129 protein-coding genes, 1 other RNA gene and 1 pseudogene (1 of these 131 running past the window's edge) are annotated in these 115343 nt (G+C 38.0%); 105 read left to right on the top strand and 26 right to left on the bottom strand.

All coding sequences use genetic code 11. The annotated features are described in order from the left end of the window. Entirely contained in the window at nucleotides 1-204 is a 204-nt protein-coding gene (gene yppF / locus FIU87_RS11585; RefSeq protein ID WP_152446523.1) for a YppF family protein, read from the bottom strand. 306 nt (nucleotides 205-510) lie between these two features. On the opposite strand from yppF, the gene FIU87_RS11580 reads away from it, so the two are divergent. Further along, on the top strand, nucleotides 511-1089 hold the full coding sequence (locus tag FIU87_RS11580) for a YppG family protein (RefSeq protein WP_253905400.1): 579 nt from the start codon (nucleotides 511-513) through the stop codon (nucleotides 1087-1089). Between the two features lie 73 nt (nucleotides 1090-1162). Here the strand turns inward: FIU87_RS11580 and FIU87_RS11575 are convergent, their stop codons facing one another. Together FIU87_RS11575 and FIU87_RS11570 are read right to left on the bottom strand one after the other, a co-directional pair. Further along, nucleotides 1163-1348, bottom strand: coding sequence for a hypothetical protein (locus tag FIU87_RS11575; protein WP_152444744.1), 186 nt, complete (start codon nucleotides 1346-1348; stop codon nucleotides 1163-1165). 387 nt (nucleotides 1349-1735) lie between these two features. Continuing rightward, nucleotides 1736-2203 carry an Hsp20/alpha crystallin family protein gene (locus tag FIU87_RS11570; protein WP_172971040.1) on the bottom strand — a complete coding sequence of 156 codons (468 nt, stop codon included), beginning with the start codon at nucleotides 2201-2203 and terminating at the stop codon, nucleotides 1736-1738. Between the two features lie 261 nt (nucleotides 2204-2464). On the opposite strand from FIU87_RS11570, the gene FIU87_RS11565 reads away from it, so the two are divergent. The 12 genes from FIU87_RS11565 (at nucleotide 2465) to FIU87_RS11510 (ending at nucleotide 14650) form a co-directional block, all read left to right on the top strand. Continuing rightward, nucleotides 2465-2677 (top strand): cold-shock protein, encoded by a 213-nt coding sequence (locus FIU87_RS11565; RefSeq protein WP_152444742.1) that lies wholly within the window; start codon nucleotides 2465-2467, stop codon nucleotides 2675-2677. A gap of 550 nt (nucleotides 2678-3227) precedes the next feature. After that, nucleotides 3228-5513: a DEAD/DEAH box helicase gene (locus FIU87_RS11560; protein WP_152444741.1), complete on the top strand. Its 2286-nt coding sequence runs from the start codon at nucleotides 3228-3230 to the stop codon at nucleotides 5511-5513. Further along, a complete protein-coding gene (locus FIU87_RS11555) occupies nucleotides 5510-6742 on the top strand; it encodes a ribonuclease H-like domain-containing protein (protein WP_152444740.1) in 1233 nt (410 codons plus the stop codon). Before FIU87_RS11560 ends, FIU87_RS11555 begins: the two co-directional genes overlap by 4 nt. A gap of 333 nt (nucleotides 6743-7075) precedes the next feature. Further along, on the top strand, nucleotides 7076-7483 hold the full coding sequence (locus tag FIU87_RS11550; RefSeq protein WP_152444739.1) for a spore coat protein: 408 nt from the start codon (nucleotides 7076-7078) through the stop codon (nucleotides 7481-7483). A 112-nt stretch (nucleotides 7484-7595) separates the two neighbouring features. Further along, nucleotides 7596-8162 (top strand): SLOG family protein, encoded by a 567-nt coding sequence (locus tag FIU87_RS11545; protein WP_152444738.1) that lies wholly within the window; start codon nucleotides 7596-7598, stop codon nucleotides 8160-8162. A gap of 92 nt (nucleotides 8163-8254) precedes the next feature. Next, a complete protein-coding gene (gene gpsB, locus FIU87_RS11540) occupies nucleotides 8255-8560 on the top strand; it encodes a cell division regulator GpsB (protein WP_152444737.1) in 306 nt (101 codons plus the stop codon). Nucleotides 8561-8631: 71 nt separating this feature from the next. Further along, nucleotides 8632-9024: RNase P RNA component class B (gene rnpB, locus FIU87_RS11535), an RNA gene on the top strand. Nucleotides 9025-9322: 298 nt separating this feature from the next. After that, entirely contained in the window at nucleotides 9323-10465 is a 1143-nt protein-coding gene (locus FIU87_RS11530) for a THUMP domain-containing class I SAM-dependent RNA methyltransferase (protein ID WP_152444736.1), read from the top strand. 41 nt (nucleotides 10466-10506) lie between these two features. Then, entirely contained in the window at nucleotides 10507-10719 is a 213-nt protein-coding gene (locus FIU87_RS11525) for a hypothetical protein (protein ID WP_253905585.1), read from the top strand. A gap of 75 nt (nucleotides 10720-10794) precedes the next feature. Continuing rightward, nucleotides 10795-10989 carry a hypothetical protein gene (locus FIU87_RS11520; RefSeq protein WP_152444734.1) on the top strand — a complete coding sequence of 65 codons (195 nt, stop codon included), beginning with the start codon at nucleotides 10795-10797 and terminating at the stop codon, nucleotides 10987-10989. A 122-nt stretch (nucleotides 10990-11111) separates the two neighbouring features. Continuing rightward, entirely contained in the window at nucleotides 11112-13031 is a 1920-nt protein-coding gene (locus FIU87_RS11515; protein ID WP_152444733.1) for an ATP-dependent DNA helicase, read from the top strand. A gap of 98 nt (nucleotides 13032-13129) precedes the next feature. Further along, nucleotides 13130-14650, top strand: coding sequence for a carboxypeptidase M32 (locus FIU87_RS11510; RefSeq protein ID WP_152444732.1), 1521 nt, complete (start codon nucleotides 13130-13132; stop codon nucleotides 14648-14650). Nucleotides 14651-14823: 173 nt separating this feature from the next. Here FIU87_RS11510 and FIU87_RS11505 read toward each other — a convergent pair whose 3' ends face one another. The 4 genes and pseudogenes from FIU87_RS11505 to FIU87_RS11490 form a co-directional block, all read right to left on the bottom strand. Beyond that, complete coding sequence (locus tag FIU87_RS11505) at nucleotides 14824-15096, bottom strand: hypothetical protein (protein ID WP_216647460.1); 273 nt, start codon at nucleotides 15094-15096, stop codon at nucleotides 14824-14826. Nucleotides 15097-15225: 129 nt separating this feature from the next. Further along, a pseudogene (locus tag FIU87_RS21670) lies at nucleotides 15226-17172 on the bottom strand (insertion element protein). After that, nucleotides 17165-17416: a hypothetical protein gene (locus FIU87_RS11495; RefSeq protein WP_152446521.1), complete on the bottom strand. Its 252-nt coding sequence runs from the start codon at nucleotides 17414-17416 to the stop codon at nucleotides 17165-17167. The pseudogene FIU87_RS21670 and the gene FIU87_RS11495 overlap by 8 nt, the downstream one beginning before the upstream one ends. A gap of 277 nt (nucleotides 17417-17693) precedes the next feature. Next, the gene (locus FIU87_RS11490) at nucleotides 17694-18152 is read right to left on the bottom strand and encodes a chemotaxis protein CheX (RefSeq protein WP_152444731.1); all 459 of its coding nucleotides are present in this window, start codon (nucleotides 18150-18152) and stop codon (nucleotides 17694-17696) included. Nucleotides 18153-18318: 166 nt separating this feature from the next. Here FIU87_RS11490 and FIU87_RS11485 point away from each other — a divergent pair, with 166 nt between their 5' ends. The 10 genes from FIU87_RS11485 to FIU87_RS11445 all read left to right on the top strand — a co-directional run bounded on the left by FIU87_RS11485 (nucleotide 18319) and on the right by FIU87_RS11445 (nucleotide 28069). Further along, on the top strand, nucleotides 18319-18849 hold the full coding sequence (locus tag FIU87_RS11485; RefSeq protein WP_152444730.1) for a GNAT family N-acetyltransferase: 531 nt from the start codon (nucleotides 18319-18321) through the stop codon (nucleotides 18847-18849). A 72-nt stretch (nucleotides 18850-18921) separates the two neighbouring features. After that, on the top strand, nucleotides 18922-20001 hold the full coding sequence (locus FIU87_RS11480) for a type III polyketide synthase (protein ID WP_152444729.1): 1080 nt from the start codon (nucleotides 18922-18924) through the stop codon (nucleotides 19999-20001). Nucleotides 20002-20007: 6 nt separating this feature from the next. After that, nucleotides 20008-20577, top strand: coding sequence for an isoprenylcysteine carboxyl methyltransferase family protein (locus FIU87_RS11475; RefSeq protein WP_152444728.1), 570 nt, complete (start codon nucleotides 20008-20010; stop codon nucleotides 20575-20577). A gap of 325 nt (nucleotides 20578-20902) precedes the next feature. Further along, nucleotides 20903-24574, top strand: a complete 3672-nt coding sequence (locus FIU87_RS11470; protein WP_172971039.1) for a dynamin family protein — start codon at nucleotides 20903-20905, stop codon at nucleotides 24572-24574. 12 nt (nucleotides 24575-24586) lie between these two features. Beyond that, nucleotides 24587-25336: a DNA polymerase beta superfamily protein gene (locus FIU87_RS11465; protein WP_152444726.1), complete on the top strand. Its 750-nt coding sequence runs from the start codon at nucleotides 24587-24589 to the stop codon at nucleotides 25334-25336. A gap of 23 nt (nucleotides 25337-25359) precedes the next feature. Next, entirely contained in the window at nucleotides 25360-25617 is a 258-nt protein-coding gene (locus FIU87_RS11460; RefSeq protein ID WP_152444725.1) for a YpbS family protein, read from the top strand. 196 nt (nucleotides 25618-25813) lie between these two features. After that, nucleotides 25814-25948 carry a hypothetical protein gene (locus tag FIU87_RS21550; RefSeq protein ID WP_301538622.1) on the top strand — a complete coding sequence of 45 codons (135 nt, stop codon included), beginning with the start codon at nucleotides 25814-25816 and terminating at the stop codon, nucleotides 25946-25948. Nucleotides 25949-26053: 105 nt separating this feature from the next. Next, on the top strand, nucleotides 26054-26923 hold the full coding sequence (locus FIU87_RS11455) for a 5'-3' exonuclease (RefSeq protein WP_152444724.1): 870 nt from the start codon (nucleotides 26054-26056) through the stop codon (nucleotides 26921-26923). A 321-nt stretch (nucleotides 26924-27244) separates the two neighbouring features. Continuing rightward, entirely contained in the window at nucleotides 27245-27733 is a 489-nt protein-coding gene (locus FIU87_RS11450; protein WP_152444723.1) for a divergent PAP2 family protein, read from the top strand. A gap of 63 nt (nucleotides 27734-27796) precedes the next feature. Beyond that, a complete protein-coding gene (locus tag FIU87_RS11445; protein WP_152444722.1) occupies nucleotides 27797-28069 on the top strand; it encodes a DUF6123 family protein in 273 nt (90 codons plus the stop codon). A gap of 176 nt (nucleotides 28070-28245) precedes the next feature. Here the strand turns inward: FIU87_RS11445 and FIU87_RS11440 are convergent, their stop codons facing one another. After that, nucleotides 28246-28638, bottom strand: a complete 393-nt coding sequence (locus tag FIU87_RS11440) for a reverse transcriptase-like protein (protein WP_152444721.1) — start codon at nucleotides 28636-28638, stop codon at nucleotides 28246-28248. Nucleotides 28639-28753: 115 nt separating this feature from the next. Here FIU87_RS11440 and FIU87_RS11435 point away from each other — a divergent pair, with 115 nt between their 5' ends. After that, on the top strand, nucleotides 28754-29407 hold the full coding sequence (locus tag FIU87_RS11435; protein WP_152444720.1) for a reverse transcriptase-like protein: 654 nt from the start codon (nucleotides 28754-28756) through the stop codon (nucleotides 29405-29407). 18 nt (nucleotides 29408-29425) lie between these two features. Further along, complete coding sequence (locus FIU87_RS11430; RefSeq protein ID WP_152444719.1) at nucleotides 29426-29614, top strand: zinc-finger domain-containing protein; 189 nt, start codon at nucleotides 29426-29428, stop codon at nucleotides 29612-29614. Nucleotides 29615-29649: 35 nt separating this feature from the next. On the opposite strand, the gene FIU87_RS11425 is transcribed toward FIU87_RS11430, so the two are convergent. Together FIU87_RS11425 and cspD are read right to left on the bottom strand one after the other, a co-directional pair. After that, on the bottom strand, nucleotides 29650-29925 hold the full coding sequence (locus FIU87_RS11425) for a DUF2564 family protein (protein ID WP_152444718.1): 276 nt from the start codon (nucleotides 29923-29925) through the stop codon (nucleotides 29650-29652). Nucleotides 29926-30053: 128 nt separating this feature from the next. Next, on the bottom strand, nucleotides 30054-30254 hold the full coding sequence (gene cspD / locus FIU87_RS11420; RefSeq protein ID WP_152444717.1) for a cold-shock protein CspD: 201 nt from the start codon (nucleotides 30252-30254) through the stop codon (nucleotides 30054-30056). 199 nt (nucleotides 30255-30453) lie between these two features. On the opposite strand from cspD, the gene FIU87_RS11415 reads away from it, so the two are divergent. The 4 genes from FIU87_RS11415 (at nucleotide 30454) to fetB (ending at nucleotide 34524) form a co-directional block, all read left to right on the top strand. After that, nucleotides 30454-30696, top strand: coding sequence for a hypothetical protein (locus FIU87_RS11415; RefSeq protein ID WP_152444716.1), 243 nt, complete (start codon nucleotides 30454-30456; stop codon nucleotides 30694-30696). A 105-nt stretch (nucleotides 30697-30801) separates the two neighbouring features. Continuing rightward, complete coding sequence (locus tag FIU87_RS11410) at nucleotides 30802-32976, top strand: DNA topoisomerase III (protein ID WP_152444715.1); 2175 nt, start codon at nucleotides 30802-30804, stop codon at nucleotides 32974-32976. Between the two features lie 73 nt (nucleotides 32977-33049). Beyond that, complete coding sequence (locus FIU87_RS11405; protein WP_152444714.1) at nucleotides 33050-33775, top strand: ABC transporter ATP-binding protein; 726 nt, start codon at nucleotides 33050-33052, stop codon at nucleotides 33773-33775. After that, nucleotides 33772-34524 (top strand): ABC transporter permease, encoded by a 753-nt coding sequence (gene fetB, locus FIU87_RS11400; protein ID WP_152444713.1) that lies wholly within the window; start codon nucleotides 33772-33774, stop codon nucleotides 34522-34524. The genes FIU87_RS11405 and fetB overlap by 4 nt, the downstream gene beginning before the upstream one ends. 42 nt (nucleotides 34525-34566) lie before the next feature. Here fetB and FIU87_RS21050 read toward each other — a convergent pair whose 3' ends face one another. Together FIU87_RS21050 and FIU87_RS11395 are read right to left on the bottom strand one after the other, a co-directional pair. After that, on the bottom strand, nucleotides 34567-34710 hold the full coding sequence (locus tag FIU87_RS21050) for a hypothetical protein (protein WP_172971038.1): 144 nt from the start codon (nucleotides 34708-34710) through the stop codon (nucleotides 34567-34569). Between the two features lie 17 nt (nucleotides 34711-34727). After that, nucleotides 34728-34952, bottom strand: a complete 225-nt coding sequence (locus tag FIU87_RS11395) for a DUF3892 domain-containing protein (RefSeq protein ID WP_152444712.1) — start codon at nucleotides 34950-34952, stop codon at nucleotides 34728-34730. A gap of 76 nt (nucleotides 34953-35028) precedes the next feature. On the opposite strand from FIU87_RS11395, the gene FIU87_RS11390 reads away from it, so the two are divergent. After that, nucleotides 35029-35712, top strand: coding sequence for a class I SAM-dependent methyltransferase (locus FIU87_RS11390; RefSeq protein WP_152444711.1), 684 nt, complete (start codon nucleotides 35029-35031; stop codon nucleotides 35710-35712). Between the two features lie 24 nt (nucleotides 35713-35736). On the opposite strand, the gene FIU87_RS11385 is transcribed toward FIU87_RS11390, so the two are convergent. Next, nucleotides 35737-36903 (bottom strand): MGDG synthase family glycosyltransferase, encoded by a 1167-nt coding sequence (locus FIU87_RS11385; RefSeq protein ID WP_152444710.1) that lies wholly within the window; start codon nucleotides 36901-36903, stop codon nucleotides 35737-35739. A gap of 190 nt (nucleotides 36904-37093) precedes the next feature. On the opposite strand from FIU87_RS11385, the gene FIU87_RS11380 reads away from it, so the two are divergent. The 4 genes from FIU87_RS11380 (at nucleotide 37094) to FIU87_RS11365 (ending at nucleotide 40798) form a co-directional block, all read left to right on the top strand. Beyond that, the gene (locus tag FIU87_RS11380) at nucleotides 37094-38785 is read left to right on the top strand and encodes a formate--tetrahydrofolate ligase (protein ID WP_152444709.1); all 1692 of its coding nucleotides are present in this window, start codon (nucleotides 37094-37096) and stop codon (nucleotides 38783-38785) included. Nucleotides 38786-38799: 14 nt separating this feature from the next. Further along, a complete protein-coding gene (locus FIU87_RS11375; protein ID WP_152444708.1) occupies nucleotides 38800-39273 on the top strand; it encodes a hypothetical protein in 474 nt (157 codons plus the stop codon). 20 nt (nucleotides 39274-39293) lie between these two features. Then, nucleotides 39294-39770 (top strand): glutathione peroxidase, encoded by a 477-nt coding sequence (locus tag FIU87_RS11370; protein ID WP_152444707.1) that lies wholly within the window; start codon nucleotides 39294-39296, stop codon nucleotides 39768-39770. A 185-nt stretch (nucleotides 39771-39955) separates the two neighbouring features. Then, a complete protein-coding gene (locus tag FIU87_RS11365) occupies nucleotides 39956-40798 on the top strand; it encodes a DegV family protein (protein ID WP_152444706.1) in 843 nt (280 codons plus the stop codon). Nucleotides 40799-40801: 3 nt separating this feature from the next. On the opposite strand, the gene FIU87_RS11360 is transcribed toward FIU87_RS11365, so the two are convergent. Next, nucleotides 40802-41053 carry a hypothetical protein gene (locus tag FIU87_RS11360; RefSeq protein WP_152444705.1) on the bottom strand — a complete coding sequence of 84 codons (252 nt, stop codon included), beginning with the start codon at nucleotides 41051-41053 and terminating at the stop codon, nucleotides 40802-40804. A 193-nt stretch (nucleotides 41054-41246) separates the two neighbouring features. Here FIU87_RS11360 and FIU87_RS11355 point away from each other — a divergent pair, with 193 nt between their 5' ends. From FIU87_RS11355 to FIU87_RS11290, 14 genes are all read left to right on the top strand, one after another. Beyond that, nucleotides 41247-41876, top strand: a complete 630-nt coding sequence (locus FIU87_RS11355) for an HD domain-containing protein (protein ID WP_152444704.1) — start codon at nucleotides 41247-41249, stop codon at nucleotides 41874-41876. A gap of 4 nt (nucleotides 41877-41880) precedes the next feature. Continuing rightward, on the top strand, nucleotides 41881-43791 hold the full coding sequence (locus FIU87_RS11350; RefSeq protein ID WP_152444703.1) for an ABC-F family ATP-binding cassette domain-containing protein: 1911 nt from the start codon (nucleotides 41881-41883) through the stop codon (nucleotides 43789-43791). A 32-nt stretch (nucleotides 43792-43823) separates the two neighbouring features. Beyond that, nucleotides 43824-44948, top strand: a complete 1125-nt coding sequence (locus FIU87_RS11345; protein ID WP_152444702.1) for a conserved virulence factor C family protein — start codon at nucleotides 43824-43826, stop codon at nucleotides 44946-44948. 44 nt (nucleotides 44949-44992) lie between these two features. Continuing rightward, on the top strand, nucleotides 44993-45427 hold the full coding sequence (locus tag FIU87_RS11340; protein WP_152444701.1) for a BrxA/BrxB family bacilliredoxin: 435 nt from the start codon (nucleotides 44993-44995) through the stop codon (nucleotides 45425-45427). Between the two features lie 64 nt (nucleotides 45428-45491). After that, nucleotides 45492-46265, top strand: a complete 774-nt coding sequence (locus FIU87_RS11335; RefSeq protein WP_152444700.1) for a class I SAM-dependent methyltransferase — start codon at nucleotides 45492-45494, stop codon at nucleotides 46263-46265. 343 nt (nucleotides 46266-46608) lie between these two features. Continuing rightward, on the top strand, nucleotides 46609-47202 hold the full coding sequence (locus tag FIU87_RS11330; protein ID WP_152444699.1) for a YpjP family protein: 594 nt from the start codon (nucleotides 46609-46611) through the stop codon (nucleotides 47200-47202). A gap of 22 nt (nucleotides 47203-47224) precedes the next feature. After that, nucleotides 47225-47755 (top strand): phosphatidylglycerophosphatase A family protein, encoded by a 531-nt coding sequence (locus FIU87_RS11325; RefSeq protein ID WP_152444698.1) that lies wholly within the window; start codon nucleotides 47225-47227, stop codon nucleotides 47753-47755. 199 nt (nucleotides 47756-47954) lie between these two features. Beyond that, nucleotides 47955-48704: an anthrax toxin lethal factor-related metalloendopeptidase gene (locus FIU87_RS11320; protein WP_152444697.1), complete on the top strand. Its 750-nt coding sequence runs from the start codon at nucleotides 47955-47957 to the stop codon at nucleotides 48702-48704. Between the two features lie 87 nt (nucleotides 48705-48791). Next, nucleotides 48792-49586: a thymidylate synthase gene (locus tag FIU87_RS11315; protein ID WP_152444696.1), complete on the top strand. Its 795-nt coding sequence runs from the start codon at nucleotides 48792-48794 to the stop codon at nucleotides 49584-49586. Then, nucleotides 49583-50071, top strand: a complete 489-nt coding sequence (locus tag FIU87_RS11310; RefSeq protein WP_152444695.1) for a dihydrofolate reductase — start codon at nucleotides 49583-49585, stop codon at nucleotides 50069-50071. The genes FIU87_RS11315 and FIU87_RS11310 overlap by 4 nt, the downstream gene beginning before the upstream one ends. 15 nt (nucleotides 50072-50086) lie before the next feature. Then, on the top strand, nucleotides 50087-50797 hold the full coding sequence (locus FIU87_RS11305) for a lysophospholipid acyltransferase family protein (RefSeq protein WP_152444694.1): 711 nt from the start codon (nucleotides 50087-50089) through the stop codon (nucleotides 50795-50797). A gap of 28 nt (nucleotides 50798-50825) precedes the next feature. Further along, nucleotides 50826-51491, top strand: a complete 666-nt coding sequence (locus FIU87_RS11300; RefSeq protein WP_152444693.1) for an SOS response-associated peptidase — start codon at nucleotides 50826-50828, stop codon at nucleotides 51489-51491. Between the two features lie 88 nt (nucleotides 51492-51579). Continuing rightward, nucleotides 51580-51831, top strand: a complete 252-nt coding sequence (locus FIU87_RS11295; RefSeq protein WP_152444692.1) for a DUF2535 family protein — start codon at nucleotides 51580-51582, stop codon at nucleotides 51829-51831. 114 nt (nucleotides 51832-51945) lie between these two features. Next, nucleotides 51946-52788, top strand: a complete 843-nt coding sequence (locus FIU87_RS11290) for a DegV family protein (protein ID WP_152444691.1) — start codon at nucleotides 51946-51948, stop codon at nucleotides 52786-52788. A 254-nt stretch (nucleotides 52789-53042) separates the two neighbouring features. Here FIU87_RS11290 and FIU87_RS11285 read toward each other — a convergent pair whose 3' ends face one another. Beyond that, nucleotides 53043-53570: a PCYCGC domain-containing protein gene (locus tag FIU87_RS11285; RefSeq protein WP_253905397.1), complete on the bottom strand. Its 528-nt coding sequence runs from the start codon at nucleotides 53568-53570 to the stop codon at nucleotides 53043-53045. Nucleotides 53571-53649: 79 nt separating this feature from the next. Here FIU87_RS11285 and FIU87_RS11280 point away from each other — a divergent pair, with 79 nt between their 5' ends. The 14 genes from FIU87_RS11280 to FIU87_RS11215 all read left to right on the top strand — a co-directional run bounded on the left by FIU87_RS11280 (nucleotide 53650) and on the right by FIU87_RS11215 (nucleotide 69865). Next, nucleotides 53650-54633, top strand: coding sequence for a nucleoside hydrolase (locus FIU87_RS11280; RefSeq protein WP_152444690.1), 984 nt, complete (start codon nucleotides 53650-53652; stop codon nucleotides 54631-54633). Between the two features lie 144 nt (nucleotides 54634-54777). After that, nucleotides 54778-57219, top strand: a complete 2442-nt coding sequence (locus tag FIU87_RS11275; protein WP_152444689.1) for a DUF8725 domain-containing protein — start codon at nucleotides 54778-54780, stop codon at nucleotides 57217-57219. Then, the gene (locus FIU87_RS11270) at nucleotides 57216-58148 is read left to right on the top strand and encodes an ABC transporter ATP-binding protein (protein WP_152444688.1); all 933 of its coding nucleotides are present in this window, start codon (nucleotides 57216-57218) and stop codon (nucleotides 58146-58148) included. Before FIU87_RS11275 ends, FIU87_RS11270 begins: the two co-directional genes overlap by 4 nt. Beyond that, a complete protein-coding gene (locus tag FIU87_RS11265) occupies nucleotides 58148-58993 on the top strand; it encodes an ABC transporter permease (RefSeq protein ID WP_152444687.1) in 846 nt (281 codons plus the stop codon). Before FIU87_RS11270 ends, FIU87_RS11265 begins: the two co-directional genes overlap by 1 nt. A gap of 8 nt (nucleotides 58994-59001) precedes the next feature. After that, nucleotides 59002-60582, top strand: a complete 1581-nt coding sequence (locus FIU87_RS11260; RefSeq protein ID WP_172971037.1) for a DUF8809 domain-containing protein — start codon at nucleotides 59002-59004, stop codon at nucleotides 60580-60582. Continuing rightward, a complete protein-coding gene (locus FIU87_RS11255; RefSeq protein ID WP_152444685.1) occupies nucleotides 60583-61590 on the top strand; it encodes an AAA family ATPase in 1008 nt (335 codons plus the stop codon). It begins immediately after the preceding gene. A gap of 1 nt (nucleotide 61591) precedes the next feature. Beyond that, nucleotides 61592-62455 (top strand): DUF58 domain-containing protein, encoded by an 864-nt coding sequence (locus tag FIU87_RS11250; protein WP_152444684.1) that lies wholly within the window; start codon nucleotides 61592-61594, stop codon nucleotides 62453-62455. 4 nt (nucleotides 62456-62459) lie between these two features. Beyond that, nucleotides 62460-64259 carry a vWA domain-containing protein gene (locus tag FIU87_RS11245; protein WP_152444683.1) on the top strand — a complete coding sequence of 600 codons (1800 nt, stop codon included), beginning with the start codon at nucleotides 62460-62462 and terminating at the stop codon, nucleotides 64257-64259. Beyond that, on the top strand, nucleotides 64243-67008 hold the full coding sequence (locus tag FIU87_RS11240) for a VWA domain-containing protein (protein WP_152444682.1): 2766 nt from the start codon (nucleotides 64243-64245) through the stop codon (nucleotides 67006-67008). The genes FIU87_RS11245 and FIU87_RS11240 overlap by 17 nt, the downstream gene beginning before the upstream one ends. A 90-nt stretch (nucleotides 67009-67098) precedes the next feature. After that, nucleotides 67099-67719: an SCO family protein gene (locus FIU87_RS11235; RefSeq protein WP_152444681.1), complete on the top strand. Its 621-nt coding sequence runs from the start codon at nucleotides 67099-67101 to the stop codon at nucleotides 67717-67719. A 196-nt stretch (nucleotides 67720-67915) separates the two neighbouring features. Further along, nucleotides 67916-68821: an SGNH/GDSL hydrolase family protein gene (locus FIU87_RS11230; protein ID WP_152444680.1), complete on the top strand. Its 906-nt coding sequence runs from the start codon at nucleotides 67916-67918 to the stop codon at nucleotides 68819-68821. A gap of 14 nt (nucleotides 68822-68835) precedes the next feature. Next, entirely contained in the window at nucleotides 68836-69426 is a 591-nt protein-coding gene (locus FIU87_RS11225) for a YpmS family protein (protein ID WP_152444679.1), read from the top strand. A 183-nt stretch (nucleotides 69427-69609) separates the two neighbouring features. Next, nucleotides 69610-69702, top strand: a complete 93-nt coding sequence (locus FIU87_RS11220; RefSeq protein WP_152444678.1) for a YjcZ family sporulation protein — start codon at nucleotides 69610-69612, stop codon at nucleotides 69700-69702. A gap of 40 nt (nucleotides 69703-69742) precedes the next feature. Continuing rightward, the gene (locus FIU87_RS11215) at nucleotides 69743-69865 is read left to right on the top strand and encodes a YjcZ family sporulation protein (RefSeq protein WP_152444677.1); all 123 of its coding nucleotides are present in this window, start codon (nucleotides 69743-69745) and stop codon (nucleotides 69863-69865) included. A 46-nt stretch (nucleotides 69866-69911) separates the two neighbouring features. Here the strand turns inward: FIU87_RS11215 and FIU87_RS11210 are convergent, their stop codons facing one another. Next, nucleotides 69912-70652, bottom strand: coding sequence for a DUF4397 domain-containing protein (locus FIU87_RS11210; protein ID WP_152444676.1), 741 nt, complete (start codon nucleotides 70650-70652; stop codon nucleotides 69912-69914). 97 nt (nucleotides 70653-70749) lie between these two features. Between FIU87_RS11210 and FIU87_RS11205 the strand changes: the two genes are divergently transcribed. Further along, the gene (locus tag FIU87_RS11205; RefSeq protein WP_152444675.1) at nucleotides 70750-71550 is read left to right on the top strand and encodes an alpha/beta fold hydrolase; all 801 of its coding nucleotides are present in this window, start codon (nucleotides 70750-70752) and stop codon (nucleotides 71548-71550) included. Between the two features lie 43 nt (nucleotides 71551-71593). Here the strand turns inward: FIU87_RS11205 and FIU87_RS11200 are convergent, their stop codons facing one another. Next, nucleotides 71594-71842, bottom strand: a complete 249-nt coding sequence (locus tag FIU87_RS11200) for a DNA alkylation repair protein (RefSeq protein ID WP_152444674.1) — start codon at nucleotides 71840-71842, stop codon at nucleotides 71594-71596. 307 nt (nucleotides 71843-72149) lie between these two features. Here FIU87_RS11200 and FIU87_RS11195 point away from each other — a divergent pair, with 307 nt between their 5' ends. The 3 genes from FIU87_RS11195 to FIU87_RS11185 all read left to right on the top strand — a co-directional run bounded on the left by FIU87_RS11195 (nucleotide 72150) and on the right by FIU87_RS11185 (nucleotide 74938). Beyond that, a complete protein-coding gene (locus FIU87_RS11195; RefSeq protein ID WP_152444673.1) occupies nucleotides 72150-72671 on the top strand; it encodes a hypothetical protein in 522 nt (173 codons plus the stop codon). Nucleotides 72672-72930: 259 nt separating this feature from the next. After that, nucleotides 72931-73620, top strand: a complete 690-nt coding sequence (locus tag FIU87_RS11190) for a response regulator transcription factor (RefSeq protein WP_253905396.1) — start codon at nucleotides 72931-72933, stop codon at nucleotides 73618-73620. Further along, nucleotides 73598-74938: a sensor histidine kinase gene (locus FIU87_RS11185; protein WP_172971036.1), complete on the top strand. Its 1341-nt coding sequence runs from the start codon at nucleotides 73598-73600 to the stop codon at nucleotides 74936-74938. Before FIU87_RS11190 ends, FIU87_RS11185 begins: the two co-directional genes overlap by 23 nt. Nucleotides 74939-75048: 110 nt before the next feature. Here the strand turns inward: FIU87_RS11185 and FIU87_RS11180 are convergent, their stop codons facing one another. The 4 genes from FIU87_RS11180 to FIU87_RS11165 form a co-directional block, all read right to left on the bottom strand. Further along, nucleotides 75049-76494, bottom strand: coding sequence for a carbon starvation CstA family protein (locus FIU87_RS11180; protein WP_152444671.1), 1446 nt, complete (start codon nucleotides 76492-76494; stop codon nucleotides 75049-75051). Between the two features lie 125 nt (nucleotides 76495-76619). Next, nucleotides 76620-77348, bottom strand: coding sequence for a LytR/AlgR family response regulator transcription factor (locus tag FIU87_RS11175; RefSeq protein ID WP_152444670.1), 729 nt, complete (start codon nucleotides 77346-77348; stop codon nucleotides 76620-76622). Then, nucleotides 77335-79098 (bottom strand): sensor histidine kinase, encoded by a 1764-nt coding sequence (locus FIU87_RS11170; protein WP_152444669.1) that lies wholly within the window; start codon nucleotides 79096-79098, stop codon nucleotides 77335-77337. The genes FIU87_RS11175 and FIU87_RS11170 overlap by 14 nt, the downstream gene beginning before the upstream one ends. A 107-nt stretch (nucleotides 79099-79205) precedes the next feature. Further along, a complete protein-coding gene (locus FIU87_RS11165; protein ID WP_152444668.1) occupies nucleotides 79206-79529 on the bottom strand; it encodes a MerR family transcriptional regulator in 324 nt (107 codons plus the stop codon). Between the two features lie 185 nt (nucleotides 79530-79714). On the opposite strand from FIU87_RS11165, the gene fbpA reads away from it, so the two are divergent. Then, nucleotides 79715-79885, top strand: a complete 171-nt coding sequence (fbpA, locus tag FIU87_RS11160; protein ID WP_152444667.1) for a Fur-regulated basic protein FbpA — start codon at nucleotides 79715-79717, stop codon at nucleotides 79883-79885. Between the two features lie 17 nt (nucleotides 79886-79902). Here fbpA and FIU87_RS11155 read toward each other — a convergent pair whose 3' ends face one another. Together FIU87_RS11155 and FIU87_RS11150 are read right to left on the bottom strand one after the other, a co-directional pair. Then, nucleotides 79903-80751, bottom strand: a complete 849-nt coding sequence (locus FIU87_RS11155) for a protein-glutamine gamma-glutamyltransferase (RefSeq protein ID WP_152444666.1) — start codon at nucleotides 80749-80751, stop codon at nucleotides 79903-79905. Nucleotides 80752-80849: 98 nt separating this feature from the next. Continuing rightward, entirely contained in the window at nucleotides 80850-81770 is a 921-nt protein-coding gene (locus FIU87_RS11150) for a CobW family GTP-binding protein (RefSeq protein ID WP_152444665.1), read from the bottom strand. Between the two features lie 133 nt (nucleotides 81771-81903). Here FIU87_RS11150 and msrA point away from each other — a divergent pair, with 133 nt between their 5' ends. The 13 genes from msrA to FIU87_RS11085 all read left to right on the top strand — a co-directional run bounded on the left by msrA (nucleotide 81904) and on the right by FIU87_RS11085 (nucleotide 94210). Further along, nucleotides 81904-82857: a peptide-methionine (S)-S-oxide reductase MsrA gene (gene msrA, locus FIU87_RS11145; protein WP_152444664.1), complete on the top strand. Its 954-nt coding sequence runs from the start codon at nucleotides 81904-81906 to the stop codon at nucleotides 82855-82857. 145 nt (nucleotides 82858-83002) lie between these two features. Next, nucleotides 83003-84487, top strand: coding sequence for a methyl-accepting chemotaxis protein (locus tag FIU87_RS11140; protein ID WP_172971035.1), 1485 nt, complete (start codon nucleotides 83003-83005; stop codon nucleotides 84485-84487). A gap of 85 nt (nucleotides 84488-84572) precedes the next feature. Continuing rightward, nucleotides 84573-84716 carry a YjcZ family sporulation protein gene (locus FIU87_RS11135; protein WP_152444662.1) on the top strand — a complete coding sequence of 48 codons (144 nt, stop codon included), beginning with the start codon at nucleotides 84573-84575 and terminating at the stop codon, nucleotides 84714-84716. A gap of 168 nt (nucleotides 84717-84884) precedes the next feature. Then, nucleotides 84885-86216, top strand: coding sequence for an aspartate aminotransferase family protein (locus tag FIU87_RS11130; RefSeq protein WP_152444661.1), 1332 nt, complete (start codon nucleotides 84885-84887; stop codon nucleotides 86214-86216). Nucleotides 86217-86229: 13 nt separating this feature from the next. Then, the gene (locus FIU87_RS11125; RefSeq protein WP_172971034.1) at nucleotides 86230-86973 is read left to right on the top strand and encodes a CoA transferase subunit A; all 744 of its coding nucleotides are present in this window, start codon (nucleotides 86230-86232) and stop codon (nucleotides 86971-86973) included. Next, on the top strand, nucleotides 86916-87560 hold the full coding sequence (locus FIU87_RS11120; protein WP_152444660.1) for a 3-oxoacid CoA-transferase subunit B: 645 nt from the start codon (nucleotides 86916-86918) through the stop codon (nucleotides 87558-87560). The genes FIU87_RS11125 and FIU87_RS11120 overlap by 58 nt, the downstream gene beginning before the upstream one ends. Before the next feature lie 72 nt (nucleotides 87561-87632). Continuing rightward, entirely contained in the window at nucleotides 87633-88910 is a 1278-nt protein-coding gene (locus tag FIU87_RS11115) for a peptidase (protein WP_152446517.1), read from the top strand. A gap of 64 nt (nucleotides 88911-88974) precedes the next feature. Then, nucleotides 88975-89862, top strand: a complete 888-nt coding sequence (gene ablB / locus FIU87_RS11110) for a putative beta-lysine N-acetyltransferase (RefSeq protein ID WP_172971033.1) — start codon at nucleotides 88975-88977, stop codon at nucleotides 89860-89862. A gap of 10 nt (nucleotides 89863-89872) precedes the next feature. Beyond that, a complete protein-coding gene (locus tag FIU87_RS11105; RefSeq protein WP_152444658.1) occupies nucleotides 89873-91252 on the top strand; it encodes a sigma-54 interaction domain-containing protein in 1380 nt (459 codons plus the stop codon). A 112-nt stretch (nucleotides 91253-91364) separates the two neighbouring features. Next, a complete protein-coding gene (gene ablA / locus FIU87_RS11100; protein WP_152444657.1) occupies nucleotides 91365-92786 on the top strand; it encodes a lysine 2,3-aminomutase in 1422 nt (473 codons plus the stop codon). A gap of 9 nt (nucleotides 92787-92795) precedes the next feature. After that, nucleotides 92796-93077 (top strand): YokU family protein, encoded by a 282-nt coding sequence (locus tag FIU87_RS11095; RefSeq protein WP_152444656.1) that lies wholly within the window; start codon nucleotides 92796-92798, stop codon nucleotides 93075-93077. A gap of 56 nt (nucleotides 93078-93133) precedes the next feature. After that, nucleotides 93134-93352: a YozE family protein gene (locus FIU87_RS11090; protein WP_152444655.1), complete on the top strand. Its 219-nt coding sequence runs from the start codon at nucleotides 93134-93136 to the stop codon at nucleotides 93350-93352. Nucleotides 93353-93502: 150 nt separating this feature from the next. Continuing rightward, nucleotides 93503-94210: a hypothetical protein gene (locus FIU87_RS11085; protein ID WP_152444654.1), complete on the top strand. Its 708-nt coding sequence runs from the start codon at nucleotides 93503-93505 to the stop codon at nucleotides 94208-94210. Here FIU87_RS11085 and FIU87_RS21045 read toward each other — a convergent pair. Further along, nucleotides 94199-94354 (bottom strand): hypothetical protein, encoded by a 156-nt coding sequence (locus tag FIU87_RS21045; protein ID WP_172971032.1) that lies wholly within the window; start codon nucleotides 94352-94354, stop codon nucleotides 94199-94201. The two genes, FIU87_RS11085 and FIU87_RS21045, sit on opposite strands and share 12 nt — an antisense overlap. 181 nt (nucleotides 94355-94535) lie before the next feature. Here FIU87_RS21045 and FIU87_RS11080 point away from each other — a divergent pair, with 181 nt between their 5' ends. Beyond that, nucleotides 94536-94703 carry a YozD family protein gene (locus tag FIU87_RS11080; RefSeq protein ID WP_152444653.1) on the top strand — a complete coding sequence of 56 codons (168 nt, stop codon included), beginning with the start codon at nucleotides 94536-94538 and terminating at the stop codon, nucleotides 94701-94703. Between the two features lie 187 nt (nucleotides 94704-94890). Next, a complete protein-coding gene (locus tag FIU87_RS11075; protein ID WP_152444652.1) occupies nucleotides 94891-95205 on the top strand; it encodes a YodL domain-containing protein in 315 nt (104 codons plus the stop codon). A 47-nt stretch (nucleotides 95206-95252) separates the two neighbouring features. On the opposite strand, the gene FIU87_RS21040 is transcribed toward FIU87_RS11075, so the two are convergent. After that, nucleotides 95253-95396 (bottom strand): hypothetical protein, encoded by a 144-nt coding sequence (locus FIU87_RS21040; RefSeq protein ID WP_172971031.1) that lies wholly within the window; start codon nucleotides 95394-95396, stop codon nucleotides 95253-95255. 292 nt (nucleotides 95397-95688) lie between these two features. Between FIU87_RS21040 and deoD the strand changes: the two genes are divergently transcribed. The 3 genes from deoD (at nucleotide 95689) to FIU87_RS11060 (ending at nucleotide 97829) form a co-directional block, all read left to right on the top strand. Continuing rightward, complete coding sequence (gene deoD / locus FIU87_RS11070) at nucleotides 95689-96393, top strand: purine-nucleoside phosphorylase (protein WP_152444651.1); 705 nt, start codon at nucleotides 95689-95691, stop codon at nucleotides 96391-96393. 60 nt (nucleotides 96394-96453) lie between these two features. Continuing rightward, a complete protein-coding gene (locus FIU87_RS11065; RefSeq protein WP_152444650.1) occupies nucleotides 96454-96855 on the top strand; it encodes a secondary thiamine-phosphate synthase enzyme YjbQ in 402 nt (133 codons plus the stop codon). 107 nt (nucleotides 96856-96962) lie between these two features. Next, entirely contained in the window at nucleotides 96963-97829 is an 867-nt protein-coding gene (locus tag FIU87_RS11060) for a M15 family metallopeptidase (protein WP_152444649.1), read from the top strand. A gap of 43 nt (nucleotides 97830-97872) precedes the next feature. Here FIU87_RS11060 and FIU87_RS11055 read toward each other — a convergent pair whose 3' ends face one another. Then, entirely contained in the window at nucleotides 97873-98604 is a 732-nt protein-coding gene (locus FIU87_RS11055) for a ZIP family metal transporter (RefSeq protein WP_152444648.1), read from the bottom strand. Nucleotides 98605-98734: 130 nt separating this feature from the next. Here FIU87_RS11055 and FIU87_RS11050 point away from each other — a divergent pair, with 130 nt between their 5' ends. The 20 genes from FIU87_RS11050 to FIU87_RS10955 form a co-directional block, all read left to right on the top strand. Further along, complete coding sequence (locus tag FIU87_RS11050; protein WP_152444647.1) at nucleotides 98735-99859, top strand: hypothetical protein; 1125 nt, start codon at nucleotides 98735-98737, stop codon at nucleotides 99857-99859. Between the two features lie 86 nt (nucleotides 99860-99945). Continuing rightward, nucleotides 99946-100539, top strand: a complete 594-nt coding sequence (locus tag FIU87_RS11045) for an alpha/beta hydrolase (RefSeq protein WP_152444646.1) — start codon at nucleotides 99946-99948, stop codon at nucleotides 100537-100539. A gap of 222 nt (nucleotides 100540-100761) precedes the next feature. Next, nucleotides 100762-101103 (top strand): YojF family protein, encoded by a 342-nt coding sequence (locus FIU87_RS11040; protein ID WP_152444645.1) that lies wholly within the window; start codon nucleotides 100762-100764, stop codon nucleotides 101101-101103. Between the two features lie 15 nt (nucleotides 101104-101118). Next, nucleotides 101119-101784, top strand: a complete 666-nt coding sequence (gene bshB2, locus FIU87_RS11035) for a bacillithiol biosynthesis deacetylase BshB2 (RefSeq protein ID WP_152444644.1) — start codon at nucleotides 101119-101121, stop codon at nucleotides 101782-101784. Nucleotides 101785-101958: 174 nt separating this feature from the next. Then, complete coding sequence (locus FIU87_RS11030; RefSeq protein ID WP_152444643.1) at nucleotides 101959-103248, top strand: phenylacetate--CoA ligase family protein; 1290 nt, start codon at nucleotides 101959-101961, stop codon at nucleotides 103246-103248. 142 nt (nucleotides 103249-103390) lie between these two features. Next, entirely contained in the window at nucleotides 103391-104302 is a 912-nt protein-coding gene (gene paaA / locus FIU87_RS11025) for a 1,2-phenylacetyl-CoA epoxidase subunit PaaA (protein WP_253905583.1), read from the top strand. Nucleotides 104303-104316: 14 nt separating this feature from the next. After that, a complete protein-coding gene (paaB, locus tag FIU87_RS11020; RefSeq protein ID WP_152444641.1) occupies nucleotides 104317-104664 on the top strand; it encodes a 1,2-phenylacetyl-CoA epoxidase subunit PaaB in 348 nt (115 codons plus the stop codon). Next, entirely contained in the window at nucleotides 104661-105482 is an 822-nt protein-coding gene (gene paaC / locus FIU87_RS11015) for a 1,2-phenylacetyl-CoA epoxidase subunit PaaC (RefSeq protein ID WP_152444640.1), read from the top strand. Before paaB ends, paaC begins: the two co-directional genes overlap by 4 nt. Nucleotides 105483-105501: 19 nt before the next feature. Continuing rightward, nucleotides 105502-105987 carry a 1,2-phenylacetyl-CoA epoxidase subunit PaaD gene (paaD, locus tag FIU87_RS11010; RefSeq protein WP_172971161.1) on the top strand — a complete coding sequence of 162 codons (486 nt, stop codon included), beginning with the start codon at nucleotides 105502-105504 and terminating at the stop codon, nucleotides 105985-105987. A 54-nt stretch (nucleotides 105988-106041) separates the two neighbouring features. Then, nucleotides 106042-106350 (top strand): EthD family reductase, encoded by a 309-nt coding sequence (locus FIU87_RS11005; protein WP_152444639.1) that lies wholly within the window; start codon nucleotides 106042-106044, stop codon nucleotides 106348-106350. After that, nucleotides 106343-107122 (top strand): enoyl-CoA hydratase/isomerase family protein, encoded by a 780-nt coding sequence (locus tag FIU87_RS11000; protein WP_152444638.1) that lies wholly within the window; start codon nucleotides 106343-106345, stop codon nucleotides 107120-107122. The genes FIU87_RS11005 and FIU87_RS11000 overlap by 8 nt, the downstream gene beginning before the upstream one ends. Before the next feature lie 12 nt (nucleotides 107123-107134). Then, nucleotides 107135-107908: an enoyl-CoA hydratase-related protein gene (locus FIU87_RS10995; RefSeq protein WP_152444637.1), complete on the top strand. Its 774-nt coding sequence runs from the start codon at nucleotides 107135-107137 to the stop codon at nucleotides 107906-107908. Nucleotides 107909-107930: 22 nt separating this feature from the next. After that, nucleotides 107931-109448: an aldehyde dehydrogenase family protein gene (locus tag FIU87_RS10990; RefSeq protein WP_152444636.1), complete on the top strand. Its 1518-nt coding sequence runs from the start codon at nucleotides 107931-107933 to the stop codon at nucleotides 109446-109448. A gap of 78 nt (nucleotides 109449-109526) precedes the next feature. Beyond that, on the top strand, nucleotides 109527-110381 hold the full coding sequence (locus FIU87_RS10985) for a 3-hydroxyacyl-CoA dehydrogenase (RefSeq protein ID WP_152444635.1): 855 nt from the start codon (nucleotides 109527-109529) through the stop codon (nucleotides 110379-110381). 12 nt (nucleotides 110382-110393) lie between these two features. Beyond that, complete coding sequence (locus tag FIU87_RS10980; protein ID WP_152444634.1) at nucleotides 110394-111602, top strand: acetyl-CoA C-acyltransferase; 1209 nt, start codon at nucleotides 110394-110396, stop codon at nucleotides 111600-111602. 112 nt (nucleotides 111603-111714) lie between these two features. Then, nucleotides 111715-112590 carry a phenylacetic acid degradation operon negative regulatory protein PaaX gene (gene paaX, locus FIU87_RS10975; protein ID WP_152444633.1) on the top strand — a complete coding sequence of 292 codons (876 nt, stop codon included), beginning with the start codon at nucleotides 111715-111717 and terminating at the stop codon, nucleotides 112588-112590. Nucleotides 112591-112987: 397 nt separating this feature from the next. After that, nucleotides 112988-113473 carry an SMI1/KNR4 family protein gene (locus FIU87_RS10970; protein WP_152444632.1) on the top strand — a complete coding sequence of 162 codons (486 nt, stop codon included), beginning with the start codon at nucleotides 112988-112990 and terminating at the stop codon, nucleotides 113471-113473. 163 nt (nucleotides 113474-113636) lie between these two features. After that, the gene (locus FIU87_RS10965; RefSeq protein ID WP_152444631.1) at nucleotides 113637-113909 is read left to right on the top strand and encodes a hypothetical protein; all 273 of its coding nucleotides are present in this window, start codon (nucleotides 113637-113639) and stop codon (nucleotides 113907-113909) included. Nucleotides 113910-114236: 327 nt separating this feature from the next. Further along, entirely contained in the window at nucleotides 114237-115034 is a 798-nt protein-coding gene (locus FIU87_RS10960; RefSeq protein ID WP_152444630.1) for a leucine-rich repeat domain-containing protein, read from the top strand. A 118-nt stretch (nucleotides 115035-115152) separates the two neighbouring features. Then, nucleotides 115153-115343: the 5' portion of a GNAT family N-acetyltransferase gene (locus tag FIU87_RS10955; RefSeq protein ID WP_152444629.1), read on the top strand. Its footprint extends 388 nt past the window's final position; the window shows 191 of its 579 coding nt (coding positions 1-191); it begins with the start codon at nucleotides 115153-115155; its stop codon lies beyond the right edge, outside the window.

The following is a 115343-nucleotide window of genomic DNA, read 5'->3' as shown; positions in this document are numbered from 1 at the left end:
TTAAGATTTTTCTAACATATCTTCAAATGTGTTTGGTGGAACTGCACCCATGATTTCCAATTCTTGAATAAGGTGACGGAATTGATTGATCGATAACTCCCCTTGTAAATATTGCTTTCTGGCAAAATCCATCAATTCATTGTGTTCATTTGGTTCATAGCTTTTACATGCAACAAATTTTTGACGCAAGTCTTCTAGTACCATCCAAATCCCTCCCTTTGAAGTTACTTTCATGATAGCATGTATATTCAATTTTTCTTGTTTTTGAAAAAATGAAACTTCCGACAAAATGGGACATAATAGGAGGAAGTTGGAAAATGGCTTTCGCTTTTCATCTAGGCACCTTTCCCAATTTCACTTCATATGTTAAAGGTAGTAAGATAAGAGGAGGGGTATGCGATGTTTAGGAGAATGTACAGTAGACCTAGACATTTATCATATAACAGGAATTTGTCGCTATTAAGTCAGCTTCCTTTTTTAAATAATATATTTTCAAATGGAGGCAATGGCATGCAAGGAATGTTTTCTCCTAATGGAATGGGGGCGAATGTACCAAATCAACAAATGATGTTTCCGCAAGGAATGATGCCAAATATGATGAACCAGATGGGGTTTCCACAGCAGAACATGAATACGCAGGGCTTTCCATTTAATACGATGAACACAAATTGGCAAAATCCATCACAGTCCATGGGGATGGGGATGATGCAACCAAACCAATACCCACAAGGAACACCAGGTAACGGAATGATGCAACCAAACCAATACCCACAAGGAACACCAGGTAACGGAATGATGCAACCAAACCAATACCTACAAGGAACATCAGGTAACGGGATGATGCAACAGAATGGAATGCAAAATGGGTGGATGCAACCAAATCAAATGCCGTTTATGAATCCTTATCCATCTCAAGCGCAACCACCTAAAACACAAACCTCTCAAGTAAACTCATTTATGAACCAATTTAAAGGTCAAGATGGAAATGTGGATATGAAAAAAATGATGGATACGGCAGGGCAAATGATGAATACAGTGAATCAAATAAACAACATGTTTAAAGGTCTTGCATCAACATTTAAAGTTTAAAAAGGTGCCTCTAATATGGCATCTTTTTTTCTCGTAGCAAAGAAAGGGAGATGGTGTTCTCCCCTTGGATGCTTTAATTGTGATAATCTCCTTTTGGTTCTTCCTCGAAAAAATATTGATCTAATTTTTCCTCTTCTTGCTTGTTTAAGGATGAACTGTAGTAAGGGTTACCCTCTTTTTGTTCTTCATCTAACTTTGTTTTGATCACAAGTGTAGGAGAAGTAGAGGGATTAGCATAAATCTTTTTATACTTACTCATGATAAGACACCTCCTCCTTATTAATCTTTATCCTCAGAGAAAAATTATGTAATCCATATACTTCATAAAAAAGGCTAGGACAAAAGTGTTTTAGGCTAAGCAAAAACCGAACTGATTGGAGTATTTGATCTAATCAGTTCGGTTTTTTTAGTATTAAAATATTCTTTTACCTTTTAGATGACACCAGCGGTTGATTGGAGTGAAAGACGTAGACTCCTGCTTAGAGAAGTGGCCAATGTGAGACCCCACCGAAGTCGAGGAGGCTCACGGGTCACCCGCGGAAAGCGAAGTCTTGCAGGGAAATCAATAGCGGTATTCAATGCCGGCATTAATATTTTTCGTCTTTTTGTTTGTGTTTTTAAATTTTGTCCCAGCCTATTCTCGTTTCTAATCTTGAATATCGATTTGTTTTATTAGCTTTTTAGGGATCCGAATTTTTAATAAACCGTCCCGGTAATTTGCTTGCAGCGCTTGTATTTTTACATACTCAGGCAGAGGAATGGTCCTTTTCGAAATATTGCTTGTATAACTGTTACTTACATAAGAAACGGTTTCATCAATCGTTTTTACCTGTTGCTCATTTTTAACAGAAATAGTTAAATACCGATCAAAGGTTTCGATGTTTATTTGCTCTTTTGCTATACCTGGCAGTTTGCATACTACTAGAAAATCCCGATCCGTTTCTTGCGTTTCTACCGGTAGGGAGGCTTCGGAAAATGTATGACCAAAGAAATCATCCATTTGCTTTAACATACCTTTAATAGGAGAGCTGCTAAAGAATGCGTCAATCGTATTCATAATATTGTTAGGTTGGATGTCTTTTTTTTGTGGCAGCTTTTCCTTTTCATCCATCATGTATCTTACCCCTTTCATGTTCTTTATCATTAATATATTAATGAGGGTTGAAATGGGTTACTACCTAATGAATATGAATAAAACGTTGGACTTCGGCATGAATAAATTTCAAATTTGTGTTATAATAAATTGGAAGAGTTTGTATGGTAAGGATGCTTTTTTTATTTCTTTCTTATTTTTTCCTCGTAAGTTGGAATACTAAGAGTAGATAAACCGTGAGGATTAACTATGCCCCACCTCAAAAGATAGGAGAGTGGTTTGATGGCTTTTGGAAGAAGAGAAGCAGAAGAAATAGTGACAGAAGAAACGAAAGTTTGGGAATGTGCATCTGAATCTTGTAAAGGTTGGATGCGAGACAATTTCAGAAATATAGAAACGGAAAGACCTATCTGTCCTTTGTGCCAAAGTGATATGACTCAAGGAACAAAGGTATTAGCAGTAATCAATAACTATAGTATGAATCAAAAAGCATAGCTTGAAACAAAACAGCCTGGTAGCTTGTACTAGGCTGTTTTTATTATTGTTTAGGAAATTATAAAAAATATGTCTGTGGATATCTGGAACAAAAGTAGCAGCGTCCAGCTCCATGCGCCAGCGAGTAGCAAACTTCCCCGCCTCCTTACGATAAGGCAACACGAAAAAGCTTACTCTCTTCGTGTTTTCTTTATCTCATACGGCTCAGTGCCACGAAAAGTGAAGCGGCTCGTTCAGCCGCTGCAACTAGACAAAGTTTGTACGTCGCAAAGCGGGCGCATTGCGCTTTTGTTGTTTAGGATACTCATGGTAGCAGCGTCCAGCTCCATGCGCCAGCGACTAGCAAACTTCCCTCGCCTCCTTACGATAAGGCAACATCGAATCGCAGGCTCTTCGTGTTTTCTTTATCTCATACGGCTCAGTCCAGTTTGTACGTCGCAAAGCGGGCGCATTGCGCTTTTGTTCTTTTCCAACAGTATTTTTCTGATTGTCACTTTACGTTCCGAACACTTATTCGCTAAAATAGAAGGAAGATGAAGAGGTGATCGAAATGTATTGGAGAAAAACAATTTACGAAGTGATTGACTGGATGAAACAAGAAAAAGATATAGCAGATAATATCGTTCATTGGGAAACGGTGCCTCCAAAAGAAGCTCAATTTGTTCCATTTCCAAAAGAAGTGAAGGAGCCCTTGTGGAAGGCTTTAACAAAGAGGGGGGTCACTTCTCTCTACACACACCAGGCAGAGGCATTTCAAACTGCCATACAAAAGAAACACTTTGTTGCTGTCACCCCTACTGCTTCTGGTAAAACACTATGTTATAACCTACCAGTGTTACAAAAAATTGTGGAAAAACAAGAAGCTCGGGCTCTTTATATTTTTCCAACAAAAGCACTCGCTCAAGATCAAAAAAGTGAGTTAAATGAACTAATCACAATGATGGAAGTACCTATTAACAGTTATACCTATGATGGTGATACGTCACCTGGCATTAGGCAAAAGGTAAGAAAGGCTGGGCATATTGTAATTACCAATCCTGATATGCTACATTCAGCTATTCTCCCACATCATACGAAATGGGTGTCCCTATTTGAAAACCTAGAATATATCGTAATCGACGAACTCCATACATACAGAGGGGTTTTCGGTAGTCATGTGGCCAATGTCATTAGACGACTAAAAAGAATATGTAAATTTTACGGCAGTAATCCAACCTTTATTTGTACATCAGCAACAATTTCTAACCCAAAAGAACTCGCAGAAGAGCTTACAGGTGAAAGCTTCCATTTGATTAATAATAATGGTGCTCCAGCTAGCAAAAAGCATATCGTTTTTTATAATCCTCCTATCGTAAATAAACCTTTAAACATTAGAAGGAGTGCGACGTTAGAAGTGAGGAAAGTTGCAGCTGCTTTCTTAAAGGAGCGAATACAGACGATTGTCTTTGCCAAAAGCAGGGTTAGGGTTGAAATTCTCCTCACCTATTTAAAAGAATTAGTGAAAAATGAATTAGGAGAAAAATCGATTCAGGGATATCGGGGAGGATATTTACCTACTCAGAGAAGATCCATTGAAAAGGGGCTTCGAAATGGGGAGATATATGGTGTTGTAAGTACGAACGCTTTGGAGCTTGGTGTGGATATTGGTCAGCTGCAAGTGTGTATTATGACAGGCTACCCAGGAACGATAGCAAGTGCTTGGCAGCAGGCAGGTCGTGCTGGCAGAAGGCAAGGGGAAGCAGTTATTGTGATGGTTGCAAGCTCGAATCCGCTTGATCAATATATCGTCGGGCACCCAGAATTCTTTTTAAACAGCAACCCCGAATCAGCAAGAATTAATCCAAACAACCTGGTAATCTTAGTTGACCATATAAAATGTGCCGCTTATGAACTGCCTTTTAAAAAAGGAGAAACCTTTGATGGAGTGGAACTTGAAGATATTTTAGAATATTTAGCAGAAGAAAGAGTGCTTCATGAACATGCTGGGAAATGGCATTGGATGAATGACGCGTTTCCTGCTCACAACATTAGCTTACGATCTGCATCTCAGGAAAATGTCATCATCATCGACCAATCTTCAGAACCAGCAAACAAAGTAATTGGAGAAATGGATCGATTCAGCTCCATGACTCTACTTCATGATGAAGCAATTTATTTACATCAAGGCGTACAATATCAAGTGGAAAAATTAGACTGGGAAGAAAAGAAAGCCTTCGTACGAGAAGTGAATGTTGATTATTTTACTGATGCAAATCTTGCAGTATCTCTTGATGTATTAGAAATAGACAAAAGCAAGGACTATTCAGGCGGTACCATTGCATTCGGTGATGTATCAGTAAGAGCAATGGCCACTATTTTTAAAAAAATTAAGTTTGAAACTCATGAAAACATAGGCTCAGGACCCATCCATTTGCCTGAAGAGGAATTACAAACAAACGCTGCTTGGATTACTCTAGAAGAAACTGTAGTTGAAAGCTTAAATGGAGATGATTTGGAAAAAAGCTTACTTGGCATAGCCCATGCCCTAAAACACGTGGCTCCACTTTTATTAATGTGTGAACCAATGGATTTGCAAGTTGTTCCACAGGTGAAATCTACCCATGACGAAAAACCAGTTGTTTATTTTTATGACCGGTATCCTGGTGGAGTTGGTTTAAGTGAGAAGGTGTACGAGCAAATTCAAACACTATTGGAAAATGCCACAAGCTTAATTGAAGGCTGCCCATGTTATTCTGGCTGTCCTTCCTGCATTGGTGCGGACTATCCTGAGGAAAACGCTAAAAAATTGGCTCTAGCTCTTCTTAAGCAGCTAGAAATTAAGGTGAACGGTGTATGAAGATAAAGAACAAGCTGAATAGGATGAAAAAGCATTTGAATGTAGAACACGATTCCACAAGCAATTTAGTAAGTAAAAATACTATTTGTAATGAAAAGGAATGGGAGAGCTTTCAGACAAGTGTGTATCGCTTTCAGGGTGAACACTGTTTCATTAGAGAAAAAGAATATAGTTTGGATCATAAGCACGGGAAATATCAGCTTAAAGATCTTATTCCTATTATGAAATTATGGCAAAACGCGGATGTGGAGCACCCATTATCAGGAAAAGGACACCATTCTTCTGATCTTTTCTTTTTTGATACGGAAACAACTGGATTAAGCGGGGGTGTGGGGACTACTATCTTTCTTCTTGGGTATGCAAGAGTTTTTTCTGACAAAGTGGTTATTAGGCAGCACTTATTACCTGGGCCTGGAAATGAAGTGGCACTCTATCAAAGCTTTCTTGAGAATGTTAATTATAAAACACTTGTCACCTACAACGGCAAAGCGTTTGACTGGCCACAAGTGAAAACGAGACATACGCTTGTTAGAGAGCATGTACCCAAGTTACCTGCATTTGGTCATTTTGATCTGTTACATGCTTCTAGACGTCTTTGGAAATCAAAGATGGAAGCCGTGAGATTAGTGAATGTTGAAAAAGAAATACTCGAGATAGAGAGACAGGACGATATTCCGGGCTTTTTAGCTCCTATGATCTATGTTGATTTTGTGAAAACTCAGGAAATGCAAGGGATTAAAGGAGTTATGAAGCATAATGAATGGGATGTACTTACTTTAATTACCCTCTATATTCATCTTTCTAAATTGCTTTTATTAGATGGAAATGAAAGAAGTGAACTAGAAGATTTCGAAATAGGGCGGTGGTATGACACACTAGGTGAGAAAGAAGCGGCTGCCAGCATTTATGAAAATATTGTTGAATCCTCATGGAAGGCAGCCATGAAGTTAGGCTACTTAAAGAAGAAAGAACGAAGGTTTTGTGAGGCTGAACTTCTATTTAAACAAGCACTTGCAGACCCACTAAATGATTCAAAAGAAGAGGCTTGTGAAGAATTATCAAAAATCTATGAACATCAGAAAAAGAGCTATGACACTGCACTACTTTACGCAGAAAAAGCATTAAAAAACTACAACGAAAAAGCGAATCAACCGAAGCAAAAGAAAGAGAAAAAACTTGCCGATTTTATCAAAAGGATAACCCGAATACAGAAAAAATTAGACATTTGAAAAAAATTTCACATTTTGTCAGATTTTCTGCCTTAATCATATTGTCAACGTGTCTCATACCATGTAAAATTGTAAACTGAAAGTAACAAAATAGAAAATATATGGGAGAGAGCACGTTGTCAAGATTCATTTTATGTTTGTTTTTTATTGTAGTCGGTTTGACGTTATTCGGACTGTCCAATCTCAAGGAGAATATCTATACTATTTTACTATAAAAAAGCTAGGCAATTGTATATATCCTAAGAAAATAGGTGTTTGTATTAGTACATGTACCTCACTTCTTTCATAGTTTGTTAGTGTAAAGAGAAAACAATATGAAAGGAGTATGAAACTATGTACAACTGCAGACCAAATCAAATGGCACCTATCGTCCACCCAACAAAATGTTGTGTAAAAAATCTTTATTCTACTAATGAAGTACAACACATCCATCCATCGCACACAACTTATGTAAACAACCAACAATTCCAACACAAACATTATTACCCACAAACTGAGTCAATGGTTGATTCTGTATCTCACCAACACTTTAACTGCGGACCTGGTGGTCCTGGAATGGGTGCTGGCGCTCCTGGTCAAGTAATGGGCGCATCAACTGGACCTGGTCAAGTGATGGGAGCTCAAGCAAATGCACCTTATGGTCAAATGCCATCTCAAGTAATGGGAGCTCAACAAGGACCAGGAATGGGACAAATGGGACCTATGGGATATGGCGGACATTGCAAAGGTTATGGAAGATAAATAAGTGTCCTGTATTAATATACCAAGAAAAGAACTGGCTATTGTCAGTTCTTTTTCTGTACATACTTGCGCTTTTTTAGCTTTCTATTTATTATTTTAGATAGAGGTGTTTATGAAAGTATTGGCTATTACAGGTTATAAAGCTCATGAATTACAGGTGTTTAAGAATAATGATCCTGCTGTACACTATATTAAGAAAGCCATTCAAAAACGCTTGGAATCACTTTTAGAAGAACATGCCGAGCTTGAATGGATAGTTATCAGTGGACAACAGGGCGTGGAATTATGGGCAGCAGAAGTAGTCTTTGAAATGCAGGTGGAATATTCACATTTAAAGCTTGCTGTTTTGACTCCTTATTTAAATCAACAAGAAAAATGGAAAGATCAAAATAAAGAGTATTATGAGACAATTTTGTCACAAGCTAATTATGTGGATTCCATTTCAAAAAAACCCTATGAATCGCCCATTCAGTTAAAGATGAAAAATCAATTCATCGTAGAAAAGTCGGACAGTATCCTGATGGTTTATGAGGAAGAAAGTCCGGGTAGTCCAAAATATATACTAGAGGCAGCAAAACATAAAGCTTTACAATCAGACTATCCTATCTTTATGATAGATAGCTATGAGCTGCAAGTTATCGTCGAGGAATTACAGTTTGACGAATCTCAGGATTGGTAATCCTAATTATTAAGGCACGAACAAGACTATTTCCATATAGAGAATGAAGAAGTGCCTGATACTTTCGGCACTCGTATTGAGGTGAGGATAAGATGATATCAGAAAAACTTAATTTAACGGCAAAAGAAATTTTAGAAAAAGAATTTAAAGCTGGAATGAGAGGCTACAAAGCAGAAGACGTGGATAAATTTTTGGATGTAATCATTAAGGACTATGAGACATTTCAGCATGAATACGATTTGATTGTTCAAGAAAATGCAAGATTGAAACGACAAGTTGAAGAAGCTGGAAAAAAACCACAACCAACAAGCACAAACAGCGGATCCACCAACTTTGACATCTTAAGAAGGTTATCTAATTTAGAAAAGCACGTTTTTGGAAATAAATTATACGATTGATTCTTATTACATTTATTTACAGTTGCATTCATCGCAGTTTTTTACTATACTATTATGTGCTGACATCAATAGTGGTTGGGTAACCGCTACAGCTTTTAGTTGTAGAGGAAAGTCCATGCTCGCACAGGCTGAGATGCCTGTAGTGTTCGTGCCTAGCGAAAAAATAAGCTAGGGTAGCTTGGTTTTTATGACGAGGCTAACGGCAGGGAACACACCTAAGTCCTTGTGATATGGTGTTACTACCTTGAAAGTGCCACAGTGACGTAGTCTTACAAGAAATTGTAAGAGTGGAACGAGGTAAACCCCTCGAGCGAGAAACCCAAATAATGGTAGGGGCACCTTCTCTAAGGAATCCAACAATGAGAGGGACAGATACTTTTAAGTTTCTGTAGACAGATGGTTACCACCTGCGTACAAGGAGCGATCCGTTTGCAGTACAAAGGAACAGAACATGGCTTACAGATCACTATTGATTGAATGTCGCACCATTACAATAATGATGAACTAAGCTCCCCTGAACGCTTCAGGGGAGCTTTATTTAATAGGTTGGCTAGTAGTTAGCTGTTGATTAGATCAAAGGCGAAGACTTCCGCGGGAGTGAAGCGAAAGACTTGTGACACAACAGGCGAAGCCGAGGAGGCTCCAGCACCGACTCGAAGGAGTAGAGCCATTTCCGGAAATCAACAGTAGTTTAACAGACCAAAATACTTTCCTTACAATTACATAATAAAAATGAAACTGACTACAGTTAGGATGAAGAAGATGAAACAATACACATTGATTGCTACAGCAGCAATGGGACTAGAAGCATTGGTAGCAAAGGAAGTTAGAGATCTAGGTTATGATTGTACCGTCGATAATGGAAAAGTCATTTTTAAAGGAGACGCTGCCGCCATTTGCCGAACTAATTTATGGCTAAGAACCGCAGACAGAATAAAAATATTAGTAGGCGAATTTAAAGCGACAACCTTTGAAGAACTTTTTCAACAAACAAAAGCCATCCCGTGGGGCGATTATCTGCCGGAGAACGCAGAATTTCCTGTTGTGGGAAAGTCTGTTAAATCAAAGCTTTTTAGTGTACCCGATTGCCAATCGATCGTGAAAAAAGCAGTTGTTGAAAAAATGAAAGAACATTACGGAATTTCTTCCTCATGGTTAGATGAAAATGGGGCGAAATTTAAAATTGAAGTTGCTCTTTTAAAAGATGTTGCACAAATTACAATCGATGCCAGTGGAGCAGGCCTGCATAAACGTGGATATCGAGCATCTCAAGGGGAAGCACCACTGAAAGAAACCCTCGCTGCATCTTTGGTGCTGTTAACAAATTGGAATCCAAGCAAACCATTTGTTGACCCTTTTTGCGGATCTGGTACCATTCCGATAGAAGCTGCCCTTATTGGCCAAAATATTGCACCAGGCTTTAATAGAGAATTTGTGTCTGAGGGGTGGGAATGGATAGGCCAAGATGCGTGGAATCGTGCACGGGATGAAGTTGAGGGCCTTGCAAACTATGATCAGCCTTTAGATATTGCAGGCTTTGACGTGGACCACAGAATGATTGGGATAGCCAAAGAAAATGCTTTTGAAGCAGGTCTTGGAGAGCTTATTCAATTTAAACAAATGCAGGTTGCCGATTTTACCACACAAAAAGAATACGGGGTTATTGTAGGTAACCCTCCATATGGAGAACGACTTGGAGATAGACCAGATGTGGAGAAGATGTATAAAGAAATGGGAAAAGCTTTTTCTGATCTGGATACATGGTCTATTTATATGCTCACCTCTCATGAGGGATTTGAAAATTTATATGGTAAAAAAGCCACTAAGAAACGGAAGCTGTTCAATGGCTTCATCAAAACAGATTTATATCAATATTGGGGGAAGAGACCTCCTAAAAAAGGGTAACGTTTATGAAAGACTTTCACAGGGAATGGTGTAAAAAAGGAGTGATTGTCTTGAAAAACAAAGAGAAAGCCCAAGAGTTAAAGAGAAGAAATGAAAAAGAACAAGCATTCAAACACAGTGAAAAAACACAAAAAGATCGAGACCAGCTCGTCATGCCTATAGATGAATTACCCTTACAAGAAATAAAGTACGAAAAGGAAGAAGAACGAGATAAAGAAACAACAAAAAACCGTTCTAGTAGTGAAAAGGACTAAATTACTCTAAGTGTGTAGTATATTTTTCAAAAAAATGGCATAAAATACTTCTATCTCTGAGATTGGAGGGATTTTATGCCTTTACACGTAAATGATTTTATGAAAATTTCAAAAGCATTAGAAAGTAGCTATAATAAGCTTGTTTCCGAAAATCTTCTGCATAATCATGAATGTGTGGAAAGAATGAATGCCGCACGTGATGAATATACAAAAGCAATGCTATATGCAACCCTCCTGGACGACGAAATTATTCATATCATCAGAAACTAAGAAAGCTTCCTGCTTCATAACAGGGAGCTTTTTTTTTCATACTTCCTCTATTACCTCTTGACAAAATACCCCTTTGTATTCAATAATTTTCAAATGCAAACTTTTTCTCGGAGGTAAAGTATATGAATAATCGTCTGCCATTTCCCTTGAACAAAGGAGATGCTTTTTTTGATAAGTTGAATGAATGGATTGGGGATGTTTTTTACGATATCCTACCTGATGCTGGATTTGAACTTAGAGATGAACAAATTTTCATGGCCTTTCAGCTAGAAAGAGCATTTAAAGAGAAAAAGATCATTTTTTCAGAAGCTGGTGTAGGAACTGGTAAAACGATGGTATACCTTTTATATGCCATTTGTTATGCAAGATATATGGGCAAACCTGCTATTATTACCTGTGCGGACGAATCACTAATTGAACAATTAGTGAAAAAAGAAGGAGATATTCAAAAGCTGTCCTCTGTATTAGATATTACCGTTGATGTGCGTTTAGCGAAATCTCCCGATCAATATCTTTGCCTCAATAAATTAGATGAGGCAATGGAAAAGATAGAAAATGATAACATTGATGATGTTTATGAATCATTACCTAAGTTTGTGAACAAGCCATCTGCCATGCAATCGTTTTATGCGTACGGCGATAGAAAAGACTATGCACAGCTAAATGATGAAGAGTGGAATGCCATTAGCTGGGATAGTTTTCAGGATTGTTTTAGCTGTGACAAACGTCACCGTTGTGGACAAACCCTTTCTCGAGACCATTATCGAAAAGCAACAGATTTGATTATTTGTTCCCATGATTTTTACATGGAGCACGTTTGGACGGTTGAGAAACGGAAAAGAGAAGGACAGCTACCACTATTACCTGAGGCATCTACTGTCATTTTTGATGAAGGTCATTTGTTAGAATTTGCAGCTCAAAAGGCACTTACCTATAAAATAAAAAATAAACAGATTGAAGAGATTTTAACAAGGCTATTAGGAAACGATTTGCGTGAAGAATTTGCCTTGTTAGTAGAAGATTCGCTCCAAGCAAATGATGTATTTTTTGAAGCGTTGGAACAAAATACAACAAGCATTTCGGGCTCTGAACGGAAGAATATAAATTTGAATGACGAGCTTATCAAGCATGCAAAGGGGTTACTTCAAAACATTGAAGAAATCGGTAATCAGCTTGTATTTGAAGGTGAACTTCATACAGTAGATCACTACCAGCTACACATTGTGGAAGAATACTTGGATTCCATTGAATATTTAATGAAGCTCTTGCTTTCCAAAGAGGACGTTATTACTTGGGCAGAACAGCAAAATTCTGATTTAACGCTTGTGGTTATGCCTCGTACAGTGGAAGAAGTATTAGAAGAAAAAGTGTTTTCAAAGAAAATTCCTTTCATTTTTTCATCTGCCACTCTTTCTGACAATGAAAACTTTAGTTACATGGCAAACACGTTGGGGATAACGGACTATTTAGCCTTTACCATCAATTCGCCATTTGATTATGAAAATAACATGAAACTTACGTTGAAAAATCAAATAGACGATAAAGTAAAATACTCAGAAACGATGGAATCCATCCACCGCAATGGTGGGAAAACCTTAATTCTTTTTAACTCTAAGCAAGAGTTAAAAACCTTTAAATCCATGAATGAAGGAAATCAGGTCTATCCATTCCTTTATGAAGGGGATAAGGAAATAAGTCAACTCGTTTCCGAATTTCAAAATAATGAAAAGGCTGTACTTTGCGCCTATCACTTATGGGAAGGGCTTGATATTCCTGGGCCTTCTTTATCAAACGTTGTGATTTGGTCTTTGCCGTTTCCGCCAAATGATCCAGTTTTTGCTGCAAAAAGAAAAGGTCTCGCTAACGCTTATATGGAAGTTGATGTTCCTTATATGCTCTTACGACTTCGTCAAGGGATGGGACGACTTATCCGGACCACTGAAGACAAAGGGGAAATCACGATTTATCTTCCTGAAAACCTGCATGATGCTGTAAAAGAACGATTAGATAACGTACTCCCTACAGCACCTGTTACTTTGTAGCATCCCTAAAAAGGGGTGCTCTTTTTTTTATTGTTGCAAATTAGAGTGAAAATTGTGTATTCTTAACTGTAGTCAGTAAAGAATAGGGGGAGATACATATGGTTGAAACTACTACACTTAAAGAGGAATATTTAAACTATGTAAATAAAATTGACAGCTATAAGGAAGCACTATCTCTTATGTTTTGGGACTTGCGAACAGGCGCCCCGAAAAAGGGAGCGGACAGACGTTCAGACGTCATAGGCATGCTTTCCTCAGAAGTATTTAACATGTCTACCTCAGAGGAAATGGCGAGCTATTTAACACAGCTATTAAACGATGAAAACATGGCTACGTTAGATGAAACAACCAAAGCTTCCTTAGATGAAAGCAAAAAGAACTACGAAAGAAATAAAAAAATTCCTGCCAAGGATTATCAAGATTATGTAGTACTTAGCACAAAGGCAGAGTCGGTTTGGGAGGAAGCAAAAGAAAATTCCGATTTTTCTATGCTCCTACCGTACTTAGAAAAGTTAGTAAGCTATAATAAAAAATTTATTGAATATTGGGGTTATGAAGGGAACAAATATAATACTCTTCTTGATATGTACGAGCCTGGAATTACCGTAGAAAAGCTGGATGAAGTGTTTGGAAAATTAAAGGATCGTATTGTACCATTAGTCAAAAAAATTACCGATTCTTCCGTTCAGCCTCGCTCAAAGGACTTGCTTGTGCATTTTCCAAAAGAAAAGCAAAGAGCCTTTAGTTTAGATATATTAAAGGAATTATCCTATGATTTTGATTCCGGTAGATTGGATGAGACTGTCCATCCTTTTGCTATTGGCTTAAATCCTGGGGATGTGAGAGTAACAACGAAATATGATGAAGAAGACTTCCGTACAGCTGTCTTTGGAACGATTCATGAATGTGGACATGCGTTATATGAACAAAATATTGCTAAAGATCTCCAAGGAACTGGTTTATGTACAGGTACTTCCATGGGTATTCATGAATCTCAATCGTTATTTTATGAAAATTTTGTCGGCCGTCACAAGAACTTCTGGAAGAGGCATTATGAAACCCTGCAAAGCTATGCTGATGGAAACTTTGATCACTTGAGCCTTGAGGAATTTTATGTGGCTATTAATGAGTCGAAAGCCTCTTTTATCAGAATAGAAGCAGATGAACTAACCTATTCGCTTCACATTATGATTCGTTATGAGCTAGAGAAAGCACTTTTTAACGAGGAATTAGAAGTAAAAGATTTGCCGGAGGCTTGGAACAAGAAATATGAAAGCTACCTTGGGATTACGCCGCCAAACGACGCAAAAGGAGTGCTGCAGGATGTACATTGGTCTGGTGGTAGCTTTGGATACTTTCCATCCTATGCGTTAGGTTATATGTATGCCGCTCAATTTAAAAATGCGATGCAACATGATCTACCAAATTATGATGAGCTATTAGAAACTGGTGAACTAGAACCGATTAAATTATGGCTCACCAAAAATATCCATCAATACGGTAAAATGAAAAAGCCACTTGAGATACTTCGTGACGTAACAGGCGAAGAATTAAACGTAAACTATCTCATCGAATATTTAGAAGCAAAATACGCTTCCATCTATCAACTTAATGAATAATATGAAAAGAACCCTCTCAAATGGTAAGTAGTTCAGTTAATGTGGAGAAAATTAAAAATCACAGTAGATTTCGCATCTCAAAAAAGAATAGAGATAGCATTATAATTAGCAGTTAATTTAGCACTTAAAAACGCTTGGAATAATCTCCAAGCGTTTTTTATCATTATCAGTGACTAACTTGCTTTATTTCTGAATTTCAAGTTTGTTCGAACAAATGCACCAGAAACGATTAAAGCAACTAAACTCGATATAAAAAATCCAATTGCGTATGAAAGGATACTTTCTTCTGGCACTCTGTTATTTATTTCAAATCCTAAAAAAAATACTCCAATACCGTCTCCATCAACATCTGTTCCGAGTGACCATAATTCTAACCCTTTGTTAAGCAATAAAACTCCAAATAAAATTAAAACACCTGCAATTACCCAACGACTAATATTATTCATTTTTTCACCCCTTAACATAATCAACCTTTTACTTAAAACTACCATTGACAGTCCTATTCATATTTTAACATAAATTTACAATATCCCTTTAAAAAAATAAAAAAGTTCGTCTGAAAATTATAGACGAACCTACCTCATATAGATTATATCTTTTAAATCAAATACTTTATCTGTAATACCCAATCGTTGTGCAGGAGTAAGTTCTTTTCCATCGGCTGATTTGTAGGTTTCGCAAAAGTTGTAGTATGTTCTTAGAATGGTTAGTGCGTATTGTGCAAACTTCGGATTAAAGTTAGCGTAAATATAACTCTTCCCATCTCCTCTGGCTGTCATCAATGGTCTTTCAAGAATAGACAACCTTCTGCGAATTTGTTGGATAAAACTATTCGTGGCATTATCGTTCACATTCAATACCATTTTCGCTATTTCTTTCGGTTCAAGAGATGATAAATCAGTTGTACAATCCACTCTATGAAAACCTTTATCTCTCGATGCAAATGGGTGTGTAATTGGATTTTTAGCCAAATCGTTATAAGAGTGTGTTGGTGTTTTGATTTCCTTATGAAACTGATGAGTTTCAAATAGTTCTTTTAAATATGAATAAGCCAATATACGCAAGTTCTTTGTTTCGTAATCTCTATGAAATCCCCAGTCCAATAAATCGGATTTTGCATCATCAAACTCTTCTAAACATTGTTTTCTACTCTTGTTCTTATCAAGCAAACAAAGGAAGTGATGTGCATCAGACATTCTTACTTCCTTCGAGAACACCCTAAAAAACGCAGTCATTATAGAAGCGTCATTATCGCTAATCATTCTCCATTCATTAGATTTTACCATTTGTTTTATTAGCCAATAGTGAGCCATTGTCGTGTAAGTCGGATTAACGTGAAGTCCATCCACATACTGCAACCTCTTATTGAATTCATTTAATTCAGCTCGATATTCGTGTGGCTTTTGAGTGTCCTTCTCGGTTGGTTCTTGAGGGTAATACGAAAAGTCCAAACGGTTATTCTTCTTACTGAAATCATTCAAATGGTCTTCTTTATAAATTTCCGTATCGAGTTTCAAATCTTCTACTGTCATTTCCCAATCATACGCAACATCTGACCTGAAAACATATCGTGAAATGGTATCCGCTGAGACAACCACATAAGTCTGTACTTGGCTATCTTCTAAACCAAAATACTTTTGACCGCCTTGACCTTTCTTGCGAACATTATTAAGGTTGTAGTGCATTTTATCGGTATTTAATCACATTTCTTTGAATGACATAGTAGCCAATGGCGTTGTTTCATACTTCTCTAAGAATTCCAAGCAACAACGGTACAACCATTCTAATTTATGATAGTAAGTGCCGACACCGATTTCTAAAATATCACAAGTTCGACTAATAGGCATTTTGTTTAATAGTAATTTAGCAAACATCGGAAGAATATCATTCTTCTTTTGACGATAAGTAGTGGATTGACGCTTGTTTGGAAGAATACTTGTCTTTTTCTTACACACTTTGCATTGCCATCGTTGAGCTTTATTCAATGTCTTTCCTTGTTTATAGAACTCGCTTGGCTTATCAAAAGGCGTTAGATGACCAATAACACAGCTATCCTTATGGAAGTTATATTCCGTCTCAACATCTTTGGTCTGGTTGATACGAACAAGTCTCGAAATTTCTTCTGCGACAGACCAATTCGAAATAGCTGTCGAATAACAATTTAAAGTCATACCCCTATTAGGGTGAATAGGGTCTGTATTACATACAAGCATTTTCTTACTGCTTCTACCGCTCAACTTGTATCTTGATGGTTTACCCTTGACTGTTTCGAATTTCTCTTGTTCTTGACCGCACCATTTACAAAAAGGGTTCGTACAGAAGTTGTATTGTATTATATGTGTATTTCCATTCCAATTGAATTCGATAGGGAGAAACATCATATGATTATAGCGAAAGGCAAATTGTTTATCGGATAAGACTTTGTATTGTTCCTTTCTGTGTTTTAAATCTTCTTCACTTAGAGGATTATGAACAACAACGATGCCATCTTCTTTTGTAGCCAGTCGTTGTAATTTAGCCAAGTTTTTGTCCCTCCATTACATCCTCTAACCCCATTTTCCTTATCATTCTTTTATTGTTCCGTATGCCATCAATCCATTTAAGAAACTCTTCATCTTTGAGAAGGTTTTTTAAGAACATATCAACTACTTCGCTCTCGCTATATTCGCAGAATTCCGCATAATTCTTTATTATTTCTCGGACTTGTTCAGATATTAGCCAATCCACTTTATCAGCATTATTATTCTTAGGTTTGATGAATTGCACGATATTTTTCACTCCTTTTAAAAGGTAGTACAATTAGCATAGTAATTAACACCCATTTTAACATCCTAATTTTCACATTGACAACAGTTATTGTCACTCTGTTATTTAGTATGCGATTTCGTATGCTATTTTATACCAATTTTGAACAAAAACATTGATATATCAATAAATATAAAAGACCAAATCACTATGCGATTTGGTCTTAAAATTAGTATGCTATTTCTATTGTTTCTCCACAAAAACTGAACTACTTACTCAAATGGAGGGTTCTTATTTATTAGGAGGCTTCCTCTAATTCAACAATAATTTGCATTTGTAGCTGGTTCTTTAATAGAACTGGAGTATGTAGCCTGTGTAAAAAATGGAATTCTTTTTCTTGTTCATTTATGACATCGGGTGGTGTAATATCCATATGAATTCCACTTTGAGCAATACTGGATGAGAGTGTTCCGGCGATCATATTTCCAAGTTCTCCTGTAAAAGAATGTAGCATGTCGCCATCGAGCTGCATTCCAAACATGGATTCACCAATTTCTTGAAAGGCAGTTTTTTCCCCTTGAATAATTAATTGACCCCGAATATCTCCGGTCAATTCAATAAGAACCCCTAGGGCAATGGTGGCAAGTTTTTCTGTATGAACTTGCGGTGAATCAAATGACATTTCCAATGGAATTACCGTTTTGAATGAGTCCAATGCCCTGTGGATTAACTGATTTATATTCTCTGATGGGGACATCTTGCACCTCCTAAGAAAAAATAACTAGTACTTATTTATCATATCACATTTCATTGTGTAAATTTCAACAATTTTCTACAAATTTATAATTCATCTCTTTTTGTTGAACACTACTCACATCTATATTAGGATTTAATACTTGAAGATTTTTTTTAGGAGGAGCAACATGCAAGATTTACGTATGGAATTTACCGCAAAGGATGGATCTACCGTGATATTACGCCCGGTGGAAGAAAACGATGCATTTGATATCGTAAAAGCAGTAGAAAGCATTATTGCAGCAGGGGAATATATTCAAAAGGATGTCCCGCGATCGGTAGAGGAAGAGAAAGACTTTATCAAAGAAATGAAGGCAAAAGAAAATATGTATATAGGAGTGGAAAGAAACGAGAAAGTTGTAGGAATTGGGAGAGTCATTCGTGGAGAAATACGAATGAAAAGGCACACAGGACTTTTTCGGACGTGGCTTTCAGAAGAGGCACAAGGACTTGGTATTGGAAAGAAAATAATGGATTATACAGATATGTGGTGTGAACACCATATTAGAAAGCTGTCCCTTACCGTTTTTTCATCCAACCAAATTGCTTATCAGCTTTATAAAAAGTATGGCTTTCACGAAGAAGGAAATCAAAAGGAACAGGCATTTATTAACGGGGAGTACGTAGATGAGATTTGGATGGCTAAATTTTATCACTAAATACCAATAATTGTATAAATGAAAAATATAAGGATAAAGTATAGGTACCAACTTGAACGGGGTGCTCGTACAATGCCTAAAATTCTCTCCATAGGTACCGCCATACCTAAATATCCAATCTACCAGGACACAGCTGTTGAATTTGCAAAAGAAATGTTTGAAGAATCCTTTAAAGACATAAATCGTTTGTTGACAGTATTTAAGAATGGTGAGATTGAAAAAAGACATTTTGCCAGAAATGTGGAATGGTTCAAGGAACAGCATACATTTGAGGAAAAAAACAACCTTTACATAGAAGAGGCTGTTACCTACGGTGTAGAGGCAATTAACGCATGCCTACAACACGCTTCATCGATGAACAATACAATTCCAATGGAAGAAGTAGAGGCGATTTTTTATCTTTCCACTACCGGAATGTCTACTCCAAGTATTGAGGCAAGAATTATGAATGTTCTTCCGTTTTCACCTTACACAAAAAGAATACCCATTTGGGGACTAGGTTGTGCAGGGGGGGCAGCAGGTCTCTCCCGAGCAGCTGAATACTGTCTGGCGTTTCCAAAAGCAAAGGTGCTTGTATTATGTGTAGAGCTTTGTAGTCTGACTTTCCAGAAAAATGATCGGTCAAAAAGTAACTTAGTGGGCACTTCTTTATTTGCAGATGGCATAGCCAGTGTGCTTATGGTTGGAGATGACGTAAAGATCGATGAAACCGGGGTATATCCTACAGTTCTTGGCACTCAATCCACCCTTATGAAAGATTCTGAAGATGTAATGGGATGGGAAGTGAAGAATGAAGGGCTTTATGTCGTTTTTTCCCGTGATATCCCTACCATCATCACTAATTGGCTTGCTCCAAATGTGCACCACTTTTTATCTACGCACAATTGTCGTTTAGAAAGCCTAGATCACTTTGTCTTGCATCCAGGTGGAAAAAAAGTGTTAGAGGCATATGAAGAATGTCTTGGTATAGAAAAAGCAAATTTAGAAACGTCCTCTAAAGTATTAAAGGAATTTGGCAATATGTCCTCTGCAACCGTATTGTATGTGCTTAAAGAGATTATGGGAAATAACCCTGCAAAAGGGGATATTGGCTTAGCGGCTGCGATGGGACCTGGATTCAGTTCAGAAATGCTGCTACTGAAGTGGGAGTGATTGGGTATGTGGTTTACACTGTTTTTTGTGTTTGTCGTTCTTCAGAGGCTACTAGAACTGTCCATTGCGAAGAAGAATGAAAGTTGGATGCGAAAACATGGTGCAGTAGAATACGGTGCAGAGCATTACAAGTACATGGTCACCTTGCATATTGCGTTTTTAACTTCATTCTTATTTGAGGTCGTCCTACTGGATAAACAACCGAATCCCTTCTGGCCAATCATTTTGACATTCTTTATTCTTACACAAGTCCTTAGAGTATGGGCAATTCACTCATTAGGTCCTTATTGGAATACAAAAGTGTTATTAATTGCTGGTGCCGAAATTGTGAAGGTGGGACCATATAAATTCATGAGGCATCCCAATTATTTAATTGTCGTAATGGAGATAATTTTGATTCCTATCCTTTTTCAAGCGTACGTTACAGCAATAGTTTTTACTGCTCTTAATGCTTGGATGCTTTCTGTAAGAATTCCACTTGAAGAGAATGCGCTCGCTGATATTTCGGCAAACTATGATGTGTACATGAATAAAAGGAATAGGTTTTCTCCATCATTTCACAAGGATTTAGAATGAAAGTCATTGTCAATTAGCCCAAAAGCTGATATGATAATGATAATAATTATCACTTTCAACAAGGGGGCTGCCAACATGACTTGGATTTTCGTTGGTGCGACAATTGTTACTTATTCAGTCTTAATGAAAGCTGTTTTAAAGCAAACATGTGAGCCTAATTCAGTTAAATAGTACATAACAGGGTTTTCCTTAGAAAACCCTGTTTTTTTATGCACGTCTGTATAGAAATATGAATAATTATTTAGAGGAAAGTAGGAAAAAGTATCATTTTGCAGTAGAATAGAGTTTGATGTCTTTTACGATTTTACAACTGAGGGGATTAGGGATGGGAACACAAAAACAAAACCACATAAAACAGATAAATGAACGGCTTTTTTTAAAACTTTCTTCCATTTTGGAAGTTTTACATAATCGCAAGGATGAAAAGGGTGCCCGCAAAGTTGCTGAGCTTTATCAGAAGGCACAAGAAGAAGAATTAACAATTGCCTTTTGTGGTCACTTCTCTGCAGGAAAATCATCTTTTATTAATGAAATCCTAGATGAGAAAATCTTGCCTGCAAGTCCAATACCTACCTCTGCAAATGTGGTCAAGATTAGAAAAGGACCAGAACGGGCATATGTAAATTTTTTTAAGGGGGAATCCTTAGAAATTATGCCTCCTGTTACATTTGAGCTTGTGAAAGCTTATTGTAAAGATGGAGATCATGTAGAAACGGTGGAATATCAATACCCTTTTGAAAGGCTCCCAGAGGATCTAGTTGTATTAGATACACCTGGTGTTGATTCAACGGATGACGCACATCGACTTTCAACAGAATCAGCTTTGCATTTAGCTGATGTGATTTTTTATGTAATGGATTACAATCATGTTCAATCAGAAGTAAATTTAAAATTTATCAAAGAGCTGCAGGAAAAAGAGAAAAAAATCTATCTTATTGTTAACCAGATTGACAAACACAGGGAAGAAGAATTATCTTTTTCTACTTATACAAAAAGAATACACGACTCTTTTCATGATTGGGGCCTTCAACCTGCATCGGTTTATTATACAAGCTTACAGGATAAAGAACATGCCCTAAATGATTTGTCCATCGTCAAAGAAACCATTCAAATTCTCCGACAGGATAAAGTAGAAATATTACCTAAAACGATAGATAAAGCTTTGGAGCAAGTGGTAGCTGAGCATAGAACTTGGTTGTTTGAACAAAAGGAACAAGAAATCCAACAAAATGAAGCTCTTATTAATAATTATGAAGGCGAAATGGAAGATGTGCCTTCTTTATATTCGGAGATGAGCGAAAAACTTGTGCACCTTGAAGCAAAAACAAGCAAGATCAAAGAAGAGTTCATTCTTGAAACAAAGAGAATTCTAGATAATGCAAACATTACTCCCTTTGAAATGCGTGAGCTTGCAGAAAAGTTTCTCGAATCCAGGCAAAAAGGCTTTAAGGTTGGGTTGATTTTTTCAGGAAAAAAAACAGAGGAAGAAAAAGAGCTTCGCAGTCACGCCTTTCGTCACGACCTTGAGACCAGAGTTCAGACACAAATGGATAAATTCCTTCAAGAACATGTGATGTCATTTCTCAAAGAACAGGAATTTTATCATTCACTTTCGTTTGAAGAAGTGCAGAGAATTTCTGTCCCAATAAACGTAGAATTGATAGCAGGACATGTGAAGCAGGGTGCAGGCTACACTGGAAATGCGGTCTTAAATTATACGAAGGATCTGGCCCATACTATCAAAGTTAGCTATCAAAAAAACGTCCAAACCTTTATGGAAACATATTTTGAGAAGCTTGATGATCGTGAAAAGGAGAAATTCACATCCATTAAAGAACAAGTGGAGCACTTAAGGCTGATTCAAGAAGCGCAAAACAAGATTAGTTCTCTTTATTTATTGCTCGAACAAGAGTATGAAATGGTCATGGATCTTTGGAATGAAAATTCCTTGTTACCACAAACGGAAGAATCTTTCCAGTTGGTGACCAATTATACAGAAAAAAACTACTCTAAAATTCGTGGCGATAAGCTACCTAGTCAACACACTAAGTTGACACGGGCAAAGGAGAAAGACGATGTCCCAAAAAGTGTATTGCAGCAAAAGGATGGCTCACTCCTTATTAAGCAAATAGAGGAAGCTTGTGAAATCGTCTCTGACATTCCAGGCTTTCAGACCATTTCCCAAGATTTGAGAAGGCGTAGTGCTAAGCTGAAAGATCAAACGTTTACAGTGGCACTTTTTGGAGCATTCAGCGCAGGGAAATCTTCCTTAGCTAATGCGTTGTTTGGAGAGAAGGTACTCCCTGTTTCTCCAAATCCTACAACTGCGTCGATCAATAAAATTTCTCCGGTTACATCGTCCAATCCTCACGGTACTGTCCATGTGATGGTGAAGACAGAGGAGCAAATTCTGAATGATATCCAGCAGGCTTTTACGATTTTCAATCAAACCGTTACTTCTTTACAAGAAGCAATTCAGGTAATGGAGAAAATTATCAAAAAAAATGACCATATTCAACTGGATTCAAGTCAAAAACCGCAATTTCAATTTCTGAAAGCTTTTCTAATGGGCTATGACGAAATGAAAGGGTATCTTGGTTCACGTTTAACGGTTACTTTGGACGTCTTTGAAGACTATGTTGCCAAAGAGGAAAAATCGTGTTTTGTAGAATGGATTGAAGTGTTTTATGATTGTCCGTTTACACAGCAGGGATTAACACTTGTGGATACTCCAGGTGCGGATTCTATTAATTCAAGACATACGGATGTGTCATTTGAGTTTATCAAGAATGCGGATGCAATTCTGTTTGTCACCTACTATCAGCATGCATTTTCTAAGGCGGATCGAGAATTTCTCATTCAACTTGGACGGGTCAAAGATGCTTTTGCTATGGATAAAATGTTTTTCTTAGTAAATGCAGCAGATTTAGCGAATAATGAAGAGGAGCTTCAACTGGTTTCCAACTATGTAGAAGACCAGCTTATAACTTATGGAATTCGCCACCCGCGACTTTACCCGGTTTCAAGTTTACTCGCATTAAAAGAAAAGCAAGGAGAATCTGTTGAGCATCCGTTTTTACAAGGGGCTTATATTCAGGAATTTGAAGAAGCTTTTTCTGATTTTATTCAATCGGATTTAAAAGACATGAGTATACATGCAGCACAACTGGATTTGAATCGAGCAGCCGACATTCTCACTCATTATGTGAATCAGGCTAAGCTTGGGGAGCATGAAAAAGAAGCGTTAATACAAAGATACAACCGTAGCAAAGAAGAGATTAAAAACACAGTCGAATTATACTCTAATCAAAGCTTTTCTAATCTATTGGAAAAGGAAATTCAAGAACTAATTTATTATGTGAAACAACGAACGGTTTTACGTTTCACCGATTTCTTTAAAGAAAGCTTTAATCCTGCGGTACTAAGGGAGGATGGGCGAAATATAAAGGAACAACTTTCCCTTTGTCTAAAGGAACTAGGAGAAGATATTTTCTACAATCTTTCACAGGAAGTACGGGCAACTACTGTTCGTGTGGAAAATTATATATCCAATATGCTAGAAGGCTGGCAAATGGAAATGGAAAAGGATGCGCAAAATCTGGAATCGACTTGCAGTTTACGTAAAATGGAAATGGAAAACTTTCCACCATTTAAAGTAGATAAAACCTATCCACCATTGAGTACGAAGCTTTATAAGCAAACAGCAGGATTTTATCGTAATGCCAAGTCATTTTTTGAGAAAAATGAAAAACAGAAAATGCTCATATTTCTTGAAGAACAGTTTTCTCCTTTGATGGATTCCTATCTTCAAGAAAATAAAGAGCAGCTCCATGCCCATTATCAGAAAGAGCTTGAGCAGGCTTATCAGGAAGTGAAAAACTATCTTCTTCAACAGGTTCAGGAGTTTTTTGATGGCATGCAATCAGCGCTTGAACAAAAACAGGATATCGCGAAATTGGAACTTCTTCAGAAAAAAATGGAAGCATTTAAAAAGTAAGGAGTCATCATCATGAAAGTCATAGAGGATATGATTGCTGATTTAGAAAAAAAATATCATATAACAATCCTTTATGCCTGTGAAGCAGGGAGCAGGGCATACGGCCTTGTTTCCTCTTCAAGTGATTTTGACCTCCGTTTTCTATACATTTGTGATATAGAGCACTATTTATCCATTTCAAAAGGTGCAGATACCATTACAGAAAAAATAGCTAACATCGATTGTCATGGATGGGATTTACAAAAAGCTCTACTACTAGCAAATAAGTCTAATCCCACCCTTTTTGAATGGCTCTACTCGCCAATAGTATACAAAAGCATGGCTCCACTCATTAACGAATTAAAGGGTATAGTATCAACTGATTACTGTAAAAAAACGTTGAAAGCACATTACATAAATTTAGCAAATAAGAATGGTCGTGCTTTTCAAGAAAAAAACAAAACTGGCTTTCTGGTTCATGCCCTACGTGGAGCACTGATGGCAGAAGAAATTATCCATACTGATTTACTGCCAGGGATAAATTTAAAGGAATTAATGAGTGGAAGTAATACTTTCTCATCAGAAGATTATTCTTTTCTTGAAGAGATGAAGCATGACAATATTACTGCAAGTAGTAAATATCCAAGTAGTAAATATCTCTTACAAAAATTAAAACATCTTATAGAAGAATTAGAAGCAAAAGAGGAAACAAAGCAAAAAATAAATCACCCAGACCTACAAAAATTAAATGCTCTTTTTTTGCAGGCTGTTTTGAAAAATTAACAAATGAAACGGGAGGTACAGCAATGAGTGTACATAAAGAAATTTCAGCACATTCCAAAAAACAAAATGAGATCGTCATGAGCTTTCTGCGTTTAGAGGAACAGCGAGAACTGTTTATCGAGGAGGCCATAACGCTTTGTAAACAAAACAAACCATTTACAACTGACACCATTAATGACGTGACTAGAAAGATGAATGAGCTAGCACGACTGGGAATTGCTCCACAAAGAAAAATAGTGACAAAAGAGATGGTAGAGGAGTATGTCGCAAGAGGGCAATAACTAACTGGGTAAGCTGACTAATTTTAACCGTACTGATAACCCATCCTCCAGAACACAATAATAGTGACACTTATGTGTGTCGTAGCTGTTGAATTAAGCAAAGCCTAAGGAGGCATAATCGCCCCGCAGAACGCGCAGACTTTTGTGGAAATCTACAGCGTTATGGAAAGGTTTTTAATAAAAGGAGGAGATTTTAATGGGTCGTACAAAAAAAGGGAACAAGAATGCGCAACGCAACAATAATGCCAAGCAAAAAGGAAATATGGATTCAGAATTTGCTTCCTATGCAGAATACGAAGCAGCTAAGATGACAAATAAGAAAAACCACTAACGAACATTATGCCTTGCCAATCCTCTGGCAGGGCTTTTACTTTGCCTGTTTAAACAATACATAATTATGATATAATTTAAGTCGGAAAAGAGAGGGAGTGTTTTTGTGAAAAAAGTGTTGTTAATTGATGGAATGGCATTATTGTTCCGTTCTTTTTTTGCTACAAGTGTTTACAATCGTTTTATGTACACATCATCAGGAATTCCCACAAATGCCGTCCAAGGCTTTGTGAAACATATGATTACAGCAATGGAAAGTTTTGAGCCAACGCATGTTGTTTGCTGCTGGGATATGGGATCTAAAACATTCCGTACAGAAATGTTTGATAGCTACAAAGCAAATCGTCCTGCACCACCTCAGGAGCTTATTCCTCAATTTGATCTTGTCAAAGATGTTGTAGCGGCTTTTGATATCCCGAACATTGGTCTTGAAGGCTATGAAGCAGATGATTGCTTAGGCACTCTGGCAGAGGTTTACCGCAATGAAGCGGAAGTGATTATTTTGACTGGAGATCAAGATGTGCTTCAACTCATAAAACCGAACATTAAAGTTGCACTATTATTAAAAGGGTATGGCAACTATGATGTGCTTGATCAAGATGGTTTTTATGAGAAAAAAGGACTAACACCCCAGCAGCTTATAGATCTAAAAGCAATAATGGGTGACACTAGCGATAACTATCCTGGAGTAAAAGGGGTAGGGGAAAAGACGGCAACAAAGCTTCTAATGGAATATAGAACGGTCGATGGTATTTTAGAGAATTTATCCTCTTTAACCAAAAGCCAGCGTCAAAAATTTGAGGATAGCCTAGAGTTATTGCATCTTTCTAGAGAGCTAGCAACCATTAAATGTGATGTTCCTGTTAGCTGTGACCTCCATGATGCGACAGTTTCCATAAATCGTGGAAAAGTTTCAAGCAAGTTTGAAGAACTTGAATTCAAAACTCTTTTGACCTTTATCAATAAAGTATGCTGAAAATTAGAGAAGAACAAAAGCGCAATGCGCCCGTTTTGCGACGTACAAACTGGACTGAGCCGTATGAGATAAAGAAAACACGAAGAGCGGATGCGATTCGATGTTGCCTTATCGTAAGGAGGTGAGGGAAGTTTGCTAGTCGCTGGCGCATGGAGCTGGACGCTGCTACTTTTGTTCCAGATATCCACAGACATATTTTTTTATAATTTCCTAAACAACAAGAAAGCTGCTAGTGTAACTGCTGGCAGCTTTTTTACTGTAATAATTTATCTTGCATGACAAATTTCATTCCAACTCAAACTAGCTAAAGAGGTGATTAAAATGAACAGGCCTTTAAAGCTTGCAGTTAGTGCTATTTTTCTTGCACAATTTTTAAAAATTCCGATAAAATACCTAAGAACAAAAAAATGGGAATGGAACACCTTCTTTGAAACGGGAGGTATGCCAAGCTCGCACTCTGCAGGTGTAACGACTTTAGCTACCATCATTGCAGTAAAACGAGGCTTTAAAACCATTGACTTTGCGCTTGCATCGATTTTTGGATTAATTGTCATGTACGATGCTCAAGGGGTAAGAAGACAAACGGGAGAAATAACCCTTGCTGTGAACGATCTTGCTGAAAAATTAGACAGGTTAGAAGGGAAACCAGACATAAATGTGCATGACAAGTTGAGAAAACGATTAAAGGAAAGACTTGGTCATCAACCAGAAGAGGTGTTAGGTGGGGCCCTTTTTGGTATCCTATACGCTCTGATTGGAATGAGGATGATATTTAAAAAGAAAAAATTGGAACTTTGGGACAAACTTTAATGGGCAAACGACAAATTTTGCGGTAAGATGATAAAAGGGAATGATGAAGAAGGATGGGCATACATGAAAAAATCATGGACTACAGAAGAATACCTTCAAGAGCTTACCGCAAAAGGCTTCAAGTTCGGAGAAGATTCACTCGGCTTTATTGAGTTTGGAAAGCATTACACGGGAAGTTCTGATTATTTAGTAAATATAGCAATTGAAATCACGTTAAAAGCACAAAAAGAATTTGATGGAAGTTTTTTTGTGTCTTTTTTAGAAATGATTAAAGAAGAACAGATTTACACACAACAAGCAGCCTTTGCACTGGCTCAGGATAAAAATATTATTTGAAGAAAGGTAATCGCTAACGTAAAGGCGATTCTAGCTGATAATTGTAGCAAATGCGGAAACTCTTCTCTAGGATGAAGCGCTTGACTGGAAACCACACAAGCGGAACCGAGGTGGCTTACAAATTGCCCCGCGGATGCGGAGCCATTTGCGGAAGCTATCAGCGTTTTTACACATAGCTATATCTTATTTAATCTAATGGCTTTTCTAGAAAGCTCATCTGCCATTTTATTTTGCTTGCTTGGAATCCATTTGATAAAAAAGAGTTCTAAGTTATCAGCAAGATTTAATGCTTCCTCTAACAAGTTCTTGTATTCTTCCTTCTTTGCAAAACGCTTTTCCATGGCAGCCTCCACTGCTTGAGAATCTGTTCTAAATGACACCACATGATACCCTTTATCACGGCATATCTTTAAACCTTCCACTAATGCATGAAACTCTGCAGCATGATTTGACATGCTTCCTAAAGGTATACTAAATGATTCTGCCTTACCGTGTCCTTTAATAAATATACCAGCCCCTGAAGGACCTGGGTCTCCAGCACTAGCCCCGTCAATATATACTTCAATCATATGATCAGCCACCCTGTTACATCATTGTTACACAAACATATTTATCACATTTGTGTGATAAGATAAGAATACACAAAATTATTAGCGTATGAAAGTGGAGAGAGAGGCCTGTTTTATGAAAATGACGCTAGAATGGCATTATCATACCCCAAAGCATATCGAGACAATCTTTAAAAGTGAAGAAATGGACGTACGCCTTGTTCTACGTCTTGCTGAAGATATTGAAAAAACAGGAAGAGTAAAAAGACTGTCCATTTATGATATGGATGGAAGAGAATGGACAAAAAAAGAAATAAATAAATGGATAAAAGAATCTGAGGTTGGATTTTCAGATGTAGTTGCTTATTTTGATGGAGGCTATGATGTAGACTCCAAACTGGCGGGAATCGGAAATGTGGTTTATTATAATCAAAATAGAAAAGACTACAGGTATCGAATAAATGCAAGGCTTGAAGAGCTTGTTTCCAACAACGAAGCAGAATACGCTGCATTCTATTTTCTAGTAAATCAGCTCGAGCACCTCGGAATTAGAGCAATGGATGTAACATTTAAGGGGGATTCTCTAGTTGTATTAAATCAGCTATCAGGGGAATGGCCTTGTTATGATGAACTGTTTAATCGTTGGTTAGACAGAATTGAAGAAAAACTAAAAGTACTCAAAATTAGAGCAACGTATCAAAGTATATCAAGAAAAGACAATAATGAAGCCCATCAGCTGGCAAAGCAAGCGTTAGAAGGAACCCCAATTGAAAGTAATATGCTAATGTAAATAGGAGTGAAGGGTAGCATGATGAACAGGAAAAAAATATTGATGGAAGTTGGTGAAATTCTCGATACATACTGTACAGAATGCTTGGTAAAACAAGCATTGCGTAAAGATCATGGCAAAACGCATGCTCAGGCCTTTTGCATCAATGATTGTACGGTAGGAGCTGAGATAAAAAGACTCGGAGATCAGCTTGTAGAACGTAATTAGATGACCACATGAACAAAAAACCGCCTCATCGGCGGTTATTTTTGTGCTTCATTTAGCTGGTGTTCACATTGTGCTAACGTTAACTCACAATTTTGAAGAAAATCTGTGTCTAAGCCAGTACCATTTGCCTTGGCATCGTGAAGAAGAGACCTTGCATCGGAAACGGCTCTTTTTGCATGATCGAGGGTGTCTGGATCCATGCTCATTGTTGCTGATCCCACCATTTTTTCAGCAGATTGAATGGAAACTTGAACTTGCTGCAGGTCATTATATCCAGTGTGTACATCATTAGGTTCATGATTGTTTATCATTATTGCGCCTCCTTCTGTTGTTAGAATAGGTTATATTGAAGGAAGCTATACATAATTACCAACAAAAAAAGAGTTCCCATAGCATGAGAACTCAATTTTTAAGCGATATATTTTTTATATCCTTTTAATTAAATTTTTGAAACGTTGGCTGCTTGAGGTCCACGGTTTCCTTCAACAATTTCAAAAGAAACTTCTTGACCTTCTTCTAAAGATTTGAAACCTTCTCCCGTGATAGCAGAAAAATGTACGAATACATCGTCTCCACCTTCCACTTCGATAAATCCAAAACCTTTTTCGTTGTTAAACCATTTAACTTTACCGTTTTGCATTTTACTTTTTCCTCCTAAAAATAGCGCACTAAACGTGCAGAAAAGTGTATTATCACAACCAGGCTTATCTTATAGAAAGCGGTTAAATGACACTTTCAATATACATTATTTAGTCTACAGGAGTCAAGAAGGGCTCTTTTTACCTGTGCTAATCCCCGGGAAAAAACATATATTTATCGTAAAAGGGGAGGGATTAGCTGTGCTGAGGACTCATTTTCAAGGTAGGGAAGTAATTGTAAGAATAAAACATTGCCCTTTGCCCCAACAAATAACAGAAGAGCAAGTGTACCAGTCTCTTCTCGCTCATCTAGAGACCATCTATCAAATGGAGTTGTTTGCTGTTATCTCAGGCGAGTATATGATCGTGGGAGAAACAAAACAAAGTGCGATTCCGCTTATAACGATCCTCTCCATTGTGCCAGTGGAAAATATCATTCGTTAAAACCTATACAAACACATGTTTTGCTTTTATAATGAACGTAGGAAAAGTAATGACAAAAGCTTTTCCTACTTTTATTTTTTTACACTGAGAGGAGTCGTTAACAAATTGAAGCTTATTATTGCAGAAAAGCCAGATCAAGGCCTGAAACTGGCTGCTCCGTTTTCCTTTAAGAAGAAGGAAGGCTATGTGGAGATTCCCCCTCAACCTATGTTTCCTCAAGGGGCCCTGTTAACATGGGCTGTCGGTCACTTATGTGAGCTCCTGTCCCCGGAAGAGTATGACGAAAATTGGAAGCGCTGGTCGCTTCAAACCCTCCCAATCATTCCTGAAAAATTCCAACACAAAGTTTCAAAGGCAAAGTGGAAGCAGTTTCAAATTGTAAAAAAACTGGTTCATCACCCTGAAGTCACAGAAGTCGTTATGGCTGGTGATGCAGAGCGTGAAGGAGAGGCAATTATTCGTATTATTCTGCTAGTAAGTAACTGTAATAAACCACTTAAACGCCTTTGGATTTCCTCTTTAACACCAAAAGCAGTTCAGAAAGGTTTTGAAAATCTCTTAGAAGAGCACGAAACAAGAAATGTATACTATGAAGCCCTAAGCAGATCCTGTGCGGATTGGCTAGTAGGGATGAACGCTTCTAGAGCATACACACTACTACTGCAGCAAAAAGGCATTTCAGATGTTTTCTCCACAGGCAGAGTACAAACCCCTACCCTTGCTTTAATTGTGAAAAGGGAACTGGAAATCGAAAACTTTCAATCAAAGCCTTTTTGGGAGGTTATGGCAAACTTTCGTATGGATGGCAAATCTTATCAAGGAAAATGGCAAAAGGATGACGAGTCAAGAATAGAAACCTCAGAAATGGCAGAAAAAATTGCTGCATTCTGTAAGGGAAAACCTGCGACGATTGCAGCCATCGAAAAGGAGCGGAAGGAATTTCATCCACCATTTTTGTTTAACCTTTCTTCCCTCCAAGCTATAGCTAATAGTCTGTATAAATACTCACCACAAAAGACACTGGAAATCGCACAAAAGCTCTATGTGAAAGGAATTATTTCCTACCCAAGGTCCGATTCTAGCTTTGTGACAAAAGAAGAGGCTGAAAGCTTTCCAGAAATATTACAAAAATTAAGTGGTTATGCTTCATTCCAGGATTTTTTTCCATTACCAACAAAATCTATCATGAACAATAAACGATACGTGAATGAAAAAAAGGTGACAGATCACTATGCCATCATCCCGACAGAACAAGTGAAGGATCCGGCAAAACTCCCTGAAGAAGAGGCGAAAATTTATACGCTTATTGTGAAAAGGCTGATTGCTGCTCATTTTGAAAAAGCCATTTTTGACTACACGACCATACATACGTTAGTGGATCAACGTGCTCAATTCATCTCTAAAGGTAAGGAACAAATTCAGTCAGGGTGGCGCAAAGTACTAGTTGAAAAGGAAAAAGCACAAGACGAAGAGGAACAGGATCTTCCAAGCTTAGAAAAAGGAGAAACCGGTCTTGTGGAAGATATCCATGTAAAAGAGGGCAAAACTCAGCCCCCAAAGCGTTATACAGAAGGTCAATTAATTACGGTAATGAAGACTGCAGGGAAGCATTTAGAGGATGGTGAACTGACAAAGGTTCTTCATAAAACAGAAGGACTTGGTACCGAAGCAACGCGCGCAGGAATTATTGGAGTATTAAAGAATAGAAATTACATCGAAGTAAGGAAAAATCAAGTGTTTGCAACAAATAAAGGAAAGCTACTGATTCAGTCAATAGGATCAAGTATTCTTGCAAGCCCTGAGATGACCGCTAAATGGGAGCAAAGGCTCCATGAAATTGGACAAGGTAACGCTTCACCTGGAGAGTTTATGGAACAAGCAAAAAAATTGTCAGTAAAGCTCATTGAGGATGCAAAAAAGCTTAGTGAAGAATGGAATTTTACAGGTATTGATAAAAGCGAATTTACCTATAAGCATAAAGGAAAAGGGAAGGGTAGGGCCTCTTCTCTTGGGGCAAAAATAGGCCCTTGTAAAAAATGTGATGGAAATGTGATTGACAAAGGAAGCTTTTATGGATGTTCCAATTACAAAGAGAACCAATGTGATTTTACCATTTCAAAAAAGATACTTGGGAAAGCCATTTCCGTCACTAATGCTAAAAAATTGTTAACGGAAGGAAAAACAGAAGAAATAAAAGGCTTCAAAAAGGGAGAGAAAATATTTAACGCAAATCTTGAGTGGAAAAACGAAAAAGTACAATTTGCCTTTCAAAATAAATAACCGGAGCTTTCCGGTTTTTTATTTTAGGGAGAAAAAGGGAACGATAGTATAAGTAAGGAGAGGAGGAAATGGGATGAGTGTGCCCTTATTACTTAAAGATGTTCACTTTTATTCAGAGAAAGATCATGTACATATATTAAAAGGAATTTCAGGAAGGATTGCAGCTGGCGAAATTACCACTCTTGTTGGACCATCTGGAGCAGGGAAAACCACCCTTTTAAAGCTGATAAATGGACTACTTTCCTTTACGTCCGGTGAAATAAGGATAAATGAAAAACCAATAGAGCAGTATGAACCACTAAAGCTGCGAAGGCTAGTCGGTATTGCCCTTCAAAGCGCACCAATGATTTCTGGTAATGTATATGACAATCTTACTCTACCATTAAAGCTACAAGGAAAAGAGCTCTTAGAAAAGGAAGCCAAGGAAATATTAAATATCGTTGGACTTGGAGAGGACTATATCCTTCAAAATGTAAAAGATCTATCTGGTGGTCAAAAACAAAAGGTGTCGATAGCAAGAACGCTGGTAAATAAGCCTAAGGTTTTATTGTTGGATGAGATAACCGCTTCCTTAGATCAGGTCTCCCAAAGGGAAATCAATAACCTTATTCAGAAAATCAATGAAAAATATGGGACCACCATCATCTGGATTACCCACAATATTGAGCAGGCATTAAAGGTGGGCACCTATACATGGGTTTTGATGGATGGAGAGTTAATGGAAGCCTGTCAAAGTGAGAAAATAAAGAACTCAAAGGTTGAGCAGGTACAAAGATTTTTAAAGGGGGAGCTGGAATGAATCCTATAACCCTTGGAATGGCACTTGTATTTGTATTAATTCCAATTTTTCTTTCAAGAAGCTTCAGACTAGGATTAGAAAAAGATACGAGCATTGCAGTCATTCGTTCCATTATACAATTGTTTATTGTTGGTTACTTGTTAACGTTTGTCTTTGAGTCAGAGGGCTACTTTTTTATTATTCTGATGGTGATGATCATTATCGGGGCTGCCGTACAAAATGTAGCAAGAAAGAAAACACCAATAAAAGGGATTGTGTGGAAGGTTGCGTTCACCTTCATTGTTATTGAGGTCTTAACACAAGGGATTTTGCTTGGACTTGAAATTACTCCTCCTACAGCACAATATATCATTCCTATAAGTGGCATGATTATTGGTAATTCTATGGTGCTTGGAATACTTTTTTTAAATCGTTTTACCTCTGAAGTGGAATCGAGAGAGGATGAAATTGATTTGGTTCTCTCGTTAGGAGGAACTCCGAAGCAGGCTGTACATAACCAATTGATTCAAGCAATTAAAGCAAGTATGATTCCAACAATTGAAAGTCAAAAAACAATTGGATTAGTTCAATTACCCGGAATGATGAGCGGACAAATTATTGCAGGTGCAAGTCCCATTCAAGCGGTGCAATTTCAATTGTTGATTGTCTTCTTGTTGTTAACAACTGCTGCAGTTACTAGCACAATGCTTGGATTTCTGTCATACAAAACGCTATTTACTGATAGAATGCAATTGGTGCGTATAAGATAAAAGCCTCCAGATTAACGATTAATCGGGGGGCTTAATCTAGCTCTAATTTAATTGTGTTTTATCGTTTTGATCTTTGTTTCGTTTGTTTCCTTTACTGTTGTCTCCAGATGGATTATCCGATTGATTCATCCAGCTGCTAGTAGGGCTGTTTTGGTTGTTACTGCCTTTGTTGAATTTTTTCGTCATACGTATCGCTCCTTTTTTTAGAAAATGGGTAATTGATCAAGGTTATTGCTTGGATCTCCATCCGCATTTCCTCTAATATACATTTCTCCATCCTTTCCTTTAAACACATTAGCTCCGATCACATTGCCTTGATTTACATCTTGTAATGCTTCTTGATAGGTGAGGACTCTGCCGGTGGATGTTTTGAAGCCAGTGATGTCTCCGTCACCATTTTTTTGAACTGCCACAAAGGTTTCACTCATGGGAAATCCTCCTTTCTATATACGATTGTAGCGTTTCCTAGTAGAATAAAATTATTCAAAGCAAGGGGGAGAAGGGATGCAGAAATACAATTGGAATGAAGAGACAGAAAAAGCATGGAATGAGCGTGCAGAATTCTGGCATGAAAATAGTGAAAACATGTGGTTAAACGGTAGCAGAAAGACGATTATACCTTTCCTAAAGGAGAGGTTAGCTACTGGGTCGGTTGTACTTGATGCAGGTTGCGGAGATGGATTTGGCTCCTTACTACTTGCAGAAAATGGCTATATAGTAACGGGAATGGACATTGCTGAAAACATGATTGAACGAGCGAAAAGAAAAAGAGTGCATCAAAACATCCATTTCCAAAAAGGAGATCTAACTAACCTAGCTCTTGAAAAAGAATCCTTTGATGCTATTATGGCAATTAATTCTATCGAATGGGTAGAAAAGCCTTTAGAGGTACTGCAGGAGTTTCACAATGTACTTAAGCCAGCTGGAAAATTGTTTATTGGCTTGCTTGGTCCGACAGCTGGTCCAAGAGGTCATAGCTTTCCTCGTCTGTATAATCAAAATGCTATTTGCAATACGATGATGCCTTGGGAATTTGAGAGACTAGCATTAGAAAATGGGTGGAACCTTCTTGATGGGATGCCTGTATACAAAGAAGAAGTGAAAAAAATTAATCCATCTTCTCTTCCCCGTATTTTACAGCAGTCTTTAACCTTTATGTGGGTGTTTATGCTGGAAAAGGGTGAGTAAACAACAGCTTGGAAGCTATAGCATTTAGTTTCCAAGCTGTTCTTTTTTAACTCTCATTGGTGAAAAACTGGATACTTTACTACTTTCGATAAGAATATCATCAAGAATACTTTTTTGTGAATGAGGTTTATTTAGTCTTGTTAATGCCAGGGAAATGGAATCTTGCCATGCTTTATTTTCTAAAAGAGAATGAATGGTTTCGGTAAGTTGTTCCTGATTTTGCACAATTAATGCAGCTCCTTTGTTTTCAAAATAACGAGCATTTTCTTTTTCTTGACCTGGTACTGGACGGAATAAGATTAAAGGTTTACCAATGGCAGTGGCTTCAGTCAATGTGATGCCCCCAGGTTTACTCACTAGAACACTTGAAATTGCATGTAGTTCATCCATTCTTTCCACATAGCAAAATGCCTTAAATCTATCGGGATACATTTTTTGCAATGAAGAAAGCTCTTCATATAGTGATTGATTTGTTCCACATACTACCGCCATTTGATAGGTAGTGCTCTCTAATATAGATTTACTTACCTCCTTTACATTTTTCATGACACCATTTGCACCGGCAGATAAAAGAATTAATTTTTCTGTTGAAGAAAAACGATACTTCCTAAATAGTTCATCCCTGTTTTTTTCTTCATAAAATATTGGTCTGATTGGAATGCCGGTTACATGAATTTTGGAGGAACAAACCCCATTAGTTAATAGAGATTGGCGTAATTCTTCTGTAGCCACAAAGTATTTGTCGATGTCCTCATGAAGCCACAGTCTATGCAGGCAGTAATCAGTGAGAATAGTAAAGGTTGGGATAAACGTTCCTGTTTTCTTCCTAAACTCAGGAACAGCATTAATGGGAAAGGTGTTAATGATAATATCTGGTTTTTCTTGCTCTATTAATAAAGATAAACGCTTGTAGCCATAGGAATAGTACCATCGTAAAAGCTTTTTACGTGATGCTTTATCTGTTCCGTAATAGAAAAGCTTATAAAAGTGTTTACCGTATGAAAAGCTTTTAGAATAAAGCTTTTCTGTAATTTCTGTAATAAAAGGGTGTGATTCTGAATACAAGTTACATATTTTTGTACACGTAAAACCCCTCCTTATGCATTCGTCATAAAGTGAACGGGCTACTTGTATGTGTCCATTACCGTAAGATGCAGTCAGAATTAGAATCTTTGTTTGCTGATTCATCATCGTTCCCCCTAAAAAAGTAATATTTTTTCCAAACTATAGCAGAGTAATATAGGGAGAAGATTAATCAAGGTTAAAGTTTATGTAAATATAATCACACTAGCGATTTCAAGCATAAGTTACCCATAAATCTTTTCTTTAGTGGTACAATAAGCGTAATAAAATTAAAGACAATTTGGTTGGGGGATTAACGATGAAACATACAGCAGCAACCGTTCCAAGTGACATTGAAATTGCTCAGAATGCGTCAATGAAAAGGATTACAGAAATTGCACAACAGCTGGATATTGAGGAAGATGAAATTGAGCTTTATGGTAAATACAAAGCAAAACTGTCTCTTGATATTTTAAAGAGGCTCGAAAATTCACCCAATGGGAAAGTAATTCTTGTAACAGCGATTAATCCTACACCAGCAGGTGAAGGGAAATCAACCGTTACTGTGGGACTCGGACAAGCGATGAATAAGCTTGGCAAGAAGACGGTAATTGCCATGAGAGAGCCCTCTCTTGGACCCACAATGGGATTAAAAGGAGGCGCAGCAGGAGGAGGATACTCCCAGGTGCTTCCGATGGAGGATATAAACCTTCATTTTACAGGAGACATCCACGCTATCACCACGGCAAACAATGCGCTCGCAGCGATGATAGATAATCATATTCATCAAGGTAACCTCCTCCAAATCGACACGAGAAGAATCACATGGAAAAGGGTGCTCGATCTAAACGATCGTGCCCTTCGAAAGGTTGTCATTGGACTAGGTGGTGCAACACAGGGCGTCCCTAGGGAAGATGGCTTTGATATTACTGTGGCCTCAGAAATAATGGCAGTATTTTGTCTTGCTAAGGATTTAAAAGATCTAAAAGAACGCCTTTCCCGGATTGTCATTGGTTATGATGTGAATAAAAAACCTATTACAGTTAAAGAGTTAAAAGTAGAAGGTGCACTAACCTTGCTGTTAAAGGATGCAAGTATGCCAAATCTCGTACAAACGATGGAGCATACACCTGCTATCATCCATGGAGGTCCATTTGCAAACATCGCTCACGGCTGCAACAGTGTAATAGGAACGCAAATGGCTGCCAAGCTTGGTGATTACGTAGTTACAGAAGCAGGATTTGGCGCTGATCTTGGTGCGGAAAAATTTCTACATATTAAAACACCTGCACTAGGGTTTCATCCCGAAGCAGTGGTAATAGTGGCAACCATCCGAGCCATAAAAATGCATGGAGGCGTAGGGAAAGAACAGTTAAAGGAAGAAAACTTAGAAGCGCTTTCCAGCGGGATAGAAAATGTGAAGAAACATGTGGAAACCATTCAAAGCTTCGGCTTACCTTTTGTCATCGCGTTAAATGAATTTGTCACAGATACGGAAGCTGAAATTGATTTCGTTCAGAAATGGTGTGAAGCACATGAAATACCGATGGCGCTAACTCAGGTTTGGGAAAAGGGTGGAGAAGGTGGAGTTGATCTGGCTAAAGTGGTGTTAGCTGAATTGGATAAAGGGAAAGCTGACTATCAACCGTTATATCAAGTAGAACACTCATTAGAGGAAAAGTTGAACGCTATCGCCCAAAAGGTGTATGGTGCAACTGGAGTGGAGTTATTGCCATCTGCTCAGAAACAGCTTCAGCAAATAATTGGCGAAGGGTGGGCGCATCTTCCAATTTGTATGGCGAAAACACAATACTCCTTAAGTGATGACGCAAAAAAGCTAGGAAGACCAGAGGATTTTACCATCACCATTCGTGAGTTAAAGCCTTCTGTTGGTGCTGGTTTTATTGTGGCATTAACAGGGAACATCATGACTATGCCTGGGCTACCAAAAGAGCCTGCTGCTTTGAAAATGGATGTGGATGAGCAAGGAAAAGCTAAAGGTATTTTTTAATGTTTGATCCTACAGTGTTTGACAATCTCAAAGTAGTAATGGAAGGCGATCTCTATGAGTTAGATTTAGTCGGAAGTATTATCGTTAGCGACAGAAAAGATATAATAAATCTTGCAACGATGTCTAGAACATTTATCATGAGAGTGACTAAAGATAACCTAACTTTTGGGACGATTGAGCTCCAAGCTGATATAAAAAATCTAGCAGGTGAATTGCAAAATAGTTTAGAAAATCCTGGCTGTTTGGTAGAATTAATGTTCACCAAACCAATGGAAAGAAATGACACCATAGAAGAGTCCGTCATGATGTGGAAAAAAGAACTACAGAATATATGGCCACAAAGACAAATTACGATGAAAAGCCTGCATACCTATGATTCAAATGAACCAGAAATGGTGACTGCATTGATTCACTTTCGTCGCTCTATTAATGAAGAGAACATAGACGACTTGAGAGAAATGATAAAAATAATGGTATCATGCTTATAAAAAAGGGAGAGGTGTAACGAATGTCTATTTATGAATACAAAGCAAACAATATTAAAGGTCAAGAAGTATCCTTATCCGATTATGAAGGATATGTGATGTTAATTGTGAACACTGCTAGTGAATGCGGGTTTACCCCACAATTTGCGGGCCTAGAAGAATTGTACAAGGAATATCAGGACAAAAAGTTTGTCATTCTTGGCTTTCCTTGCAATCAATTTGGAAATCAAGAACCTGGCGAAGAAAAAGATATCAATGAATTTTGTCAGTTAAATTACGGCGTTTCTTTCCCGATGTTTTCAAAGGTGGATGTGAATGGTGATAACACACACCCTCTTTTTGAATACTTAAAAGAAGAAGCAAAGGGAGTAATGGGGACAAAAGCAGTAAAATGGAATTTCACGAAATTTTTAGTAGATAGAAATGGAAAGGTAGTCGATCGATTTGCTTCTGCAACCACACCTGAAAAAATGAAGAATGATATTGAAAAATTACTATAATGACTATAACGTTTTTTCTACCTTGAAAAAGTCTGCTGAATCCAGCTTTACTTGATAATAAACAAAACCCTTTTCTAAATTATTGAAAAGGGTTTTATTTTTTATTATATATTTAATAGTAATTATGTTATTATCAGAATAATAGAATAAAATAGGTAATTAGATAGAGATTGGGGGAGCATAGAATGGAAAGAATAGCTTGGGTAACAGATAGTACAGCATATCTAGATAATATGCTAGAAAATCATCCGGATGTGTATAGTATTCCGATGGTTGTCTATTTTGAAAATGAGGAGTATTTAGATGGAGTAACCCTTTCATTAGATGAATTCTATTCAAAGCTGGAAAAGAGTGCAACGCCTCCAAAAACAAGTCAGCCCTCTGTTGGAGCTTTTGTGGAACTTTACAATAAGTTAGCAGAGAATTATGATCGCATTATTTCTGTTCATTTATCAAGTAAACTAAGTGGCACCGTTTCATCAAGTATGCAAGCAGGAGAAATGGTTGATATCCCCGTTCAAACAATAGACTCAAAAGTAATATCATTCCCTCTGTCCGCTATGGTGAAAAAAGGGATTCGTGCACAAGAGGAAGGGAAGTCCTTTGAAGAAATTGTCGGTTATCTAGAAGACCTTTCCAATAAGTGTGAAATTTACGTGCTGATTGGCAGCTTAGAGCAATTGCACCGAAGTGGCAGAATGTCAGGAGTCCAAAAGTTATTAGGTAGCTTATTACAAATTAAACCAATCATACAGATTAAAGATGGAAAACTGGAAGTTGCTGAAAAAGTACGAACCCAAAAGAAAGCGTTATCAAAAATATTAGAGTTCGTGGAAGAGGCAGATTCGCATACATCCTTAAAAGAATTGTTTGTCCTCTATGGAACCAACGAAGAAGAAGCAAAAGAACTTGTCGAAAAATTAAAGGATATTTATCCTAATATCCCTATCAACCCTTACCCACTCTCAACAGCCATTGCTGTTCATGCTGGTGTAAATACAATTGGAATTGCTTGGTATAACGAGTAATTCTTACCGATATTGCAGAACAAATAAGACTTCATTATCATGTAAAGCTAAGGTGTAAAGGAGTGTATATCCTATACTTAAATACCTTGATAAAGTCTCTGCACATCCTTTTACAACAGGCTCAACGGGAGCATAATCGCTTTTATTGATAGAGACCACAGAATCTGTTTGATAATTACATCTTAATAGGATAATATGTGTTCCAATCCAAGCAGTGCCAATTTGTGGCGAGTTCATTTGACGAGAACACCACATGTTATTTCCTCCCGAGATAGGCTGTTTTATTCGGAGTATTTCCGTATAAAGGCAGCCTATTACTTTTTTTGTAGAGTTATTATATGAAAATAAGGAGAGATGGTGCTCTACAAATTGCTAAATGTTATAGTTAAATTGTAATCCATGTTAGAATATAGGTGGAAGCAGAGAATAGATAAGGGAGTTAACACACTTGATACATAAACTACAAAATTACGTTGAATCTGTCTTTGCAAATGACACGACAGGTCATGATCTTTATCATATAGAACGGGTAAAACGTCTTGCCCTTCATATTGGTGAGAAAGAAGGGGCAAATCCATTAATGGTTGAAATTATCGCCCTTTTGCATGAGGTTCTGGATGATAAACTAATAGAAAATAAAGCGGTTGCTACATCAGAAATGCAAGAAATATTGTCAGAATTACCACTATCAAAGCTACATATAGATGAGATTTTGTTTTGTATTGATAATATTGGGTACAAAGGCGGCAATGGCATCGTGCTAGAAAGTCTAGAAGGAAAAGTCGTGCAGGATGCAGATCGCTTAGATGCGCTTGGGGCAATCGGTATAGCCAGAACGTTTATGTATTCTGGTGCAAAAGGGCAGTCGATGTACGATCCTGAAATTGAAGTAAGAACATCGATGAGTTATGAACAATATCGAAATCAAAAGTCCACGGCACTTAATCATTTTCATGAAAAGTTATTTCTTTTGAAAAATACCCTGCAAACAGAAACTGCCAAAAAGATAGCTGCAGAACGGCACGCCTTTATGGAGAGCTTTGTTCATCAATTTATGAAAGAATGGAATGAGATTTAACCAAATGAAAATGTTAATTGGAGAAGACATATCAAAAACATATGTGGAAAAAATCCTACTTAACCATACCTCATTCAGTATTCAGGATAAGGAAAGAGTTGGCCTTATTGGCGTGAATGGTACAGGGAAATCCACGTTGTTAAAAATTATTGCAGGAATGGAATTTCCAGATACAGGAACTATTACAACTTCTAATGATTATCGTATTGGGTTTTTATCACAGCAGCCTATTTTAAGAGAACAAAGTACGATTTTAGAACAAATATTCAGTAGAGATTCAGAGGTTAACCTTGCTATCAAAGACTACGAAGCATGTCTACTGGAGCTTGAAGATCAACCAATGAATGAAATTTTGCACAAGAAATTAGTAAGAGTGCAAGAAAGAATGGATGTATTGAATGCATGGGATGCTAGTGCACAGGCAAAAGCAATCTTAAGTAAGCTGGGAATTAAAGATGTTCATCAGAAGATTATCAGCCTCTCTGGCGGACAAAAGAAACGGGTGGCACTCGCGCAAACTTTATTAGAAGCTGCCGATCTTTTAATTTTGGATGAACCAACCAACCACCTTGATTTCGAAGCGATTGAATGGCTGGAGGATTACTTAAGTAAATACAATGGTGCTGTTTTGATTGTCACCCATGATCGCTATTTTCTAGATAAGGTAACAAACCGTATTTTTGAATTGCATCAAGGTGAAATTCATTCTTACCATGGTAATTATGGAGCATATCTAGAAGCAAAAGCGATAAGAGAAGAAGAATTGCAGAAAACAGAATCAAAGCAAAAAAGTCTTTTCCGACAAGAGCTAGATTGGATGAGAAAAGGTGCTAAAGCAAGAACAACAAAGCAAAAAGCAAGAATTAAACGATTTGATGAGCTTGAGAAAAAAATGGCAAACGGAAGCGCATCAAATGATTTGGAATTAATTTCAGGTTCTACAAGGCTTGGAAAGAAGGTCATTGAATTAAAGGATACCAGCCTAGCGTATAACAGCCATGTCATTTTCAATAAAGTGAACCTGTTAATAAAACAAAAAGATAGAATTGGCATTGTCGGACCGAATGGCATTGGAAAATCAACGATGTTAAATCTACTATCAGGAAGAGTAAAACCTGATAGTGGAGTTGTAGATATCGGTATGACGGTAAAAGTTGGCTACTATACTCAAGAACAGCAAGAAATGAACCCAAATCAGCGGATGATTGAGTATGTTAAAGAAGAGGCAGAAGTTTTAAAAGCTGAGGATGGAACACATATTAGTGCTTCACAATTGCTCGAACGTTTTCTTTTTCCTCCTTATTCACACGGTTCTCCAATTGGTAAGCTCTCAGGAGGAGAAAAAAAGCGCCTTTACCTTCTTCGGATATTAATGTCCCAACCTAACGTTTTATTGCTAGACGAGCCAACAAATGATCTAGACACGGAAACCTTAACGATTTTAGAAGCTTATCTTGATGAATTTCCTGGAGTGGTCATTACGGTATCTCATGATCGCTATTTCTTGGACAAAGTGGTAGATGAGTTGGTTGTTTTAGATGGAAATGGACAGATCAAACGAATATTTGGGGAGTATTCGGATTATGTCGCGCTAAAAATACAGCAAAAACAAGAAGAGAAAGAAGCAGAGCAAGCTCAAAAGCCCATTCAAGAAAAGGTAAATAGATCAAAAACATTAAAACTCTCCTACCAAGAACAAAAGGATTGGGAAACAATAGAAGAAAGAATTATGGAACTTGAGGAAAAATTGGTTGCCATTGAGGTAGAGATTTTGAATGGTGGAAGCGATTATGAGAAGATAAGTAAACTGCTGGAAAAACAAAAGGAAACAACTTCCCACCTAGAGCAGCTAATGGAACGATGGGAAGAGCTTTCAGAAAAAGTCGACCAAATCAATTCACAAACGAAACTATAAAATCGAATCGATGTGAAAAGGAGTGATTTGTTATGAAAATACGATCCATTGAACCTACTCCAAGTCCAAACACCATGAAGGTCATTCTAAGTGAAGAACTTCCTGCAGGATCGAGGAATAACTATACTAGTGAGAATAGTGAGCTGGCACCACAGATCATCCAGGACATTTTAAATGTAGACGGTGTAAAGGGTGTCTATCATGTGGCAGACTTTTTGGCTGTCGAAAGAAATGCAAGATATGATTGGAAAGGTATTTTGTCTGACGTGCGTGCAGCATTTGGTGAGACAGAAGAAGAAAGTGGTAGAGAACAGCTTTCATCACTTGATGGATTTGGCGAAGTGAAAGTTTTTGTTCAAATGTTTCAGGGCATTCCAATGCAAGTGAAGCTAACTAATGGGGAGCAAGAAAAGCGTGTGGGGCTTCCGCAACGATTCATGGATGCCGTCTTAAAGGCACAGCAACTAGAAGATAATGTTGTGCTAGAGCGAGAATGGAAAGAGCACGGTATTAGATATGGCGAATTAGAAGCTGTGGGAAATGAGATAGTCGATGAACTATCTGCCACCTTTTCAGAAGAACGTATAAAGCAAATGATGAGCAAAGATGAAAATAATGAAAAAACAAATAATACTATCAAACAAAAGCAGCGTTATAAAGTGACCATTGACATGCTTGAAAATCCAGATTGGGCAGAAAGGTTTGCTGCCTTAGACCAAATGGACCCAACAGAAGAAGACATTCCTGTACTTGCAAAGGCATTAAACGATGAAAAAGCATCCATCCGACGCCTTGCCACTGTTTATTTAGGAATGCTAGACGAATCTGATATTCTGCCTTATCTAACAACTGCACTCAAAGATAAGTCCGTAACGGTCAGAAGGACAGCTGGAGATTGTATGTCTGACCTTGGTGACAAAAAGGCGATGCCTGCAATGATAGAAGCTTTAAAGGATAAAAATAAACTAGTCCGATGGAGAGCCGCAATGTTTTTGTACGAGGTAGGGGATGAAACTTCCTTGCCTGCACTGCATGAGGCTGAACATGATCCTGAGTTTGAGGTCAGTATGCAAGTGAAAATGGCAATTGGAAGGATTGAAGGCGGAGAAGAAGCAAAAGGCTCCGTTTGGAAGCAAATGACGGAACGAAATAATTAATTGTTTTTCCAAAACCATGAAAACATTGAAGGAGGAATACCAACATGTCTATGGCATATGAAGAATATATGAGACAGCTTGTTAAACCAATGAGAGATGAGCTGACGAGAGCTGGATTTGAAGAGCTTACCACCGCCGAGAATGTAGAAACGTTTTTTAATAAAGTTGAGGGCACCACTTTAGTAGTCGTTAACTCTGTTTGTGGATGTGCCGCAGGGCTTGCACGACCAGCTGCTACCCAATCAGTAATCAGTGCAGATAATACTCCTGATCATTTAGTAACCGTGTTTGCTGGACAGGATAAGGAAGCTACGGCTAAAATGCGTGAATTGTTTGGAGATATACCTCCGTCCTCCCCATCTATGGCACTGATGAAAGGAAAAGAAGTTGTCCATTTTATTCACCGTCACGACATAGAAGCAAATACGATGGAAAATATTATGACCAATTTACAAGCAGCGTTTCATCAACACTGTTAACGGCGGAAAGGATGTGTAATTTACACATCCTTTTTTCTACATACCGAAACAAAGGAGAAACACAATGATTGTAACAACGGCAGGGAGAACCGATGATCGCATGGTAGAACAAGCCCGCTCAATAGCTAAAGAACTAACTTTTCCTTACATTGCGCGGAACAAAAAGTCCATCGATAATCTAGGGAAAGAATATCAGTCAGATGTACTTGTGATAGGGAAAAACCGATATGAATGGCACCGATATGGAGACAAGGACCCATTATTTTTTCATCCCAACAGCGCAAGCTTTAGGGTCAAGAGATGGATGAAAGGGGAACACGATCCTTTTATTACCGCAGCCCGTCTAGAGCCTGGAATGAGTATGCTGGATTGTACGTTAGGCCTAGCTTCAGACAGTATTATTGCTAGCTTGGCTGCAGGGGAAAAGGGAGAGGTTGTTGGTATAGAAGGGAACAGTATTCTAAGTTTTTTAGTAAAATCAGGATTAAAAAATTGGGAATCTGAAAACACACAGTTGAAGCAATCGATGAGGCGCATTCATGTGATTAAGGGGAATTTCATCGAACTATTGTCATTGTTTCCTGATAATGCATTCGATGTTGTCTATTTGGATCCGATGTTTGAAAAAGAAATTGCTGACTCTAGCGGAATAAGAAGACTAAGTAAGGTAGCATTATACGACGAACTTACAGTACAAACCATCGAACAAGCAAAACGGGTTGCCTCAAAACGAGTAGTGATGAAAGATCACTGGCAAAGCCACCGTTTTGAAGCATTCGGTTTTCAAGTTCTAAAACGCAAAACCTCTACCTTTCACTTTGGTTTTATCGAGGTATAGAGTCTGCTTTAAACACATAAAAAAACTCGTGAAGTCATTTGACTTTACGAGTTTTTCCCATTAATCAACGATACAAAAATATACCATAACTCCTAAAGTTAGAAAGCTCGTTACAATCATTGCAATTTCAGCCATGTGTTTTACCTCCAATATGTACTCTTACTTAATATTAACAAAAAACCTTTAATAAATGAATCATTTTTATCACTCATGCTATCCAATCTAAATACTTGTAAGGTCAGAAATACCATCTTAATAAGAAAATAGATAAAATATTCTTACATTTATGATATAATAGATTAATAGAATACTCCCTACAACAGAGATAGAAAGGAAGACTGCCATGCCAAAATGGTTAAGAAAGTCACTTGTAGTCTTGATTTCGGCATTAACATTTGGTACCGTATCCCCACCTGCTTATTTGACTGTCGACGATGCAAAGGATGATTCTAGCTTTGGTAATGTATCCAATAAAGAAGTCGACAGCTATTCTAGTTCGCTCCTTGAACCTTTTCAAGATGATGAGGTCACAAGGGATTCCTTTCTAACATTTGCTAGGGAGCAAGCGGAGTTGCAAAGCCTTACAAAGTTTGGTAGCCGTATCGGTCCACTAATTCAGGATGAATTTAAAGAAGTGGTTCTTCCTAAAATGGAAACAATCATTCAACAGCTTGCAAATGAATATCCTGAAGAAGATTTAAGTAACCTGGCTATTTCTGAGAAACCTGGTGGTGGAGACAGTGAAAAGATTTTTCATATTTACCATGCCTCAAAAGGAAATGATTTGATTCGCTTTCATGTTAGAAAGGATCATCCTCCATTGGAAGGGTATTATTTTAATTTTCACTATCACACTCATCATGATAACTTTCAAGAACACCATGCGTTAGGAGCTATCTACTGGGCAAAAAACACACCGCCTAAGTGGTTAAGTTAGAGAGAAACGGGGTCATTACAGAATGAGAAAATATACACTTCAACAGATGCAGGAAATAACGAAAAATATGCTAGAAAAAAGAGGCGTAACGATTCAGGATATAGCAGAAATCGTTCTACAGCTTCAGCAAAAATATATTGAAGATGTAACATTAGAAGATTGTATGCACAATGTAGAAAAAGTATTGGAAAAAAGGGAGATTGTACACGCCGTTCTGACGGGTATTTCTTTGGATATGCTTGCTGAGAAAAACCTCTTACCAGAGCCGCTTCAGTATTTGGTAGAAACAGATGAACCGCTTTATGGTATTGACGAAATTATTCCACTATCTATTGTTAACGTATACGGCTCAATAGGTTTAACCAATTTCGGTTATCTTGATAAAGAAAAGTTTGGTATCATAAAAAAACTGGACGAATCAGAAGGAGAAGAAGTACATACCTTTATGGATGATATTGTATGTGCCCTAGCAGCTGCAGCCGCAAGTAGAATAGCTCACCGGACGAGAGATCTAGAAGAGTCTGGGTTGAATGAAAAAGAAGTTATTGTATAGTTGCGATTATCAAATGGGCTTATCCTTCACAGGACAGCCTTTTTTATTTTTTTCTTTTGGTATAATTTTCTGCGTTATATTAAGTGAATATTACAAAAACAACATTCCAATTAAATATATTAATGATATAATACAAGTATCATAGAAACTTTCAACTTTTTTACATCTTAGAAGCATCAGCGTAAGAAGGAGAGGTAACATGAAAAGGCGTATTTTGGCGATAGCATTATTAATTTCATTTATTATTATCCCGATATATTGGAAGGCATATGCGAGTTTGGATGCGGTACCATTAGAGGCATATCATTCTCCTGAGCTAGAAAAACACCTTCAGGATCTCCCCAGTAGACCCATCATCAACCAAATGATTTATGTTCCTTCATCAGATTTTTCTAAAAAAGAAGCGGCTAGTATGATTCGACATATATCCAATATTCCTCCTTCTATTTTAGATAGACTGGTTCAACAAAATGTTCATCTCTACCTCTTTGAAGGGAAGCTGACAGATATTGAGGGTTTTGAGCATTTACATGGTACAAAGCCTAGAGGCTACAGTATGTCAGGAAAAAGCTGGGAAGAGGTTCCTGGTATTGGAGGGTCAAAGCTAGTACTTGCTAAAATTGGACACAGCAAAAAGGGAATGGGACATGGCTCGGTAAATTTAGAACTTCATGAACTTGCACACTCTGTGGACCGTTTCGTATTAGGAAACATTCGTTATAATGAGGTTTTTTTAGAAGTGTGGAAAAAAGAAGTAGGTGCCTTGTTTCCAGGAAAGACCTATTTTAACACCTTTCCGGAGGAATATTTTGCAGAGGCATTTGCTATGTATTATGTAAATGATAAGACAAGAATTCAATTGGCAAATCAAGCCCCTAAAACGTTTCTATTCATGCAAAACATGGAGAAGCTGCCACTAACACAACAATTTTATACTAGAAAAAACTAAGTAAGGTGTCCAACAAAAAAGGACACCTTTATTTATCCTTATGATAAAATGTAGGTTGGAATAAGACAAACATAGAGGTGATAAAGGATGAAACAGTATTTAGATCTATGTGAGCATATCTTGCAAAATGGAACGAAAAAAGAAGATAGAACAGGCACAGGAACAATCAGTACGTTTGGCTATCAAATGAGGTTTAATCTTCAGGATGGTTTTCCATTAGTAACAACAAAAAAACTGCACGTAAAATCCATCATTCATGAGCTCCTTTGGTTTTTAAAGGGTGATACCAATGTTTCATATCTACAAGAAAATGGTGTAAGGATTTGGAATGAATGGGCTGATGAAAATGGTGATCTAGGACCAGTGTATGGCTACCAATGGAGATCTTGGCCTACTCCTGATGGGAAAGGTATTGATCAGATATCCAATGTCATTCAACAGATTAAAGAGAATCCGGATTCAAGAAGGTTAATCGTCTCTGCATGGAATGTAGCAAATGTGGATTCCATGGCATTGCCTCCCTGTCACACGATGTTTCAATTTTATGTTGCAGATGGAAAACTGTCCTGTCAACTTTATCAAAGGTCAGGAGATGTTTTCCTAGGAGTGCCATTTAATATTGCTTCCTACGCTTTATTAACCATGATGATTGCTCAGGTATGTGATTTAGAGCCTGGAGAATTTATACATACACTCGGAGATGCCCATATTTATTCTAATCATCTGGAGCAAGTAAACACCCAGTTGAAAAGAGAACCGAAAAAGCTTCCTTTGATGAAAATTAACAAAGAGGTGACTTCCATTTTTGATTTCACTTTTGAAGATTTTACACTAGAAGGCTATGAAGCTCACCCTCATATAAAAGGAGTGGTAAGTGTATGATTTCTTTAATAGTCGCAACCGACAGAAATGGATTAATTGGGAAAAACAATGATCTGCCTTGGAGGCTTCCGGCAGACCTTGCATATTTTAAGAAAATCACTCTGGGAAATACCGTTGTGATGGGAAGGAAAACCTTTGAATCTATCGGCAAGCCTCTACCGAAGAGGAAAAATATCATCCTCAGTAGAAACAACTATAAAGCTGAAGGTTGCGAAACATTTCATTCCATTGGCGAAGTAATCAAAACTTCAAAACCAAACAATGAAATATTTGTAATTGGTGGTGCGAAGGTGTTTGAAGAAGCTCTCCCACATGCTGATTTCCTTTACCTCACGTATATTGATGAAGAATTTGAAGGAGATACCTATTTTCCGCCGTTAAATGAAAAAGAGTGGGAGCTTATTTCATCCGAAAAAGGATGGAAGGATGAAATAAATCCGTATGACTATTATTTTAGAAAATATCAAAAACAAGCACAAACATAATAGGGAGAAACAATAATGTTACGAACAATCTGGTGGTTTATGTTTTTTTTCGGTTATATGATTTACCATTTGCCTAGTATTAAAAAAATGAAAAAGGCAGAGTCCTCTTTTTCAGTAGAAGAACACGATCGCATGATTCATCAAAAACCAAAAATATGGGCTAGAAGGCTCGTTGAAATTACTGGAACTGAGGTAGAAGTAATCGGGGAGCATAAATTACCTGATGGACCGGTTTTGTTTGTCAGTAATCATCAAGGGAATTTCGATGTACCATTACTAATAGGTTTTATTGAAAAGCCATTCGGGTTTATATCCAAGGTAGAAGTCAAAAAAATCCCTTTTATTCCTACTTGGATGGAAGCCATGAACTGTGTTTTTATTGACAGAAAAGATAGAAGAAAAGCTGTCCAATCCATTAGAGATGGAATAGCAACCTTGAAAAAGGGTCATTCTTTAGTCATTTTTCCTGAAGGAACAAGAAGTAAGGGTAACGAAATGGGCGAGTTCAAAAAAGGTGGATTAAGACTTGCAACAGATAGTAAGGTTCCTGTGGTTCCTATCACCATTAATGGTTCTTATATAATTATGGAAGAAAGCAAATTTGGATTCCAGGCGGCAAACGTGAGAATTACCATTCATGATCCCATTTTTCTACCACAGGAAGAAAAGATCGATGGAAATGCTCTCGGTATGGAAATAAAAGAGATAATTAGGGAAAGCTTATAAAGTAGGTATTTAAATAGGAGGAATGACCATGTGCGGCAGGTTTTCTTTGACAACAGAGCTTCATAAGTTAGCAGAACGTTTTTTTCTTGAAAATTCCTCCGACTTAGATTACCAGCTAAGCTTTAATGTTGCTCCTGGTCAACGGATTCTCGCTATTGTTTCAGGGGAAAAGAAAAACAGGGCAGGTTATTTGAATTGGGGGCTCGTTCCTAGCTTTGCAAAGGATAAAAAGATTGGCTATAAAATGATCAATGCTAGGGCAGAAACCTTGCAGGATAAAGTTAGCTTTAACAGGCTTCTAGATAGACGGAAATGCCTGATACCAGCTGATGGGTTTTACGAGTGGAAGCAGATGAATGGAAAGAAAGTGCCCGTGCGTTTTACGATGAAGGACCATGAACCATTTGCATTTGCAGGATTGTGGGACAGATGGGTTCATAATAAAGAAGAGTATGTCAGTTGCACACTGATTACCACTTCACCTAACGAACTTGTAAAAGAGGTCCACAACCGAATGCCGGTAATTTTAAAAAAAGAACAGGAAGAAAACTGGCTGAAGAAAGGCTATACTGATAAGAATGAACTATTGGATATGTGTCAGCCATTTGACGCAAAACTCATGAAAGCTTACGAAGTTTCTAGCCTTGTTAATTCCCCTAAAAATAATCATGCTAAATGTGTAGAGCCGGTTTAATTGTTTGATTTTGTCTATCGAAAGTTTACACGAATCAAAAATATTAAGGTATAATATACACAAACGGGTGAAAAAGAGGATTGATATTTTGCTATGGAAAAGCCTAGAGTTCACAATTAATGAGGGACAGAAGGTAAAAGTCATTGAAATTCCAGTATTGGAGGACGATAGCACTTATCACTTTATGGTTCGCATGAGATTAGAAGCGTATATCCGATCCATCATGTCTGAAAAAGAACCAAAGCATGTTTACTCCTTTAAAGATCATTTGAGAAAAGTATTAAAGTGGCCTGACTATTGCAATGTAGTAAAGACAGATATATTAAAAAATAATGCTTAAAACGTGAGATGTATGATAAAATTAAGACAGGGTTAGTAACCCTGTTATTTTTTTTGCCTATAAACAAATGATATGTATGATGAAACACAAGGATAATTTAGGGAAGTGAAATCGTTGACAAAAGTTAAAATTGTTACAGACTCTACAATTGATATTGAGCAATCCATTATTGAAGAATGGAATATAGAAATAGTCCCTCTATCCATCACCATTGATGGGCAATCGTATATAGATAGATTTGGAATTACTCCTGAAGAATTTATGGATAAAATGAAGCACTCTGCAGAACTTCCAAAAAGCTCTCAGCCTGCGGTGGGTAATTTTGTTGATACCTACAATCGATTAGGTGCGGATGGAAGCAGTATCATTTCAATTCATATGACTGGTGGAATGAGTGGAACTGTGGGATCGGCTGAAAGTGCTGCTGGAATTTCTGAAGCGGATGTAACTGTTGTAGATTCTCGCTTCATTTCTTTCGCACTTTCCTTTCAAGTAGTCGAAGCAGCGAAAATGGCTAAGCAAGGAAAAACGAAAGACGAGATCTTGTCAGCTTTGGACAACATACGTAACAATTCAGAATTATTTATTATGGTAGATACACTAGATAATCTTGTTAAGGGTGGCCGAATTGGAAGAGGAAAAGCATTAATAGGGTCCCTTCTCAATATTAAGCCAATTGCCTCATTGGCAGATGGAGTCTACACTCCAGTAACGAAGGCAAGAAGTCATTCTCAGGTTATAAAATTTTTGACCAAACAATTTAAAGAAGATACTGCTGGAAAAACGGTAAAGGGTATCGGAATCGCTCATGCAGGTTCCTTAAAACAGGCCGAAACGCTGAAAAATGCTCTTGTTGAAATATCAGGCTTTGAAGAAGTGCAAATTTCTTATACAACACCTGTAATCTCTACTCATACAGGTCCAGGTGCACTTGCACTAATGTATTACACCTCATAATAGAAGGCTGTTTTCACAAACTTTGTTGCTACTGCGTATAGTTAAGCAACACGTAACTAACGTTGCTGTCGTGCTCTTTTCGTGGAGGAAGTTTTAAAAATGTGGCAACTTTTCTTCGAGTAATGGATGGAAAAAGTCTTAAAGCCGACTTTTTCTTAGGTTTTTAGCAACAATCTTTTAGAAAAGAGCTTTTAAAAAAGAGCCTTATAAAAAGCCTCCAGAAAGGATATCTCCTTTTTAGAGGCTTTTCTTATTTAGCTTCCCTTTGGCATAGGTGTTGGCGTTGGCTCTGCATAACCTTCTTTGTATGCATCATCAATCTTATCCCTTATTTCTTTCACACTTTTTCCTTCACTATAATCCATTACTGCAGTAGCGGCAATCTCCAAACAAACACCGCATTTTGTTCCATGATCATCCCAAACTAAGGAGCCATCATTTTTGTTTTCATGCACAAAGCAATCATAGCTGTTTTTATGACCAGCACTTGTTCCACAACCACAATAACAGGGGATTTGCGACAGCAGTTCTTCGTGCTTTGCTGCTGCAGAATAAATGACTTTCATATCATCTGGCTTGTTGGTAAGAAAAGTAGGTAACTCTTCAACAGAAGCTGTTTCCTCTCTAATGTCTCCTTGAAAAAAAGAAGGCTTTTCGTGATGTTGATGGCTATCATTTTTCTGGTTTTGTGAAGAATTAGCCTGATGATGTTCGTCATTGTTTGCAGAACACCCAGTTGTTAAAAAGGCTAAACAGGTGATACCCATTACCACTTTTTTCATAAAATGCACCTCATTCACATAAAATGTACCACCAACACTATAGCACACATTATAAATAGTTTAGTAGGAGGACTGATAAATGTCGAAAAAAGTTCTTCTTTTCGCTGATTTTGGAATCGACGATATTATGGCAATTATATATGCCTATTATGAAAGAAATGTAGATATTGTGGGGGTTGTTGCAGAGTATGGAAATGTTTCAAAAAGTACAGCTTTAAGAAATGCAAGATTTCTTCAACGAAATACAGGGAGATATGATATCCCTTTAATTGGCGGTGCGGAAAGATCCATGATTGGTGATCCCCCCGTTTATTACCCCGAGGTTCATGGCCCAGAAGGATTTGGAGGGTATGTGCTTGCAGAAGAATTCGGGGAAGAGGATGATGTATTTGAAAATTTTCATCAAATTTACGATATCATTGAAAAATATGATGGGCATATTACCATTGTTTGTGTTGGCAGACTAACCTCGCTAGCGACTTCCTTTATCCTTTATCCTGAAACAGTGGCGAAGGTGGATGAATTCTTTGTCATGGGTGGTGCATTCAACTATCCAGGGAATGTTACGCCAGTGGCAGAAGCCAATATATTTGGAGATCCTTATGCAGCAAATATTGTGTTTAATTACGCAACAAATTTAACGATATTCCCTCTCAATGTCACGCAAAATGCCATTCTTACATCTGAAATGGTTGATTATATAGATAAGATTAGCAGAGAAACTAACAACCAATTGGGGATGCTCATTAAACCAATGATGGATTATTATTGGCAGTTTTATAAAACGCAAATACCTTCTATATCTGGCGCTCCCTTGCATGATGTAGTTACACTATGGGGAGTTTTTAATGAAAAATATATAGAGTATGAGATAAAACCAGTTAAAATCGTTACTTCTTCAGGTTCAGCATTCGGGCAAACAATTGGTGACTTTCGTCAATTTGTTCAGCTTTATGAATATCCTGTCCACCGAATTGCAATGGATTTAGATTATGATGCATTTATCGAAAGAGTATTACTTGTGCTAACGGAAGAAATAACCAATAATGGAGCCCAAAATTAAATGTCTTCAAAGGGAGAAAGGAAGGATTTTTTTCCTTTCTTTTTTTGTTGTTTGCAACTTTTTACATTCCTACATCGTCATAGATATAGTTATTCAACACAAAAAAAGATAAAAAGAGACAGTATTCTTTTAGGGGGAAGTAAAGTGAAAGCATTAAAAATTTGGAAAAGCTTTTTGATCTTATTTTTTGTCATGTTCATCCTCACTCCAACAGAAGCAAATGCAGCAGCAAAGTTGGAAGTGAAAGTGGAATATGGAGTAGATAATAAAGTGCAAATGGGAAAGGGGCATCCTGTCAGACTTGAAGTCGTTAACAAGGGAGAAGCAGTAAAAGGAGACTTTGTCATTTTCTCCAACCCTAACTATAACATGGCTGGAAGTTACATCGTGCCCTTTGAAATAGAAGCTGGCGGTACTAAGTCGATTGAATTGTCCGTTAAAGGTAACACCGATCATCACTCTTATGGAGGCACAGGCACAAATGACAACTACATTAGCTTCTTTGAGGGCGGAGTAGAAAAAGGCAAAGAAGTCAAACTGAGTGGCAATGTCAAAACGAAACCAAGATATCTAGGTGACAATCGGGTTGTCATGGGAGTGTTAAGTAATAACCATGATGCAGTTAATTATATGAAGCTTTTCAAGTATCAAATGGAGAGCATGGAAATTTTGAATATAACAAGTGCGAATGTTCCTTCAAATGCAGTAGGCCTAGAAATGTTTGATGTTCTCCTCGTACATGATTTTCCTATTTCCACCCTGAAAAATGAACAGCAAAAAGCAATCAAGGATTGGGTAAACAGTGGTGGCTCCATCATCTTTGATACAAAGGTAGGTATTAAAGAAGATTTAGGAGATATCAACGAATTTTTGCTTTTAGATCCGAAAGAAGAAACGACGATTCAAAAAATCAATGAAGATAGCACATTCCCTAATTTCCCTGTTTTTACTGGGAACCTTTTATATGAAGATATAACCGTTGTAACAAAAGATGATAAAACACCTTTTACCATCGTAAGAAAGGTTGGAGCTGGGGCGGTTGCACAAGTCACTAGTAATTTCGCAGCTCCACAGTGGGCAGATTGGAAAGAAGTAAACCTCTGGTGGAACAGTGTGCTGCCAAAGCTAACTTCCAAAAGCCCTAGCCATTATAAACAACCATTATTGGAGGAGTTATCCTACCAACTTAGTTCCATCGGAGAGGCATTTCCAGGTTCTATTGTCTCGGTCCCTCTTCTAATAAGCTCTTTTATCATTTATCTAATTTTATTAATACCGGTGTTGTACATTGTGTTGAGAAAGCTTGACAAACGAGAGCAAGCTTGGTGGATTATTCCAGCAATCGCTGTTTTCACAAGTGTGGCAGTATTTGGAATAGGAGCAAAGGATCGAATTGCTGGAACACAAATTAATGAAGCAAGTGTACTCTTGTTAGATAATCAATCTGGTCTTGGGTCAGGTTTTGGTGTGTCTACTATCCTAACTAATAGCGGGGGGGATTATCAGGTTTCAACCGATGCACACACTTCTTATTTTCCCGTTGCTTCTTCCGTGCATTCAGGAAGCTTTGAAATGATAAAGCATGCTGCCTATATCAATCCAATTTCGGAAAGGACTGATATTACATTTAATAATGTAGAGTATTGGTCGACTCGAACGAGTATTGGAACGATTTCTAATAAACCGGTGGGTAAAATAGACTACGATATATCCTTTAAAGATAGTACGGTACAAGGATCCATTACCAATCAACTAAACTTTGAGTTAACCGATGCTTATATTCTTTCAGGTAACAACGCACATAAACTAGGAAATATCAAAGCAGGAGAATCTGTAGAGGTAAAGTACGAAGTTGCAAAGGGCAACATCGCAAATGCTTTAACTGTTCCTCAGAATTCCGCTGCCAATAAGGCATTTCCAGGATTCTCGAGCAATTATCATCATGGTCCTAGCGCAAACAACATTGAAAAAGAGGAACTAGAAACTTATAAAAGATTCCAAATGCTAGACTTTATGCTATACAGAAAAGAGCTCCTGTCTATGCCAGATCAACCATTATTGGTCGGTTATGTCACCTCTGATTTAGTAGGGACGGAAGTAAAAGGGAAATCCAATACACCGAATGCAACTCATTTAGTCGTGCTACCAGTTGATATTATCCATTCAGGTGGAGGAAGTTTTTCATTTACAGAAAAACAAATGCAACCAACTCTTGCAGTTGCTGAAAATGCATCAGGTATGATTCATCACAACGGTCTTGCTTTTGGAGAAAACTATGTTTATCTAGGTAACGGGACGTATACTCTATCCTACCAACTACCTGACCTTGTTGATAAAAAGAAGGATGAAATTACGGATATGAAACTAAAGCTTCGAGTAAGAGAGCTTGATATCGAATATGCCATCTACAATTTTGCAAAAGATGAACTCGAAATCCTGGAAAACAAATCATCCATTACCCTTGAAAATAATTTAAAAGATTATTTAAGTGACGAAGGGGTTATTCAGTTATCGTTGAAAGTAAATTCTATGGATAGTGATATAGAAATTCCGGGAATTCAGGTCAAGGGAGAGATAAAGGAATGATCGAAACAATAAATCTAACAAAAAAGTACGGTAAGTTTACCGCGCTGGATTCATTAAACTTAAAAGTGGAGAAAGGTACTGTTTTTGGGTTTGTTGGTCATAACGGTGCGGGTAAGTCTACCACATTTTCGATTCTATCTACACTATTAGCTCCAACTTCAGGAACAGCTTTTGTGAATGGGTATGATGTAACAAAAAATCCTAAAATGGTACGGAAATACATCGGCTATATGCCAGATTTTTTTGGCGTGTATGATCAATTCAAGACCGATGAATATCTTGATTTTTATGGAGCTAGTTATGGCATTCCTTATGAGGAAAGACAGAAACTTATTCCACAGCTATTGGAACTTGTGAACTTGACCGATAAAAAGGATTCCTATGTAGATGTCCTTTCAAGAGGAATGAAGCAACGGCTGTGTCTTGCAAGGGCGCTCATTCACGATCCAGAAGTTTTAATTTTAGATGAACCAGCATCAGGACTAGATCCAAGAGCAAGAATTGAAATGCGTGAAATTTTAAGAGAATTAAAAAGTATGGGAAAAACAATCATGATTTCCTCTCATATCCTTCCTGAACTTGCAGAGATGTGTGACGAGATTGGTGTGATCAATGGAGGAAAGCTTGTTGCAACTGGGAGAGTAGAAGAAATCCACCAGCAGCTTCAAGCAAACAAAGTATTAAGAGTATTGATTTATCAAAACGTGGAAAAAGCGATAGAGTATTTTGAGGATAATCCGAAAATATCCAACATTACCGTAAGTGAACAAAAGCGAAATCTTCTTTCCTTTTCTTACGAAGGGACAGATGAAGAACAAGTCACACTTCTAAAAGAAGCATTAGAAGCTGGAGTAATGATTTTAAGCCTAAGTCAGGAAGAGTCTAACTTAGAGGATATCTTCTTAGAAATTACAAAGGGGGTGGAATAATGAAAGCACAAGTAATTAACCCAATGCTAAATAAAGAATTCAAATTGAGGTTTAGAAGTTTTAAGAGTTTTTTAGGTATATTATTCTACCTTGGAGTTTTGGGCTTGATTGCCCTTTTCTACATCTACATGGAGACTAGGTATCAATCTATGGGTATGTTCCGCCCAGAGAACAGTAAAAACATGTTTATGATTCTCGCATTTGTTCAGCTTGCTTTAATCTTTTTCATGACACCAGGCCTAACAGCAGGAATTATCAGTAGTGAGCGAGAAAAACAGACCTTAAACATTCTCCTTACTACTCAGCAGTCATCGGCAAGTATTATTATTAGTAAGCTAGTATCATCTTTGTCCTTTTTATTACTCATTGTGATATCTAGCTTGCCGTTGTACAGCATTGTTTTCTTATTTGGTGGAATTTCCCCAAAATTATTGTTGCTTACATTTGGGTTATATTTTTTAACAATGGTTACATTGGGCAGTATCGGAGTTTTCTTTTCTACCATAATTAGAAAAACGATTGTGGCAATGGTTTGTACGTATGGCGTAGCATTTTTTCTAGCTGCTGGTACGGCAATTATCACGATGTTTACCATTAGCTTTACTTCCTATGGTGCCACAGGACCACAATCAAATCCTATTCCCTATTTCATTGCGATGTTTAATCCTTTTGGCGTCATGTTAGCACTGTTTGAACCTGCGGCAAATATGGAACTGAAAAATATCACTGGAATAGATGTACATCTTGGGATTGGTCAACTAATCACATTTATTGTCATTACTGTCACCCTATTATTTTTTAGTATTAGAAAGCTACGTCCAAATATGAAGCCTCGTAAAGGATAGATGATGCGATGATGGAAAAAGACAAAATACTGCAGTTTCTACTTTCTATGAGAAAGAAGTTGAGGTTGCAAAAGCTTACGAAACAAGCTCAAATTGCCCTTCTAGCAGCAAGTCTTACCTTCCTTTTAATAGCATGTGTAGCTCGAATGGTTGTCACTCCTTACATGTTAGAGAAAACATTATGGTCAAGTGGAATCGCATTTATTGTTGCATTACTCTTTTTCTGGAAGATACGTCCTACTACTAGGGATGCTGCGCGCTATTGTGATCAATTTTTAGAAGAAGACAGATTAACTACCACGCTTGATTATGTTGAGGATACTTCTTTCATCGCGCAGCTGCAACGCAAAGAGACCCTTACCTGCCTGAAAAGTAAGGATGATGAAATTAGAAAAGCAAAGCTGAAACATTTCTATCCAAAGCTAATTCTAGTCTCCTTACTAACCATACTTCTTGGAGCAGGATCTATCTTGTTTCCAAACAGTACCATGAATGAAGCGGAGGCAGTGGAAAAAGAAAAGGAAATAATAAAAGAAACCCTCGAGGAAATGAAAAAAGAGACGGACAAATTAGATGATAAAAAGATAGAAGAGCAATTAGAAGAGTTGAAAGAGCTAAGTAAAAAAGAAGATGCAAATGAGCTATTAAAAGAATTAATGGAAAAAGAAAATGAATACCATGAACGTATGAAAGAACTGAAAGAGAAAGAGGAAAAGCTGCAAGAGCTTGCCAAGGAACAACCTGAAAACTCATTAGCAAATCTTGCTCTAAACGGGAAAAACGAAGAACTGAAAAAACAGTTAAATGATAAGAAAAATCGATTAAATGAATTAACACCAGAAGAAATGGAAGAATTAGAAAAGTTGTCAGAGCAACTTTTAGATAATGAAGTGGACATGAATGCCATGCTAGAGAAAGAGCTAGAAGCTTTAATGGAACAACTTGAAGAAATGTTGAAAGACATAGATAGCCTGCCTTCTATGGAGCAATTACATGCTTTAATGCATGATGCTTCTATTAATATGTTTAACAATATGATGAGCTCAGAACTAAATCCGAGTGCATTAGCATTGTCTAATTCGAACGGCACTGCTCAAAATCAAACCCAAGGACAAAATCAAGGTCAGAATCAAAATCAAGAACAAGGTCAAGGCCAGGATCAAGGACAAGGACAAGGTCAAGGCCAGGGTCAAGGCCAGGGACAAGGTCAAGGCCAAGGTCAAGGTCAAGGCCAAGGTCAAGGCCAAGGTCAAGGTCAAGGCCAAGGACAAGGTCAAGGCCAAGGCCAAGGTGGCGGTGGACTTGGAGGTGGGGTAGGAGTTGGAGAACAGAATTTCACCGTACCTTCTTTTATGGATGGAGAGAGAAAAACGGAAACAGACGGAGGACAAATGAGAGAAGGGCAATCGCAATATGAGGATGCTCCAGATTCTCCCACATTAAAGGGTGTTGTCAGGTCCTATGAGGATGTGTATTCTTCTTACGATCGTTCCAATAGGGAAGCATTGCAAAGAATGCAATTACCTTCAAGACTCGAGAACATCGTTAAACAATATTTCAGTGAAGTAGAGCCAAAGGGAGCTGATTAAATGATAAGTCTCGAAGAAAAAGAGATAGAACTAAAACATTTTCAAGATACATTACAAAAAGTGAAAAATGAAATTGGGAAAGTGATTGTTGGCCAGGAGGAAGTAACAGAACAAGTGTTGTGGGCGATGCTTTCTGATGGACACGCCTTGCTTGAAGGAATGCCTGGTGTTGGTAAAACAATGTTAGTCCGGACAATCTCTGAAGTGCTAAACTTCCAATTTTCAAGAATTCAATTTACACCAGACCTTATGCCCTCTGATATTACTGGTACGAAAATGATTGAAATTCATGAAAACGGTAAGCAGTCCTTTGTGTTTCATGAAGGGCCGATCTTTTCAAATATCGTTCTTGCTGACGAAATAAATCGTGCAACACCAAAAACCCAAAGCTCTCTATTAGAAGCAATGGCAGAAAAAACGGTAACAATCATGGGAGAAACTCGTAAAGTTGCTACCCCATTTTTCGTCCTTGCAACGCAAAATCCTGTTGATATGGAAGGTACTTATCCATTGCCAGAGGCTCAAATGGACCGCTTTCTATTGAAAATTCATATGGGATATCCCAAAAAAGAAGAGCTCTATGAAATTATTAAACGAACAACAGGTACAGAGACTTATCAAGTACAGAGTTTATTAGATATTGAAACCATGAAAAAAATTCAGCATGCGGTGAAGGAAATTCTTGTTTCGCAGGATCTCCTGGATTATGCGGTTCATTTAATCCAAGCAACACACCCTGAACAGGAACAAGCTAGTGAGATGGTAAGAAAATACATTCGTTACGGTGTAGGACCACGTGGTATTCAAAGCTTAATTCGTGTTGCTAAGGCAAGAGCTTTTTGCAACGGAAGATTGCATGTCTCGAAAGGAGACATTAAACATGCAGCCATCCCAGTTCTTCGACACAGATTATTCCTCAATTTTGAAGGAGAAGCAACTGGTGTGAAAGAGGATGAGATTTTAGAAGAAGTGATACAACATATTGATAAGGGTTTAATTGGTAGGTAGTATGTTAAACGCGATATTATCCAAGCAACTTGGTGCATATACCCTTCAAGCAGGTAAACTAAAGAGAAGCTGGCATAAAGGCGCAAGAAGGTCTTCCCGTTTTGGATCCTCTCATGATTTTTCAGATTATCGTATGTATGAATTAGGGGATGATCTGCGTCAAATAGATTGGAATATTTATGCTCGTACTCAAAAGCATTATATCAAAAGGTATTTAGATGAGCAGGAGCTAACGGCAGCTATTTATTTGGATTGCACAAAATCTATGACGACTTCCATGGAGAAATGGAAGCTAGCTAAGACGTTAACTGCTGCTTTTGGCTATATCGGACTAAGTAATGATGATAGGATTTCGATTGTCAGTGTTAATGGAGAACAAGCGCCATACTTGTACAGAAAAGGAAAAGCTCATCTCTATAAAATGATGGAATACGTGGAAAGCCTAACACCAGAAGATTCATCTTTGTTATTTTCTGAAGTAATCGGTAGACATTTGCAAAGAAAAGCAAGTGTATCTGTCGTTATAACGGACTTAATGGAGCCACTTGAAAGCGTTTTACAATCGTTAAAATTAATTCAAGCAAACCGCCAAACTGTTTATCTTTTACAGGTACTAGAAAAAGATGAACTCGTCCCTAGCTTTGATGGAGACTTTATGCTGGTAGACAGTGAGACCAACCAGGAAGTCAATGTAACGGTCTCGGATTATACTCGGAAGAATTATCAGGAGAAAATGAAACAACGAATGGAAACACTCGGAAATTTCTGCTTTGAAAGGGGCATTTCCTACCTTACTTGCCATACAGAAGAAAAGGTGGAAGATATAATATTTAATAGGATGACCACTAAAGGTTGGATTAGGTGATAATATGGGTTTTTCAGCACCAATATATTTTTTATTCAGCGCATTTTTATTAATAGTGATTGTAATGTACTTCTTCCGTAAACAATATGAAACTAAGAATATTCCTTCTGTGCTACTTTGGCAGGAGTGGATGAATGAATTTGAGGCACAAAAATGGTGGAAGAAGCTTCAGCATCATTTACTTTTATACCTTCAATTACTCGCGCTGTTATTATTAATATTCACATTAGCTCAACCATTTTTTAACAAGGATGGATTGAAAGGGAATCATATTGTTATTATTCTCGATACTTCAGCATCCATGACTGCAAAAGAGGATGGAAAATCAAGGCTCCAGCTTGCTAAAGAAGAGGCTAGAACGCTGCTTTCAAAGGTAGAGGATCAATCAATAACACTTGTCCATGCGAAAGAATTCCCAGAAATTATAGTTGAAAAAACAATGTCATCAAAGGAAGTAATCGATGATATTGATGCAATGGAATCTACATATGGGAATGCCAATCTATTAGACTCCATCGAACTGGCTAAAAATCTATTAGGAGACGAGGAAGGGCAAATTCACGTGCTGACTGACAATCTTTCAAAAGAAGCAGACCTTACCTTTCATGAAAATACTACCTTTGTAGCATATAACTTAGGAACTAGTAGTGAAAACCTCGCTCTAAATACCTTTGGAGTAGCTTCCCAGCAAAATAAAATGATTGGCGTTGTCACCATTAAAAACGAAGGAAAATCACCTAAAGAAGCGGAGTTAGTGATTACCAACAATGATGGGACCGTGCTTGAAAAAAGAACCGAAAACATCGAGGCAAACAGTTCAAAAAATGTATACATTGAAAATCTCCCACCTTCGGACGTCTATAAAGCTGTTATCACGGGTGATCATGCTTATGAGTTAGATAATGAACTATATGCTTTTTCTCCCATAGAGGAAACAGGTACAGTGTATCTTCATGGAACCATTCATCCCTTTGCCAGGAAAGCAGCAGAAATTGCGAGTGAGGACGTTGTTCATTTAACTAGTGCCAAAACAGAAATAGATGAGCTCTCAGGTATTCATATTTTACAAGGAATGCCAAAAGATGAGTGGCCAATGGGTCCTAAACTAATTTTTGTAGCACAAGAGGATGGAAAAAAAGAAGCATCTGGAGAAATGAATTTTGATCACACCCATGCCCTAATGCAATCAGTTGAAATAGATAAAGTATATGTAGATAGCGTATATACAGCAGAAGTGTTTAAAAACATGGAAGTAATTGCTAAGAAAGGAGATTCTCCTTTAATAAAAAGTGGCGAATTCGAAGGATCACCTGCTGTTGTGGTCTTGTTTGACCTTTCTGATAGCGATTGGCCCCTTCACACAGGGTTCCCGTTGTTTATGTATCATGCCATTCAACAGCTCACAGAAAAACAGGAAAAGCTAGGATATTTTTATCCGGGACAGTATCTTGATTTTGTTCCTGATCCCAAAACAGAGAAGCTGGAATTTTTCAATTTTGACAACAATCTGGTTCGTTCCTATAACGATCCCAATGAGGCTATTCAAGTTCCAGCCAAGCCGGGTCTTTATACCTTTAAAGAAGTAGAAAACGGCCAAGAATTGTCAAAAAAATTATATGTAATGCTTCCAGATGGTGAGAAAACAACGAAATCTGACGAAGGATTCACTGTATCTGCAGGTGGAGCAACCACAGATTCAACAAAGGCTAATGTGAAAATGGATATCAGCTATGTATTTATTTTACTAGCACTCTTCATCCTTTTTCTAGAATGGGAGGTGTATAGACGTGGGATTTCAACTTGAGCATCCTCTCATGCTATTAATAGTAATACCAATGCTGATTAGTCTTTATCTTTACTGGATGAAGAAAAGAAAAAAAACCAAAAAGGAGTATGTAATCTTTTCTTTACGAGGAGCCGTATATTTGCTATTAATTTTAGCCCTTACCATTCCTTCTCTCCTTTATCCTGTTAAAGGCTTGCATACGGTGTTTTTGGTTGATCAATCAGACAGTGTAAAAAGGGTGGAAACAGAGATTCTTGCTACAATAAATGAAAGTATTAAGACTAAGCAGGAAGAAGATCAGTACAGTATTGTCACATTTGCAAATAAACCGAAGCTTGATAAATCTTTTACATCTGAAAGTGATACCGTTTCGAATTTATCAATAAACACAGAATCTCAATTCACCAATATAGAAGAGGCGATTAGATTCGCTACCAACACGATTCCAGAAAATAAAAAAGGCAGAATTGTCCTTATTAGTGATGGTGTAGAGACAAATGGAAAAGGTGAACGCTTGTCACGATTAGGTAATAAAGAAAACATCGAGCTTGATGCCATTTCTTTTCAGCCACCTAATGTGGAGGATGTATCCATACAATCATTCGTTTCCCCACAAACAAGCTTTGAAGGGGAAGCTATTCCTCTTCAAATTGTGTTGGATTCTAACGTGGATACGACGGCTACTTTAGTTGTAACTAAAAACGAAGAAACGATAGTAAAAGAAGAAGTAGACATCGCTAAAGGAACCAATCAGTTTTCCTATCAATTTAAAGTAAGTGAACCAGGAATGTCCACTTTTAAAGCAGAGATTTATCCAAAAAGTGATCAGATTGTGGAAAATAATGTATCACATGCCCTTACACAAGTATCAGGTCAGCCAAAAATCTTAATGGTGGATCAAGAAGGAGAAGGGGAAAATGTGTTTCAAGCTCTTACAGCGAGTGGGTGGAAAGTGGACCGAATGCTGCCAGAACTACTTCCTACCACCTTATCTGGATTTCTTGATTATGATAGCATTATCCTACATAACATTTCAGGTCATCACTTAAGTGAAACACAAATGGAATTGATGGAAAGTGCCGTTAGAGATTTTGGCACAGGGTTTATCATGACAGGTGGGAATGAATCCTATGGGCTTGGGGGCTATTTCAAAACGCCAATTGAAAAGCTCCTCCCTGTCGATATGGATGTAAAAGGGAAAAAAGAAATACCATCACTAGGGTTAATAATCGTGTTAGATCGATCAGGAAGTATGATGGGAGAAAAATTTGAGCTGGCAAAAGAAGCAGCAGCAAGGTCTGTAGAGCTTTTAAAGGATGATGACACCTTTGGATTCATTGCTTTTGATACAGAGTCTTGGCAAGTAGTGGAAACAAAGCCAATTTCCGATAAGGAAGAAGTAATCAATTCTATTCGCTCTACCGCTCTTGGAGGAGGAACCAATATCTTCCCTGCTCTAAGCGAAGCATATGGACAGCTGAGTGAAATGAATTTAAAAAGAAAGCATATTATCCTTCTTACAGATGGGCAGTCAGAAAATGGGCCGTATGAGGAAATCATAGAAGAGGGTCTGTCTAAAAATGTAACTCTATCAACCGTCGCTATTGGTGGGGATGCGGATATTAACCTACTTGAAGAGCTTGCAGGTTTGGGCACAGGTAGATTTTACGAAGTGTATGATGCAAGCGCTGTGCCGAGTATCTTATCAAGAGAAACCGCCTTAACTACCAAAACATATATTGAAGATAATCCACATGTCCCTTCTGTATATGATGGTTACGATTGGTCTTCAAGATTTAAGAGCGGAACACCAAGTATAAATGCTTATGTAGCTACTACCCTAAAACCACGGGCAGATCTTATTGTGGAAAGTGAAAAGAAAGACCCAATTCTTTCAAGAATGAGTTATGGGCTAGGTAGATCAATTGCTTGGACAACGGATGTTTCCGGGGCTTGGAGTGGCGATTTTCCATCGTGGGAGCAATGGTCTGGATTTTGGAATGATCTACTTACTTGGTCATTACCATCCTATCAAACAGGATCTTACTTCGTTTCTTCTATGGTAGAAGGGGGCAAAGTTTCGCTTAAGATAGATGCTACAGACAACAATCTATTGCCACTTGCCATTTCAGTAACCGATAATAAAGGACAAAAGATAGAAAATGTTACAAGCAAAATGGTTGGCCCAGGCCAATATGAACTGGAGTTTTCCGCACTGCCTGATATCTACTTTCTTAATGTGATGCAGGAAGAGGAAGGCGAAGTAATTTCTACCTTTAAAAGCGGCATTGTCGTCCCGTTTTCCACAGAGTATGAACAAAGACCTGTAAACATGGAGCTATTAGAGACACTTACAGGAAATATGAATGGAAAGATTCTGGAAGAACCTAAGGATGCTTTTAGACCATGGCATAAAAACCTTTACAGAAGCCAAAGTGTATGGGTGCCTTTTGTCGTGTTGGCGTTCCTTTTATTCATCGTCGAGATTTTCATCCGTAGATTCGGATTAGTGCGGATTCCAATTAAGAAAAAGCCTAAAAAGAAGATACAACGGCAACAGCTTCCTCAAAAAGTAGAAATAAAAAGGCAAACATCTAGTAAACAATCCCTTGCTAGAAAAGAAGTAGCAATAAGTAAGCCTTCACCGGGAAAAGAGGAAAACAAAAAGAAAGAGAAAGCGCCTCCACCCCAAAGCAATGCTAGGACTTCTGAGGAAAGAATGAATCAACTGCTTCAAGCAAAAAATCGAAAAAGAAATAAACCTTGAGATGGCTAACTATTTAGCCATCTTTTTAGTGATGGAAATGTGTGCATTTTATGAATTTGTAAGCTACATTCTTTATATACAACCCAATTAATGATAGGATTTGATGGGAAGATTATAACAGGAAAAAAGGTGAAAAACGTGAAACAAACATGGTTAACTATCGGAATCCTTTTCATATTCATTTTAGCTGGCTGCAGTCAAGACATCCCTGATAAAACAAATTGGGAATTAGCTGACTTTCAGTTTACGAACCAAGATGGAAAAAGCTTTGGTCTGGACAACGTAAAAGGAAACATTACAGTGGCCAACCTTATTTTTACTAATTGTACAACCGTATGCTCTCCTATGACTGCGAACATGGCAAAGCTACAAAAAATGGCGGATGAAAAAGAACTTAACGTTCAGTTTCTATCATTTTCCGTAGATCCTGAAGTAGATAAGCCAGATGTATTGAAAGAGTTTTCAGGTCGTTTTACAGAAGATTTATCAAATTGGAATTTCCTAACAGGTTATTCTCAACAGGACATTGAGAGCTTTGGGCAAGAGAACTTCAAAACCATTGTTGCCAAGCCAAAAGATGGTGGAGAGGTAGTACATGGTACAAGCTTTTATTTAATAGATCAAGAAGGAGTTATTATTAAAAGCTATGATGGACTTGATGTGCCTTACGAAGAAATCTTAAAGCATATTGAAATATTAGAAAAGCAATAATCGGTACCAGGGAAAACAAATGCTTCTTTTCCCTGGTTTTTTTCTTATAAAAACATATTATTTAAGAATGTAGGAGACAAGATTAAATTACTTTTTTGAAAAATATACTAAATTATGTTATAAAAAATATATTATCAAATATTATTCCTTAACAAATAGGGCTCGGGAGTTGACCGTGATATAAGGAGACAGAACGATGAAAAAATGGGGCTTACTAAGCGTTCTTTTCTTGTTGGTGATAAGTATTGTAGGTTGTTCCACGGAAAATTCTTCTGGTTATGTACTGGAAAAAGTAAAGGAACGGCGAGAAAATCAACAGGAGAAACGCTTGTTTAAAGATTTTTTTAAAATAGATGACAAAAACGAAAATCAGAAGAAAACAGTAAATATAGAAGAAAAAGAAGGTGTGTCAGAGGAGTTTTTTGACCGTTCTTTTAAATTGACTTTTTTTGGGGATTCCTTAACACAAGGAGTTGGTGATACTTCAGGTCAGGGTGGATTTACTCGTGTTGTAAAAACGCACTATGAATCCAAGCCATTTATAGACAATGTTTCTGTCACGAATCTTGGTGTAAGGGGGAACAGAACAAATCATCTCCTAAAAAGGTTAGAGGATCCAAAAGTCCAAAAGGCATTGAAAGAAGCAGATGTGATTTTTTTAACGGTTGGTGGCAATGACCTAATGAAAGTTGTAAGAGAAAACTTTCTTGACTTAACCTTCGACTTATTCGATAAAGAACAGGAGAAATATGCAGAACGCTTAAATAGTGTGATTAAAGAAACTCGGAAACATAATCCAAATAGTAGAATATATCTTGTTGGATTGTTTAATCCTTTTTATCAATTTTTTGAAGAGATTGAAGAGATGAATCAGGTCGTAACAAATTGGAATGAGACCACTGTCTCTGTGTTAGATCAATATCCTAATACCGCCTTTGTACCTATCCAGGATTTATTTGTTAATCCTGAAGAAAACCTCCTTGACGATGATCAGTTTCATCCAAATGAAAAAGGGTATGAATTAATAGGAAACAATATCGTAACGGAAATTAATCGTTTTAATGAAAAAACTAGTATAGACGAAATGCTTGAAGAAGAATAGTGGAGATGGACTGAATGAAGAAGATTGTAAATTGGAAAAATGCCTTTATAGGTTTATTAATTGTAAATATTTTAATTGCAGCATTTGCTGTCGCTCTCGTTTTTCTCCCTAATAATTCAAAACTAAAATTTATGGGAAACGGTAAAGAGGACGACCGAAAACGAGTAGCACTGACGATTCAATCAGACAAAGCGGATATTAATGAACTGATTCGCTATTATTTAGAAAAAGAAACCAGACGACCTCTTAACTATGAGGTTGTCTTGACAGACAAAGTGGAACTTAGGGGAGAAATGACAGTATTTGAACGGAATCTTCCCCTAACAATGACATTTGTTCCTGAAGTGCAGGAAAATGGCGATGTTCTATTGAAGCAGGATTCTATGTCCATCGGTAGACTTCAAGTACCAGTCTCTATGGTTCTTAAATATGTAGCAGATAATTATCCTTTACCTGAATGGGTTAAGATAATTCCAAAAGAACAAAGTATTTATGTCTCCTTACAGGACTTGGAATTGCAAAGTGACACGAAAGTAAGATTTTCAACATTTGATTTAGAAAAAAATGATATCAAACTCAACTTGCTGGTCCCAGTAGAAGATTAGGAGATTCCAGCATCTAATAATGCATTTGCCCAGAAAGTCATTTGTTTTTGACTTTTTGGGCATTTTTTTTATTTTTTTCGTTTTGAAAAACTACCCAAATTTTTTGGAACTGGGCATATGCCTTTACCTTTATTCGTTTGGTGAATACATTATGTAGTAGAAATGAGGGGGGAGGTGTAGAGCATGGGTGGAGCCGGTTATGGTTCAGGTTTCGCGTTGTTAGTTGTTCTCTTTATCTTATTGGTGATTGTAGGTGCGGGTGGTTTTCGCTACTAATATAAAGGAATAGATTGATTTTAAGGAGGAGGTGACAGCTATGAGTTGGTGTGGTTGCGGATATGGCCCAGTGGCAGGTGCAGGATATGGTTACGGAAGCTCTTTCGTGTTAATCGTAGTATTGTTTATTCTTCTAATCATCGTTGGTGCAGCTTGGTGCTAAATGAATAGAAAAAGAGTGCTCCATCCATTGTTGATGGAGCATTTTTTTAGGGAACGAGAAAGATAGCATAAAGCGAATTTGGATCAGCAGAATGGCTTATTAACACAATAGTATAACCAAAATTAGGCTTTAAACTAACTCTGTTTAATGGTCGAATACTATTTGTTGTGCCGCTTTGCCGTACTTCTAAGTCGACCGTCATGGGAGTCATTGCTAGGTATTCAGTGACCTCTGAATAGCCGATATCAGAAAAAACTACATCTCCTTTTTTTACAGCAACATCTATGGATGGGGGATATTGAGAAAGGTTCCATACCCTGAATTTCGATTCGTTTTGAGGAATTTCTACATCATCCTCGATGATAAATAAATCTACATTTTCATTGTTCCCTGCAATGGCAATCGTATAGTAGGCGTCATTTTCTACTTGGAGATATCCTGATAGTAATGGTGTGTTTTTTGTATTTGCTGGAAAAATACTTATTTGATAGCTTCCTTCTGGAATAGCTTCATAATCGCTTTTGTTAGAAAACCTAAAGGATCTTTCCAAGATGGTATCATTAAGATAGATATCTACTTCCTGAGTGTTAAGTGCAGCATGAAGAAATCGTAAATTACCAGATAGTTCTTGTGGCGCTGTTTCTATTTCTCTTTGCTGTTGAGAGTATTCATAGACATTACTGTAATACAATTGATAATAGTACAAATGCTTTTGAGGATTCGTATATTTGTAAAAATCTGCAAGATATTGATATTGTTCCACATTCATCTGGTTATGATTTTTCATTATCCAACATCACCTCACAACATTTTATGATGACATTGTTTAACCCATCACTTTTCGTGGTAAATTAAACGAATAGTACTTAAGAAATGAGGGGCATATGATGGCAGAATATGAAAAAGTAATTAAAGATGATATCTCATTGCATTATGAAGACCAAGGAGTAGGGCATGCAATTGTGTTGCTTCATGGATTTTGTGGTTCTCATGAATATTGGAAATATGTCATCGATGAGCTTGAAGATAGATACCGGATTATTGCCGTTGATTTAAGAGGCCATGGAGATTCTGCTGTAGCAGAAAATGAATTTACCATTGAGGATATGGCAGATGATGTAAAAGTATTACTCGAGAGCTTAGAAATTGAAGAAGCAACAGTAATAGGTCATTCACTAGGTGGATATGTTGCTTTACAGTTAGCAAAGAACAATCCAGCTCTCATAAACGGTTTAGGTTTAGTTCATTCCACCCCACACTCTGACAATGAGGAGGCTAAAGAGGGGAGAGAAAAAGGGAAGAGACGGATTTTAGACGAGGGGATGGAAAACTTTTTAGATGATTTAGTTCCAAAGCTGTTCTCCCCAGAAAACTTAGAAACCCACAAAGGAGAAGTGGAGTTTACCAAGGTTCTTGGCTTAAAAACAAAGCCACAAGGCGCAATTGGAGCATTAAATGCCATGAAAAATAGAAGGGATATGATTCCCTTTCTAAAAGATTATCAAGGCAAGCTTTTATTGGTTGCAGGAGAAAATGATCAAATTATTCCTAAAGAAAAAACCTTCGTAAAAGAGGGGAATCATGTAACAAAAAGACTTTTAGAAGACTCTGGACATATGAGCATGCTAGAGGAACCTAAGCAATTGATTGAGACAATAAGAGACTTTATCAAATCTCTAGATTAATGTGCCAATATAAAAACGGATAAAGGGATGGATATCCATCCCTTTATCCGTTTTGGATTTCAGCACGTTTTATAAACAGTTGCTCATCCTCGATTAATCCACATGTGGCACATTGCACTTTTTGTACAGGCCCTTTGTAAGGTAGATGAAATGGGTCTAGCTTCTCTGCACTATATTCCTCCATCAGTTCACCTGTTTGTGGATGAAGCTTCACTGATTTTGCGTTTTGTTCAATAATGTTAAAGCGAGAACGATTTGTTTTGCAGTTTGGACACAAATAAGGGGATGACATTCAAACGCCTCCTTTTTATTATAGCGTTTTCTTTACCATGACTTTTTATACAATAGCACTTTTCAAATTGTAACGTACCTTTCTGACATGGTGCATAGTGTGTTAGGTTTTTGTACCTTTGATTTTCAGATCAAGGAAATGTATATCATCCCAAATCCGGATAAATTACCTGTTTAAGGAGGTGCTAAAGGGACATTTCTCTAAGCGGTCCCTTTTTCACATCCTTTTCACACAATTCCACCAAGGCTCTTCCACAACTCCTGCCTATACTGAAACTGTAAGATATAACACGTAAGGAGGAGTTAAGATGAAAAAAGGAATGATTGCTGTATTGACAGCGGCTGTGATTGGTGGTGGGATGTATGGGGTGAACGCTACTTCTGCAGCAGAAGAGGAGGCTAATCTGGAAACTCCCATCGAGCAGGTCACGGAGCTTGAGGGAAGGGAGAAGCTAAAGCATCGCTTAAATTTTTTGAAGGAACACAAGGATGAACTGCAAGCGAGAAAAGAAATGAAAAGTGAACGTTTGGAAATAAGAAAACAAATTGGGGAGAAAAAGGACCAGTTGCTGGACCTTGCCTTAGAAGCGAGCCTTTCTGAGGATAGTGAAAAGGCGACCGAGGTGAACGAATTACGACAGCAAATGAAGGCAGTCCAGGATGAAATAACAGCGATCCACGAAGAGATGAAGGAAAAGAAACCGACATCAAAAGAAGATAGGTCTGAAGAGAAGTTCGAGGAGCTTCGTTTACTAGGAGAGCAGGTGAACGAGAAGCTTCAGGACGAGTTGGAGATTCTTGACCAATTGATTGCTCTGCTTAGCGAATAATTCTTGGTATAGAGATAGGGAGCCTTGCCCTGTCTCTTTTTGTTAGGCTCTTTTTGTAAAGTTTGTTGCTACTGCCCGTAAAAAATCATGTTTTTGGAATTTTTACTGCACGATATACCAACGCTTCATAGAAATTAATATGGTTGAACAGGGAAAAGAGCACAATAATCCCTATCTTCCGTGATAGACTTAGATACGTGAAAAGCAACAATTTATGCGAATACTGTATTTTTGATATAATCTATGATAGGAAAGATAGATGGAAGAGTGGTGTGTGTGCATGCATGTGTTTGTTGTCGATGATGAGAAAAACATTCGGGACATTCTGGAGAAGTATTTGGTGAATGAAGGCTATAAGGTTACATTGTTTTCCAAAGGGGAGCAGGTGGTGTCTGAGATCCAAAGGCTTTCTCCTGATCTGATTGTGCTGGATATCATGATGCCTGGGATGGATGGGTTGGAGCTGTGCAAGGACATCAGGAAGCGAAGCGAGATACCGATCATTTTTGTGTCTGCCAAGGATGAGGAGTTTGACCGAATTCTCGGGCTTGAAATTGGCGGAGATGATTATTTGACGAAGCCTTTCAGCCCCCGGGAGTTGATTGTCCGGATTAAAAACATCATCAAACGAATGAATAAAACGACAGCCGAGGAGACCTTGGTCATTAGGGATGTGAATTTGATTCCGGCTAGGCGTTATCTTGAATGTGCAGGGGAGGAGGTCGTCCTGACTATGCGGGAGTACGACCTATTTGCGTTTCTTGCATTACATAAAGAGCAACCGTTTACAAGGGAGCATTTAATCGAGAAGATCTGCGGGTATGATTTTGTTGGGGATGGCCGTATTATCGACGATTTGGTGAAAAGGATCCGGAAAAAATTAAGTCAGCATGGCTCTTCCTTGGAGATCACGACCATCTGGGGCTATGGCTATCGAATGGATGATTAAGATGAAAATCGGGACAAAGCTATACTTTTCTTATTTGTTATTGGTCGTCCTCATTTTGATTATTTCCAGTCTGTCGTTCCGTTATATATCCCAGCATTACCTGGTTCAGGAGACTAGGGAGCGGTTAAGGGAGGATGCAGCTTTAATGAGTAACTGGCTCAAGCCAGATCCCCTCACATCGGACAACATCCGGGCCAAGCTGCGGAATAAAGTGAAGCTCTCAGCGGTAAGTAAGCTATTGACGACCCAGGTCATCGTCCTGACCCCGAAACAGGAGGTGCTCTTTACCAACCTGGATGAAGCAACTCTTGAGGATATTAGGGAATCAGAGCGGGAATATATTTCTGAGAGTGTCCCGATACTCGGGGAATCAGGAGAGAGGAAGGGCTTTGTCGTGCTGGTCGCAAAGGTTGAGGATGTCCAGGAGTTGAACGGAATGATGAAACAATCCCAGCGTGTCGGATTTGTTTTTTCCTCCATCATCGCCTTACTGATTTGTCTGGTGTTTCAGCGGAAGATAACCGGTCCGATAAGGAAGCTGACGGAGCATATGCGCAAATTTTCATTAAAAGGGGAGGTGGAACCTCTCGCCATTGATACGAACGATGAGGTGAAGGAGCTTGCAGATAGTTTTGAAGCGCTGACCAAAAAGCTAAGAAACTATGATTCACAGCAAAAGCTCTTCTTTCAAAACGCATCGCACGAATTAAAAACACCGCTCATGGCAATCCAAGGCAATGCGGAAGGAATTCTGGATGGGGTGGTGAAGGGAGACGACGTGAAGGACAGCCTCCACATTATTGTGAACGAAAGTCAGCGCCTGAAAAAGCTGGTGGATCAGATCAGTTATTTGACCAAGCTGGAAAACGTAGAGGACACCTTTCGTTTTTCTTCTATAAAGATAGGTGTCTTGTTAGAGGATGCGATTGATTCTGTCCAGGCACTAGCCAAGCAAAATGGGATTAGTTTGGTTTTGGAGAGCAATGCTGCGGGGAGTTACGATCTGGATGGGGAAAAGCTCAAACAGGCGTTCATCAATCTCTTGGGTAATGGCATTCGCTACGCAAAAACAAACGTAACAATTCAAAGTATGGAAGTGGCGAGCAAACTGGTAATTGAATTTCGTGATGATGGAAAAGGCTTTTCACCCGGAGAAGAAAACAAGGTATTTGAACGTTTTTATAGTGGGGAAAGTGACGGCTCTGGCATCGGCCTTGCCATCACAAAGACGATTGTAGAGGGGCATGGCGGCGAGATAACGGCAGAACGAAATGTCCCCAGTGGGGTGGTATTCCGGATTCTCTTACCGATAAGATAAAAAGTGGAGGGAATCGAATTTTCTAAACATAGTCAATCCGCATTTTACTGACGCTACCCCCTATACAAAAAACAAAACCTGACTCCTTCGATAGAGTCAGGTTTTGTTCGTTATGCCGCCTTGGAGGATTCCCTCACATCTAATTCCAAATTTGCTTTTCTTGAGGCAATCGCCTTTATATAAAACATTCCGATTACCACAATAGTAAACATGGCAGCTCCGATGTAGGAGGCTTCAATTGGCAAGCCAAACCCTATAGGGGCATTTAGAATATACGTGGTGGTTGCCATTGTCATGAAAATAGCTGGAATCATTGCTATATAATATTGCTTTTTGGCAATGAACAAGTACATTGCCCCAACCCATAATGCAATGACTGCTGTTGATTGGTTTGCCCATGAAAAATATCTCCATAATAGTTCAAAATCAATTTTAGTCAGAACATAAGAAATCGCAAACAAAGGAAGCGCAATCCACATTCGACTAGCTATTTTCTTTTGTGGTATGTGAATATAGTCAGCGATAATCATTCGTGCACTGCGGAAAGCGGTATCTCCAGATGTAATGGGAAGGATGATTACTCCGATTACTGCAAGTGTACCACCAATAGCTCCAAGCATGGTGGTAGCTACTTCATTTACTACCGCACCTGGTCCTCCATTAGCTAATATTGCATTTAGTCCTTCAGAGCCATTAAATAAGCTCATACCCGCAGCTGCCCAAATCATGGCAATTATTCCTTCTGCAATCATCATGCCATAGAAAATTCTACGTCCCTGTTTTTCATTTTGGGTGGTTCTTGAAATAATGGGAGTTTGTGTTGCATGAAACCCAGATAATGCTCCACATGAAATAGTTAAGAATAGTAATGGAAAGATAGGTACATTGTCAGGATGCATGTTTGTAAAGCTTAATTCAGGGATTGGCTGCCCTGTTACTACTAAGGCACCACCTACACCTACGGCACTGATTAATAAAAGTGCGCCAAAAAGTGGATAAACTCTGCCGATAATTTTATCAATAGGCAGCATGGTTGCAAAAATATAGTAAACGAAGATGACCATTAGAATAATTCCTAGTGCAATACCTCCGTTAGTGAGACTATGAATGAGACCAGCGGGTGCCGTGACAAAAACGGTACCTACTAAAACTAACAACAAAATAGCGAATGCGTTTACAATATGCTTCATAAATTTGCCGAGGAATTTCCCTGCAAGTTCTGGCAGGTGAGCACCACGGTTTCTGATAGAAATCATTCCTGTTAAATAATCATGAACAGCGCCTGCAAAAATACAACCAAGCACAATCCATAAGAATGCTACCGGTCCATAAAGTGCCCCAAGAATGGGACCGAAAATTGGGCCTACACCAGCAATATTCAATAACTGGATGAGGGAATTTTTATTTTTTCCCATTGGTAAGTAGTCGACACCGTCCTGGTTTGTGTATGCTGGAGTATTTCTATTTTCTTTAATCCCAAACACTTTTTCGATAAATTTTCCGTAAATGAAATACCCTAACACTAATAGTAAAATACCTGCAAGAAATGTGTACATAAAGAAATGACCCCTCTCTTTTTTTGGAGTAAGGTCATTATAAAATGAAAAGGCTTTCATTTGAGTTGTTTTTGTGTAACATGTTCATTATGGAACGTAACATGTTGATATTGCTAGTTAAGATGTCATAGCTCGAGTTTGCTGCGGAGCGACTTTACATAATTTCGACTAACAGAAAGCTTTTCTTTACTTCCAGCTAGCTCTAACATATAAGCCCCATTGAACCATGGAATCAATTTAGAAACATGGTTTAGGTTTACTATATAGCTTTTGTGAATGCGAAAAAAAGGATAGCTACTTAAACGTTCCTCTAATTCCTTTAAAGCAAGCTTGGATTCATAATGTCCATCCTTTGTAAAAATACGAGATACTCTTTCTTCTCTGCTAATATAGAGAATTTCTAAGGGATCTAAATAAAATATCTCATGTTCAAGTTCTACTGCCAGTTTGGCATTACTAGTTGATACGGGCATGTACTGGTTTGGCTGAAGATATTTTATCATTCGCTGTATCGTTTCATTTACCTGTTCTTCCTCATAAGGTTTTAATAGATAGTCAATGGCTTCATGGCGAAATGCTTCTAATGCAAAATCTGGATAGGCAGTTGCAAATACAATAAGAGGAGGATTTTTTAACTCCTTCAAATGCTTCGCTACCTCTAATCCACTCATTTTTGGCATTTCAATATCTAAAAAAACGACAGCGGGCAGTTGTTGCATACAAAGAACTAATGCATCCTCTCCTGAAGCAGCTTCTCCGACCACGTTGATGTGATCATATTCCTGCAATAAATGCTTTAGCTCATCTCTACTGTACCGTTCATCATCAACAATGATTGTCTTAATTCTTGTCATTAGCTCCTACATCCTTTAACTTTTTTGCAATAGTAAAAGAGACCGCTGTTCCGTCATTTGCTTCACTGTTAAAGTATAGCTTAGCAGCTTCTCCATACATCATCATTAATCGCTTGTTAATATTGTACAACCCAAGCCCAGTCCCTGTGGCAGAAGGGGGAATCTCTTTTCCTAGAAGCGCTATTTTTTCATTGTTTATTCCAATCCCATTATCTGTAATACAAACATGGATTGAGTCATTTTGATTTGTAATAGCAATGGTGATTTCTGCATTTTTCTGTAGATCCTTTAATCCATGCTTTACGGCATTTTCGACAATTGGTTGTAAGGAAAGAGGCGGAATTAGGTAGGGTAGAGCTTGTTCATCTACCTTATAAGATACTCGAAGTCTATCTACAAACCTAGCCTCTTCAATAGCAAGATAAGCTTTGACATGCTTTAATTCATTTTCTAAGGTGGTCCATTTTGCCGTAGTAGCAATCAGGTTTTGTCTGAAAAAGTGTGATAATGAAAGAAGCAGCTTCCTTGCTTGCATTGGATTCGTTCTAATTAAAGAGACAATAATATTTAAAGAGTTAAATAAAAAGTGTGGATTGATTTGAGCTTGTAATGCCTTTATTTCGGCTTCTTTTGCTAGCTTTGATGCTTTTTCAGCATCAGAAATTTCCAGTTGATGGCTCATCAAAGAGCTTAATCCTTTTATTAGCTGTATGACTACATTGTTAATATCCTTTTTAGATGAAAAGTAAAACTTTAAGGTGCCAATAGTATTTTCACGCTTCTTTAATGGTGCAATTACGACTGCACCTAAAGGGCAAGTTGGATTTTTACAATGGATGTCTTTTTTGTCTACAACTAACAATTTTCCGTGCTCTAACACCTTTTTTGTGCTATTTGTCTGAACAGTTGTTCCGATTTGATGATGGTCATCCGCAATTCCAATATGAGCAAGAATTTGAGTTTTATCCGTCATCGCTACTGCAATAGCATCTACTTCTTTAAAGATAATTTTACATGCTGCTTGAGCAGATTCCTTATGTAAACCTGTACGCAAATGAGAAAGAGTACTTTCAGCAAGGGTAAGAGCTTTTTGTGCTTGGGTGGCGCCGACTTTTTCTTCTTCGTTAATGACTGCTAATATAATTAGGAAAAAAAGAGCAGAACCTATTCCATTAGCTAAAATCATCGGAAGGCCGATACTTTCTACTAGATTTAATGCTCTTTCAAATGGATGGGAAAAAAGAAGAATAATGCCCATTTGAATAGATTCTGCTAAAGCGCCAGTTAACAACGCAAGGATTACACTAATTCGTTTACCTTTATATTTGCTGCGGATAAATCCTGCTAAAACACCTGCAATAATTGCTGAAAAACCACAGGAGAAGGCAGTAAATCCACCAAGACTCATGCGATGGATGCCAGCAATGACTCCAGCACCAATTCCTACTTTGTACCCTCCAAGCAATCCAGCCATCACAATCCCAATCACTCTTGAATTAGCAATAGCTTCAGATTGATTTAATTCTGATATCCAACGATTAAAGCCTAGCGTTTCTGTATCAAAGGTAAGACCTGTATAGGTACCGATGATGCCGAAAAAACCAAAAAATCCAATGGCCATCCATTGTTGTTTTCGGTCAATTTCTTGTCTATTAACGAGCTGCCGAAAAAATGAGAGGCGAGTCATAATAAATGCAACTGTAACAATGATACCAAGTCTTTCAAACATCGTTAGAAGTAATTCAAACATACTTTCAACCAACCTTTATTAAATCATTACTGCTAGCATACCCGATAGGATAGAAAGTGACCAGTTTCTAAACAAACAAAAAGACCTTTCTGATGGGAAAAGTCTTTTTACGGCCTGTTTTGTTTGAAATGTGCCTGAATTTGTCCTTTTAGCATTTGCTTTTTCCAGTTTTCATGCTCTTTTTCTTTCTTTTTCCATTCCCTTCGTATTTCGTGAGTTTGTACTCCTTCCTCCATTTGATTTGCAATTTCCATTAATCTTTCTACATCCGCAAAGGAATACTTTCGAATACCAGATCCATTTCGGGCTGGGAAGATGAGTTTCCTTTCCTCATAATATCGAATTTGACGCTCGGATAATCCTGTTAAATCTCTGACAGTCCCAATAGAAATAACTTTTCGGTCTTTCAGTGGTGTTTCTTCCTGACTCACAGGTTCTCACATCCTCACTTCACTGCATACATACATTATAAAGGATTTCTATGATAAGGAAACTTTTGTTGTTAGAAAACCTTACAAATAAAAACACCATCATTCAAATTGATGTCATAAGACCTTACAAAGTGACTGAAATTTCTTCTATTGCTTGTTAATATCTACAAAAGGGGGGGAGTACAATGGCAGGGAAATTACACCAAGCTATCACGTTTGCAAGAGAATACTATATCGATGCGCTTGTGAAAGCGGGTTACTTTGTCCATCAGAAGCAATTGTCAGCCTATACACTTAGTGAATTGAAAAAAGAATACAGTACGTTAATTTTACCAAGAAAAAAAGACCAACTTTAACATAGAGTTAGTCTAAATCATGTTGAAAAATAAAGATTGTGTAATAGCTGTAAATATCTATGACAGGAAATGGAAGATTTATTATGATGAATGATGGTATGTTGCTGCTTTCTTTCCGACTGCATATAAACTGTACCTAGAATTTTTGATAATTGTCGAAAATCCGGACGGGCCACATAATCTGTTAACGTCGCTGGACGGGTCGCCTCAGGTAACGCTGTACTGTTTAAAAAGTCAACAATGTACTTTTTTGATTGGATTCCAATACCATGACCAAAATATTGATCACTTCCCATATATAAGGCATTTTCACCTCTCCACCAAAAGGTCATTGGGTTGTAATCTGGATTATCAAAGTATACGATATCTCCCGGGATAAGGTGGTAGGTGTGAGAAGAGTCCATTACAAGATCTGCATCAAAATGCCAGCTGTATAAGTAAAGTTCCTTGAAAAGCTTATCAAAAAGCCGTTTTCCTATAGTTAATAACAGCCCATGATATAAGTTAATGACCATGGCTGTTGCACATTCAAAGGCATAATTAGAACTATTGGTAAATATATCAATAATTGCATCAGAAGGAGAGACTGTTTTTTTTAATAAAAAGCCTCCGTTAGGGGTCAATTGCCAAAAGTCAGGGTTACACGTCGCACCAGCAAAGGTTTCAAAACGGGCCTCCCCTTCGCTCATGGCGGTACCACTAATTACTAAATTTTGACGATAAGCAAGTTCAAATTTTAGTTCCTCTACACTATCATACTCATGGATGGATGAATCATCTAACAAAATATTTAGAATGTCTTTTTGGAAGCTTTCTTCTAGATTAAGCATGGATTCATCCAACGATTTTCCTGCAACTTCTATCAAAACTTTCCCTCCCCTTAACAGTCACTCCTATACTAAGATATTCAAAGGTAGGCTAAATGTTCATACGCTTACCTAGCATGAAAGGGAAGGGGGAAAGACTATTTTCTTTCTAGGTGCTGAAGTTGGTCTCTTAGCATTTGCTGGTCTAAATTTTCGCCAATCAATACTAGATTCAAAGGAACCTTAACCATTTCTTTCATATATAAAGGGGTCCCATAGGAATATTGAAAGAGATAGATGCTAGACGTGTGTTCAAAGCGTAGATAACCTTTTATCCGGTATACGGAATCAGGAAGCTGCCTTAACCAATTCTCAAATTCATCTAAATCTATCGCAGACTGAAACTGGTAAACAAACGATTTAAGGTTAAGCTGTTCCTTTACATGGGAAACTTCATGTTCTTCTTTTTCCAAACTTTTTGTATGCTTCCAGCTATAAGGTGGGATTTTGGCATAGTTAGTTAACAAGGTAGTCGCATTTGGATTTATTGATTGAATTTCATATAACATGCTCGCTGTGTCTGCTTCACTTACTAAGTCCATTTTATTTACAATTAACAAATCAGCGTGTCTTACTTGTTCTCGAATTAGCTGTTTGATTTGAATAGAAAGATTATTTTGATCTTGCCATCTTAATAAATCTAGAAGAGTAATTATTTTTGGGTCAACAAAACTCTCCGCAAAAATTGGGGATAGGACCGTATCAAGAACTTCTATCGGATGAGCGGCTCCTGTTGTTTCTATATAGATAGCATCCAAGTCTTCATTTAGTAGTAAACCCTGGAGAGTGGATTCCAATTTTTCTTGTATCGTACAGCAAATACAACCGTCAAACAGCTCTGAAAGTGGAGTGTTTTTTGGAATCGCATCAGAATCTATCGATACTTGCCCTAATTCATTCATGACGACCGCAACTTTTCTATTCGCATTTTGCTCTGTTTCAAGCATTTGTGTTAATAATGTAGTTTTTCCACTACCTAAAAATCCAGCCAAAATGTAAACTTCGATTTTCTTTTTCATTTGTAGGCCTCCTCTTTCATCGTTATTCATTTTATCATAGGATCTAAAAACGGTCATACTTAGAAAGCAATCCATTAGGATTCCCACTTCGTTCTTGATATAATGCAAATAAATAATGATTGAGGTGGGAATTATGAGCGATAACTTAGAGCTTGCAACGTTTGCTGGCGGATGTTTTTGGTGTATGGTAAAACCGTTTGATGAGCACGATGGAATTGAACGAGTCGTTTCTGGATACACAGGGGGACACAAAGAAAATCCAACGTATAAAGAAGTGTGTTCAGAAACCACAGGGCATTATGAAGCGGTGCAGATCTTATTTAATCCAAATGTTTATTCTTATGAAAAGCTGTTGGAACTCTTTTGGAATCAAATTGATCCTACCGATGCGGGCGGCCAGTTTCATGACAGAGGAGACTCTTATAGAACAGCAATTTTCTATCATTCAAGCGAGCAACAGCAAAAAGCAGAAGAGTCTAAAAGGCAATTGGAGAAGAGTGGAAGATTTACAGCTCCGATTGCTACACAGATACTACCGGCAAAGCCGTTCTATCCTGCAGAAGAATATCATCAGGATTACTATAAAAAGAATCCATTTCGCTATAAAATGTATGCAAAAGGATCTGGGAGGGAAGCTTTTATCAAAAAGCATTGGAAAAAACCAAGTGATGAATTGAAAAATAAGCTAACACCTATGCAATATGAAGTGACGCAAAATAATGGAACAGAGCCACCTTTTCAAAATGAATATTATAACCACACACAAGAAGGAATATATGTAGACATCGTGTCAGGTGAACCATTGTTTAGTTCAAAAGATAAATATGATGCAGGCTGCGGATGGCCAAGCTTTACGAAGCCAATTGATACAACAACCATAAAAGAAGAAATGGATGTAAGTCACCGAATGGTTCGTACAGAAGTCAGAAGCAAAAACGGAGACTCCCATCTTGGGCACGTATTTGAAGACGGTCCAGTTGAAAAAGGTGGTTTACGATACTGCATAAATTCTGCAGCACTAAAATTCATACCTGTAGAAGACCTTGATAAAGAGGGATACGCTGATTACAAAAAGCTATTTGACTAAGAATATTCCATTTGCCTTTTATCTTTTGAGATAAAAGGTTATTTTTTTTCCCCAATTTTCTACAAAACTTGCAGGATAGAGAAACGTTGATGAAGAATGTATTACAAATAGAGAGAAGCAAGGAAAGATGAGTGGGGGAAATGCAATGTCGGTTTTAAGTGTAGAAGAGTTGAAGTTTCAAGACTTATTAAAAAAGAATAAGCTTATGTTTTTCGTCGTGTTCTTTTCCTATGGCGCGGGTTTGTTAGTGAACATTCTCGTTCCTGCTGCAGATTTAATAACGTACACCTTAATTGTAGCATTTTGCTTAAGTATCGTGATGTTTGGGTTAACCAAATGGAACAAATGGTTTCATCAATGCGTTCCTTATTTTACAGTCAGTGTTACATTTATTGTGTTTTTTATTATTTTGGTTGGACGAGGGGCATCTTTATCAGGTTTTATCCTACCTTTTTTTGTTCTTGTGATTGCAACCATTTATTTTAACAAAAGGGTGTTTTTTGTTGGAGGAGTAGGAAGTCTTATGTTGTTTGGGTTTTCCTTATACTCCTTTTTAAAAGGTAATCTCCTTATTGAAGGCCAAGTAGGTAATATCATCCTGCTTTTTGTATTATTGTTTGTTGTAACAATCGTACAGGTGAGAATAGGCAACCGATTATTTGTACAATTTGAAGGAATTGTTAATGACATGAAAACAGCTAATGAAGAGAGACAGAAAAAGCAAGATAGCTTCCAGCAAGATGCATTGCAGTTAATTAAACACATAAATAATGTTCATGAAAGATTAAGTTTGAATATCCAATCACAAAGAGAGATATCCTTGACCATTCAAGAACTGTCAGTAGGGAGTCAAAGACAAACGGACCAAATTAGCAGCATTGCGGAACTCACAAATGATGTCACCTCATTGATGGATCACATTGTCACTAAATCAAACGGATTATATGATTATACAAATACGACAAAATCTACTGCAGGACAAGGTCAATTAAAGGCTGTAGGGCTTACAGAAAACATGAGTGCCTTTTCTCGGGATGTAAAAGAAATGGATAATGTTTTCCGTGTATTAACAGAAAAAATTGACGACACAAATACGTTAACACAGCATATTAAAAATATTACAGAGCAAACCAATCTGCTTGCTTTGAATGCTTCCATTGAAGCGGCAAGAGCTGGAGAGGCAGGCAGGGGATTCGCCGTTGTAGCAGAGGAAATCAGAAAGCTAGCAAGTTTAACAGGTGAAACCACGAAAGAAATAACCGAAAATCTTGCTTCTTTGAATGAAACAAAGGAAGAAGTTTTGCTTAAGCTGCAAATGAATGTAAGAGAAATGACAAAAAATGTAGAAGCAACCAATGAAGTAAATCAATTCTTCCATCAAATCAGTGAAACGTTAGCAAACTTACTTACGGATGTTAAAGACTTTCATCATTTTGCTAAAACTGTTCAGGAAAAAACAACCAACACAGACCACTATACAGGTGAGTTTGCAGCATTGATGGAGGAAGCGACGGCTGGTCTTGAAGAAATAAGTGCAAGTGTAGAACAGGTAACAAATGATAATAACCATATTGAACATACTTTAAAAAACATGGTATTGGTGATTGATAAAATGGAACAAAATAAATAGTATGTAAAAATGGGCATTCGCACATACGGGACAGCCACCTATGTTCATAGTGTAGAAGTGTAAATATAAAACAGGAGTGATGACCATGCATGATTACTGTTACTACACTTGTGGACCTTGCGGTTACCCCCAGCAGGTAGCACCTGCATACGGCTGTGGAAATCCATTTGTATTGATTGTTGTGCTATTCATTTTGCTAATTATTGTAGGAGCTTGCTACTGCAAATAATAAAAAAACAGAGCTTCACCTGGGATGCCGGGTGAGGTTTTTTTTTATTTCCAGTTTAAACACGAAAGAATTTCTATCCTAATCATAGAATAGTAATAAGCTAGCTTTCATTATGTTGAGAAAAGCTAGTAAACGGTTACATATTGAATGAGAAAGGGGTAATCGTTTATGGATCAGTCCTACCTTATTAAGCCGCTTTTGGATAAAGAATATCCAGTAATAAGTCATGGAAATGGTGTCTATTTATATGATAGGGATGGAAAGAAATATTTAGACGGTTCCTCTGGCGCAGTCACAGCAAGCATCGGCCATCATGTACAAGCTGTGATTGATGCAATGGCAGATCAAGCGGCAAAGGTTTCATTTGTATACCGTTCCCAATTTACGAGTGAGGCAGCTGAAAACCTTGCCTCTGAGTTAATGGGGCTTGCTCCTGGTGATGTTAATTGGTCTTTTTTTGTCAATAGTGGAACAGAAGCCCTTGAAACGGCAATGAAAATCTCTGTTCAATACTGGCAGGAAAATGGATTGGAAAATAAAAACCAAATTATCTCAAGGTGGAAAAGCTATCATGGGATTACAATCGGTGCTTTGTCTTTATCTGGACATGCTGAAAGAAGAAAAAGATTTGAACCGTTATTAGAGAAGTCTCCAATTGTTGAACCACCATATTGTTATAGATGCCCGTTTAATCTTTCTTACCCTACCTGTAAGCTGAAATGTGCGAAAGATTTAGAAAGAGCTATACAAGAAATAGGGGAAGACAGGGTTGCCGCTTTTGTGGCTGAGCCAATTATTGGTGCGGCTGCTGGCGCAGTTTGTCCTCCTGATGGATATTATGAAGAGGTTGCAAAAATCTGTGCCGAATACAATGTTCATTTTATTGCAGATGAAGTGATGACTGGGATAGGCAGAACAGGAACCATGTTTGCAATTGAACATTGGGGAGTAACTCCAGATATTATCTGTATTGGAAAGGGGATGAGCGCAGGTTATAGCCCAATTGCCGCAACACTTGTAAGTGACAGAATTGTCCAAAGTATTATAAGTGGCTCAAAAATTATTATGAGCGGGCATACCTATAGTGCCAATCCACAATCTGCCGCAGTAGCCAATGCTGTTCTTGGATATATAAAGAAAGAAAAGCTTGTAGAAAATGGAGCAAAAATGGGAGATTACTTGAAAGAAAGGTTAGAAAAACTACAAAGTATGTTTTCTTTTATCGGAGATGTTAGAGGCAGAGGACTTTTACTTGGAATGGAAATGGTCTCAGATGATACAACGAAATATCCATTTGCTTCAGAAAAAGCAGTCACGACAAGAGTAATAGAAATTGCCCAAAAGAATGGATTGCTTATTTATCCTGCCTCAGCGGGAGTGGAAGGAGTAGGAGGAGATGCGATTATCATTGCCCCTCCACTTTCCATTACAAAACAAGAAATCGATGAATTAATAGATATCCTAGAAATGACCCTAAGTGAACTACAAGGATACTTATAAGGGGTGCTGAAATGTGAAAAAAATAGAAAACAGCTTTAAAAAAATGGTAAAAAAAGAGGATGTAAAACCGTTTTTCCACGATGGAATGACCATCATGTTTGGCGGATTTGGAGGAGTAGGAACACCGCCAGGACTAGTAGACCTGATTCTTGAAGCGGGTGTCAGTGACCTCACCTTAATTGGGAATGATGCAGGTTTTCCAACCATAGGAATTGGAAAAGTAGTATGCGAAGGAGCAGTAAAAAAATTGATCGCTTCTCATATTGGTTCTAATCCGGTGGCTGGTAGACTCATGACGGATAATATGCTTGAAGTAGAATTTTCACCGCAAGGCACACTGGTGGAAAGGATTCGTGCAGGAGGTGTAGGGTTAGGAGGCATTCTTGTTGATGTTGGCATCACCAATGAAATTGTTACGAAAGAAAAGACCATTCTCACTGTAAACAATTCTCCTTACATCCTTGAGTCAGCTTTGACTGCTGATGTTTCCATTATCTATGCTAAACAAGCAGATCCCTATGGGAATTTAGTGTTTGATAAAAGCGCTAGAAATACGAATCCTTTAGTGGCAATGGCAGGGACGATCACCATTGTGGAAGTAGAGGAATTTGTCCCGCTTGGATTTTTAGACCCAGAAATTATTGTCACGCCAGGAGTGTACGTAGATTATATGGTTCAAAGTGAGGGGGTCAATTGGACATGGGTTTGGGAAGAGACGTACGGAACCTCATTGCCAAAAGAGCAGCTAAAGAAATAAAAAATGGAATGGTTGTAAATCTTGGTATCGGAATTCCATCATTAGTTCCAAATCATTTACCCGAGGGATATCATGTCTTTTTCCATGCTGAAAATGGAATTTTAGGAATGGGAAGTTCGCCTAAAGCACGGCAAGAGGATGAAAATTTATGCAATGCTGCAGGATATCCCGTGACTATTACTAAAGGAGCTTCTTATTTTGATAGTGCCATGGCATTTGGCATGATTAGACGAGGAAAACTAGATGTAACCATTTTAGGCTCCTTACAAGTGAGTGAAAAAGGAGACTTAGCAAACTGGATTGTCCCAGGAAAAAGAGTTCCGGGTATGGGTGGTGCGATGGAGCTTTCGCAAAAAGCAAAAAAAGTAATCGTGTTAATGAACCATTGTGATAAATATGGAAATTCCAAAATAGTAAAAACATGTTCATTGCCTATCACCACACCCTCCTGTGTTCATATGATTATTACAGAGCTTGGGGTGATGGAAGTAACAGAAGCAGGTATCACGTTAAAAGAACTTATGCCTGAAGTTACCCTTAAAGAGATCATAGACAAAACAGATGCTAATTTTATACAAACACCATAACTCACTTAAACCTAAATTCTACCTAGAGAGAAAGACAGGTTGTCAAACTATTTTGGTGAAGGGATGGGAGAGATGAATTACTCAGAAGAGATAAAGACTTGGCTGCAAAAAAACAAAAGTAAAGCTATCAAACTTCTGCAAAAACTTGTTCAAGAAAGAAGTATATCGGGGTTTGAAAGCAGTGCCCAAGCAGTTGTGGTGGAGGCCTGCAGAGAAATCGGTTTAGAGATTGATATTTGGGAGCCAGATATAAAAGAGCTGCAAACCCATCCTAACTTTGTTTCAGCAAGAGAGACTTTTCAAGATTCTCCAAACGTCGTGGCAATCTGGCGTGGAACGGGCGGTGGGCAATCGATTATATTAAATGGGCATATCGATGTTGTACCTGAAGGGGACCTAAAACAATGGAGCCATGATCCCTACGAAGGAAAAGTAGAAGACGGTAAAGTGTTTGGGCGAGGGACCACCGATATGAAAGGTGGAAATGTTTCATTACTTATGGCAATTACTTTGTTAAAAGAGTTAGGAATCAGGTTAAAGGGAGATGTTATTTTTCAAAGCGTGATAGAAGAAGAAAGTGGTGGAGCAGGGACATTAGCTACTATCCTACGAGGGTACAAAGCAGATGCGGTATTAATTCCGGAACCGACAAATATGAAAATTTTCCCAAAACAACAAGGCTCGATGTGGTTTCGGATTTATGTAAAAGGGAAATCAGCACATGGCGGGACAAGATATGAAGGGGTAAGTGCTCTTGAAAAAGCTTTAACAGTCATCAACACAATTAAGGAACTTGAAAAGAAACGAAATCTTCGAGTGACTGATCCATTGTTTCAGCATATACCTATTCCACTTCCTATTAACATTGGAAAAATTGAGGGGGGAAGCTGGCCATCTTCCGTACCAGATTTAATTAAACTAGAAGGGCGCATTGGTGTCGGACCTCATGAAACATTAGAAGAAGTAAAAGAAGAATTCCGTCATGAACTTTCTTTACTATCTAAACATGATGATTGGTTCACTCTCCATCCTGTTCGACTTGAGTGGTTTGGTGCCCAATGGGTTCCTGGTGAAATAGAGATGAATCATTCCTTTATTAAGGTACTACAAAACAGTATAGAGAAAGTTAGGAAACAAATGGCCATTTTAGAGGCTTCTCCATGGGGAACAGATGGAGGATTGTTTTCATCCTTAATGGATACCCCCACTATTATTTTTGGTCCTGGAACAACAGAAGTTGCACACTTTCCAAATGAATACATTAGTATTGACCAAATGATGGAAGCTGCGGAAATCATCGCTTATCTGCTCATTGAATGGTGTGGGATGTCAGATGAATCTCTTCAATAAAAAATCTCCTTTTTTTTAGGGGATTTTCTTACTTTATGGCGAAATGATAAATAGGAGGGATTACATGTCAAATAAAACGGGAAGAGAAATAAATTTATTGAACGAATCCTTCTATCTGGAAGGGTACAAAGATTACTATAACAAACGCTTAAAGATTGAAGACATCAGAGGAGATCTTGTCAATATTGTTGATCAAATCAATAGAAATAAGGATTCTTATGTAGAAAAAATCATTGTTAAATCCAGATATGAACAAGTGCAAGCACTAATGGAACAGGGATTCGTATTAGAAGCAGTTGTGCCACAGTATTTTTTAGGTAGTGATATGTTCTTTCTTTGCAAATATGCTTCTATAGAAAGATATAATAGCGATAAATGGTGTGAGGAAGACGATATATTGGAGGCGGTCTACAAAAAGAAATATTCCAGTATATTAGCTGAACTGGACTCTAACTTAACCTTAAGGCTAGCAAACGAAGCGGATGCAGTGAAACTATCCACGCTATATGCCTCTGTTTTTAAAATTTATCCCGTTCCTATAGAAAATCCCGATTATATAAAACAGCAAATGAATCTTGGGACAATTTTTATGATTGTGGAACGAGGTTCAACTATTATCGCAGCAGCCTCTGCAGAAATTAATCTGACCTATATGAATGCCGAAATTACAGATTGCGCGACCTTGCCTGATAACCGAGGCGGTGGTTACATGAAACATATTATTTTAGCATTAGAAAAAGAATTAGTGAAAAAACAAATTTTTTGCAGCTATTCTATCGCGAGATCATTATCCTTTGGGATGAATGCAACCCTTCAAGCATTATCGTATTCGTATTCTGGGAGATTAAAAAACAATTGCTACATTTATAACAATATAGAAGATATGAATGTATGGAACAAAAATCTAACCAATGGCTCTGCCGATTATTCGGCATCATCTGCCGAAAGTTAGGCGGTGTAACATGATAGAGACTCAAAATTTATCAAAGGAAATGTTACGAGCAATTTTGGATGGAATTGACGAAGCGATTCATGCTGTTGATAAGGAAGGAAAGACAATTTACTATAATAAAGTAGCAGCAAGTCATGATGGAATGAATCAAGAGGAGGTGCTTGGAAAGCATATCCTCTCAGTGTTTCCCTCTTTAACGGAGGAAACGAGCACCATTTTGAAAGTGTTAAAAACCAAAAATCCCATCTATCATAAAAATCAACGCTTTGAAAATAAAAAAGGCCAGCTGGTCGAAACCGTAAACACGACTCTTCCCATTATCTACGATGGGACTATGCTAGGAGCGGTGGAAATTGCTAAGAACTATGGGCAATTGAAGACACTATCCAATAACCTGTTAGACCTTCAATCAAAAGTACTAAAGAGTGGAAAAAAAACACAAGCAAGCTCCTATACACTCACATACTCTCTACGTGATTTTCTAACCGTAGAACCTGAATGTATGCAGCTGTTAAAAGAAGTCACCATGTTTGCTAACACCTCGTTTCCAATTTTAGTCTGTGGGGAAACTGGGACTGGAAAGGAAATTATTGCACAAGGGATACATCATGCATCCCCGAGAAGGCATGCTCCATTTATCGCTCAAAACTGTGGTGCCATACCAGAAACACTTTTAGAGAGCATCCTCTTTGGTACTGCGAAGGGGAGCTATACTGGAGCAGCTGATAGGCCAGGTCTATTTGAAATGGCAGATGGCGGCTCTCTTTTCTTAGATGAAATGAACTCCATGCCAAAAGAGCTTCAAGCCAAACTTCTTCGAGTAATTGAAGATGGGTATGTTCGAAGGGTAGGTGGTACAACAGCCGTTAAAGTGGATGTTCGTATTATAACAGCCATGAATGAAATGCCGGAGAAGTGTGTGGCAGAAGGCAAGTTAAGAGAAGATCTCTTTTTCAGGCTAAATACCTGCCCTGTATATATCCCACCTTTACGTACAAGACCAGCAGATATTGATTTTTTAATCTCAAACAGATTAAAAAAACACCCAAAAATATCTATAATCCCACAAGTGCTAGACATGCTTCAATCCTATCGTTGGCCTGGTAATGTAAGAGAGCTATTAAACACCCTTGATTATCTTTTGTTAAAGGCAGAAAAAGGACAAATTACCACCAAGCATATTCCTGGAAAATTCTATACCGATAATACAGATACACTCCAACTCCGAACTAATTTGGCCCTAAGGTCAGTCTTACAGGAAACGGAAGAAGGCTTAATTAAAGAAGCAATACGTCAAGCTAATGGCAATATTATGAAAGCAGCAAAATTATTGAAAATACCTAGGCAAACACTGCAATATAAATTATCCAAAATGGAAAGTGCCAAATAACTGGCACTTTTTTTGATAACAAGTTCCCTTCTTTTTCATATAGTAAGTAATAACTAGGCTTTCGTGTAGTTGGCACGGTTATTGCATAGGTAGGTTAAGGGAGGAGATAGAAATGAAAATGGATTTATATAAGCCAGCCAAGCATTGGAAAGAGATAGAACTGTGGAAGGAAGTAACAGAGGAACAATGGAATGACTGGATCTGGCAGCTCACTAATACCATAAGAACATTAGAAGATTTAAAAAAAGTAATTAATTTAACACCTGAGGAAGAAGAAGGAGTCAAAATCTCCACAAAAACCATTCCATTAAATATCACACCATACTATGCTTCTCTCATGAATCCTGATGATCCGCGGTGTCCTATTAGAATGCAATCGGTTCCGGTGTCTAAGGAAATTTATAAAACAAAGTATGACTTGGAAGATCCGTTACATGAGGATGAGGACTCTCCAGTACCAGGATTAACACATAGATATCCCGATCGTGTGTTATTTTTAGTAACCAACCAGTGTTCCATGTATTGTCGCTATTGCACAAGAAGGAGATTCTCTGGTCAAATTGGAATGGGAGTACCAAAAAAACAATTAGATGAAGCCATTGCCTATATTGCAGCGAATGATCAAATTAGAGACTGTTTAATTTCTGGAGGTGATGGTCTACTTATTAATGACCAAATTTTAGAGTATATTCTAAAAAACCTCCGTGCTATACCGCATCTTGAAATTATCCGTATTGGCACAAGAGCACCCGTTGTTTTCCCGCAAAGGATAACAGAAAATCTATGTAATATCTTAAAAAAATACCATCCAGTATGGCTAAATACGCACTTCAATACCTCAATAGAAATTACGGAAGAGTCCAAAGAAGCATGTGAAATGCTGGTGAATGCAGGAGTGCCTGTTGGAAATCAAGCAGTTATTCTTGCAGGTATTAATGACAGCGTTCCAATTATGAAAAAACTAATGCATGACCTTGTGAAAATTCGTGTCCGGCCTTATTACATTTATCAATGTGATTTATCAGAAGGAATAGGGCATTTTCGTGCGCCAATCTCCAAAGGTCTGGAAATTATCGAGGGCTTAAGGGGACATACAAGTGGATATGCGGTTCCTACTTTTGTTGTGGATGCACCTGGTGGAGGGGGGAAAATTGCTGTTCAGCCAAATTATATCATTTCCCAAAGTGCTAACAAGGTAGTGCTCCGTAACTTTGAAGGAGTGATTACTACTTATCCAGAGCCAGAAAATTATGTGCCAGGAAGAGCAGAAGATTATTTTAGCGAAATTTATGCTGATATGGAGTCCAAACGTTCCAATATCGGAATTGCTTCCTTGATGAATGATTCGCAATTTAACCTTGTTCCAGAAGGGCTGAATCGCCTAAATCGCCGAAAAGACTATGAGTTAAATCCGAGTCACTCTTCATTAAAGGATAAAAGAGACAAACGGGATGAATTGAAGGAGAAAAAGTTTCAAGCGCAGCAGAAAAAATACACTTCCTTAGAAGAAGAGAATAAATCAGAAAGTAGTTAGGGGGATTTTATGCATACGTGCGAATGGTGTAATGGTACAAATGCAGTACCCTCCACCTGTACAGTTTATTGGGAACTTCCTGATGGCACAAAAGCCATTTCTATTTCCAAAACACCATCTGTGATGTGCCCAGACTGTGGAATGGAGTATCAGAAAGAGAGTATAACAAAGGAAATCGAGGATCAGTTGTTTTTAATAGATACAAAGAAATTAAAGGCTGTTTTGAGCTTTGAGGAATTAATGGCTCTGCCAAGATTATTAAAACGCAACTATTTTGATTTCACAAGTTAAGTCTTGCGCTATCATTTAAATCATGTAGAATGGTAGAAAAAATGGGTGGTTCAATTATGAATAAGTCCTTTTATCACTACATGATGAAATACCGTCATGCCCTTCAAAAAGATGAAATCAGTTTATTTGCAATTAATGCTTACGAGGATCATGCTTTTCCAAAAAATTCATTTGATTATCATGAAATCAGTAGTTATCTTGAAGTGAATGGACAGTACCTTGACAGCATGTCAACCTTTGATAAGGCTTGGGAATTATATAAGCAAGATATTTAGGCTGAAAAAATGCGCTCACAAAAGTGGGCGCATTTTTTGTATTTCGTACATTAAGGGGTACTTTTTGCTTTTGACCTTTGGCGATTTTCCCCTTCCTTGCATATAATACATTACTACTAAAGCCACAGGAGTAAATGGGGAGAAGTTGATATGGGAAAGAACAAAAAACCAAATAAACCAAAATACAAAATTGGCGATATTGTGGTCATCACCATCTATGGAACTGTCGGTAAAGTGACGGACATGAAGCTAATAGATGGAGCGTATGTATATGAGGTCAATTCAAGTGAAGGACTATATCAAGAAGAAACACTTGCATTCGTATCAGAGTATGAAGGCAAGGTGCTTGTGACAGAGAGATTAGACATCAAATATATGTATTTTATTGGCGACATTGTAAAGGTTGCCGGGTATGGGAAAGAGTTATTTAAAATTGTCGGCTTTCGCACAGAAATTTGGCGATATAAAGAGGATTCATGGGAAGATATTATTTATGAACTTACACGATTGTCTGATGGGGAGTGGCTAGAAGCTGGAGAAGAAGAATTAACAATGGTAGTCCACCATGAACAAGCCGAAATTCTCATTCATAAGCTGGGTTTATCCTATATGTTCAACAAAGAAAATACGAGCTTGGAGTTGTATAATCCAATGACAGGATCTAATAAACATTTCAAAAAAGAAGAATACAGTAAAGAGTATCAACGGATTATTGATGGCTTATTGGATGTTTATAATGATTACAAAGTGCTATATGATATATTTGGTGATGAGGAATACAAAGAGGTTATGAATCTTGTAATGAAAAACTTAAAGAAATACATGGATGGAAAAAAACATAGTCAATTAGAAAAATAAGGAGAACTGAAAAAGTAAATAAATAAAAAATGGTCCACATGTGACAGCAGCAATCCACACTAGTCTGTCTGAAATCTTATCTAACAAAGGTAATAATACTTCTTCGTCTCCTAATTTTTCCAGATTGGATAAATAGTTCTTCATCTTAACGACCTCCCTGAATTTTCAATGCTTGTCCTCATGTCACAATCTATGCGCGCTTAGAATAATTTATACGAACTATTTACAAAATAAAGATGGAAAACGACTATTACGATAGATTAATATAGATAATAAGACATATATAAATATAGGCTTACATAAACCTTAAAAAAGGGGTGATATTGTGAAAGAAATCGAGGTAATTATTGATACAGAGGAGATCGCCGAATTCTTTTACAATGAGCTGGTAAGGCGGGGGTATGTTCCAGCTGAAGGTGAAATAGAAGATTTGGCGGATATTATGTTCGATTATCTTCTTGAAAAATGCATCATCGATGAAGAAATAGAATAAAACTCTTCTTTACCACATTAATCACCAATATTTTCCATTAAGCGACAGGATCAAGCATCCTGTCGTTTTTTTTTGCAAAAATATAAAAAAACTTCTCTTTCGACAAAACTTGTTGTTTTTCTATGAAGGATTCGACACGGTCAATTTCTAATATTGTTATATAGATATTGGCGGAGGGGTGAAGAGAATGCTTGCACTGAAAAGAATGATGAAACTAGGAACTGGAGAGTATGATGTCACCATTATGCAGACACCAAATTACGGTGAGTCAAAAGGGTATGCTCCGATCTTCCGTTTAACAATGGAGGGAAGCAGTCACCTAGAAGCAGTGGAAAGGGTTTATAGAAAATTTAATGTAACAGACTCCATTCCAAAAGATTACCCAGGTCGTTTTATTGCAACTGGCGATATTATTATGATTGATGAAGGGACATTGGGAATATCCTATTATCGCCTTGAGTTTGGTGGATGGAAGAGAATAAATCGAGTAGTGGTCAGGTAAAGGCAGAAAAAAGTTATGGGCAAAGTTATCCTTGCCCATAACTTTTTTTACATATGATTCCCAGGGCCGTTTTTTCTCCCTTTAGCTGAATGTTCTTTTTTATGTGCTTCGTGCTCAGCCACGATTCCCTCAGGAGGTATATGATTATTCTTTTTCTGTCCGTTGACTCGATTGCGATGCTTTTTACCCATAATAGACACTCCTTTGTATTAGCTTTGCTTTTTATCACGCTTAGCAGTATGGGGCTCTGCCGTTTTCTTTTTAGTTGTATTTGTAGCATTAGCATGCTCGACAGCCTGTTCAAGTTTTTTCTTCAAAAATTTTCACCATCCAGTTGTACTGATTTCTTGCTTTTATATTTTCCGTCAAAAAAACAAATTGAATGCGCTATTTTTTAGAGAGATTCTTTTGAAACATGGGTAATATATGGTATAGTAGGTTTTGTTATAATTGACAAGGTAAGTCTTATTAGGAGGTTACAATATGAGCGTACATATTGGTGCAAAACAAGGGGAAATCGCAGAAACGATTTTACTGCCAGGAGACCCTTTGCGTGCAAAATACATTGCAGAGACATTTTTAGAAGATGCAGTTTGTTATAACGAAGTAAGAGGTATGCTTGGGTATACTGGAACGTATAAAGGTGAAAGAATCTCTGTTCAAGGTACCGGAATGGGAGTTCCTTCCATATCCATTTATGTTAACGAACTCATGAACGAGTACAACGTACAAAATTTGATTCGTGTTGGAACGTGTGGAGCGATTCAAAAAGACGTGAAGGTGCGAGATGTTATTTTAGCGATGAGCGCATCTACAGATTCCCAAATGAACCGCCTTACTTTTGGTGGAGTGGACTATGCACCTACAGCTAACTTTGAATTATTAAAGAAGGCTTATGATGTTGGAGTGGAAAAGGGTCTTAACTTAAAGGTTGGGAACGTTTTTACTGCAGATATGTTCTATAACGATAATGGTGAGCTAGAAAAATGGGCAAAATACGGAATCCTTGCAATAGAAATGGAATCTGCAGCCCTGTACACTTTGGCTGCTAAATACGGACGTAATGCATTGAGTGTTCTTACAGTAAGTGATCATATTCTTACTGGAGAAGAAACAACTTCAGAAGAGCGTCAAACGACCTTCAGTGACATGATGGAAGTAGCACTTGAAGCTGTAATAAAAAAATAATGACAACGAATACCCATAGGTGATATTGCGCCATGGGTATTTTTGTTTAGGAGGAATAAGATGCATTTTTCATTCCAACTTCAAACTGGAAAACGTGATGAATGGCAGGATATTACAAGGAGTGTCGAGGAATTGTTATTAAGATCTGGTATAAAAACTGGCATCATCACCGTGTATTGTCCTCACACAACTGCAGGGATAACAATAAACGAAAATGCGGACCCAGATGTTGTTTCTGATGTCATAATGAAACTAAATGAGGTCTATCCTTGGGAGCATCCAAACTATCAACATATGGAAGGTAACACGGCAGCACATTTAAAGGCAATGACGTTGGGGAGCTCACAGCAAATCATCGTTCAAGATGGAAAACTTGTGTTAGGAACATGGCAAGGAATTTTCTTTTGTGAATTTGACGGTCCTCGTACGAGAAAAGTGCATGTTCACATATTAAAAGGATAAACGAAGGGAAAACTTTTTACGAAAATCAGGTTTAATGGTACACTAAATGAGATGCTTCACATTCGTGGGGCTTTTATTTTTTCAGAATAATAAAAAGGTGATAGGTAATGAAAACGAAGCATTTTTCTGTCTTAATTATACTAATGCTATTAACTGGTTGCACAAATAAAATGGATCAAATCAACTGGAAGTTCTGGGAATACTTCACAAATGATACGCAAGAAGAAATAACGGATGAACCAGAAGAAAAAAACCCTGAAGAAAAACCAACCGAAGAAAACTCAGAGGATGAAAAAAATAATACATCACAACCTGAAATTCCTGAAAAAAATGAAAATCAATACGTATTAGAAGCATCCTATTTCACGGTTTTAAATGATGAGAAGGTTATCGAAAACGTAGATAATATGCTGGTCCTTGTAAACAAGCAACAATCATTACCTGCCGATTATGTTCCAAAGGATTTAACCATTCCAGATGTACCATTTTCCTTTGAAGGGGATTATGAAAAGAAGTACATGCGAGAAGAAGCAGCTAGGGCGCTTGAACAATTGTTTCAAGCTGCACAAGCTGAAAATGTAGAAATTTTTGCTGTTTCTGGTTATCGCTCCTATGAAACCCAATATGGTATTTATAACTCCTATATAAAAAAATGGGGGGAAAAGAAAACAAATGCAGTTTCTGCAATTCCTGGACATAGTGAGCACCAAACTGGCCTCTCAATGGATATTTCTAGCAGGAGTGCAGCACTTGATTTAACAGAAGAGTTTGGAAAGACCCCTGAAGGAAAATGGGTGAAAGAACATGCAAGTAAGCATGGTTTTATTATTCGTTATCCTGAAGAGGGAGAACCAATTACAGGGTATCAATATGAGCCATGGCATTTACGCTATGTAGGAAAAGAAGTTGCAGCGTACATCCATGAGAATAACTTAACGCTAGAAGAGTTTTTTGACCGAGCAGTTAAACAATAATGAGTGTCAACGTTTACCTCCCCAATAGGATTTTGGGGAGGTTTTAAATGATTCCAGAAGAAAGAATAAAGGATGTAAGCAAACCAAGAGCTGTAAGTAAACCAACTACCGGTCCACCTTCTTCAAAGCTTTCTGGCATCATCGTCGAAGCCACCATTGCAATGATTCCTCCTGCAGCTAATCCACTTACTAAATAGATATACAAGGCATTTAACTCACGAAAAACAATAAACCCAAAAAAGGAGCTTAAAGAGGTTAATGCAAAAACAATCGTCCACATAAATAGAATTTTTTTAATCGAGTAGCCATCCTTTTTTAAACCGATGGAACTCGATAAAGCCTCAGGAAAATTACTTATAAAGATGGCAATAACTATGACCCAGCTAACTGTATTCGTTTTAAGAAAACTAACCCCAATGATCACCGATTCAGGAATAGAATCCATGATGCTGCCAATAAATATTGCCATACCAGAGTAGCTTACTTGCTTTTGCCTTGAAAGCTTTCTATCTTTTCCGCCTTTTTTACTAATGAACATTTCCAAAACCGTAAACACAATAGCACCAAGTGAAAATCCGATAATAACGTAACTGTAGCCTGCTTTTTCTTCTATCTTTCCTAAAAGCTCGAAGGAAGCAGCACCAATTAATACGCCTGTCCCAAAAGCCATTATAAAAGCCGTTATTCTTCTTGGAATTGGTAAAAATAGGCCCGATAGCGCTCCTAAAAGAAGTGCTCCTCCTGCAACCATTCCCCATATCAATGCCTGAACCACTAGTTTTCACCCTACTTAACAAATTAAAATATTTACTCTTAATGTGCTCGAAAAAAAACTCAACATACTTTATTTCACTTTATGACAAAATACAAAGGTACTTTTTATGATCTTCTCAGGAGGTATTATTGTGAAAAAGTTTTATTTTGGTTTTGTCATTTGTGCATTAACATCTCTGTGTTTCTTTTTTAGTTCATTCCTCCCGCATGAGGGGGCAGCTGAAAGCTTAAAGGATTATTACCAAGCTCAAACTTCAACTGAGTCTCGCTATTCTACTAAGATGAGCCTGCCTAAAGAAGTGAAAAAGGCTATTTTACGTGGGGATTGGGAGAAAATCACCTACCCCGTACCTCCTACCGATATATTCATTACGATAAAAGGGAAAAGAAAATATGCAGTAGACCATCAAATGAATATCTATGATGTAAAAGAAAAAAAAGCTATATTAATTCTACCCAATAAAGCAGCGAAGCAACTCTCAAAGGATATGAAGAAGCTTTATAACAAGCATTACGGTGATTTAATAACGTGGAATGAAGCAAACAGTGTGCTTCCTCGTTACAGTAAATTTGAAGTATTGGATCTTGATACAGGAAAGTCTTTTCACGTACAACGCCGGGCAGGTTCTTATCATGCAGATGTACAGCCATTAACCAAGAAAGATACGAAAATAATGAAGGAAATTTATCGTGGTACGTGGAGTTGGGACAGAAGAGCGATATTAATTCTATCAGAAGATGAGAAATATGCTGCTTCTATGCATGGAATGCCACACGGTGCAGGAGCATTACAAAATGGTTTTCCTGGACATTTTTGTATTCACTTTCAAGACAGTATTACACACAAGTCAAGAAAGATGGACCATGCCCATTCAATCATGATAAAGAAGGCAGCAGGGGAGTGGCTCGATCATACCGAAAAATTATCCCCAGGTGAGATCGTCGATGCCGCAGTTTTATCGATACATCAGCATGATTGGTTTATTCTTGCCTCGGTATTAGATGATAAAAATAGGGCAACCTTGGCAGAAAATATCAAGTACCTAGAAGAAATCGAACTGTTGAAAAGGTTATCAGATCTACCTGAAAAACAAGATGCAGATACGAAGCTTTATTATCCCATTCAGGTAAAGCTATATATTCACAGGGATTCAACAGGAACTGATGCAAAAGTGGTTACCTTCAAAATGTATCGTGCTTCTTTAGAAGAACCATGGGCTCTTGATTTAGAATATCTCTTAAAACAAATAAGGTAAAAGATGAATGGTTTGACGGAATGGCCTTTTTCCACTATACTAAATTAATCTCGAATTCAAGATATTATTCGAAGGAGGAATAAGGCGTGAAACATGTATTTAAAAAAGGATCGGAAAATGTATTGTTATTACTTCATGGAACAGGCGGAAATGAAGAAGATCTGTTGCCGCTTGCAGAAATGATAGACAGGGAAGCATCTGTCCTTAGTGTAAGAGGCAATGTGTTGGAAAATGGCATGCCACGATTTTTCAGACGTCTTCAAGAAGGGATATTTGATGAGGAGGATTTAATATTCCGAACTAGTGAGCTTCATGATTTTCTTGATGAGTCCGCAGAAAAATATCAATTTGAACGCTCAAACGTCGTAGCAGTAGGCTATTCGAATGGTGCGAATATTGCAGGAAGCCTGCTTTTTCATTATAAAGATGCGTTAAAAGGGGCTATTCTTTATCACCCGATGGTACCAAGGAGAGGGATGGACCTTCCTGACTTAAATGGAGTACCAGTATTTATAGGTGCAGGAAAAAACGACCCAATATGTCCCGCAAGTGAAACAGAGGAACTGAGTGAAATGCTACAATCTGCAGGTTCAGAAGTAACGGTATACTGGGAGAACCAAGGCCATCAATTGACTGCTTCTGAAGTGCAGGAATCAAAAAAATGGTATGAGAAATATTAAGGAATGGAGAAGTGGCAATAGCCCACTTCTTTTTTAATGTTTAGGAAATTATAAAAAACATGTTTGTGGATATTTGGAACAAAAGTAGTAGCGTCCAGCTCCATTCGCCAGCGACTAGCAAAGAAGGCGCATTGCGCTTTTGTTGTGAGCAAACAAGTTTCTTTCCATACCCGCCTGTATTACACTAGTATAAAGAATACATAATTAATATTGGAGGATACCATGAAGCTTATTGATCAAAAATTGGTTCAGGACCAATTAAATACATTCGTGGATACAAACGTATTTGTTCATCTTGAAACAACAAATGGTGCTTACGCTGGACATCATAATACCGGCCAGGCAGTTGGCGCGTTTATCCGTAATGTTCCACTTACATTTGAGAGGGCAAAACTTGCAGGGAATGGTCCTTATAGAGTTGGTCTTAAACTTGCCCATGGCTGGGTATATGCCGAGGGAGTTACGCATTATGAAGTGGATGACAAAAACCGATTACTGATGGCAGGACTTAATCCTGAGGGGAAATTAGCGGTTGCCCTTCAAATTAGTGAAAGTCCATTTTAGGGAGGAGAGAAGAAGATGGAAGCAGAAAAGCATGTACTAGTAGTTTTTCCTCATCCTGACGATGAAGCTTTTAGTTCATCTGGAACAATCAAGCTTTTTACGCAAAGTGGGGTTCCTGTTACATATTTATGCGGTACATTAGGCCAAATGGGGAGAAACCTTGGCAATCCTCTTTTTGCCAATCGAGAAACATTACCAGAAGTGAGAAAGAAAGAACTTCTAAAAGCTTGTGAAGTGATGGGAATTACGGATTTAAGAATGCTCGGTCTTCATGATAAAACGTTGGAATTTGAAGATGAAGAGTATTTAGCAGATATTGTGGAAGAGGCATTGAAAGAGTTGCAGCCAACCCTTATTCTTACTTTTTATCCTGGTCACGGCGTACATCCTGATCATGATGCAATGAGTAATGCTGTAGCCATTGCTGTAAATAGGATACCTGAGGATGCGCGGCCAACTGTTTATGGAAAAGCGATATTAAAAAACAGTGTAGAATTACTAGGAGAACCAGATGTGGTCATTGACATCCGCTCAGTGGCAGAAGATAAGCTAAATGCAATCAAGGCACATAAATCCCAAACAAGTGGTTGGGTAGAACTAATGGAAAAACAATTGCAAGAAAATGCTCCTGAAATTGAAGATTGGTTGTACAGGGAAACTTTTTGGACATATAAAGGATAAAGTAGAGTGAACAGAGGCAACTATTATTGCTTCTGTTTTTTTGCGGAAAAAAATCTGAATTTTCAGTTGACATTACTTAAGTGCGGGGTTATTTTTAGGTTGAATCTACTTATGTGACAGAAATAATTATAACGACATAAAATCGTTATATAAGAAACGGAAGGTGTTATTATTATGATTTTACATGCTGTAGAAACTTTTACACACGAGCAAATAAGAGATTTGCAGTTAATCAGGCTTCAGCAAACGGTTCAACATGTCTATAAAAATGTCTCTTTTTATCAAAAGAAACTATTCGAACATAATCTGCTTCCCTCCGATATTCACTTCTTAGATGACATAAAGAAACTTCCTTTTACAACCAAAAAAGATTTAAGAGACCATTATCCGTTCGGAATGTTTGCCCTGTCTCCTAATGAAATTGTCAGACTGCACGCATCATCAGGTACTAGCGGAAAACCAACAGTTGTTGCTTACTCTAAAAATGATATCGATATGTGGGGAGGGATCGTTGCTAGGGCCATTTCAATGGCTGGAGGAAAACAAGGCGAGGTGTTACATAATGCCTATGGCTATGGTCTTTTCACAGGTGGTCTTGGCCTTCATTATGGGAGTGAAACACTCGGAATGATGACAACACCCGTTTCTGGGGGAAATACGGATAGACAAATCCAGCTTATTCAAGATTTCCAGCCTACTGTGATTTGTGGAACCCCATCCTATATGCTAAACATCGCAGAAAAAATGAAAGAAATGGGGGTTGATCCAAAGGAAACCTCATTAAAATACGGAATCTTTGGTGCAGAGCCTTGGTCAGAGGAGATGCGACATACACTTGAAAAAACTTTTGACATTAAGGCTTGCGATATTTATGGACTTAGTGAGGTGATTGGACCGGGAGTTGCGATGGAATGTCATGAGGCACAAGATGGTCTACATGTGGCTGAAGATCACTTTTATATAGAAGTAATTGATCCAAACACTGGGGAAGTTTTACCTGAGGGAGAAGAAGGAGAACTTGTTTTCACTTCCCTTACGAAAGAAGCTATGCCAGTTATCCGGTACCGTACTGGAGATATTGCTTCCATAAAAAAAGAGAGGTGCATATGTGGAAGAACCTCCACCAAAATGTCACGAGTAAAGGGAAGGGTGGACGATATGTTGATTGTTAGAGGAGTCAATGTCTATCCCTCACAAATTGAACATGTTCTGTTGAAAATAGAGGAGGTTGCCCCTCACTACCAAATTGTTATCCAGAAAGATAAAAGTTTGGATTCGATGGAAGTGTTTGTAGAAGCAAAAATGGAGCACTACGATAAGCAGATGCTCGAGAAAAAAATCGAAAGAGCTTTACACTCCTCATGTTATGTACAACTGAAAGTGAGCATCGTTCCACCAAAAACAATTCCTCGCTCAGAAGGGAAAGCTGTCCGAGTGATTGATAAAAGACAAGTGACGGTTTAATATTTCTGAAATTTCTGAGTTGATAATCGTATAACATTAATATATAATAACGTTAAATAAACGTTATAAATAGGAGGCGGCCATTTTGACAAACGCAAGTGTGTTTGACCGCTTAACAGATGATGAAAAGCACGAACATTTTATGATGCGCATACAGAACGGCGAAAAAATTGAAGCAGATGATTGGATGCCAGAAGAGTACCGTAAGACATTGATTAAATTAATATCCATGCATGCAATCAGCGAAATAATGGGAGCGCTTCCAGAAAAGGAATGGGTACCAAAAGCTCCTACATTAAAGCGAAAACTAGGAATCATGGCAAAGGTGCAGGATGAGATGGGGCACGGACAGCTTTTACTACGTGTAGCGGAGGACTTAATGGCTCCCTACGGTAAGTCTAGAGAAGAAATCATGCAAGATCTATTTTCAGGAGATTTAAAGTTTCATAATGTGTTTCATATGGAAGCGCCAACTTGGGGAGATGCTGGATTAATTGGCTGGCTTGTAGATGGAGCTGCAATTATTTCGCAAACGAACATGCTCGATGCCTCCTACGGCCCTTACGCGAGATCATTAAAACGAATTTGTGCCGAAGAAGTTTTTCATGCTCAGCATGGAGAGGCCATTATTATGGCACTTGCAGAAGGCACAAAAGAGCAACGGGATATGATACAAGATTCTATCAACAGATGGTGGGAAGCGTTATTAATGTTCTTTGGCCCGGCAGATGCTTCCACAACCGGTACCTCCAAACAAGATGTCACCATGAAATATGGAATTAGAACGAAGAGCAATGAAGAGCTGCGACAGGACTTTTTCACCAAATATATTCCTCGCGTGCTCTCGCTAGGTCTAACTCTTCCTGATACAACCATGCGTTATGACGAAAAGGAACAGAAATGGATCTATCAGCAGCCAGACTGGAGCAATTTTAAAGAAATCATCCGAAACAATGGACCAAAATCAAAAGATCGATTGCGTTTAAGGATCATCGCGCATGAAAATAATGCATGGGTTCGAGAAGCACTAAGCTCCGAAACAAACGCAGGGTAAAGGGGGCTTAACTTATGAGTACAAAAGGTTTTTATAAGGAATTCGAAGTGTTCAGCAAACGATCGCATACATCTCCCATGCAATATCAATTCAGTTTGCTCGCTCCAAACAAAGAAATCGCGCTTGTAATGGCACAAGAGAACTTTATGCGTCGTGAGCCTGCAGTGGATATATGGGTGATTGAGCGTTCACATATTCGCAAAATGACCCAAGAGGAAAAAGAAACCCTACAACGAATTGACAACAAAGATTATCGTAATACAAAAGGCTATGGTTATTTAAAGAAAAAATGGCGTCATTATGAACAAGGCATGCTTGATGAAAAGGAGATCATGTCCTGGGGAGGGAAAAAGCAGCAATGATTATTACAAGCCCTGCAGAGGCGAAACAAAATTCTGAGTATTATCAAGCTCTAACTTCATTACTCTTTCAACTCGCAGATGATGATTTTATCATCGCTTACAGGGGATCGGAGTGGCTAGGATTAGCACCTCATATTGAAGAGGATGTTGCTTTTTCCTCCATAAATCAAGACACCATGGGCCATGCATCCATGTTCTATCAGCTATTAGAAGAGCTTGGTGAAGGAAATATGGACGTTCTTGCCCATGGTAGAAGTGTAAAGGAAAGAGTGAATGCTATTTTACTAGAAAAAGTGAATGGTAGTGGAACGTATCTTACGGAACCAAAATACGATTGGGCCTTCACCGTTGTGAGGAACTGTTTTTACACCATGCTAAAAAAAATTAAGGTCGAATCCTTGAAAAACTCTTCCTATGAGCCATTAAAGCATATAGCAATTAAAGTAAATATGGAGCTCTATTATCATCTTCTACATTGGAAAACCTGGTTTGTCCAACTATGTAATGCAAATGGAGATGCTAAAAGCAGAATGGTGGCAGCAATACAACTGGTGATGGAAGAATTCGAAGGTGTGATTCATCTTGGGCCATCTGGAGAAAAGATGACTTCTTTTAACTTACTAGATTCAGAAGATGCGCTTCGTCAACGATTTGTATCCGAATTGAGTGCGATGTTTGAAAGAGCCAACCTATCACTTGAAACCAACACGAAAATGAAAAGCGGCAATGGGAGAAATGGAGAGCATACTTCGGACTTAGAAGAGGCCTTAAAGACGTTAGCGGAAGTATACAACAGTGATCCAGCAGCTGTCTGGTAAGGCAAAAGGACTGAGTGAAATGCAAACAAATAACAACGAAATATGGGCAGCACTACAGAAAGTGAAGGACCCCGAGATTGATTCTATCAGTATCGTAGACCTTGGAATGGTGGAAGAAGTAAAACTGGATGGCGAGTGTTTGGAAATAAAATTGCTTCCAACCTTTATGGGGTGCCCAGCACTAGACATTATTAAGAAAAATCTAGAAAAAGAACTAAGCTGTTTAGAAGGGGTAAAAGAGATGAAGGTGGAATTTATATACCAGCCACCCTGGACATCTGACAGAATTACAGAAGAGGGCAGAAAGAATCTAATCGAATTTGGAATCGCTCCGCCACCTCTGATGGATGAAACAGGACAATGGCATGTAGATTGCCCTTATTGTGGCTCCACCTATACTACCTTAGATAACATCTTTGGGCCTACCGCCTGCAGAAGTATTCTTTATTGCAAGGGCTGCAAGAACCCCTTTGAAGCAATGAAACCTGTATCAACCATGATGTAAGCTACACCACCTTACCTTTTGTAAGGTGACTACATATAAAAGGAGAGATTTACGATGGTAAAACTTATCGCACTTTACAAACACCCGGAAAACAAAGAAGCTTTTGATCAACATTATTTTGATACACATGCACCGATTACGGCAAAGATCCCTGGTCTTCGCAAGATGGAAGTGACAAAAGTAGTTGGTAGTCCAATGGGTGGCGAAGGAAAATATTATTTAATGTGTGAAATGTATTACGACAGTCATGATGCACTAAAAACAGCAATGAGAACAGATGAGGCTAAGGCTTCTGGAAAGGATCTTATGAAGTTTGCAGGTGACCTTGTAACATTGATGATTGGTGAAGAAGTGAATGAATAAGGAATTAGGTTTTATTGAGGTCTCAGTTGAAGGCAGTATCGGGATCATCAAATTAAACCGTCCAAAGGTGTTAAATGCGATTAATCGTCCAATGGTAACAGAAATTGTGACCACCATGGAAGAATTTGATCGAAATGATGAGGTAAAAGTGATTGTTCTCTCAGGAAACGGCCGGGCTTTTGCAGCAGGCGCTGATATTGACGAGATGGCAGAAGCAAGCGCCATCGACCTTGAATTATTAAATCAATTTACCGAATGGGACCGTCTTGCTTGGGTGAAAAAACCAATAGTTGGTGCGGTTCAGGGCTTTGCACTTGGTGGCGGCTTTGAGCTTGCGCTTTGCTGTGACATTCTTTTTGCAGGGCACAATGCTGAATTTGGTTTTCCGGAAATCAGCCTTGGTGTGATGCCTGGGGCTGGTGGGACACAACGGTTAACCAAGCTAATGGGAAAATCAAAAGCAATGGAATGGCTCTTAACTGGTGACAGAATGACCGCAAAGGAAGCTTTGCATTATGGTGTCATTAATCGAGTAATCGCAAACGAACTTCTAATGGAAGAAACAGTAAAGTTTGCTAACAAGATTGCTAAGCAACCTCCGCTTTCCTTGCGCCTGATAAAGGAATCCGTTCATAAAGCAGTGGATTATTCCATTTATGAAGGAATGCAATATGAAAGAAAGAATTTTTATTTGCTTTTTGCCTCACAAGATCAAAAAGAAGGAATGCGTGCTTTTCAGGAAAAGCGCAAGCCACACTTTAAAGGCGAATAAGGGGGCAGTCCAATGTTTGAAACCATTCGTGTGGAACTAAAAAACAATGTTGCTTGGATCATCATGAACAGACCAGATAAGCTGAATGCTTTTACAGAGCAAATGAACAAAGAGATTGCAAAGGCACTAAAACAAGCAAATTCTGATTCTGAAACAAGAGCGGTTGTTATTACAGGCGAAGGAAGAGCTTTCTCCTCTGGTCAAGACCTTGCAGAAGTAGACGAGAACATGGATCATGGGGAGGTTCTTCGCACAAGATACGGGCCAATGATGAAAGCGCTTGCTACATGTGAGAAGCCTGTGATTGCTGCTGTGAATGGCGTCGCAGCTGGAGCGGGGTTCAGCTTGGCTCTTGCATGCGACTTTCGCTTAGTTTCTGAAAAGGCGAGCTTTGTACAGGCATTTATCCATGTAGGCCTTGTCCCTGACTCAGGTAACCTTTATTTTCTCCCTAAGCTCATTGGCAATGCCAAAGCATTAGAACTTGCTGTATTTGGTGAAAAAGTAAAAGCGGACGAAGCCAAAGAACTAGGGCTAGCAACCAAGGTTTTCTCTATGGATGAATGGGAATCAGAAGTGTCACGATTTGCCGAGCGTATCGCCTCGATGCCAACTCAAGCCATCGCACTAATTAAACGTTCTATTAGCGCAGGCTGGAACATGAACTATGATGACTATTTAGAACATGAAGCATATTGCCAACGAATTGCCGGACTTTCTATAGATCATAAAGAAGGAGTTACTTCTTTTATCGAGAAAAGAAAGCCCGCTTTCCAAGGTAAATAATATTCTTTTAGGAGATGAGAAAATGGCAACTGTAAAAGAAGAAAAAATGGAAATGTTACAAATGAAGCGTGACTCCTATCAACTAATTATCGGTGGCCAGAGAATGGACAGCGTCTCAGGAGAAACATTTACTACTTACAACCCTGCAACAGGTGAAGCGATTGCAACAATTGCAAAAGCTGGGAAAGAAGATGCGGAAAAAGCGATCCAAGCCGCGCGTCTTGCTTTTGACAAAGGAAAATGGAAACTTGCACCGTTAAACAAAAGAGCAAGAACCTTAAATAAAATTGCTTCGATCATGCGCTCTCGTTTTAATGAACTAGTAGAGTTAGAGATTCTAGACACAGGGAAATCGTTATCTGCTGCCCAAGGTCAGGTAATGCAAGCCATTGAAGACTTCGAATTCTATGCTGGAGCCATTGTTGGCCATCGTGGTGCCGTTAATAATGTGCCAGGACAATTCCAAAACTTCACAGAAAAAGAACCAGTTGGCGTTTGCGCACAAATCATTCCATGGAACTACCCATTAATGATGGCAGCGTGGAAAATCGCACCTGCCATTGCAGTTGGATGTTCGGTTATAGTAAAACCTGCTACCTTAACTCCTTTAACGGCAATTGTAGTAGGCGAAATCTGCGTGGAAGCTGGTGTTCCAGAAGGAGTGGTAAACATCATTCCTGGAGCAGGCTCTGAGGTTGGTAACTATCTAGTAGAGCATCCAAATGTCGATAAAGTTGCTTTTACAGGCTCCACGCCAATCGGTAAAGACATTATGGAAAAAGCTTCTCAAACGTTAAAGCGTGTAACGCTTGAGCTTGGTGGAAAATCTCCAAATGTTGTGTTTGAAGATGCAGATATCGATGCAGCAGTGGATGGTTCCTTGTTTGGTATTTTCTATAACACCGGTCAATCTTGTGAAGCACGCTCCCGTTTATATGTCCACGAAAGCATTTATGATGTGTTCATGGAAAAATTCGTGGAAAAAGCTAAGAAGCTTCAATTGGGAGATCCTTTTGCGAAGGAAACACATATCGGGGCGGTTATCAATCAAGCCCAGCTTGATGTGATAGATGGGTATGTTCAATCTGCCAAAGAAGATGGCGCAAACGTTGTACTTGGTGGCAAGGTTGCAAATGTAGAAGGCTATGAAAATGGATATTGGTATGAGCCGACCATCATTACAGGAGTTACCCATGAAATGAAAGCAGTAAAAGAAGAAATCTTCGGACCAGTTGTTGTCGTGATGCCGTTTAGTGACGAAAAGGAAGCAGTAAAACTAGCAAATGATAGCGAATATGGCCTTGGCTCAGCAATTTGGACTACAAACCATGCTCGTGCAACACGCGTTGCAAAACAAATCCAAGCTGGAATCGTTATGGTGAATTGCCCATTCTCCGCATTCCCTGGGACTCCATTTGGAGGATATAAGCAATCTGGTTTCGGACGTGAGCTTTGCATTGAAACATTAGACTTATACACAGAAACAAAAAGTATTATTTCCTACTTTGGAAGCCGTCCACTAAATCCGTTCGGTGTCTAATGGGATAACAACCATTCAAGAGCAAAGAGGCTAGTCCTCTTTGCTCTTTTTCACAACATGTTAGGAGGAATTTTACATATGGAAAAAATAGTTGTCATCGGATCTGGCGTGATGGGGCGTGGCATTGCTTACGTAAGCGCCCTTGGTGGCTATCAAACGACGCTTGTGGATGTAAGTGACCAACAGCTTAACAGTGCCAAAGTCGAGCTTGAAAAAATCAATGAAAAGGGAATAGAAAGAGGAAAAGTAACAGATTCACAACTTACAATGTTTCGTGAAAATCTCTTTTATTCTACTAGCTTAAAAGATTCTTGTGATAATGCTAGCCTTATCATTGAAGCTGTCCCTGAAAATATGGCCATTAAAAAATCAGTGTTTGAACAAATAGATGCGATAGCTCCTGCGACGTGTTATTTTGCATCGAACACTTCCACTATGAGTCCTACCGAAATTGCTAGTTTCACAAAGCGGCCAGAAAAAGTAATTGCGATGCATTTTTTCAATCCTGTCCATAAAATGAAGCTCGTTGAAATTGTCAGAGGTCTTGAAACAAGTGATGAAACAGCTGCTTATATTCGACAGGTTGCGGAAAATATGGGTAAGGAAACCGTTGTAGTCAATGAGTTCCCAGGATTTGTAACTAGTCGTATCAGTGCCCTTGTTGGGAATGAAGCCTTTTATATGCTTCAAGAAGGGGTAGGTTCACCAGAAGAAATTGATAAAGCCATTAAATTAGGCTTGAATTATCCTATGGGACCGTTTGAGCTTGGTGATCTTGTTGGCCTTGATACACGACTAAATAATTTAAAATATCTTCACGAAAAGCTTGGCGAAAAATACAGACCTGCTCCATTACTTGAAAAATACGTAAAAGCAGGACGTCTCGGACGGAAATCAGGTAAAGGTGTATACGATTACGAAAATAACAACTAAGAGGGTGAGAGAATGAGAGAAGTTGTCATTGTTGATGCTTGCAGAACGCCGATAGGGAAATACAAAGGGGCATTGAAATCTGTCCGTCCGGATGATCTTGGTGCCATTGTCATTAAAGCTTTGCTAGCAAGGAATTTGGCTGTAAATCCGAAAGAGATAGAAGAGGTAGTGTTTGGCAACGCGAATCAGGCTGGAGAGGATAACCGTAATGTTGCCAGAATGAGTGCCTTACTCGCAGGCTTACCTGTAGAGGTTGCGGGAACAACCATTAATCGTCTATGCGGTTCAGGCCTAGATGCGGTAAATTATGCAGCAAGAGCCATCATGGCAGGCGAAGGCGATATTTACATTGCTGGTGGCACAGAAAGTATGACACGAGCCCCTTTTGTGATGGCAAAACCAGAAGCAGATTTTCCAAGAGGCAATATGGAGATGTTCGATACGACCATTGGATGGAGATTTACTAACAAAGAGCTGGAAAAAATGTATGGCTCTGACTCTATGCCGCAAACAGCGGAAAATGTCGCAAAAAATTACGAGATTTCTAGAGAAGACCAAGACAGGTTTGCGATAGAAAGTCAACAAAAAGCGAAACAGGCGATGGAAGAGAATCGTTTTTCCGACGAACTTGTACCAGTTAGCATGATAGATAGAAAAGGAAATGAAACGATTTTTTCTATCGACGAACATCCTCGGCCAGAAACGACCCTTGAAAAACTAGGTAAGCTTCGTCCGATTTTTGAGGGCGGTACTGTAACAGCTGGGAATGCGTCAGGAGTGAATGACGGGTCTGCTGCATTACTACTAATGAGCAGGGAAAAAGCAAAGGAACTTGGTGTCACCCCCCTAGCAAAATATGTGACTTCTGCCGTTTCAGGATTAACACCATCCATTATGGGGATTGGTCCTGTAGCAGCAACGCAAAAAGCGTTACAGCGGGCAGGATTAACCGTAGGTGACCTAGATCTTGTCGAACTAAATGAAGCCTTTGCCTCACAAAGCCTAGAGTGTATCAAACAGCTTGAATTAAACAGAGAAACGGTAAATGTCAACGGTGGTGCCATTGCTTTTGGTCACCCACTTGGAGCAAGTGGAGCTAGAATCCTAACCACTCTCGTGCATGAAATGAAAAAACGAGGCTCCAAGTATGGTTTGGCTACCATGTGCGTAGGTGTCGGCCAAGGAATTGCAACAATCGTTGAAGGAATAGAGGAATCATAGAGGTCAAACTCTATGATTTTTCGGCATCTCTTTTCTATAACGCGTTAATCTGATAAAATAAAATTTGTGTAATATATTTACCTATCTGTTTTAAAGGAAGAGGATGTACATAATGAACACGAGATCAATGATATTTACTCTTTACGGCGACTATGTCCGACATTATGGCAATAAAATATGGATTGGAAGTCTCATTCGACTTTTAAATGAGTTCGGGCATAACGACCAAGCAGTGAGAGCGGCCATTTCCCGTATGAACAAACAAGGCTGGGTGCAGGCTGAAAAAAAAGGGAATAAAAGCTATTATTTTTTAACCGAGCGCGGTGTGAAACGTATAGATGAGGCAGCCAAGCGTATCTTTAAGCTGAAAACCGAACAGTGGGATGGGAAATGGCGGATGCTTATGTACACGATTCCTGAAGAAATCAGAAATGTTCGTGATGAGCTTCGGAAAGAACTAATATGGAGTGGGTTTGGAACCCTGTCTAACAGTTGTTGGATTTCGCCAAATCCGTTGGAAAAACAAGTGAATGACCTTTTGGTAAAGTACGAAATTAAAGACTATGTTGACTTTTTTGTTTCCAAATACCAAGGTCCTCATGAAAACGAGCGTCTAGTGCTAAAAAGCTGGGATTTGAATGAAATAAATGGTCGCTATCAACAATTCATCCAAGACTATAGCCAAAAATATATTATCGACAAGAATAAGATTGGAAAAGGGCAAATGTCAGATGCGGAATGCTTTGTTGAAAGAACAAAGCTTGTTCACGAATATCGGAAGTTTTTATTTGTGGATCCAGGTTTACCGGAAGAATTACTTCCAGACATGTGGCTTGGAAACCATGCAGCTTCCCTATTTAGTGAGTATTATAAAGAGTTGGCAGAGCCGGCATCACGCTTTTTTGAACAAGTTTTTGAGGATGGGAATGAAATCGCATTAAAGGATAAGCGTTATGATGTATTGAATCATCCTTACATTATGGAATAAGCATTTCTGCTGATGTAGAAGTGCTTTTTTACTTTAGGCTTTTTTGAACTGCGCTATTGATTGCCTCAAATTCGCCCGCGTCCTCAGGGCGAGTTACGATCCTCCTGTTGTGTCTCCAGACAAATGCATCTTTCGCGCTGGAGTCTACGCCATTACCTCTAATCAACAGCTAGAAATTTTACCGGCGACACAAATGTCCTGACACAATAGTGGTTAAACCTCGTTAAATGACACAAAAGTATTAACAACAATGAAAAAGCCATAATAATCTCTTCTTCCGTTAAAGGGCCATATTGTGGAGCAACAATTTAAAGATTGTGAAGAAGGAAATGACATAAAAAAAAGGAATATGCTGCTTAGGCTGTCTTAAATTTTTTTAGAATAAGGAAGGATTAGTATGGAACTTGGACATTTAATTGAAAAAGTGAAAAACTTCTCAAATTGTAAAGTTCATTCACCTTTAGGCTTTCCAGTTGTAGAAAAAGGTCATCTATTACCAGATGATTTATATGAATTTTATAAAATATGTGGTCGAATTGAATTATTTACGAACTGTGATTATGGTATAACAATCGTTTCTCCTAAAGAGTTTTTATTAGCAAACCCTGTAATAATAGGTGAAAAAGCTGAAAATGATATTTCTTCAGATTGGTATATTATTGGTCGTGATAAGAATAATGATTACTTAACAATTGACTTAAACCCGTTAAGATTAGGTAGATGTTATGATAGCCATTGGGAAATTCACGGTGTTCCTGGTAGTTGCCCTATAATTGCCAATTCCTTTACAGAATTTTTAGATCGTATAGTAATGAATAGAGGTAAACAATGTTACTGGCTTCAAGATGATTATACATATTTGGGTGATGCTTATAATGAATAAATTGAACTGCTTGTTGTACTAAACTGGCGCGTTTATTAAGGAACGGGGTTTTTTTACATCTTTCCATTTTCTGGTCTAAAAAAGGGAATTAGCTTGATTACTTATAATTAAAATGTTACGCCCTTGAAGGGAAGTTTATTTTGGAACAAAAGGAGAGGTTGCTATGTCCCACAATATTGATTTTCGATATAAATATACTAATGGGGATACTTGGGCTTCAGGCATTATTGGCACGAATAAAAATAAATTTGAGTTCGTATGTTCCTACCTATTTAGTGACCCTTTAGAGAAATTACTAAATTCTGTTTATCAGATCGTACCGAATCTGGCTGCGTTTCCAAGGAAAGAAATTGATTTTACAATGTTGGATGAACCGATTGAATATAAGTGGGAGTTTAAATTATTAGATGAAAAAAACGTATCCATTAACATTTAAAAAAAAGGGTACGATTTGAAAACAAAATTAATTTTTGAAGAATATTTTAACCTCTACGATTTACTAAAGGCTTTATTTCAATGCATTAGTAATGATCCTAATCTCAGAACTAATGAGCGCATAGAACGTATATATAAGGAATTTAAACTTCACCTAAACTGGCGTAATTCTTAAATAAGAATCGGTGCTAATTTTGTATTTTAGAGCAAATTATTTGAAGAAAAGAGAAGGTTTTATGAAGGAGAAATTATTATATTGAAAGTAATTATACATAAACAAAAGATAGGATCATAATTAATACGAATCTAATTTACTGGGGGAAGAGCAATGTTTCCTATTGGAGAACAACCAGATTTTATTAAAGATCTAAATCAATTTGAAGAGGTTCCAGCTGAGATTGCTATACAAGGAAAAACCAAAAATCTTGAACGACTGAAGGATTTGTCTGGTATTGAAAAGTTATGGTTGTTCAGTGTAAATCAAGAAGAGTTTGATTTAATTCTTCAATCTGTAAGGCCTAAAACACTTTATGTTTACGAAATGAGGGTAGAAGATTTATCTTCATTGGAGCTTCTTTCAGGTACTGAAACATTATATTTATGCTGGAATACAAAAACGACCAAGTTGTGGGATTTAAAAAAAAATATTAATCTAAAGACTTTGTCCCTTGAAGATTTCAAGAGAATAAACAGTTTGGACCCTTTACAGCATTGCCAAGCCCTTGAGGAGTTACATTTATCAGGTGGCATATGGAACACATTAAAGATTGATACCCTAGAACCCCTCAAACAACTAAATGCCCTTAAATATTTAGGCTTATCTAACATACGGGTAAAAGATGAATCCTTGGAGCCTTTATCGTATTTAATCAATTTAGAGGAACTTGAAGTATCTAATCAGTTCCCGACAGAAGAGTTTGCAAGGTTATCCGTTGCCCTTCCTAATACTAAGTGTAATTATTTCACGCCTTATGTAAAATTAAACGATCCTATAGATGGAAAAGATATTATGGTTATTGGTAAACGCAAACCTTTTTTGAACTCATCTACCGATACAAAAAAGCTCCAAAAATATGAGGATGTTTTTAAAGTGTTCCAAGAGAAGCATAAAGAGCAGTATACTTAATAAAATTATCTTGTTAAATACCAGGTGGATTAGATGTTTTACGGGGTGAACTTAATTTAAAGGATAAGCGTATCATTACCGCTAAAATTGCGTTGTTCCTAAAATCAGGAGGAAATAAGTGATTATTAGAGGATACACAGCTAATGATGAAATTGGATGGGTAAGATGCCGAACACTTGCTTTTTTACAAACAGCCTATTTTGATAATGTGTTAAATAAGAAAGAACAATATGAAAATCCTGCAATTGAGCTCGTTGCAGAATTAGATGGCCAAATTGTTGGGCTTATTGATATCGAATATGAAAAAAA

This window comes from Bacillus sp. THAF10, from assembly GCF_009363695.1.
Classification (GTDB): domain Bacteria; phylum Bacillota; class Bacilli; order Bacillales; family Bacillaceae_I; genus Sutcliffiella_A.
Note: the sequence above shows the minus strand (reverse complement) of the source record. Positions and strands in the feature narration are given on the sequence as shown.

Coding starts and splice junctions, on each gene's coding strand:
- yppF (WP_152446523.1), bottom strand. CDS start 204: ATGGTACTAGAAGACTTGCGTCAAAAATTTGTTGCATGTAAAAGCTAT.
- FIU87_RS11580 (WP_253905400.1), top strand. CDS start 511: ATGCAAGGAATGTTTTCTCCTAATGGAATGGGGGCGAATGTACCAAAT.
- FIU87_RS11575 (WP_152444744.1), bottom strand. CDS start 1,348: ATGAGTAAGTATAAAAAGATTTATGCTAATCCCTCTACTTCTCCTACA.
- FIU87_RS11570 (WP_172971040.1), bottom strand. CDS start 2,203: ATGATGGATGAAAAGGAAAAGCTGCCACAAAAAAAAGACATCCAACCT.
- FIU87_RS11565 (WP_152444742.1), top strand. CDS start 2,465: ATGGCTTTTGGAAGAAGAGAAGCAGAAGAAATAGTGACAGAAGAAACG.
- FIU87_RS11560 (WP_152444741.1), top strand. CDS start 3,228: ATGTATTGGAGAAAAACAATTTACGAAGTGATTGACTGGATGAAACAA.
- FIU87_RS11555 (WP_152444740.1), top strand. CDS start 5,510: ATGAAGATAAAGAACAAGCTGAATAGGATGAAAAAGCATTTGAATGTA.
- FIU87_RS11550 (WP_152444739.1), top strand. CDS start 7,076: ATGTACAACTGCAGACCAAATCAAATGGCACCTATCGTCCACCCAACA.
- FIU87_RS11545 (WP_152444738.1), top strand. CDS start 7,596: ATGAAAGTATTGGCTATTACAGGTTATAAAGCTCATGAATTACAGGTG.
- gpsB (WP_152444737.1), top strand. CDS start 8,255: ATGATATCAGAAAAACTTAATTTAACGGCAAAAGAAATTTTAGAAAAA.
- FIU87_RS11530 (WP_152444736.1), top strand. CDS start 9,323: ATGAAACAATACACATTGATTGCTACAGCAGCAATGGGACTAGAAGCA.
- FIU87_RS11520 (WP_152444734.1), top strand. CDS start 10,795: ATGCCTTTACACGTAAATGATTTTATGAAAATTTCAAAAGCATTAGAA.
- FIU87_RS11515 (WP_152444733.1), top strand. CDS start 11,112: ATGAATAATCGTCTGCCATTTCCCTTGAACAAAGGAGATGCTTTTTTT.
- FIU87_RS11510 (WP_152444732.1), top strand. CDS start 13,130: ATGGTTGAAACTACTACACTTAAAGAGGAATATTTAAACTATGTAAAT.
- FIU87_RS11505 (WP_216647460.1), bottom strand. CDS start 15,096: ATGAATAATATTAGTCGTTGGGTAATTGCAGGTGTTTTAATTTTATTT.
- FIU87_RS11490 (WP_152444731.1), bottom strand. CDS start 18,152: ATGTCCCCATCAGAGAATATAAATCAGTTAATCCACAGGGCATTGGAC.
- FIU87_RS11485 (WP_152444730.1), top strand. CDS start 18,319: ATGCAAGATTTACGTATGGAATTTACCGCAAAGGATGGATCTACCGTG.
- FIU87_RS11480 (WP_152444729.1), top strand. CDS start 18,922: ATGCCTAAAATTCTCTCCATAGGTACCGCCATACCTAAATATCCAATC.
- FIU87_RS11475 (WP_152444728.1), top strand. CDS start 20,008: ATGTGGTTTACACTGTTTTTTGTGTTTGTCGTTCTTCAGAGGCTACTA.
- FIU87_RS11470 (WP_172971039.1), top strand. CDS start 20,903: ATGGGAACACAAAAACAAAACCACATAAAACAGATAAATGAACGGCTT.
- FIU87_RS11465 (WP_152444726.1), top strand. CDS start 24,587: ATGAAAGTCATAGAGGATATGATTGCTGATTTAGAAAAAAAATATCAT.
- FIU87_RS11460 (WP_152444725.1), top strand. CDS start 25,360: ATGAGTGTACATAAAGAAATTTCAGCACATTCCAAAAAACAAAATGAG.
- FIU87_RS21550 (WP_301538622.1), top strand. CDS start 25,814: ATGGGTCGTACAAAAAAAGGGAACAAGAATGCGCAACGCAACAATAAT.
- FIU87_RS11450 (WP_152444723.1), top strand. CDS start 27,245: ATGAACAGGCCTTTAAAGCTTGCAGTTAGTGCTATTTTTCTTGCACAA.
- FIU87_RS11445 (WP_152444722.1), top strand. CDS start 27,797: ATGAAAAAATCATGGACTACAGAAGAATACCTTCAAGAGCTTACCGCA.
- FIU87_RS11440 (WP_152444721.1), bottom strand. CDS start 28,638: ATGATTGAAGTATATATTGACGGGGCTAGTGCTGGAGACCCAGGTCCT.
- FIU87_RS11435 (WP_152444720.1), top strand. CDS start 28,754: ATGAAAATGACGCTAGAATGGCATTATCATACCCCAAAGCATATCGAG.
- FIU87_RS11430 (WP_152444719.1), top strand. CDS start 29,426: ATGATGAACAGGAAAAAAATATTGATGGAAGTTGGTGAAATTCTCGAT.
- FIU87_RS11425 (WP_152444718.1), bottom strand. CDS start 29,925: ATGATAAACAATCATGAACCTAATGATGTACACACTGGATATAATGAC.
- cspD (WP_152444717.1), bottom strand. CDS start 30,254: ATGCAAAACGGTAAAGTTAAATGGTTTAACAACGAAAAAGGTTTTGGA.
- FIU87_RS11405 (WP_152444714.1), top strand. CDS start 33,050: ATGAGTGTGCCCTTATTACTTAAAGATGTTCACTTTTATTCAGAGAAA.
- fetB (WP_152444713.1), top strand. CDS start 33,772: ATGAATCCTATAACCCTTGGAATGGCACTTGTATTTGTATTAATTCCA.
- FIU87_RS21050 (WP_172971038.1), bottom strand. CDS start 34,710: ATGACGAAAAAATTCAACAAAGGCAGTAACAACCAAAACAGCCCTACT.
- FIU87_RS11395 (WP_152444712.1), bottom strand. CDS start 34,952: ATGAGTGAAACCTTTGTGGCAGTTCAAAAAAATGGTGACGGAGACATC.
- FIU87_RS11390 (WP_152444711.1), top strand. CDS start 35,029: ATGCAGAAATACAATTGGAATGAAGAGACAGAAAAAGCATGGAATGAG.
- FIU87_RS11385 (WP_152444710.1), bottom strand. CDS start 36,903: ATGATGAATCAGCAAACAAAGATTCTAATTCTGACTGCATCTTACGGT.
- FIU87_RS11380 (WP_152444709.1), top strand. CDS start 37,094: ATGAAACATACAGCAGCAACCGTTCCAAGTGACATTGAAATTGCTCAG.
- FIU87_RS11370 (WP_152444707.1), top strand. CDS start 39,294: ATGTCTATTTATGAATACAAAGCAAACAATATTAAAGGTCAAGAAGTA.
- FIU87_RS11365 (WP_152444706.1), top strand. CDS start 39,956: ATGGAAAGAATAGCTTGGGTAACAGATAGTACAGCATATCTAGATAAT.
- FIU87_RS11360 (WP_152444705.1), bottom strand. CDS start 41,053: ATGTGGTGTTCTCGTCAAATGAACTCGCCACAAATTGGCACTGCTTGG.
- FIU87_RS11350 (WP_152444703.1), top strand. CDS start 41,881: ATGAAAATGTTAATTGGAGAAGACATATCAAAAACATATGTGGAAAAA.
- FIU87_RS11345 (WP_152444702.1), top strand. CDS start 43,824: ATGAAAATACGATCCATTGAACCTACTCCAAGTCCAAACACCATGAAG.
- FIU87_RS11340 (WP_152444701.1), top strand. CDS start 44,993: ATGTCTATGGCATATGAAGAATATATGAGACAGCTTGTTAAACCAATG.
- FIU87_RS11335 (WP_152444700.1), top strand. CDS start 45,492: ATGATTGTAACAACGGCAGGGAGAACCGATGATCGCATGGTAGAACAA.
- FIU87_RS11330 (WP_152444699.1), top strand. CDS start 46,609: ATGCCAAAATGGTTAAGAAAGTCACTTGTAGTCTTGATTTCGGCATTA.
- FIU87_RS11325 (WP_152444698.1), top strand. CDS start 47,225: ATGAGAAAATATACACTTCAACAGATGCAGGAAATAACGAAAAATATG.
- FIU87_RS11320 (WP_152444697.1), top strand. CDS start 47,955: ATGAAAAGGCGTATTTTGGCGATAGCATTATTAATTTCATTTATTATT.
- FIU87_RS11315 (WP_152444696.1), top strand. CDS start 48,792: ATGAAACAGTATTTAGATCTATGTGAGCATATCTTGCAAAATGGAACG.
- FIU87_RS11310 (WP_152444695.1), top strand. CDS start 49,583: ATGATTTCTTTAATAGTCGCAACCGACAGAAATGGATTAATTGGGAAA.
- FIU87_RS11305 (WP_152444694.1), top strand. CDS start 50,087: ATGTTACGAACAATCTGGTGGTTTATGTTTTTTTTCGGTTATATGATT.
- FIU87_RS11300 (WP_152444693.1), top strand. CDS start 50,826: ATGTGCGGCAGGTTTTCTTTGACAACAGAGCTTCATAAGTTAGCAGAA.
- FIU87_RS11285 (WP_253905397.1), bottom strand. CDS start 53,570: ATGAAAAAAGTGGTAATGGGTATCACCTGTTTAGCCTTTTTAACAACT.
- FIU87_RS11280 (WP_152444690.1), top strand. CDS start 53,650: ATGTCGAAAAAAGTTCTTCTTTTCGCTGATTTTGGAATCGACGATATT.
- FIU87_RS11270 (WP_152444688.1), top strand. CDS start 57,216: ATGATCGAAACAATAAATCTAACAAAAAAGTACGGTAAGTTTACCGCG.
- FIU87_RS11265 (WP_152444687.1), top strand. CDS start 58,148: ATGAAAGCACAAGTAATTAACCCAATGCTAAATAAAGAATTCAAATTG.
- FIU87_RS11260 (WP_172971037.1), top strand. CDS start 59,002: ATGATGGAAAAAGACAAAATACTGCAGTTTCTACTTTCTATGAGAAAG.
- FIU87_RS11255 (WP_152444685.1), top strand. CDS start 60,583: ATGATAAGTCTCGAAGAAAAAGAGATAGAACTAAAACATTTTCAAGAT.
- FIU87_RS11250 (WP_152444684.1), top strand. CDS start 61,592: ATGTTAAACGCGATATTATCCAAGCAACTTGGTGCATATACCCTTCAA.
- FIU87_RS11245 (WP_152444683.1), top strand. CDS start 62,460: ATGGGTTTTTCAGCACCAATATATTTTTTATTCAGCGCATTTTTATTA.
- FIU87_RS11235 (WP_152444681.1), top strand. CDS start 67,099: ATGATAGGATTTGATGGGAAGATTATAACAGGAAAAAAGGTGAAAAAC.
- FIU87_RS11230 (WP_152444680.1), top strand. CDS start 67,916: ATGAAAAAATGGGGCTTACTAAGCGTTCTTTTCTTGTTGGTGATAAGT.
- FIU87_RS11225 (WP_152444679.1), top strand. CDS start 68,836: ATGAAGAAGATTGTAAATTGGAAAAATGCCTTTATAGGTTTATTAATT.
- FIU87_RS11220 (WP_152444678.1), top strand. CDS start 69,610: ATGGGTGGAGCCGGTTATGGTTCAGGTTTCGCGTTGTTAGTTGTTCTC.
- FIU87_RS11215 (WP_152444677.1), top strand. CDS start 69,743: ATGAGTTGGTGTGGTTGCGGATATGGCCCAGTGGCAGGTGCAGGATAT.
- FIU87_RS11210 (WP_152444676.1), bottom strand. CDS start 70,652: ATGAAAAATCATAACCAGATGAATGTGGAACAATATCAATATCTTGCA.
- FIU87_RS11205 (WP_152444675.1), top strand. CDS start 70,750: ATGATGGCAGAATATGAAAAAGTAATTAAAGATGATATCTCATTGCAT.
- FIU87_RS11200 (WP_152444674.1), bottom strand. CDS start 71,842: ATGTCATCCCCTTATTTGTGTCCAAACTGCAAAACAAATCGTTCTCGC.
- FIU87_RS11195 (WP_152444673.1), top strand. CDS start 72,150: ATGAAAAAAGGAATGATTGCTGTATTGACAGCGGCTGTGATTGGTGGT.
- FIU87_RS11190 (WP_253905396.1), top strand. CDS start 72,931: ATGGAAGAGTGGTGTGTGTGCATGCATGTGTTTGTTGTCGATGATGAG.
- FIU87_RS11185 (WP_172971036.1), top strand. CDS start 73,598: ATGGCTATCGAATGGATGATTAAGATGAAAATCGGGACAAAGCTATAC.
- FIU87_RS11180 (WP_152444671.1), bottom strand. CDS start 76,494: ATGTACACATTTCTTGCAGGTATTTTACTATTAGTGTTAGGGTATTTC.
- FIU87_RS11175 (WP_152444670.1), bottom strand. CDS start 77,348: ATGACAAGAATTAAGACAATCATTGTTGATGATGAACGGTACAGTAGA.
- FIU87_RS11170 (WP_152444669.1), bottom strand. CDS start 79,098: ATGTTTGAATTACTTCTAACGATGTTTGAAAGACTTGGTATCATTGTT.
- fbpA (WP_152444667.1), top strand. CDS start 79,715: ATGGCAGGGAAATTACACCAAGCTATCACGTTTGCAAGAGAATACTAT.
- FIU87_RS11150 (WP_152444665.1), bottom strand. CDS start 81,770: ATGAAAAAGAAAATCGAAGTTTACATTTTGGCTGGATTTTTAGGTAGT.
- msrA (WP_152444664.1), top strand. CDS start 81,904: ATGAGCGATAACTTAGAGCTTGCAACGTTTGCTGGCGGATGTTTTTGG.
- FIU87_RS11140 (WP_172971035.1), top strand. CDS start 83,003: ATGTCGGTTTTAAGTGTAGAAGAGTTGAAGTTTCAAGACTTATTAAAA.
- FIU87_RS11135 (WP_152444662.1), top strand. CDS start 84,573: ATGCATGATTACTGTTACTACACTTGTGGACCTTGCGGTTACCCCCAG.
- FIU87_RS11130 (WP_152444661.1), top strand. CDS start 84,885: ATGGATCAGTCCTACCTTATTAAGCCGCTTTTGGATAAAGAATATCCA.
- FIU87_RS11120 (WP_152444660.1), top strand. CDS start 86,916: ATGGGTTTGGGAAGAGACGTACGGAACCTCATTGCCAAAAGAGCAGCT.
- FIU87_RS11115 (WP_152446517.1), top strand. CDS start 87,633: ATGAATTACTCAGAAGAGATAAAGACTTGGCTGCAAAAAAACAAAAGT.
- ablB (WP_172971033.1), top strand. CDS start 88,975: ATGTCAAATAAAACGGGAAGAGAAATAAATTTATTGAACGAATCCTTC.
- FIU87_RS11105 (WP_152444658.1), top strand. CDS start 89,873: ATGATAGAGACTCAAAATTTATCAAAGGAAATGTTACGAGCAATTTTG.
- ablA (WP_152444657.1), top strand. CDS start 91,365: ATGAAAATGGATTTATATAAGCCAGCCAAGCATTGGAAAGAGATAGAA.
- FIU87_RS11095 (WP_152444656.1), top strand. CDS start 92,796: ATGCATACGTGCGAATGGTGTAATGGTACAAATGCAGTACCCTCCACC.
- FIU87_RS11090 (WP_152444655.1), top strand. CDS start 93,134: ATGAATAAGTCCTTTTATCACTACATGATGAAATACCGTCATGCCCTT.
- FIU87_RS11085 (WP_152444654.1), top strand. CDS start 93,503: ATGGGAAAGAACAAAAAACCAAATAAACCAAAATACAAAATTGGCGAT.
- FIU87_RS21045 (WP_172971032.1), bottom strand. CDS start 94,354: ATGAAGAACTATTTATCCAATCTGGAAAAATTAGGAGACGAAGAAGTA.
- FIU87_RS11075 (WP_152444652.1), top strand. CDS start 94,891: ATGCTTGCACTGAAAAGAATGATGAAACTAGGAACTGGAGAGTATGAT.
- FIU87_RS21040 (WP_172971031.1), bottom strand. CDS start 95,396: ATGGGTAAAAAGCATCGCAATCGAGTCAACGGACAGAAAAAGAATAAT.
- deoD (WP_152444651.1), top strand. CDS start 95,689: ATGAGCGTACATATTGGTGCAAAACAAGGGGAAATCGCAGAAACGATT.
- FIU87_RS11065 (WP_152444650.1), top strand. CDS start 96,454: ATGCATTTTTCATTCCAACTTCAAACTGGAAAACGTGATGAATGGCAG.
- FIU87_RS11060 (WP_152444649.1), top strand. CDS start 96,963: ATGAAAACGAAGCATTTTTCTGTCTTAATTATACTAATGCTATTAACT.
- FIU87_RS11040 (WP_152444645.1), top strand. CDS start 100,762: ATGAAGCTTATTGATCAAAAATTGGTTCAGGACCAATTAAATACATTC.
- bshB2 (WP_152444644.1), top strand. CDS start 101,119: ATGGAAGCAGAAAAGCATGTACTAGTAGTTTTTCCTCATCCTGACGAT.
- FIU87_RS11030 (WP_152444643.1), top strand. CDS start 101,959: ATGATTTTACATGCTGTAGAAACTTTTACACACGAGCAAATAAGAGAT.
- paaA (WP_253905583.1), top strand. CDS start 103,391: ATGATGCGCATACAGAACGGCGAAAAAATTGAAGCAGATGATTGGATG.
- paaB (WP_152444641.1), top strand. CDS start 104,317: ATGAGTACAAAAGGTTTTTATAAGGAATTCGAAGTGTTCAGCAAACGA.
- paaC (WP_152444640.1), top strand. CDS start 104,661: ATGATTATTACAAGCCCTGCAGAGGCGAAACAAAATTCTGAGTATTAT.
- paaD (WP_172971161.1), top strand. CDS start 105,502: ATGCAAACAAATAACAACGAAATATGGGCAGCACTACAGAAAGTGAAG.
- FIU87_RS11005 (WP_152444639.1), top strand. CDS start 106,042: ATGGTAAAACTTATCGCACTTTACAAACACCCGGAAAACAAAGAAGCT.
- FIU87_RS11000 (WP_152444638.1), top strand. CDS start 106,343: ATGAATAAGGAATTAGGTTTTATTGAGGTCTCAGTTGAAGGCAGTATC.
- FIU87_RS10995 (WP_152444637.1), top strand. CDS start 107,135: ATGTTTGAAACCATTCGTGTGGAACTAAAAAACAATGTTGCTTGGATC.
- FIU87_RS10990 (WP_152444636.1), top strand. CDS start 107,931: ATGGCAACTGTAAAAGAAGAAAAAATGGAAATGTTACAAATGAAGCGT.
- FIU87_RS10985 (WP_152444635.1), top strand. CDS start 109,527: ATGGAAAAAATAGTTGTCATCGGATCTGGCGTGATGGGGCGTGGCATT.
- FIU87_RS10980 (WP_152444634.1), top strand. CDS start 110,394: ATGAGAGAAGTTGTCATTGTTGATGCTTGCAGAACGCCGATAGGGAAA.
- paaX (WP_152444633.1), top strand. CDS start 111,715: ATGAACACGAGATCAATGATATTTACTCTTTACGGCGACTATGTCCGA.
- FIU87_RS10970 (WP_152444632.1), top strand. CDS start 112,988: ATGGAACTTGGACATTTAATTGAAAAAGTGAAAAACTTCTCAAATTGT.
- FIU87_RS10965 (WP_152444631.1), top strand. CDS start 113,637: ATGTCCCACAATATTGATTTTCGATATAAATATACTAATGGGGATACT.
- FIU87_RS10960 (WP_152444630.1), top strand. CDS start 114,237: ATGTTTCCTATTGGAGAACAACCAGATTTTATTAAAGATCTAAATCAA.